Source organism: Fructobacillus papyriferae (assembly GCF_018437225.1).
Taxonomy (GTDB): Bacteria; Bacillota; Bacilli; order Lactobacillales; family Lactobacillaceae; genus Fructobacillus; species Fructobacillus papyriferae.
Window position 1 is genome coordinate 284972 of sequence record NZ_JAAMFI010000001.1, and the last position, 115343, is coordinate 400314.

Genomic DNA, 115343 nt, shown 5'->3' on the forward strand with positions numbered 1-115343 from the left:
TTGCTATTCGATTTCTTGACAACAAATTAATGACGACAAGTCCTTGACCTGGAGTTAACTCCAGGGTGTTTAATAATCTAGTACGAATTAATCATGAATAGAAAAGAGAATGACAATATGACAAAACAACGTTTTGGAATGGTTCTTCCGATTACTTTGCTGGCGTATTTTTTGATTTTGATGGATAATTCCATCATTTTCACGAGCGCCACAGAGATTGGCCAGAGCCTCCATCTATCGAACGCCGGATTAGCTTGGATTTCAAATGCTTATACCCTGACATTTGGCGGTTTTTTGCTGCTTGCTGGTCGCTTATCCGACTTGCTTGGGCGAAAACGAATCTTCCTGATTGGCTTGCTAATCTTTGGCTTTAGTTCCCTGATGATCGGTCTATCCGACCAAGTGGCTGTGGTGATCGCTATGCGTGCCCTGCAAGGAATTGGTTCCTCAATTATCGCACCGACAACCTTAGCGCTCATGATGGATGCCTACCAAGGAGAGATGCGCGAAAAAGCAATTGCCTACTATGGTGCCACGGCCGGTATCGGATCGAGTGTCGGGCTATTGGTTGGTGGGGGACTGACTACCTTTTTCTCATGGGAAGCTGGTTTTCTGATTAATGTGCCGCTGACACTGTTGCTCGTCTTTCTAGCCATCAAATTTGTTCCCAATACACCGCGTACGAAAACGCCTATCGATTTGATTGGGGCAATTCTTTCCGTTTTGGCCCTGGTCGCCATCATCGAGGGATTGACGTCCAATCAATGGCTGACAATCGTCATTGGTGCCGTATTATTTATCATTTTCATTATTTACGAAGCACGGATCGAGAATCCGCTCTTGCCACTCACGCTTTTCAAAAATCGGGTGCGTTCGGGCGCTTACCTGGCACGTTTGCTCTTTATGATGGCCATGCTGCCATACTGGTTCTTCGTCCCACAAGTGCTGCAAGAAAGTTATCATTTCACTGCCTTAACCGCAGGGCTTGGCTTTTTCCCATTAACGGTCGTCAATTTTATCGCTTCTTTGTACTTGCCAAAGTTGACGAATCGATTGGGCAACAATCTTGTCTTGCTAATTGGTGAGATCTTCTTGCTGATTGGAATGACCTGGACGGCGCTTTCAGACTTGTCAGCCGGTTACTGGTTGGCAATTGCCTTACCAATGACCGTGATAGGGCTCGGTCAGGGCCTAGTTTTGGCACCGGTCACTTCAGCTGGTCTTTATCAGGCGCCAAATCATTTGTCGGGAATTGCTTCAGGATTGACCAATACCGCGCATCAAGTTGGTGGTCCAATCGGCTTGTCTTTGATTGTCGCCACGACGACAAAATACCACGGTGAAATTGGAATGATGGCGTTGTATACTGGCATTGCGTTGATCGTGGTCGCAAGCTTAGTTACTCGAAAGGTTGGAAAATGAATATAAAAGAAGTTTCCGAAAAAACTGGCTTATCGAATGACACCATTCGCTATTATGAGCGTATTGGCTTAATCATGCCGGTTCCGAGAAAAGAAAATCATTTACGTGACTTTGGCCAACGAAGCATTAATCAACTAAACTTCGTCAGACAAATGCGCAACGCGGGCATGTCAGTCGAGCGCTTAAGAGAATACGTTGACATGGTCTATGAAGACAATGATGCAACGATTCCTGCGCGTAAGGAACTGTTAAGCGAGCAGGCGGACGAGATGAAAGACCGTATCCAACAAATGCAAGAAGCCCACGATCATTTGCTATATAAAGTCAATAATTATGATAGTCATATGCATCAGGCAGAAAGTCGTTTGGATAAATAACGAAAGTTGTTAGACGATTTTTAGTAAAGTGTCCTTTATTGTACAACTTATTGACAAAAATCCTCTTAGAGCTGATAATAAGACTAGTTAAAGCCGTTATAAAAGCACTCAATAGGAGGAAAAAATGCAAGCAATTTCATATTCAACTGTGCGTAATCATTTAAAAAATTTCATGCAAAAAGTCAATGACGACGCAGATGCTATTATGATCACATCCAACCGTACAGATGATAATGCGGTGCTCTTAGGGCAAGCTGAGTACGAAAATCTTGTCGAAAATGCTTATATTCGTAGCTCATCAGCCAATGTAGCGCACATCAAGCAGTCATTACAGTCACTTAAGACTGGTAATGGCCAATCACACGACTGGGATTCATGAGTATCACGTGGTCAGATGAAGCGTGGCAAGACTTCGAATGGTGGCTAGAAAATGATCGTCGAATGGTAAAACGAATTCGAAAGCTATTACACAACACCATGCGTGAGCCGTTTTCCGGAATTGGGAAACCAGAGCCATTAAAAGGAGATCTCTCGGGGCTTTGGTCACGGCGTATCAGTGATGAGCACCGTCTGATTTACTATGTTGAAGACGATGCTTTGTTCATCGTAGCCGCACGCTTTCATTATCAAAAATAAATAAAGAGATAAAGAGGCGATTCTTTTACTAATGTAAAATGAGTCGTTTTTTGTTTGATTTCGATGACTCAGATAATTTTAGTATATCTACTTTACATAATATATATTATCGAAAGTAACATCTTTTTTTAGGAAATTTGCAACTCCAAAAAATAATTTTATTTTTTATTCAAAAGACGTTAGTTTTTGTTAAATTAAGGTACTTATCTTAAAAACTTAGCACCTTTTTATTTTGAAACTAGTGTAAAAAAATTACAGGAACGCCTAATGATACAATATATTTATTACTTTACTTTGGAGAAAAACGATGACATTGATTAACACCATCATTAGTCTATATACAAATTCTATATTTCGCTATGCTCGAATATCCGTAGCATCAATCATTTTTATTGTATGCTGCGCAATAAATTATCAATGGTTTAACTTTACAGATAGTTGGTTTCCCTTTAAAAAATATTTGAATATAGATGCTATAAATATCATTAAATACACCTTGAGTTCTATGGAAGCTTTTTTTCCGCTATTAACTGGCATGCTATTCATAATCCTATGTATACACTTATCAGTATTTTGTCACCAATTATTAGTAGATATAATTCCACAATCAGAAATTCCACAATTAGAAAAAAGAGAAAAAATTGTTACAGTATCAAGAGATGTAAGTAAATATTTAATCATGAATTTCTGGCTATACTATTTTATTATCCGTACTATTATTTTTAGCAATTTTAGCCTTACTCACCCCTTTTCAATCGGTTGGCACTGGTTAAGTCCGAACTATTATTTAGTATGTTTTTTCTCTTTATTCGCCATTTTAGAGGTAATTTTTGCCCCCGTGCACTATAGACATGCTAAACGTCGTAAATTAGAGGCATACCTCAAAAGATATGAAAAAATGCTTACAAAGAATGATAAAAGCCAACTAAAATAGAATTATATCTAAAGGCCTTTACTGCGCTTCTGACATCGCTCATTGCGAAACTTATTGAACGCTTCTATGGTAGAACGCTAGCTTGTACCTGAAACAATTTCGACGATTTTCCCCGTTAAATCGTCTGGCCATGGACCTTCTTTTACTGTAACCAAATTGTTACTTACGAAGAAAATTTTTATGTGCTAGAGTTAAAAACGTTTGATAAAAGGAGAAAATACATGCCACGTAATTTAAAAGAAGAACTTGTTTTCATGCTAGTCATGGCCGGCTTGATGGTGCTTGGAATGTCGATTTATAACGTATACCTCGCACAAGGAATAGATAGTCGTTTCTGGTCTGAAATCGTCTTTGGATATCCAATTGCCCTAATTGTTGCCATGCTTTTGGATGGCTTCTTAGTTGGCCCGATCGCCAAAGGGATCGCCTTCAAAGCCATCATCCCTCGGTATAAGGAAAAGAGTCCAATCAAAATCGGCATCACTATTTCAGTGTTAATGGTTCTTGGAATGGTCACCTGCATGTCACTTTTTGGTGTTTTAATTAACGGACAATCCGTGACGATGTACGGACACGCATGGATCATGAACCTGATCCTTGCCCTCCCCTTACAATTAATTGTCGTTGCCCCAATCGCCCGTACTGTGCTCCGTCAGGTGCAGGCCAAAGGTGAAACAGACAACGCCTAAAAAAGCCTTGAGCACTTAGCCCGAGGCTTTTTTTATTTTAAACAGCTTCGGTTCGCTCTTTGTTATATAATCAAGGAGTTAAAACATGAAGGAGGACAGAGACATGCTGATCTCAACGACGGAAAACATTGGTAAGGACTACGAAGTACTTGGCGAAGTCTTTGGTGTAACGACGCAATCACGTAATGTCGTTAGTAACTTTGGAGCTGGCTTGAAAAATCTTGTTGGTGGTGAAATCAAAGGCTATACACAGATGCTGCATACTTCTCGTGAAGAAGCCATCCAACGCATGAAAGACGATGCTGAATCAAAGAACGCTGACGCCATCGTCATGATGCGTTTTGATTCTGGATCAATCGGCAACGATATGCAATCCGTTGTAGCTTACGGAACAGCCGTCAAGTTCCGCTAAATGGCGCGTTTCATTTGTATCCTTTTTTAAGACAGTAAAAAAAGCACTCGATGGCGATACATCGGCGTGCTTTTTTTCGTGTTCAATAATTTTTCGTTTATGCGCGATAGCGACGTCTCTTCCAGGTAAACATGAAATGGATCCCAACATAGACCAAACGGAAGAAAAGCAATTCCAACGTAACGTTTGCGACCATGTTTTCTGGTGCAAATCCGTAGTATGCGCCGAGGAATGTCGTAATGAAAACAACGAATGTTCCAACTAAGATTTCTGGTAAGGACTTGATCACTGGCTTTATTTCTCCCTGAACAACAATTTTTGTTGCTCCTACTGATGAACTATTTTTAGAATAGCATCGTGCTGATGAGAAGCCCATTGATAAGAAAAGACATTCCTTGCCGTTTCATAACAGCTGTTATATTGCGTGTTATATATTACGTTCAGAAGTCCTATAAAAAACCGATCGTTAATTCAAAAAGAGCTCAAAAGCCTGACATAGCAGTGCTGATGGGCTTTTTTTAGCCGCTGAGCAATTATTTCAATCGTAATAATCGTATCGCGATATTTTGTGTAAGTGATTAGCTAACCATTAAAAGAAAATCTTGATCAACAAAACGGCCAAAACAACTTGAGCCAACCCAACGAAGAAGCCAAATGACAGGAACTTCACGCCTGATTTTCTAATCACCGACCACTTCAGGTTCAACCCGATGGCGGCTAAGTTGACGACACCAAAAAATGAGGATAGTTGATGAGCCAGTTCGTGGATAGCGTTTGGCAAAGTAACCAAGGAATTCAAAACGAGCAAAAGAACAAAAGCAATTAAATACCAAGGTAAGAGTATGATTTTCGTCTTTTCGTCGCTCTTCTCCCCTGCTTTTTCAGCCGATTTCTTGGCAATCGTGGCAAAGGACAACACAACCACCACGAGAAGCATGACCCGAAGCAACTTGAAGAGAGTGGCAAAGGTCACCACGTTCGGATTGATCAAGGCAGCTGTTCCAACCACTTGACCAACGGACTGAACCGTTCCACCGACCAAAGCCCCCTTTAACAAATTATTGCCGCCAAAGAGTGCTTGGCTCAAAGCTGGCAGAGTCAAAAGCAAGAGCATTCCAGTCAATGAAACCGTGGCAACGGCCGTTCGCCGATCGTCGTCTTTAGCCTTAATAGAAGGGGCTACTGCAGCGATGGCCGAAGAACCACAAACCGCGTTGCCTGCGCCCATGAGCATGCTTTCTTTCAGCGAAACATGGAAAACATAGCGACCGAGCAAAAAGACTGTCCCGATCACCAGTGCCATGTTTACTAGGATAAAGAAGACACCTTGAAAGCCAAGCTGACCGATGGTTTTGAAGGTTAAGGTCGAACCGAGCAAAGCAATTCCAATCTCAATTGGATACTTTTCGGACCACTTCACACCAGCCGCATAGCTGTCATTGGTGAAAATTAAATTCCCCAGAAGAATTCCCAAGATCATGGCAATGCCTTCTGCCCCAACTTGTGGCAAGAATTTGGCTAAGCCTTGTGAAATGGCTGAGAGAATCAGCACTAAGATGATTCCCTGAACCTGTGATTTTTTGATTTTCATAAGCGATCATCCTACCTAGATTCGTTTTATTATGACGAAGTTCATTAAACACCTTCTAGCCTATGATTTCAAGTTTCTTTGAAGATCCTTTGATGATTCTGTTACACCTTTTTAATCGCAGTGTTTCATGGAATTGATATAATAAAAGCAATCTTATACTGGCTCGGAGGACAGCATGGCAATTAACACCCTTATTTTTGATTTGGATGATACTCTACTTGACTTTCGTGGAGGAGAAAGTCAAGACATTAAGATGCTTTTGGGCAAGCATTTAGGGCTTAAAGGAAAAAAGCAAGACCAGGCGTTGGCCGTCTATCAAAAAATTAACAAGGGCCTTTGGTCCGCTTATGAACAGGGGGCGATTAATCAGCAAGACATCTTTAGGAGACGCTTTCAAGAAACATTGGCAGCGCTTCAGCAAACTGGTCAGGCGGATCCTCAAGAAATCGAGCGCGAATATGCCTTTTTACGCGACCATAATTACCGAATACTAAAAGGCGCAAAGGAATTATTACAAAGCCTTGCCGGTCATTACACCCTTTTTGCCGGGACCAATGGCCAAGAAGAAACCCAGATAAGGCGGCTAAGAGAAACTGGCTTATTTGAGTATTTTGATGCGGTTTTTACTTCGCAAGGATTAAACGTGGCAAAACCAGATCCTGACTTTTTTGACCAAATTTTTGCGGCTCACCCCGCAATGAAACGTGAGGAAACGCTGATGATTGGCGATGGCCTTCAATCTGATATTCGTGGTGGTCAAAATGCGCGCATTCAAACGGTTTGGGTTAACCTCCGCGACCAGGTGCTTCCAGATGATCTAAAACCAACAAAAATCGTTTTCTCGCTAAAAGAATTACAAGAATACCTGGCTTAAGGCAAAAAGAGCCTCCCGAATTATAACGGGAGGCTCTTTTTAATCGCAATTATTGAAAAACGTCCTTAATCTCTTCGTCACCAGAAGTAAAGGCAACGATCTGATTTTTCTTTTCTTTTTGGTGCAAAGCGGCGACAATCATCAAGGCAACATCCGCCCGACTAACGGATGAAGCGTAATCATGGGCGCCTGACAAGATCCCTACACGGCCACTGGCGGCTTCGTCGGTTAAAGCGGTTGGCCGCAGAATCGTATAGGACAGTTTGGATTGTGTGAGCAAACGATCAGCATAGTGCTTCATCATGAAGTAAGTGTAGATGCCAGACTTAACCCAAATCTCACGATCATCAGCGCCAGCTGCCGACACCATCACGTAATGACGAACCTTGGCTGTTTCGGCAGCCTCCATTGTCTTTGCGGCACCATCCAGATCAACCTGCGTGGTTCTTGCATCGCCACCTTTTCCACCTGCTCCGGCTGAAAAGACGACTTGCTCGATCTTGTAGTCGATCATGACCTTGGCCATTTTCTCTGCCGATTGACTCAAATCAAAGAGAACGGGATTCAAACGATCCGCTGTCTCAATTGTTTCAAATTGATTTGGATCTCTGAACCCAGCATAGACATTGTCTCCGGCCTCCACGAGATCGTTTACAACTAACTGGCCAACTTTACCGTGCGCTCCAATGACCAATACATTTGCCATAGAAAACACTTCCTTTCACTTTTGACTAACTGTATTTTAACAAAATACTAACACCTTGTGAAGCTCAGTCCTTGAGGGTCATGACGTTTTCTTTTGCCATTCGTTTCGAGCGTATCTGATTCAAGGGTTCATCGTCTTCATAATAGCCTAGGCCAATGCCAAGAATGGGTACGCGATCAATGGGTAGCTCCAAGGCTTCTGCTAACTGTTTTGGATATTGCACGTATTGGTAAGCAGGAATCGACCCGATCTTTCGATTCGTAGCGGAAAGCATCAGTGTTTGGGCGAAGATGCCCAGGTCAACCAAGGACCAGTTAGAAAAGTTTCTTGGCAAGGTCAGATAGACGACTGCCTGTGCCTTGTATAGCTGACTACCCGCATCGCTCAACTGATCAGAGCCATTGGCGCCAAGAGCGTCAGAAACCGATTGGAACCAATCTTTCATATTGCTTTGAGCAGGCTCTGCCCACTCGTGAATGGGTCGGTATGGAATGACAGGATCACTTTTAATGGTTGCATCAGTGTTTAGTTCCGCATGCTTTTTTCGCATCGCTTCTAAGCGATCGCCAACCGCAACGACGGCGCCAACCTCTTGGGCATTCACCCAGGACGGACTGCTCTGTGCTTCTTCGATTAGATCAAAGAGCGCCATTTCTGGCAATGCTTTGTCCGAAAAGGAACGGACCGAGTGCCTTGTTTCGAGAACTTTTTCAAAATCCATACTGACTCCTTTCTTCGTTCGCCTCCATTTTGAACTTCTTTTGCGCATTTTTCAAATAACGTTCAATGAAATCAGAAAAGGGCGCCTATCGGCACCCTTTTGATAAGTCAACTTATTCAATTTACAGTTTGACACCGTATTCTTCGAAGAATTCAGGCAAAGTCTTTAACGATTGTCCGCCATAGTCGTCTAAGAAATCACGGAGATTCTTTGGTTGCTCCAAATCTAAGTTAGCGTTGTAGCTTGGGTTGACACTTTCGACGAAGTGGTCCCCTTCTTGCTGCAACTGAAGTTCTTCAACGGGCAATGTCCGTTCGTCTGAAATCTTCACATCGATCAAAAATGGTCGACCAGCTTTAGTGACCTCAACCGCCCGGTCAAAAGCGGCCCTCAAGTCAGCGGGATCGCGGATTTCGATTCCTTCGACCCCCATACCATCGGCAATCTTGGCAAAGTTCTGATCCGCCAATTGAATTCCCGAATGGTGCATTGGCACGTCATCTTGTTCTGATTTAATAAAGTTTAACGTTGTGTTCGATGTGATCACGTTGATGATTGGTAACTGATATTTCTTTTCCGTGATCAAATCTTGCATGATCATCGAGAAGGCACCGTCCCCTGCGACTTGAATCGCCTGACGATCAGGATAAGACATCTTAGCTGCTAAAGCACCTGGTAATCCTGTTCCCATCGAAGCAAAAAGCGCCGAGATCACCATCTTTTGATCCTTTGAGACGTGAAGGTGGCGAAAGGCGTTGATGATGTTATCGCCCACATCGATTGAGAAGACCGCGTCTTTTTCGGCAATCCGATTAATTTGCTTATAGATGGCGGCGGGCTTAATTGGGGCCGTTTGGTCTTCTTCTTTTGCCAACATATACTCGCGCCAGTTCTTATTATCAGCAATGGCTGCCTGCATGAATGGTCGCGCTGGTACTTGCTCAGCCTTTGCTAAGGCAGCCCGGACAAAGGCTGTTGCGTCTGCCCAAATCCCCAAATCCAAATCATGGTGGCGACCGAGTTCAACACGATTATTATCAACCTGAATGAACTTAAATTGGTGGGTTTGGTAAATCAAATCCGCAAATGGGAAGTCGGCTCCGATCGTAATCAGCAGATCGGCACTGGCCATGATTTCGTCAGCAGCCTTGTGAGCGGCACGGTTGGACATGCCCAGGTTTCCTTCATATGACTCATCAATGTGCCCTTTAGCCAAGCCGGTCATAACGATCGGAATCTGTAACTTCTTGGATAATTCAATGATGGCATCGCCGCCATCTTCAATCCCACGGCCAACATGAAAGACGGGTCGTTTAGCCTTTTGGACCATATCCAAGAACTCTTCGATTTCGGCAGCGGTTGGTTCGACCTTTGGTGCTTCCTTGATGTCACTAGAACCATGGGAACCGTATGGCAAATCTGGAATTTGTTCATAGCCCAAATCATTTGGAATAATGACGACGGCAACGCCTTTGTGTTCATAGGCCTCCCGAATGGCTTGATCGACCACGTGTGGTAGCGATTGGGCGGTCATCACCGTGCGGCAGTAAACGGACACATCTTCAAAAATTGGGTCTTCATTAAATTCCTGGAAGAAGTGCGTGTTCATCACACCAGTTCCGGTTTGACCGACCAAAGCCAAAACAGGCGCATGGTCTTCTCTGGCATCGTAGAGACCAGTCAAAAGATTCGTGGCACCAGGTCCGGCTGAACCAAAGGCGACCCCAATCTTACCGGTCAATTTGGCATCGGCCGAAGCGGCCATGGCCCCCACTTGTTCATGACGAATTTGGACATACTTTAACCGATCCTTTTCATCGGCTAATGCGGCCATTGTGGAATTGAAAGAACCCCCTGGGTAACCGTAGAGGTGGTCGACACCCCAGTTTTCCAACACTTTTAACATTGCGACGCTTGCTGGGACAGTATTTTCTGACATAAGACATCTCCTGTTTCGTTGTTTAAACTCAGTATAGTCTTTTGTGTCGCCATTGTTAATGCTTTCGGTCAGTTAGGTCATGTGGGTCGTTGACTCGAATCGAAACCGGGAGTTGTTTGGCCAATTGTTCCCTTAATTCCAGCATTCTAGCAAAGGAAAAGTGTTGTAAAGAGCGAATTTGCCTTGAAATGGTGGCATGGCCTACCCGGCCCCACTCAAAAAAAACGTTAACCTGATCAGAAAAGGGCTGATAGACCAAATAGATCTCATAAAGCGTATTTGCTTTCTTTAAAAAAAGTGGCTGTATGGCTTGCAAAAGCTCAGCGCTCAGTTCGGTAGTGTCCATGTTGCTCCTTTGCAAAACGAATTTCTTGCCAGTCGAAGGCGTGACCATCCAGGTAAAAGCCCTCCGGAAAAAAACCACTGATATGGCCTTCTTGTATGGGAGGAATCTGATTATCGCGATTCACTGTGCTTTCTTGAACTTGCACCAATCGGCTGTGTTCATAAGCCAAGCGGACTTGTTCTTGAATCTGCTGCAGACTCTGCTGCTCAGCCCAAATCGCTTGGTCCGCTTGTGCTTCTTGGCGTGCTTCCTGTTTTAATTTAGCGGTATGGTCAGACAAAAAGAAGCCGTTCCACTTGATTTTACCCCGTTCGCGATAATCGTTTTTGAAATACTGCCGAACCATTGGCAGCCATTCCTCTTCTGTCAGAAAATCTTTAGTCATAAGCGTTCCCTCCGTTATGGCCGCCAACAAGACCAGCTCGTTCGATTGCCCGGCCGCCCCGCTCAAGCGATAGACTACGGACAATGGCAGCCGCTCCAAAGCGTTTCCGGAGCTGATCGACGACTTGATCAACTGGATCTTGTGGTTTTCTTTGATCCTCTTTTGGTTCATCAAAAAGTGAAAGGGCCTGCACTTTGTCTGGGCCAAGATCAGCCATTGTAACCCCAATATGCCGAACAGCTTGTCCATTCCAGTAACGGGTAAATACCCCTTCTAGAACGCGCATCATGACTTTTGTCTGATTGGTTGGTTCAATCCGAACGGTCTGATGCAACCCCGTCTGTCGGTCGTGACGCTCATCAAAAGCAATCTTTTCTTGACCATAGCCGAGATACAGACTAACGAGACCAGCCTGAACCCCATGTGCGCGCAAACGCGAAGCAACTTGGTCTGCCATCTCTAAGATCACCACGCGAATGCTTTCGCGATCTTGGTAATTATAAGGTAAAACTTGTGAGTTTCCGTACGATTTATTTTTAATCTGAATTGATTCGGCTAGATCGGACCGGTCAATTCCCCAGGAAAGCGCAAAAAGCTGCTCACCCATGAGACCTAACTTTTTCTTCAGCACATAGGGATTATAATGAGCTAAGTCGCCGACTGTATTGATCCCCCAAGCGTTCAATTTTTTGGCTGTCTTTCGACCAATTGACCAAACACTTGAAAAATCTGTCACGGGCCAAAGCTTGTCCGCTACGTTCTCATAGTGCCAAGTGGCTAGCAAATGTTTGGCTTTCTTCGCTTCCAGATCAAGCGCTAATTTCGCTAACACTGGACTATCACCAATACCAATGGAGAGGTAGATCCCCATCTCGTTACGAACGTCTTGTTGAATTTGCTTTGCCAAAGCCTCTGGTGAATCGGCAAAAAGTTGCCAAAAATCCGTCACGTCCAAAATTGACTCGTCAATCGAATAGGGTAATAAATGCGCATCATCAACATAGCGCTTGTAAATCGCGTTGATCTCCAGGTTCTTTTGAATATAGAGATTCATTCGTGGTTCGGCTTTGACCAAACCAGGGTGATCTGGCACGGCGTACTGCCGGGTCACATTGGAAATCCCCAGCTTTTTCTTGGCCATTGGCGAAGAAGCCAGGACTAAACCACCCTTGAGATTTTCTTGATGCGACATGACCACTAGCATCGCTTTTAATGGATTCAACCCTCGTTCCACGCATTCGACGCTCGCATAAAAACTCTTTGAATCGATCAAGAAGATGACACGGCGTGCTTCCTCTTCATAAATTTTATTAATCGGGTCATTTAGCATGTCGAACTCCTGTTGAACCAAAGTTGCTCTTTCAATTATACGAACATCTGTTCGTATTTTCAAGAAAAAAGATGGTGACTTCCACCTTAAAGGCAGTAAGTCACCATCTTGACCATCACTTATGAATTGTAAGTAGTCGACCGACTGGCTGATCCCAGTCATCAAATTGCCAGTTACAGGTCGTCATTTCCGGTAAAACAAGTGCCATGGACGCACCAGAATAATCGACCAATAAACGATCATAATACCCGCCGCCAAAACCAAGGCGGCGCCCGCTTTTGGAATCAAAAGCCAATCCAGGCACAAGGATTAAGTCAATATTTTTTAAGGGCACGACTTGCCCACCGACTAACTCTTGAATACCAAAAGGACTCGTTTGCCAGCTTGCTTGTTCGTCTAACCGGACAAATTCCAGCCGCTTGTTTTCTTTGACAACAGGCAAGACCACTGTTTTGCCTTCTTTTTTAGCTTGCTCCATAATGCCTTGCGTCTCGAGCTCAAATGAAAGCGAAACGGTCGTAGCAAGACAGCTTGCCTCCCGCCAAGCCTTTGTGGCAAATAGCTGCTGATACAACAGTTGTTCCTCCATTGCTTTTTGATGAGGGGCTGTCATTGAAAAAGCTTTTAACCGTTTTTTCTGCAACGAGCGAGCTTCTTTTTTTGATAAAATCGTCATAAAAAGCCCTTTTTAATAAGTCTGCTTATGGCATTGGATGCAACATAGCAAGTCGTTCGGCATCTTGCTTGATTTGCTTCAAAACTTTTGTATCCGCTGGATTTTCCAGTGCGCCCACGATCAACCGGGCCACCTTGCGGCAGTCAGCGGCATCAAAGCCACGACTCGTAATCGCCGGTGTTCCAATTCGAATGCCTGAAGTAACAAATGGCGAGCGTTTTTCGTTCGGCAGTGCTTCCTTATTGGTCGTAATCGACACACTGTCTAAAAGCTCCTGCGCTTCTTTGCCGGTCAAGCCAGTGGCAGTCAAGTCTAAGTTAAACAGGTGGTTGTCGGTACCACCTGCAACAACACGAATCGTTGGGGCTGCATTAAAAACAGTTACCATGGCCTTGGCGTTTTCAATCACTTGCTTGGCGTAGTCCTTGAATTCCGGACGCAAGGCCTCACCGAAAGCGACAGCCTTCGCTGCGATGACGTGCTCGAGCGGGCCACCTTGCGATCCTGGGAAAATCGCCGAATTCAACTTCTTAGCATACTTTTCTTGTGACAAAATAACCCCACCGCGTGGTCCACGCAAGGTTTTGTGCGTCGTTGACGTCACAACATCTGCGATTCCAACTGGATTTTGGTGTAGGCCAGAAGCCACCAGCCCTGCAATGTGAGCCATATCCACCATCAAAAAAGCGCCCACTTCATCCGCAATGGCCCGGAACTTTTTAAAATCAATCAACCGCGAATAAGCCGATGCGCCAGCCACAATCAACTGTGGTTGAACGGCTAAGGCTTTTTCTCGGATGGCCTCGTAATCCAACTGTTCAGTTTCTGGGTCTAGGCCATAGGTTTCCGAATGGTAGACCTTTCCCGAAAAGGAGACCTTGGCCCCGTGAGTCAAGTGCCCGCCGGCTGCTAAGTCCATACCTAAAATTGTGTCCCCAGGTTTCAAAAAAGCCATATAAGCCGCTGCATTCGCCTGAGAGCCAGAATGCGGTTGAACATTGGCGTACTCAGCGCCAAACAGCGCTTTCAATCGATCAATGGCCGCCTGTTCAATCACGTCAACGTACTCGGTACCGCCATAATAGCGTTTGTAGGGGTACCCTTCTGCATATTTGTTCGTCAAAACAGAGCCCTGGGCCGCGCGAACAGCCTTCGAAGCAAAATTTTCAGAAGCAATCAGTTCAATCGTACGATTCTGTCTTGCTTCTTCTTGTTCAATTCCTGAGAAGACCAAAGGGTCTTGTTCCATAAAAGTCATCGGCTTTTCTCCTACGTCAATGTGATCCGGACAACTGACTACGCACCATTGCGCAAGTCATGCAAAAACTTTCTTTTTTTAGTATACCGAGTTTTTCTAAAATTCGTGCAAGAAATCGGTCAAAGCTTCCTGAGACAAACCGTTTTCAAGTCCAATTAACAGCTTTAGTCGGGCCTTTTGCCCATTAACCGCACGAGCAAAGATCGCGCCTGATTTTTCCAATTGAATGCCGCCTCCAAGGTAATCGTAAACCGGTTCAGCAATTCCATTGAAGGAGCGCGATACAATCACAACCGGTATGGCATTATCTAACAACTCCTGAACACCCCGAGCCGCATCCTCGCCCAAATTTCCTGCCCCAAGGGCTTCGATGATGATCCCATCAATGTGCTCACTTTCGGCAAAGAGCGATAGAATCTGGCCGTCCATACCAGCATAAGCCTTCATCACCGGAATTTTCTTGGTTACATCAGCGATTGGATAGTGCATCGTGTGAGGCAAGTCATAGAAAAAGATAATCTGCCGCTTCGTGATCATGCCCATTGGGCCAGAGATCGGTGAGGCAAAGGTCGCTACATTCGTTGCGTGAGTCTTTGTTACAAAACGGGCTGCGTGAATCTCATCGTTTAAAACAACCATAACGCCACGGTTCGAAGATTCTGGATCGATGGCCACCCGCAATGCGGATTGAAAATTGTATAAACCATCCGACCCCAATTCGTTGGAGGAACGCATTGCCCCAGTCATGACAACGGGAATCGACAAGCCAAGTGTCTTGTCCAAGAAAAACGAAGTCTCCTCCAAAGTGTCTGTTCCATGCGTAATGACAACGCCGTCATAGTCTTGATCAGCGTGTTCCAAGCGTTTATAGAGTGTGAGCATGTGCTCTGGTTTGATGTGCTCTGAGGGGATATTAAAGATGTTTTCGATGTCTAGATCCACTGCCGGTAAATCAAACTGTGCTTGATTTAAGGGATTTTCTGAACCGACTTCCACATCCCCGTCTTCTGCGGCGTGCATCGCAATCGTGCCGCCCGTGTGTAGGACCAAAATTTTTTTCATCAGTCATTCTCCTTTTTTCGTGGTTTAATGGAAAGCTGTCCTTCAAAAGCCGCCATTTTTTGAATAAAACGTTTTTCCTTTGGTTGAAAGCCAACTTGGCGGTCATAGAGGTAGTCAACCACACGTTGGACGGCACGTTTGGTTGGTACAGATAGTGTGACGGAACCTAATTTGCGAATGTCAATGGAAGAAAAAAGCCGCAGATAATAAACCGTCTTCTGATCCAAATGCAAGCGGTGATCGTCCATGTCAAAATGCGCCTGCTCGATGATGCCATTGTATTTGTCGGAATAATCAAAATCTCCGACTTCCTTGCCTGACAATGGGTCGCGCTGCCAGTTAGGCGAAACACCAAAGACCGGCAGCAACTGCAACTCGACAATGTTAGCGACCACTTGCGGATCTTTTTTTCGATTAAGCTGGTCGAAAATGGCCAAGGTTCGCTCATACCAGTCGACCTGTTTGACGTTTTCGTCAAAGGCCACCGTCAGGTCCTTTGCAATTAAGGCGGCATAGGCAGAAGTCGTCAAATCCGTCACGACATTCTTATAGATTTTACTCTCCTGAAGTGAATTAATGAAACCAAGGCCTTGCTGGTTCTTTGGGTAAACACCGTCGACCACCACCCAGGTGTAGGACTGGCTAACGGGCGCGAGTTTGGACTTTTGTTTCTTTGCCCCCCGGGCCATGGCTGTAATAATTCCTGCTTCTTTGGTAAAAAGCTTGACCAGCAGGTCATTCTCTCGATAGTCCGTGGTGCTCAAAATCAATCCTTCGATTAACGCCATTGCCAACCCCTCCTTTCCTTTGAACTCATTATGTACGAAAAAACGGCCAGTTGTGCGACTAGCCGCCCTTCTTGAATCTTTAAAAGTCGTCTTTTCGGTAACCCAGTGACTGCAAAGCTTGCGGACGATCACGCCAGCGTTCTTCGACCTTAACCCAGGTCTCTAGGAAAACACGAGAGCCGAGTAAACGCTCAATGTCCTTGCGGGCCCGAGTGCCAATTTGTTTGATCATCTTGCCCTGACGGCCAATGACGATGTTCTTTTGCGTTGGCCGTTCAACGATAATCGACGCCTGGATGTTAACGATATCATCTTGTCCTTGCTCGATTTTGTCGATCACAACAGCCACTGAGTGTGGCACTTCCTGCTGCGTCAGTTGCAAAACCTTTTCACGAATTAATTCCGAAATGACAAAGCGCTCCGGGTGATCGGTCAATTGATCGGCATCAAAGTATTGGGGGCCTTCATCCAAATCCTGAATCACCGTCTCCAGCAATTCCGGTACATTGTCGCCTTCGGTCGCCGAAATTGGGAATATCTCCGTCCATTCGGGTGCGTCTTCTTGATACGTGTTGATGACAGCAAAGAGGTCTTCTTTCTTCAGTAAGTCCACCTTATTGACCAGAAGAAAGATCGGCGTATTCGTGACTTCCTTCAAGCGGTTAATGATGTAATCATCACCCGCCCCACGTTTTTTGGACGCATCAACGACAAACCAAATGGCATCCGCTTCGTGCAGGGCAGAAAAGGCAGATTTCACCATGTAATCGCCCAGTGAATTCTGTGGCTTGTGAACACCAGGGGTATCGATAAAGACCACCTGAGCTTCATCAGTCGTGTAGATTCCTTGGATTTTGTTTCGCGTGGTTTGCGCTTTGTTCGACATGATGGCAATTTTCTCACCAACGATCCGGTTTAAAAGCGTTGACTTTCCAACATTTGGCCGGCCGATGATGGCCACAAAACCTGATTTAAATCCTTCTTTAGTCATAAATTATCCTTTCAAACGGTGAATGAAGCGAGAAAAGTCGGTTTGAATACCGAAGAAATGCCAGAGGTGTGGCTGGAAAATCAAAAACAAGATAATCATTTCCGCAGCCACTGAAACCAAGACCATTCCAGCAGACACGTCCTTCACTAATCCTGCTAGTGGATGGTAGCGTTTGTCGACCATCAAATCAATGACCGCCTCCACCACCGTGTTGACGAACTCCCCATAGATGGCTAAGAAAACACCAATCACGACCCAAAGCCATTCGGAGCGATTCAGCCCCAAATAGAGTCCGCCGATCAAAACAACAAGAGCAAAGCCGACATGAAAGCGCATGTTACGCTCACGAATCAAAACCAAAAAGATCCCTTTAATCGCGTTAAACAGGGACTTCCCAAAATTTCGATTACGGCCTGTTTGGCGCCCGTGTTCATCTGAAATTTCTTGTCGTTCACTTTGTTTTTGACTGTTTTTTGAGCGATCGATTTCTTCTTGGAAAGTAGCTAATTCATCTGGCTGATTGTTGTCGCTCTTTTTAGCGTCGGAGGCCATAGTCATCTAAAATATTCCTTTGTAGATCAAACATTTCTTTTTCTTCTTTGTCACCCAGCATGTGGTCGTAGCCGTTCAGGTGCAAGAAACCATGCACAACCAAAAAACCGAGCTCACGTTCAAACGAATGGCCTAAGTATTCGGCCTGGCTTTCGATGATATCAACAGAAACTAAGATGTCGCCAATATTTTTAGCAATCTCTTCGTCCATTAACTCATCTGGCAGAAGTGGGCTGTCATCGCCCGCTTCTTCGATGGCAAAAGAAATCACATCCGTTGGTTTATCCTTTCCGCGATAATCACGGTTATAGGCCTGGATGGCCTCGTTATTCATGAATGTCACGGACATTTCCGTGTTGTCAGGCAACTCTAAGTATTTGCCTGCATAATCCAACACATAAGTGACCAGATCCTTGTGATACTGAGTCACACCGTCTTTGGTTTGATCAATTAAAGCTAAATCCATTATGCATGTCCTTCTTCACGAGCTTTTTTCAAAGCTTGGATTTTCTCATCGGCTTCTTCGTATGCCGAAACAATCTGTCCAACCACTGGGTGGCGAACGACATCTTGACTATCAAAGTGAACAAAACCGACCCGATTTAAGTCTTTTAAAATCTTTTGTGCGGCTAAAAGTCCAGATTTAACGCCCTTGGGTAGATCAATCTGGGATGGGTCACCATTAACGACCATCTTCGACTGAAAACCAAGACGAGTCAGAACCATCTTCATCTGCGCATTCGTCGTGTTTTGCGCCTCGTCCACAATAATAAAGGCGTCATCCAACGTTCGACCACGCATGTAGGCGAGTGGTGCAATTTCTAAGACTCCCCGTTCGATGAGGCGTTCGACATGGTCAGAACCAATCAAGGTGTTCATCGCATCATAAATTGGACGCATATAAGGATCAACCTTTTCCTTCAAATCACCAGGTAGAAAACCAAGTGATTCCCCGGCTTCGACCGCCGGACGAGCGATAATAATCCGTTCAACGTCACCTTTTTTCAAAGCCGATACCGCCATGACCACCGCTAAGAAAGTCTTACCGGTTCCAGCGGCACCAATGCCAAAAGTCAAATCATTGTGCTTAATCGCTGAGATGTACTGACGTTGACCATAATTCTTTACACGAACGGAACGGCCCTTCTTATCTTTGATGATCGAACCTTGATAGAAATCTAAGAAGTAGTCGAGTGTCCCCTTTTTGGCCATTGTCGTCGCCGACACCACATCAGCAGGTCCAACCGATACTTGCTTTTTCACTAGCTGGCACAAAACATTCAAGACAGCATAGGCTTTAGAAATCGCATTCTCTTCGCCATTAATCGCCACTTGCGAACCACGAACGTGGAGTTCAACCGATAACCCTTCTTCGATTAAGATTAAGAGCTGATCCTGCGCACCGGTGACTACCGTTTGCTGCTCAACGTTTTGAAAGGTAAAAATCTTTTCACTTTGTTTTGTCAAAAATCATATCCCTCATTTGCTTGGAACTTTCTTCATTTTAACATAAAAAAAGCCCGACAGAGTCGGACTTTTTAGTCTAAAAGACTTGAATTAGAGCGTTTCAACTGAAACGTTGTTGGCTGACTTCGTCTTGTCGATTGGTGCAACCGTCATCACAACGATCTTGTCACCAGATTCGGCCAAGCCTTGGTCCTTAGCAGCTTGCTTTGCCAAAACGATCAAGTCGTCAACTGACTTTGGCGTTTCAGCCAAGACAGGAACAACCCCGTTGTTCAAAGTCAAACCACGTTGAACGCGTTCTTCCGTAGCCAAGGCAACGATTGGTGCCAATGGACGGTGCTTTGAAACCATACGAGCTTCGTAACCAGATTCAGTCAAGACAACAACGGCCTTTGCTGAAACTGAATCAGCCAAACGAGCAGCTGCAGCAGCAACTGATTCAACTGAGTCATTGTGGTAGAACGTGTCTTGGTGACGTGAGTAAATTGGCAAAGCTGTTTCAGCCTTTTCATCCAACTTAGCCATCATCGTAACAGCTTCAACTGGGTATTCTCCGTTAGCTGATTCACCAGACAACATTGTGGCATCAGTACCATCCCATACGGCGTTAGCAACGTCAGCTGCTTCGGCACGCGTTGGACGTGGGTTATCTTCCATTGAATCAAGCATTTGAGTAGCCGTGATAACAGGCAAACCACGCTTGTTCATGTTGGCCATCATTTCCTTTTGAATCAAAGGAACGTTTTCGGCTGGAATTTCAACACCCATGTCACCACGAGGAATCATCAAACCGTCTGATACGTCCAAAACGGCATCCAAGTTATCGATCCCTTCTTGTGATTCGATCTTAGGAATGATTTGAACATGTTCCATGTTCTTTTCCTTCAACAAAGCACGGATTTCCAAAACATCTTCTGGCTTACGCACGAATGATGCAGCGATGTAGTTGATTTCGTGATCCAAACCAAAGCGGATATCATCGGCATCCTTGTCCGTGATACCTGGCAAGTTGATGGAAACGCCTGGTGCGTTAACACCCTTACGTGAACCAAGCAACCCGTGGTTATCAGCCTTTACGACCAATTCCTTGTTGGCATCATCCTTTTCCATGATAGTCGTTTCAAGCAAACCATCATCAAAGAGAACCTTTCCGCCAACCTTCACGTCATCGAACAAACCTGGGTAAGTAACGGCGATCTTGTCGTGCGTACCTTCCAAGCTGTCATCCATTGAGATGCGGAAAACATCACCAGTGGCGAATTGAATCTTACCATCTGCTTGCTTTGTCGTACGGATTTCCGCACCCTTCGTGTCAAGCAGACGACCAACAGTCTTACCAGTAATCTTTTCAGCTTCGGCCACCTTTTGCATACGGCCCAAGTGTTCTTCGTGATCACCGTGGGAGAAGTTGAAGCGGAATACGTTAGCACCGGCTTCAATTAACTTCACAATGGTTTCGACATCATTTGATGACGGACCAAGCGTTGAGACGATTTTCGTCTTTTTCATGGGTAAATTGCTCCTTTGATATCTTGGTGAGTTGCGACAAACAACTTCCTAAACATATTGTAATACACTCTACAACCAATTCACAAGCTAGAATCTAACCTTTTTCTTTAAAAACAACGTTTTGATCACCTAAGATCGCTTGTAAAGGCGCTAGAACTACGCTTTTATCGGCCAAACCATACTGGATGGGTAAATTCTTTCTTTTTTTCGTATTTGGCCAGTAGAGTGTGACGGGATTATTCCCCGGATGCTGCTGCATCAATTGCCAAATGGCCGTCTTTTGCTTTGCTTCCCTGTCGTCATCAATCAGCCGAAGGAACCAAGTTCCTTGCCCAACGGCTTTTTTAGCAGCCGGTTGGCCCTTTTTGACCCTTTTCTCATTTTCATTCAAGAGCTCGCCTTGCTGCCTTGCCTGATTGCCCTCGTCCGGATTGACTGCTGTCATGCGGTTGGCAATTAAGGACAGGCCTTGTCGAACTTCAGTCTTGCCGCTAATGGAAAAGACTTTACCGATCTTTAACTGATCAAAAAGACGTTCATAGAGCTTTGGAAAGACGGTTACATCCAATGACCCTGTCATGTCTGATACGGACAAGAAGGCCATCTGGTCGCCCTTCTTGGTCTTGATAACCTTAACTTGCTTGATTAGTCCATAGACAGTGACCTGCTGGTTTTCTGAAAGATCGGCAATGTGACTTGCTTTAGAAGCCTCATAATCGGCAGAGAAGGCCTCCGTTGGATGTCCCGACAAATTAAAACCAAGAACGTCTTTTTCACGCTGTAAGCGTTCCACCAAGCCATAGTCTTCGACCTTCTTCATCTTCGTTTCTTTTAAGACTTGTTCCCCAAAGGCAGCGGCCGTCAGGAGGTCTTGTAAGTTTTCAGTCAGTTCGGCACGGTTGTAGCCAAAGCGGTCCAAGGCACCGGCGTTGATCAACAAGCTGATTTCCTTTTCCCGCCGCCATTTTTCTGGCAAAGACAAGACAAATGCGGGTAAGCCAATAAAGCCACCCGTTTGGTTTCTGATAGCCAAGAGTTCTTCAACAAAGGGTGTTGGCAAACCGGCGATATTGCCGATACCCATTTGCAAGGCTTGGCCGTCAATTGACCAGTCTGCTTGGGACTGATTAATATCTGGTCCAAGCACCTTAACTTGCCGCTTCTTGGCCTCTTGTAAATAGCCTTGGGCCTTGGCCGCCCCGCCCTGGTGGGCATTTAGCAAAGCGGTATAAAAAGCCAGTGGCGCATGTGCCTTGAGGTAAGCTAGTGAAAAAGATAGTTCCGAATAGGCCACGGCGTGTGATTTGTTAAAACCGTAGTTGGCAAATTGGTCGATGTAGGTAAAAAGCTGTTCAGCCTCTTGCTCGCTATGCCCCTTTTTCTTGGCACCTGCTAAGAAGGCTTCCTTGGCCTGAGCCATCTGCTTGAGCTTTTTCTTAGACATGGCCGAACGAAGAAAGTCGGCTTGCGCCAGGGTGAAACCAGCGTAGGCTTCAGCCACTTGCATGACCTGCTCCTGATAGACCAAAATGCCAAATGTTTCAGCTAAAATTCGATCAACGACCGGATCAGTGACCGGGACCGGTTCTTGTCCGAGTCGCCGTTTGATAAAGGTCTCAATGTGCTGGCTTGGACCAGGTCGGTAAAGGGCGGTTGAAGCCGTGATCAAAGCAAACCGATCGATTTTCAAACGACGCAGCATCCGCTGCATGCCAGCTGATTCAAATTGGAAGACACCATTGGTTTGGCCAGCAGCAAAAAGGGCCAGTGTCTTTTGGTCTTCAAATGAAATTTTTTTGATATCAAAGTCATCACCCAAAACCGGGCGGGCCAGTTCGATCCCCTTTGCCAAAATCTTTAGCGTCGTCAGCCCCAAAATATCGATTTTTAGCAAACCAAGCGCTTCAACCGGCCCTTTTGGCAACTGCGTCATCAAATAGCCGTCGTTTCCCTTCTGAACGGGCAACGTATCCGTTAAAGGCGAATCGGACAAAACAACACCGGCCGCATGGGTTGAATAATTGCGGGGCAAGTTTTCCATCTTACGCGCAGTCTTTAGAAGCAAGCTGCCGTGCTCATGCTTTTTCAAAGCCGGTTCTAACCGGTTCTTTGGATCAGAAAGCGTGTCGTCTAGGCTCACCTTCCGACCATTCTTACCTGCCGGAATGGTGTCGGTCAGCTGCTTTTGTTCTTTGGCGTCGAGTCCAAAGACACGGCCGACATCACGTAGTACCTGTTTAGCTGCGAGCGTTCCAAAAGTAATGATCTGGGCAAAGTCGTCCTGGCCATACTTATCATGCAAGTATGAAAGCAACTCGTCTCTTCGGTCGTCCGGCCAATCAATGTCAATGTCTGGCATCTGAGCACGTTCTGGGTTCAAGAAACGCTCAAAAAGCAGGCCGGCCTGCAATGGATCCACGTTTGTGATTCCAAGACAATAAGCCACCAATGAACCAGCCGCAGAGCCACGACCTGCCCCTGTCTGCACCTTGTGGTCCCGGGCGAATTTCAAAATGTCCCAGACAATCAAAAAGTAATCCGCAAAGCCTAAATCGATAATGGCGGTCAATTCGCGGGTGAGTCGCTCTTCATAAGCTTTCGGCTGGCTGATGCCGGCAAGCGCAAGCCGCCGCTTTAAACCAGCGTAGGCAAGTTGTTGCAAATAGTCCTTGGATGACAGGCCAGAATGCTGCTCGAAAACGGGCAAAGCGGGTTTCTTGAAGGTTAGCTCAACCGAAGCTTTCGAGACGAGAGCTTCGTTATTCTCGTAAGCTTCTTTCAAAGCAAGGGTCTGCTGATACGCCTGAAAAAGCTCAGCTTGATCTTTCAAATAAAAAGCGCCCTTTTCATGGGACAACGGCCCCAAATTATCCAGAACCGTTCCCGCATTCACTGCTCGCAAAACCTGTGTTGTAAAGGCATCCTCCGGATCCATGTAATCGACCCTGTCCCAGGCGATCAGTGGTAAATCATGTTCGTTCGAGTATTCAGTCAGCGCCTTTTGCTGCACAAAAGATAAACTTGGGTTAATACCCAAATAACGTTCTTGACCTTGCCCAATTTGTTTATCGAGCTGGGCTAAGTAATTCTTGCTGGCCGGATCAGAAGAAGCAATCAACTGCCCCAACTCCGATTCAGGCGTCAAGGTGAGTACCAACCCAGCCAAATGATCGGCCAACATTTTCATGGTCATTGGCTCGTCCTCTAGGGTCATCTTTTTGGACGACAACAAGATCAAATTTCGGTACCCGGTCTCATTGTAAGCGGATAACAAAACTGGAAACGGCGTGGCTAAGTTGACTAAGCCATTGACCATCAATTGTAATGAAAAAATAGGCTTGAGGTCAGCTGCTTTGGCTTCTTTGTAAAAATCAACCAAGGAATATAAAACGTTTTGTTCTGCCAAGGAGACGGCCTGATAGCCGCGCGCTTTGGCCGTTTTTACGATTTGCGAGACGCTGCTTGGGCTTTGCAACAACGAATAGCCACTTTTAACTTGTAAGGGTGCGTACATAAAAGCCTCCAAAAGCGCATCGAATTCTTCTTATATTATACCGAAAATTTGTTCTCTTTCCTTAAAAATTAGAGGAGAATTCCCGCAAATTTCTACTCTTTTTGGCAACAGATCCAAAAAACTGTCGCCTGCTTCAACTTGACCAATCCTAAAAGAAGCGGTAGATTAGCAGTAAATAAAAAAGGTGGTATTCACATGCGCTATATCGTAACCGCACTCTGGGCAGCCTTCTTCGGTTTGCTGCTTGGCTATCTGGTCGCTCAGATGACGAGCGTGGCCTTCAACCCGGCCATGTCTGCACTGGTCACCGTGATCATTGCTGAATTGGCCTTGATCGTTGTTCCGATTCTTTCAAAGGATCAGGCAGCCAAAAACTAAATCTTTTATACAAAAAAACGATTGTCCCTCCATTAGCTGGGCAATCGTTTTTTTAATTTATTTTGCCAACTTACCTTTTGCGACCTCTTGAACAATCTCTAGCAAAACATCTGTTGCTTTTACCATCACCTGCTTTGAGACATACTCAAAACGACCGTGCATGTTCTCGCCACCGGCAAAGAGGTTTGGAGTTGGTAAGCCCAAGAAAGTAATCTTGGAGCCATCGGTTCCCCCACGCACAGGCTCGACCTTGGGTTCGATACCAAGTGTCTTCATGGCAGTCTCCGCTATGCAAACGACCTCTTGACGATCTTTGAGGACTTCGCCCATGTTGTAGTACTGATCTTGCAAGTGCACATGCACTCTCGGCTCATCAAAGCGTTCATTAAGCGCATTTTGCAGCTGCTTGAGGCGGGCTTTTTTACTTTCAAAAGCCTGCCGATCGTGATCCCGAATAATGTAAGATAAGCTTGCTTCTTCAGGTGTCCCATCCAGGCTAATTAAGTGATAAAATCCCTGCCGCCCCTCCGTTTTTTCAGGTCGGTCTTCTTCTGGTAGGCCATTGTGGAAGTCAATCGCCACTTGTAAGGCGTTAACCATCGTATCCTTAGCCGTTCCCGGGTGCACATTACGCCCCTTAATTGTCACTTTAGCACCAGCCGCGTTAAACGTTTCCCACTCAAGTTCACCAAGCGGACCGCCATCGACGGTGTAGGCAAAGTCGGCACCAAAAGCTTGGACGTCAAAGTGATCCGCTCCACGGCCAATTTCTTCATCTGGACCAAAGGCAAAGGCCAAGGGACCGTGTTCAATTTCTGGGTGAGCCAACAGATAATCGATCAGCGCCATGATTTCAGCCACACCGGCTTTGTCATCGGCACCGAGTAAAGTCGTCCCATCCGTTGTGATCAAATCATGGCCTTTGTAATGCTTCAGGTTGGGAAAATCCTTTGGATCCAAGGTGAAACCAGAATCACCCAAGTGGATAACCGACTGGCCATCATAATCGGCCACTTCTTGGGGACGAACGTTTTCACTGTTAAAGTCGGCCGTGTCGACGTGAGAAATAAAGCCAATCGTTGGTAGCTTGGTCTGCTTACTATTGCCTGGCATTTTGGCAAAAACGTAACCGTCTTTCATCGTTTGAACATCTGACAAACCCAAAGCGCGTAATTCTTCTGCCAAATTTTTTAAGAAAGCGACTTCCTTGGGGTCGGATGGCGTAGTCGTTGATTCCTCGTTGGACCGAGTGTTGACCTGAACAAAGCGAAGAAAACGATTGATTAATTCTGGGTACTTTTCAGACATAATATTCTCCTAAATTTTAAAGATAACGGTATGGATCCGTGTTAACTTGCGAAACAATGGCTGTCAATTCTTCTCCAAACCATTCCTGAACCTTTTTTGCCATTGGTTCCTTGGCTAAAGCTTCCATGTGGTGGTCAGGGTCGAGTACGGCAAAATCAGCCGCCAAGACGTCGTGACCAACGTGGTAATAGAGATCAGCTGTAATGTAGAGATCAGCCCCCTGTGCTTTGGCCTCTTTCCAGTACTTGCCACCATCGCCACCAAGGACAGCCACACGTTCGATCATTTTTTGGGGGTTCGCTGCAATCAAGCGAACTTCTTGAACCTGGCAAACGGCCTTCACTGTCTTAGCATAGTCAGACAAACTCTTTGGCTTTTTTAACCGGCCGATCCGACCGAGCCCTGCCTTGTCATTGACTTCGTCTGGGACCAGTGGAATTGCTTCTTCTATACCAAAAGCGCGACAAAGCCAGTCGTTTAGACCACCATCAGCCGCATCTAAATTCGTGTGCGAAGAATAAACAACGATGTCATGCTTAATCAAATCCGCATACATCTTGTTTTGCGGATCAGTTAAATCGAGATTCTTAGCCGGAAAAAAAAGCGGTTCATGATGGGCCCAAATGAAGTCCACTTTTTTTTCGATGGCTTCTTGAACCGTTTCAGGTCGGACATCTAAAGTCGTCATCACGCGCTGAATGGGTTGATTGGGGTCCCCAATCTGTAGCCCCGTTGGGTCGCCCTTTTCAGCCAGGGACTTTGGCGCAAAAGCTTCGATTTTGTTAATTAAATCCGCTGCTTGAATCATTTCTCTGCCAACTCCTTTTCGATTTTGTCGATCATTTCTTTGACTTCGAGATATTTCGTACTGGTCTGTTGGTTGGCTTCAGCTAACCGATCTAAGACCAGCTGCAAGCGGTTCTTTTCATGTGTCCACTTAGCCAAAAAAATCGGTCCCTTTTCCAAACGCAAGAATGGACCAAAGGTCAAATCTGCTTCAGACAAGGTTTGTTTGCCTGGTTCAGCCACGATAATTTCGTAACGGTGGACGCCTTCTTTGACCATTTCTTCTTTTGTAATCGCATAATCATTTTCCACCAACCAGGCCCGCAAGGCATCCTGATCGGTATTTGGCTGAAGCACTAATTGCTTAAAGGGCCCCAATTGGCGTTGATCATTTAGAATCTTTTTTATCAAAAGTCCGCCCATACCTGCAATCACAACCGATTCCACACCGTCTTCTGGTCGAATGGCCGCAAGACCATCGGCCAGCCGACAGTCGATTCGTTGGCCAAGGGATTGAGCTGCTACGGTGTGCTTCGCGTTTTCGAGTGGGCCCTTGGCGACTTCGCCAACGATGGCGGCGTCGGTGTGGCCCTGTTCGACTAGAAAAGCGGCCAGATAGGCGTGATCGGAACCGATGTCGGCAACTTTGTGCTTGGCAAAAACGAGATTGGCGACGGCGTGAAGACGGGGACGTAATTTAATTTGGGGCATGACACTCTCCTAAAATGACGAGATCTTTCTTTTTATTATACGGGGCTGGCCGACTTTGAACAAGGATAAATTAGAAACAAATTAAAAAACCGCCGAAGCGGTTTTTTAGGATAAACACTTTTTGACCGGCGCAAAGGTCTTTCGATGGATGGGACAAGGTCCCAATTTGGCTAGTCCTTCTAAATGTGCCTTGGTGCCGTAGCCATCATTTTGACCAAAGCCATACCCCGGATACTCTTTTTCATAGGCGACCATGAGCGCATCACGGGTCACTTTTGCAAGAATTGAAGCTGCCCCAATCGAGTTGGATCGGGCATCGCCCTTAATTAATTTTTGCTGTGGCAATGGTAGATCAATGACCATGGCGTCCACCAATAAATAATCGGCCGGCACGTCCATTGCTAAGACCGCTTGTTTCATCGCTTCACGAGAAGCCTCATAGATATTGACCTCATCGATCCGTTCGACCGAAACGATGCCAATTCCATAGGCGACAGCGTCTTTTTTAATATGCGTGACCAGCTCGTCTCGCACCTTTTTTGAAAGCTGCTTGGAATCGATAACGCCATAAGCATCGAAGTCAGCCGGTAAAATGACCGCAGCAGCGACAACCGGACCAGCTAAGGGGCCACGGCCGACTTCGTCAACACCGGCAATGGCCTGGTAGCCCTGGTCCCAGAGTTCGGACTCAAAGGCAAAGCGGCTCATAAAGTCCGCTTTCTGCTTAGCTTCTTTAGCCAAACGCTTATCGAAAGCCTTCAAGGCATTCTGGACGCCGGAGCGAGAATCCGTTCGCCATTTGGCCAAACGGCCATCGTCAGCCTGCGCCTCTTTCAAAGCAGCTTTAATCGCTGCAATTGTCTCAGTCATGTTCTCGGTCCAATGTATAGCGTCCCAGCTTGCCAGAACGAAGATCGTTTAGTAGACGAACGGCGGCCTTATCATAATCATCTTTAAAGCCGAGCTTTTCAGTAATGGTTAACAATAAGTTGACGTCTGTTTGATCAAAGGCATCGTCAGCCAAATGGTAACGATCAATGATTGCCTGTGGGTTGTACTCCCGAAAAAAGCTCAGCAAATATAAGGCGGCATCGTCTTTTGCAAAGATCGTGTCCTTGACTGCACCTGTCAAAGCTAAACGCTGGCCAGTCTTTTGATCTTCAAACTTTGGCCAAAGAACACCGGGTGAATCCAAAATTTCTAATCCGGTCGAGGTTTTCAGCCAGGCGACTTTCTTGGTCACGCCGGGCTTGTTGGCCGTAATGGCCACGTTTTTTTGCACCAAATGATTAAGCAAGGTCGACTTACCAACGTTTGGAATACCAGCCAGCATGACACGAATCGGCCGATTCTTGATCCCCTTCGTTTCTTGGGCTTCAATTCGGTCCTTTAAGACTTCTTTCGCCGCTTTCGTCATCATCTGCGCCGTCTTCGGACCACGCGTATCGAGTACCACGACGTTTAAGCCTTGCTTTTCAAAATAGGCTTTCCATGAAGCCGTCTCTTTGGAATCTGCTAAATCTGCCTTGGTTAATACCAAAAGACGAGGTTTTTTTTCGATTAACTTGTCGACTTCGGGATTTCTTGAAGACATTGGTAAACGGGCATCAACTAACTCGAAAACGAGGTCAACCAATGACAAGTTTTCCCGCATCAAACGGAAGGCCTTTGCCATGTGGCCGGGATACCATTGAATATTTTGGGCCATTTTGTCTCCTAACTAACGAGAAGCCTGGTACTCAGCCCAGGCTTCATCAAAAATCGTCATCGACATTAAGTAAGACGCTCCCGTTTCCAAATATTCGGAAATTTCATCAAAATCCGTGGATTGCTTTGGAAAGGACGCATCCAAAAACGCATTGTTGGCAAACTGCTGGATCTCAGTTGCTGCGACTGTGTTGCGGTTGGTCATCAACCAACCATAAAAACTACGGTGTCTACTGGGCATTTTGCATGACTCCGGTAAAGGTAAAGCGGTTGTCCTTTAAGTTCAGCTCATCTGCTTGCAGGGTCCAACCATTCTTCTTCGTTAATTTTGACAGATCAAGGGCGATTTGTTTCTGATCAGGTTGGATGGTCACACCCTTTGGTCCCGTGTACATTTCTTTAATGTACCCCATGGCCACGTTGACTGGCAAATCCAATTGGCCCAGTTCAACCTTTTGGACCTCCATGATGACATTGCCACCATCGGTTGTCTTAGGCACCATCGTCAATTTGGCATCAAGCTTCTGGTTGAAGACCGTAACCGTCGTTTGAGCCGTCACGTTCTCTTCGTTAACCTTTACGCTGTATTTACCATTTGATTGATTCGTCAAATACGTGTTGGACAAAGCGTTCAGTTGATCACGATTCAGCGTCAGATCAATCTTGGTGTTATCACCACTTGTGGTCTGGCTAAAGCTTGTCCGGGTTGGCATCAACGCCAGATAAGCCGTATAGACACCGGCTGACAAAATGGCCAAAATAAGCAAACAAAAGAGCCAAAACCAAATCGAACGACGTTTCTTCATGACATAACCTTCTAACTATTATTCTGCTTCAAAGAGAAAGGCTAAAGCACCCATCCCCGTGTGCGTGGCAATCATCGGTGTCGCCACAGATACCAAAATATCAATGTCCGGCCAGATCTCGTTTAACCGAGCAGCCATGGCTTCAGCTTCCTCTTTGATTCCTGTGTAAGTGATCCCGATGCCTTTCATCGTCTTAAAAGACTTCATCTTGTCAATCACATCTTCATTGAATTTGTTCAAAGTCTTCAGACCACGTCCCTTGGTTGCCACTTCCACCTTTCCTTTTGGATCAACAAAAGCGCCAACCTTAATATTCAAGAGGTTCCCAATCAAGCCTTGCGTTTTCGACAAGCGACCGCCTGCCACCATATTGTCCAGATTACGGAACGACAAATAAATATACGTGTCTTCACGGGCTTTCTCAGCTGCTGCAAGCACTTCTTCCATGCTGCCTCCGTTTTTAGCAACCCGGGCAGCAGCCAACACAACGAAGGCTTCGGAGCGATCCGCCGAATAGGTATCAAAGGCGACGACTTTGTTTTTAACCAAGGCGCCTGCTTGATGAGCAGCATTTACTGTTCCAGATAGGCCAGAAGAGATATGCAGTGAAAGAATCTCGGCATCCTCATCACCGGCCAAAGCTTTTTCGTAGGCTTCTTGGAACGCACCAATCGGCGGCTGAGACGTATGTGGCACCTCAGCACTCACTGCCATTTTATCCAAGAATTCTTCTGGACTGATCGTCACACCGTCTTCATAGATGGTTCCATCGATCTCAACAGACAAAGGAACCACTTGAATATCAAATTCTTCCTTTTCCTTCTCCGTAAACTTAGCACCTGAATCGGTTACAATCTTTACCTTACTCATCACACTCTCCTAGGCTTTTCGTTGATACGTTAAAAATTCAATGTCTTGACCGTTATCCTTTAGGGCTTCACGATTGACTAATTCGAATTGTTTCAAGTCAATCGGATCCACGAAAGTATCACCAGCAAAATCACCTTTCACCTTTGTAACGGACAAATCGGTCGCAAGTGGCATTAGCAGCCGATAGATTTGGGCACCACCGGCAACGGTGACCGGGTGACCTTTTTGCCATTCTGCTTTGATCAGATCGATCAGCTCATCTTTTGTATGAACCACCGTTACCTCATCAAAACCAGTCTCAAAATCTTGTTGACTCGTCAAGACCACCGAATGGCGTTTTGGCAAAGGACGTCCAATGGATTCCCAGGTGGATCGTCCCATGACCATGGTCGAATGGACCGTTTCCTTTTTAAAATGGGCCAAATCAGCCGGCAAAAACCAAGGTAACTGACCATTTTTACCAATGGCGTACCGATCATCTTCTGCCCAGACCATCTTTAATATTGCCATGTTTAGTGCTCCTTTGCAAAGTCAAAAATCGCTTCTTTTGTATTTGAAAGTTCACCACAAACAATTGCTTGCTCAATTTCGTGCAGGAGCTTGCCTAATCCAGGCCCCGGTGTTGCGATTCCAGACTGAATGAGCTGACCGCCATTGACCACGATATCTTTGCCCGAACGAATCGATAAAGCATTCAGACGTTTCTTGATGTCTTCTATGAGTGAGAAATCGACCCCCATCATCTCGATCACAGCTAAGAACGTATCCGCCAGATCGTTAATCTGGTACAAGTCCCAAGTGGATAAATCGTTCCGCTTTTCGATGGCTTTTGAAAGGCGCGTGACAGTCGCCATAATCTCACGGGATAGTTTCCAGGCCCGCAGTTCAGTTTGCAGCTCATCTGGGTTAAACCCACCGGTTCCCAAATAAAGGGTCCAAACTTCAAGCAACGTTTTTGGTTGCTTCTTTTCCAGCCAGTTGGCCAAAAGCAGCAAATGCTGATCGATCACCATCCCCTTTTGGCCTGGAAAATAAGGAAGTAAGCCCACTTCAACCATCGTCAATAACGACTGAGAAGCCGCTTGCCCCATCAATAGCTTTTCGAACTCGACCTGGATCCGCTCAACGGCGATTTTTTTCAGGTTCGGTGACAATTCTTTTAGCGCCTCAAGCGTTCCTTCTTCGATCGAGAAGTTTAACTTTGAAGCAAAACGCAAAGCGCGCATCATTCGCAAAGCATCTTCTGTGAAGCGTTCGTTTGGTTTTCCAACAGCGCGGATCTGTTTTTTTTCTAGGTCACCTAAGCCATCAAAAAGATCAATGACACTGCCGTCCGCATCCAAGGCAAAAGCGTTAATTGTAAAATCGCGCCGCTTCAAATCCTCTTCCAAAGAGCGAACAAAGGTCACCGAATCAGGCCGTCGAAAATCGGTATAAGTCGATTCCGTTCGAAAAGTTGTGATCTCATAGCCTTCTCCGTGATCCAAAACCATGACCGTCCCATGCTGAATACCGGTGTCGACTGTCCTATCAAAGATCGCCTTAATTTCTTCGGGATAAGCCGAGGAGGCAATGTCGACGTCATGTAAGCTTTCGCCCAAAATCATATCGCGGACACAACCGCCAACAAAATAGGCCGCAAAACCGGCCGCATTAATGCGATCTAAAATTGGTTTGGCCGCCACTAACTGGCTCGGTAGTTGGGTAAATTGCATGGGCCACCTCGTGATTATCTTCTATTTCTATCTTAGCAAGAAATTGCCTGAATTGCACGGCAACAAGGCTTTTTATACGTCAAAAGCCTCTTCCAAATCAGCCAGTCGACTGGCCAAGTCCATATCATCTGGCACTAAGTCCACGACTTGTTGCAATGTCTCTTTTTCAAGCTTTTGCTGACCACGCTCATGATACCAATCCGCCAAATCGTGCAAGAAGTCCGGATCGGCCGGATAATCTTCTTTGGCCGCCTCAAAGTACTTTTTCGCCTGATCATCTTCGTCTTTTGCGTGGTAAGCCCGGGCTAGGTCCCAGTTGAATTTTGGATCAACCAAATCTTTTTCCAAAGCAGCTAAAATAACCTGGATCGTCTGATCGTAATCGTGCTTGGCCAAGTAAAAGTCGGCTAAAGCCGCAATCGTTGTCAAATCCTCATTATCCAAATCAAGCGCCTTTTTGTAGCACGACTCGGCCAAGGCATCGTCACCCTGTAAAAAGGCCAAATTAGCCGTCAAACGGTACAAGACAACGTTCGTCTGATCATATGACAAACCAGTTTGATAGGTTTGCAATGCGGCCTTTTGGTTCTGATCCTCTTCTTGTGCCCGGCCCAACAATGGATAGACTGACGTATAGTGTGGGTCCTGATCCAAAATATCTTCATAAAGCGAAATGGCTTGATCAATTTGCTTTTGCTCTTGATACAAAAATGCGAGTTGGAACTTGGTGTCGATCGTCATGTCAAGCGGCTTAATTTGCTCGAGATAAGCGATGGCGTTTTCGACGTTCCCAACCGCCGCATAAGCCGTTCCAATGCGAGCGGCTACGTCAACTTTGGCCATTCGACGCTCCCCCACCAACAACAAGTTTCGGTATAAGCCAATCGCTTTGTGATATTCTCCTGTCGAAAAATAAAACTCAGCTAAGGCAAAAGCAACAACGGGTTCTTCAGGTGCGATCTGCCGGGCCTTTTTTAAGGCATATTCCGCTGACTCCTGCAGACCTTCTTGCTGGTAAAGGTCCGCTTTGACGAGCAAGGATTGCAAATAAGCCGCTGACTCTTTGCTAATCTGAGCCAAGTATTCTTGCGCCTCTTCCAAGTGATCTTCTTCAATTGCCAATTCAGCTAAAGCGGACTTCAATTGGTCTTCTTCCGGATGCTTTTTTAGCAACTGCTTGTAGGCCCGCTTTGATTCATCCACAAAGCCCATGGCGTAAAGGTCTTCTGCCAAGGAGAAAAGCAAGTCATCCGAATCTTCTTTCAAAGCCAGCTCAAAGGCTTTTTTTGCCTGGTCAACCTGACCAAGCTGCAAGGCGCTCATCATTTCTTCTGCGTGATTGGTCATGGGTAACTCTTCCTCTTCTATTAAATAAAACGGTTAAATCTCTACCAACCATTATAGCTTGAAGGTGGCTCTTCATAAAGCCAAAATTGGAACAATTTCATTTCATAAGGTTCCCATAGCCATCTTTTTGTCCAAATTGCAGCGTCAATTCCCACGCATAGACCAATTCGTGCTAAAATGTTTTTTGTTCAGCTTTTTTAAAAAGGCTATTTTTTGAAAGGAGTCGTCATGTACTCGTTAACCAAAAAACGCTACCAAGCGATTAAAGAACAAGATCACAGCTACGACGGTAAGTTTATTTACGGCGTCATGGACGACCACCGGGTCTGCTGCCCATCTTGTGAACGCGAAAAAAATTGCGTCCCAGATGATGTTCGAATTTTCAAAACAAATGACGAGGCCTTGTTTGAGGGCTTCATTCCCTGTCCAGATTGCCAACCCTTTGGTCCTTTGTCTGAAAAAGCGGACTTAGTTTATCGAGTCAAGGTTTACCTAGCTGCGCATTACCAACAGCGGTTAACTTTGGAATCACTTTCAGCCGCCTTTGATTGTTCAACTGGTGTCTTGCATCGCGCCTTTATGACGCAAACGGATGAAAGTCCACAGGCGTATCTGATCCGCTTACGGATGTACCATGCCAAAAAGATGCTCTCACAGTCAGCCGATTCTGTGGCAGTGATTGGGTTAAAGGTGGGGATTCCTAACCTTTCTTACTTCAACACGGTCTTCAAGCAACAGACCGGCATGACCGCTGTTCAATACCGCAAACAAAATCGCTAATCAAAAAGCCGACTCACTTGAGCCGGCTTTTTTGATTGGTCAAGAACTTAGCTCTTGGCCTTTTTTGTTGCTTTCTTCGTGCTTTTTTTCTTATCCGCCTTGTCGTCTGAGGCTTCTTCCCCTGGCGCCTTTGGCTTTTCCCATGACACGAAGTCACAGTCTGGATAACGAGAACAGCCGTAGAACTTCCGACCACGTTTGGTCTTGCGTTCAACAACCTGGCCCTTATGGCACTTTGGACATTCGATACCAATTTCTTGGACGATAGCCTTGGTGTTGCGACAGTCCGGGAAGCGCGAGCAAGCATAAAACTTACCATAACGGCCCATCTTGATCACCATTGGCGCCCCACAGACCTCACAGTCCATGCCGGCTAGTTCATCGTGCATGGTGATTTTTTCAAGCGTCTCTTCAGCCGAAGCGACTTCCTTAGCAAATGGCTTGTAGAACTCGTCAACAACTGGCACCCACTTCTTGTCGCCCACTTCGATGTCATCCAAAGAATGTTCGACTTGGGCAGTGAACTTCGTGTCCGTGATGTCCGGGAACTTATCATCCACAATGTTTTGGACGATTTCACCCAATTCGGTTGGCACGAACTTACGAGCATCCACGCGCACGTAGTTACGGCGCTGAATCGTATCCAAGGTTGGCGCGTAAGTTGATGGACGCCCCACGCCGTTTTCTTCCAAAGCCTTGATCAAAGCGGCTTCGGAATACCGGGCTGGTGGCATCGTAAAGTGCTGTTCAGGATCGGTCTTGGACAAGTCCACCCGGTCACCTTCAGCCAAATCAGGCAAGAGATTGTCTTTTTCTTTCGCAGCCGGGTAAGCCTTGGTGAAGCCAGGGAACTTCGTTTTTGAACCATTAGCATGGAAGAGCACGCCATTTTGCTCAACCGTCACAGCCATCGTGTCCAAAATTTCTGGTGTCATCAAGGACGCCACAAAACGCGACCAAATCAAGGAATAGAGTTTAAATTGGTCGGGCGTTAACTTATCTTTGATCGAGGCCGGAGTCTTCGTGACATCAGTTGGTCGAATGGCTTCGTGGGCGTCTTGTGCCCCCTCTTGTGGCACACCGGCAACCGGCTTATGGCTGGAATATTCCTCTCCCCATTCATTATGAATAAATTGTGCGGCCGCATTTTTAGCCACGGCTGACAAACGAGTCGAGTCGGTACGCATGTAAGTGATCAGACCGACCTGACCAAGCCCACGGCCCAAATTAATTCCTTCATAGAGCTGCTGAGCCGTCATCATCGTCTTACGCGTTCGGAACTTCAACTGCGTGTTGGCCGTCTGTTGCATCGTTGAAGTCGTAAACGGTGGTTGTGGCTGGCGCTTTCGCTCCTTGGCCTTGACAGAAGAAACTTCAAATGGCTTCTTCGTGTCCAACTGTCCCATCACCCCTTGCACGGCTGCATTGTCAGGGAGCGGCTGCTTCTTACCATCAAAGCCATAGAAGTTCGCCTTGAACTTCGCCCGGCCCTTCTTAAATTCGGAATCAAGCGTCCAGTATTCTTCTGGCTGGAAAGCCTGAATTTCTTTTTCGCGCGCAATGATTAGGCCTAAGGCAACCGACTGAACGCGTCCAGCCGATAGACCACGCTTCACCGTCTTCCACAAGACAGGAGAGATCGAATACCCAACCAAACGGTCGATAATTCGTCGGGCCTGCTGCGCATCAACCAAGTCTTGGTTGATGGTTCGAGGTTCCTTAAAAGCGCTTTTGACCGTGTCTTTGGTAATTTCGTTGAAAACTACCCGGTTGGCCTTTTTTGGATCCAAGCCCAAAATATATTGCAAGTGCCAGGCAATGGCTTCACCTTCACGATCCGGATCGGATGCGAGGTAAACTTGCTTGGCATTCTTGGCGGCCTTCTTCAGGTCCTTGATAACGGGACCCTTTCCGCGAATGTTAATGTACTTTGGCTGGTAGTCTTGTTCAACATCGACGCCCAAGGTCGACTTTGGCAAATCACGAACGTGTCCGATGGAAGCCACAACCTGATAAGTGGAGCCAAGGTACTTTTCAATTGTCTTGGCCTTCGATGGTGACTCGACAATCACTAACTTCTTGTTCTTGGCCGAACGGGAAGTCGTCTTTTTTGTTGTTTTCTTACGAGTTGTCGTTTTGCTCGTCTTCTTTTCTGCCACGACAGGTCCTCACAGTTCTTATTAAAGCTTCTTATTGCTTACAGAATATCAAATGCCGAACAAAAGTACCAGTCCCTCCGCTAAAAGTCGAGCGAGAAAGCACCTTAATTACTTGGACCAGTCTGACAAAATCCGTGCGGGTCCCTTGGCCGATTCCATAACAATAGAAGAAAAGCGTAACTGAATCACGGTCAAATTACCAGCATTTTCGTTTAATTCAAGAATTTCTGGATTTTCGTGAATCAATTCGACGGCTTTTACTCCTTCAAAGGTGTTGGCCACCACTTGATTAGAATGCAGACGAAGGGTCGCTGGCCCAAACCAAGTCGTCAAAGCAACCCTTTCGTTTTCTTTGATGTCTTGAACCTTTTTCGTTTTCGGGTCTGAAACCAGGTACCAGACGTTTTCTTCTTGAAGAGAAGGCTTGAAAGCAATCAAAGTATTCGCTACTGCTCCATCGGCACCCTTTGTTGCCAAGCTCACCATATTCGGCAATTTCGACAAGGCTTCCTGTAATGGGCCGGCCTGTCCGTTACCTGATTTGGCGAACTTCTTTTTCTGCTTCAAGACGGTTAGAACCGTTAAAGGCAGCACCAAGATCAAGTAGCCAACAACCGTTACCAGTGCGATCTGCAAGAACAAGTTATGAATTTGCAAGGCGTTTAGTAAAAGAAATGACAACGTGACAGTAACGAAAAAAATGATAAATAATTGGATAAAACGTTTTGGATACATAAGAATCTCTCTTAACTAATTGTGAATTCGACAACAATAAGAACTTCAGAGTGATTTGCTGCTTTCAAGTTTCAAAAGACCGGCGTAGAGCATGCCGATGATAATCATGACGATAAAGGTTGCCCCGGTTGTCCGCTTCAAAACAGTCAAGGAAGACAAGAACAAATTGAGCAAAACACCAAGAACAAAGAGCACAATCACACCCCAGTTATAACCAGCTCGGTACCAAAAAGGCCCCTGCTTTGCCTCAAAATTGACTGGCACATAATCTTTTTTATTGAAGAAGAAGTAATCGACCACCATGATGGCAATGATGGGTCCAAGTAACATACCGATGTAGTTCAAGAAAGCCTCGAAGACGTCCAGGAAGTTCCCGTTAAGCAAGGGAATGAAGGTCAACAGCGTGGCGATGACAGTTGCGATCAAGAGCGAAGAACGCAAGGACAAGCGACTGTAGAGGTTGCTCAGAGCCGATCCGGCTGCCTGCAAGTTCACCGCATTGGACGTCATACTGGTCAAAACGATGACAACCATGGCCAAAGTCCCCATCCCCAACTCGTTTGCAATTGTACTTGGATCAGAATTATTGGGGTTGTAGGCCCCGGTCGTCAAAGCCAGGCTAATGGCCGTACTCAAGCCCATTGCCGCAAAGACAATAACACCTAAAAGCGCCCCCCAGAAAGAAGAAATCGTCGAGACAGTTTTTGATTGAGCAAAGCGTGAAAAGTCAGCCGACGAAGTCACCCAGGCCAAGTTAAAGGCGGCCAGGATGTCCAGAGCCGAACCAAAGGGCATCTGATCCTTTGCCGGTACGACCCAAGAATAAAGACGCGCAATGGAAACGTGCTTTAAGACGACCACCGATTCCCAAAAAACAAAGAGAATCACAAGCAAAATACCAATTCGTTCAATCAGCCGAACTGACTTTTGCCCCGAGATAATGCTTAGGAGATGCAGTACGCTCATCAATAAGATACCAACGACAAGTCCCTTTTCCCCTCCAACTTGACCGTAAGCAGGCCAGCCGAACAGACCGTGAAAAATAAAGGACAGCGAGGTGCCGGCAATAAAGGTGTTGACCGCCGTCCAACCCATAAACATGATGAAGTTGATCAAAGACGGAATGACACTCCCCCGAATGCCAAAGGTCGCCCGACTAAGTGTTGTCGTCGACAAGCCCGTTTCATAGCCCATCTGAGAGACCAAACTCAAAAACAAATAAGACAAAACGGACGCAAGTAACATGGCAAAAAGGCCGCCCATCAAACCACAAGCGGCGATGATGCCGCCAATGTACCAGGTGCCATTGTTGGCATTTGCCCCAAACCAGGTCGCAAAGAGGTCCCAATGCCCAAGGTTGCGCTCTTTTCCAGTCACTGGTTTTACTCGATAATGCTGATTCGTCATTGTATTCGCCCCCATCTTTTTTTAACCAAGCATTCCAGATGAAAAAAACCACTAATTGAAGCATCAGTGGCGCATCGAATCGCTTGGTCAACTGGGTTCATTCTAACAAAAAAAGAAGGGCGAAAAAGATACTGTAAATAAACGGTAATAATTTTTAAAGGTCGAAAAGCCCCTCGGTCAATAACCCTTCTAGCCCAGTAATTGCCTGAGCACCGGCCGCAATTAATTCATTCGTACCAGCCGATTCGATCGAAAAGATCGAGCCTGGAATTGCTAGAACGCTTCGATTTTCTTGTAAAGCCAAGTTGGCTGTAATCAAGGAACCTGAACGCTTTTTTGCTTCGACAACCAATGTCGCTTGACAAAGACCGGCAATGATTCGATTTCTTTCTGGGAAGTGCCCCCGTTGTGGCCCTGAGCCGGGCGGGTATTCCGAAAGTAACAATCCTTGCTCGCCCACTAATCGTTGGAGCTTTCGATTCTTTAACGGATAAAAAACATCAAGGCCCGTCCCAATGACCGCAATCGGAACCCCTCCGGCAGAAAAAGTCGTCTGGTGGGCCATGACATCAATCCCTTTGGCCAGGCCAGAAACGATGCCAACACCATGCTGAACAACTTCCGGCAGCAGACTTCGGATGACTTCTTGTCCATAGCTGGTGGCCGTCCTTGTGCCGACAACAGCAAGCAATGGCAGGCGCAATGCTCTTAGGTCCCCTTGATAAAATAAAATGAGTGGCGGCTGATAAATTTCCCTTAATAATTGGGGGTACTCAGAATCAAAAAAACTCAGATAAGCCCCATCAAAGGTAGCGACTTGTTGAAGCGCTTGTTGATAGGAAGCAGCGATAGTTGAAAAACCCTTTTGACTCCTATCAAAGCGGATAATCAGGGCAAGCTCTGTGAGTGTCCAAGGATAAACGACCGGGGCTCGCCCCTCGCTTATCGCCTTTATAATGAAACTTTCTCGTGCCAAGCCAATCCCTTTAGTTAGATGGATGGCCAATAAAAATTCTTTTTGTTTCATGTCCATTTGCCTCCGTCACTTAATGACACGAATGGCAAGTAAAAAAATCATAAAAAAAGGCCAGTCTTTATGACTGTCCTTCCACAATTTCTGAAAGTTCTTCCCAACGAGTCATCTTCTCGTCCAAAAGGCCTTCCTTTTCTTCTAATTCTTTTTGGATGCTGACAACTTTTTCATAGTCCGAACCGTTTTCAGCCATCGCCTCGTTGAGCTCATCAACGGCGGCTTCCAAAGCGGCAATATCGTCTTCGATTGTTGCCCATTCTTGCTTTTCTTTGTAAGTAAGCTTACGCGACTTTGGCTTTTCTACAAACTTTTCACTTTTTTCTTTCTTGTGATCAGAAGCTGTTGGCGCCTTTTCTTTAGCGTCCCTATCCTTTGGCAACACCACTTCGTCTAGATAGTTTGAAAAAGCGCCATTATAGCGATCGACGATGCCGTCTCCTTCCAGATAATAGCCATAATCAGCCACGGAGTCTAGGAAGTAACGATCGTGGGAAACCGTGACAACGGTTCCAGAGAAGCGGTCCAAGAAATTCTCCAAGACGGTCAACGTCCCGATATCCAAGTCGTTAGTCGGCTCATCGAGCAGCAAGACGTTTGGTGCCTGCATCAAAATCTTTAACAGGTACAACCGGCGCTTTTCACCACCGGACAACTTGCGAACCAGCGTCCCATGCATGAAGGACGGAAAAAGGAACTGCTCAAGCAAGTCTTTTGCCGAAAGCTCATGCCCATTTTCATCCTTAATGGTCGAAGCGACATCCGTCAAGTACTCGATCACCCGCTTATCATCTGGAATCGCTTCCGTCACCTGGGTGTAGTAACCCAACTTGACTGTTTGCCCAACCTCAAAGACGCCATCCGTCAATGGCAGACGACCGGCCAAAACGTTTAACAAAGAGGACTTTCCGACGCCGTTTGGTCCGGTAATGCCGATACGGTCGCGCTGACCGAGCAAAAGCGACAGATCCTTAAAGATCAACTTGTCGCCGAAGGCCAAGGTCGCGTTTTCCAACTTCATAACCTTTTTACCCAAGCGGGATTGCCCCAAAGACAACTCGATATCCTCGTCTTGTTTGACTTGACCCATCGATTCTTCCAACTTAGCAAAGGCCTTCTCACGGCCCTTTTGTTTGGTTGTCCGAGCACGAGCCGACTTGTTCATCCAAATCTTTTCCTGCTCGTACTTCTTTTCCCGTTTGTGTTCGGCCAAGGCCTCGTCTTCTTGACGCTGCTCCTTACCTTCCAAGTAGTCCTGGTAGTTCCCCTCGTACTCGTAAAGCTTTCCAAAGGAGAGCTCAAAGATGCGGTTGGTCACCCGATCCAAGAAATAACGATCGTGGGTCACCGTTAGCAAGGCGCCCTTGTATTTGGCCAGGTACTGCTCCAACCAGGCGATGGAATCAAAGTCCAAGTGGTTGGTTGGCTCGTCTAGAATCAGCAAGTCCGGCTCTTCGATCAGAACCTGGGCCATGCCGACACGCTTCTTTTGCCCACCGGACAGTGTGGCCACTTCGGCCTTCATATCCGTCAGGTGCAGTTGCGTCAGGATCGTCTTGATCTGCGACTCAATCGTCCAGGCGTCGTCTTGATCCATTGCCGCTTGGGCCTTTTCAAAACGGTCGGCCGCCTTTGGATCTTCCGGATGCAAAGAAAAGAAGTCCAAGGCTTCTTGGTATGCGCGAACCGTCTTGAAGACCGGCTGGTCACCCGCATAGACGGCATCTAAAACGGTCAGGTGGCCGTCTAAATCAGGCTCTTGTTCCAAATAGCCAATGCGAAAATCGTTTTGCGTGGTGATCGTCCCTTTGTCAGCGGGATGCTTACCGGACAAGGCGTTTAAAAGCGTCGTCTTGCCAGAACCGTTGACACCGACCAACCCGACGCGGTCGCCGGATGAGATCAGGAAGGATAAGTCATCAAAAAGCGTTTTTTCGCCATAGACGGAGGTTAAATTTTCAACTCGAAACTGTTTCATGTTTTCTATTATACTGAAAATGACCAGCTTTTGTCGTCTGTCGTGGTAAACTATTTAAGAAAGTTTGGAAAAGAAAACGGGACGTTCATGATAAATTGGATTCAAAAAAATAAAATTGGTCTGTCAGCCCTTTGTTTAATCGTCTTGACGACGTTTTTACTCGTACTGTCACTTTCGGCACAAAATCAACTGACAACCCGCCCGGATGATGTTTTGCTACGTCAAGCACCGAGTCGGACAGCAAAACAAATTCAATCACTGAAGTCCGGCACAAAGCTTACGGTTTTAAAGCGGCAAAACGGCTGGTGGTACGTGAAAGATGCAAAGGATAATCAAGAGGGCTGGGTCGCTTCTTGGGTAGCTAACAACACTTTCTTAAAAAAGCCAACGCCACTCTCAGAAGCTACGATTGTTCTTGATCCTGGCCATGGCGGCAGCGATACAGGGGCCATGTCTTATAAAAATAAGAACTATGAAAAGACCTATACCCTAGAGACCGCCCGAGCTACTAAAAAAGAGCTCGAAAAAACAGGGGCACGAGTTTTAATGACTAGAGATTCTGATGTGGTCGTCCCCCTTCTCTACATTCCTCGAACGGCTGAAAAGTACCGAGCTGATGCACAAATCTCCTTTCACTTTGATGCTTCTGGTTCTCATAACTCCGCTTCTGGCATTTCCCAGTACTACTACAATGACAATTCCTTGGATTTGGTTCAAACCTTGTCCCAATCGCTGAACAACCTTCCTTTGCAAAACCGCGGTTTTGAGTCCATTCCTTACCTGGTCATTAAAGACGTTACCCGACCGGCCGTCTTGCTGGAGCTTGGTTTCATCGATTCCGACAAGGACCTCTCCTACATCAAGTCAGCGGCTTACCAGAAAAAGGCCGCAACGGATATTAAAAACGGGCTACTAGACTATATCAAAACCCATTAACCACCAAAGAAAAAGGGCCAGCAGAATGACAACTCTGCTGGCCTTTTTGTTTAAAGATATAAAAAAACGACACCCTTAAGGGTGCCGGGTAGGTAGATAGATACTACCCAGTTGGTCAAGAACTAGTATAACACAATTTCTTGTTTCTTGTCCGACTTATTGCCAGCCAAGTGAGCGAACGGTTGATTGAATCAAAGGGGTTTTATCCTGCTCTGATAAAGCCAAGGTCACCAAAGCGGAGGGAAGAACGAGCCAGGCCTCCAATTGGTCCTTCGATAAGTCTTTTGTAATCGTCAAAATAGGCAGCACTTTATTCGTGTACTTATCTGCTAACGATTGCAACATCAGCTCTACATCAGAAACCTCAACCGCTGATAAGGAGTTGCCTGAACATTCTAAATTCACGAAATCAGCGCCAAATACCGCTGCCTTTTCGAAAGCTTTAGACAATGACTCCTTAGTCAATTCAGCTAAAGCGACCGTTAAAATAACCGGAACCCCCGCTTCATTGGCAGCATCGCGAACCTTTTCCTGCAAGTTCTCATCCAATTGACTTGGCACATAAACACCGGAAAAAGCATCTCCAGCAACTTTCAAGGCAGATGTCAAAAAGAACGCTTGATCAGCTGGCCCCATTTCGCCTCTTCCGCCTTCCTCTTTGTTTTGGTAGGACAAGAAAAGATAGCGCTCTCCAGCTGTTTGACGGGCGTTTTGAACCAATTCCTGAACGATTTGCTGCTGAATGCTTGGCCAATTGGCCAAGAACTCTTGGTAGGCCTGCTCCAGTTCAGCCTTCATCGAGGCTTTCTTCATGGAAGACATATCACCATCATCTACCGTTTTGGCCCCGCCTTGCTTCACCTGGTCCCAGATCACTTCCTTGGAGAAGTCGTCTGCAATGGCGTCTGCTTGCCAGATGACCGCATCCGGGTTTTCTTCGTTCAAGCGGTTCACAAATGGCGTCAATTTATCATTTGGCCCAAGCGCCATCGGTACGGCTAAAACAGCTTGGTTAATGCGTTGTTTCTCTTTTGCTACTGTTAAAAAATTCATGATGATCACATAAAAGGCCAGTTGCATGACAACTGGCTTTTTCCTTTGATTGTTTGATTAGAAGAAGTTCATCGCGTATGTTCCATTGAACGTATCACCAGCAGCGAGCACGTTATTACCGAACTTTTCCTTGAAATTTCCGGTCGCATCAACTGTATCGGCGATCCCCCACCATGGTTCAATGGCAATGAACGGCGCATCCTTACCGGCCGGCGTCCAGATACCTAAGTACTGCGCGTTATCCACAGTCATTTCCATCCCGTGCTGGTTGGCCAAACGAGCCAAGAGGAAGGTCGTTTTTTGACGATCCAACTTCAAAATAATGGCATCATCATGGTAGTCTTCTTGGCGCAGTCGAAGCGGAATATCTGCGTTAAAAGGCGATGGCATGTTGGGGTTTGAATAAGGACCAACTAAGCGAATCCGATCATAAACTTTTTCGGGTTTCACGGACAGGTAGTAATCCGAGAACTTTCCACCGTCAAGCGGTAAATTAAAGGCCGGGTGGCCGCCGACTGAAAAGAAGAGCGACTGTTGCTTATCGGGGTTATGCACCTCATAGTCCACAAAAAGCTCCGTTCCCTTCAATTGGAAAATGACGTCAAATTGAAAAGCGAAAGGATAAACACGATGCGTGGCTTCGGAATCAGACAAAGAAAAACGCGCGTAATCCGTGTCTTGCTTGACGATTTCAAAATCCATGTTGCGGGCAAAGCCATGTTGGTTCATATAATAGGTCTGCCCAGCCAATTCATACTGGTCTCCTTGCAAACGGCCAATGATTGGGAAAAGATTTGGCGCGTGTCGGCCCCAATACATTGGATCCCCGTACCAAATATATTCCAGTTCAGCAGATTTGTTCCAAACAGACACTAGTTCAGCACCATGTTGATTAATTTTTACAATGAGTTGGTCATTTTCTAAGGTTATCATAGCTTTATTTTACTACCTCACTGACATTCTGACAATAGCTAAAAACGCCTTTAAAAGGCAATTGAAAGCGGTTACTCATTTTTTCTTTTTAGCGCGCGGAAAGTAGTTTTGATAAGACGACTGCAGCATCGCTTTTGAAACGTGCGTATAGATCTGAGTCGTTGATAAATTCGCATGCCCCAACAACTCTTGAACCGTTCGCATGTCTGCTCCTCGATTCAACAAAGCTGTGGCAAAAGTATGCCGGAGCATGTGGGGATGGATTCTGGCTGTCAAAGAGGTCTTATCCATCAGTTGTTGTAAAATATAGGTCACGCCTGCAGAGGTCAAAGGACCGCCGTGGCTGTTCAAAAAAAGATGGTCGCTAGGTTCAGATGAGCGATCTTTTGAAGCTAATTCGGCTCGCTCATTTTCAAGATAATCGACTAAAGCCTTCTTGGCATATGAGCCAAAAGGTACATAGCGATCTTTATTTCCCTTTCCGTGAACAAGGACAAGTTGGTTGTCTAAGTCGACTTGGCCGGTCCTTAAAGACGAGAGTTCCGATACACGAACGCCCGTTGCAAAAAGAAACTCAAGTAGCGCCGCATCACGCCGATAAAGGGGATGCTTTTCCTTTTCATAAGCTACTTTGAAAAGTTCTTGTAACTCGTTATCATACAAGAATTCTGGCAAATGCGCTTGGTGCTTTCGCAAGGCAATGCCTTCAAACGGATTGTCTTTGGCCAAATCTTCTTTGACTAAATAAGCGTAAAAATTTTTTAAACTCGATACTTTTCTTGCAATCGTCGTTCGCGCCAAGAAAGCTTCGTAAAGGCTGGCTAAATAGACGCGAACATCCAGAGGTTGAACTGCTTGAAAGGTCGTAAAGCCGCCATTCTCGCGTAAGTAAGTGACAAAGGCCGCAATGTCTTTTTCGTAGGCCTGAATGGTCAAATTCGAATACCCGCGTTCAGCTTTCAAATAAGATTGGTATTGTTCGGCTAACTTTTCCATAGTTCCATTATACGCTAAAAAGCATTTCTTAAGAAGAAGTAAAGACCCTTACGATTCGGCAAAAGGCCTGTCTTAAACCAATCAGCCATTGTATAGTAGACACAGTTATAAATGTGCTAGGAGGCAAAATCATGAACTTACCAATCAATTCAAATACCGATTACCTGCGCCACAACCTTGAGATGAAGCGGGTTAAGTTTTCTGCCTTCTTCCTCCGTTTCCGCGATAATATTTTGAACAATCGCGATAAGCGTGTCGCCTTGGAAGAAGGTCGTCACTACGAAGCACAACACCATCAAGCAGATGATCTGCTAACAAAACGCGTGATGGTTGAAAATGACCGTTACGATTATGGTGCCCGTTCCTTGCGACGTCACTAAAATAAATGAAAAGCCCTTTCCGGGGCTTTTTTATGTTCTTTTTAGCTAAAAAATGAAATGTTTGCTACTACCACATTTTCCGTCTTTTTATTTGCTTTTTAGTTCTTAAACGAGTGAATTGGTGCCGGCACGTGGCCACCACGGTTGATGAAGTCTGCTGAAGACTTGTCGACCACTGGCATCACCGGCGCCGTTCCAAGGAGGCCACCATAATCCACCATGTCTCCCACCTTCGTACCGTTCGTTGGTAGGATACGAACGGCCGTCGTCTTGTTGTTTTGAATACCGATAGCGGCTTCGTCAGCGATCATGGCGGAAATGGTCGTTGCTGGCGTTTCACCAGGGATGGCAATCATGTCCAAACCTACGGAACAAACCGACGTCATGGCTTCCAACTTAGCAAGTGAAAGCGTGCCGGCCTTGACTGCATCAATCATCCCAGCGTCTTCAGAAACAGGGATGAAGGCACCAGACAAACCGCCGACACCCTGAGCAGCCATCACACCGCCCTTCTTAACGGCATCGTTTAGAAGCATCAGAGCAGCGGTTGTCCCGTGGGTTCCGACCTGTTCCAAACCAATGGCTTCGAGCACTTCGGCAACGGAGTCACCGCGAGCAGGCGCTGGTGCCAAAGAAAGGTCGACAATCCCAAATTCGACACCCAGACGCTCGGCTGCGATGGAACCAACCAACTGGCCGACACGGGTAATCTTGAAGGCGGTCTTCTTGATCGTTTCCGAAACAGTCGTAATCGACTCCCCCTTCACCTTATCCAGGGCACGCTTGACCACACCAGGACCAGAAACCCCGACGTTAATGACAACGTCCGGTTCCGTTACCCCGTGAAAGGCACCGGCCATGAAAGGGTTGTCTTCAACGGCGTTCGCAAAGATCACCATCTTAGCATTGGCTGTGTCGGACAAGTCAGTAATTTGCTTGACCGTCTCCCCCATCAGCTTGACGGCATCCAGGTTCATCCCCGCCTTTGAGGAACCGATGTTGACCGATGACATCACCAAGTCCGTTTCGGTCAAGGCCCGTGGCAGTGACTTAATCAAGGCCAAGTCACCGTGTGAAAAGCCCTTTTGAACCAGCGCCGAATAGCCACCAACATAGTCGACACCGACTTCTTTGGCTGCATCGTCTAAAGCATGGGCCAGAACCAGGATTTCTTCTTCATCAGCCGAACCAGCCACCAGCGAAATTGGCGTGACCGAGATTCGTTTGTTGGTGATCGGCACCCCGTATTCGCGTTCGATTTGCTCAGCGACTTTGACAAGGTCCTTGGCATAGGTCGTAATCTTTTGGTAGATGTTTTTGGCGGTTTCCTGCACGTTACCACCGACCGTGTCCAAAAGCGAAATGCCCATTGTCACCGTACGGATGTCGAAGTTATCCTCTTCGACCATCTTGATTGTTTCTTCAATCTGCGTTGTTTCCATTCGTCTATCCTTTGTTCTCGGTCCTTACACGTGGGCCATCGTATCGAAGATTTCTTCCCGTTGCACGTGGACGGAAACGCCCATGGCTGCGCCCTTTTCCTTCAATGCGGCGTGGATTTCGTTAAAAGAGTCTTCCCCCTTGATGGCAACCAACATTGACATGGTAAAAGTTGACGACATAATCGTCTGTGACAAGTCCAAAATGTTGACTTCGTGTGCGGCTAATTCCGTTGCAATTCCTGCAACAATCCCGGTCTTATCTTGTCCAACTACGGTAACAACTGCTTTCATGATTTCTCCTATTCGAATGTTTCGCTTTATTTAGATGACTGAACCGTCGTATGGCTTTTCAGGCATTTGGTCAAAGTCGTAATCCAAAACGTCTTCGACCTTGTGTAAGTATGCCGTCAACGACTTAGCTAACATCAAGTTCAACACTTCATTGTCTTCTTTGATCGTCACGACCGGAATTTGCTTTAAATAGGCATAGCCTAATTCCCAGGCCGTTCCGGAATCCGTATCGGCCCCGTCAAAGTCCGACAGCGCCACAATCACATCGGCCTCGTCAATGGCTTTTACGTCCGATGCAAAAGTCACCTTTTGCCATTCCGGTGTAAACATTTCGTATTCTTCGTGTTGGTGCTTACGTGGCGAGAAAACATCACCAATTTGTGGGTGATCAGCCAACGCTTTTTCCAAACGTTCCACCTGTTCGATCTGCGTTTTTGAGAAAAAAGGTCCTGCTAAATAAACTCGTTTTTTCATGATAAACTCCTTCGTTTTGTCTTGAAACTAGTTTAACAAAAAAGAATGTCTTCGCGATGACTTTGTTAACAAATGCAGACATAAAAAGACCCTCGCTTGATTGCGAAGGTCTTTTTATTATTTTGCGATTCGATACTTTCGATAGCGGTCTTGCCAACCGATAAATTGGCAAAGTCTTGTGTGTTCCGGTGCGTCTGTCTTTTCTTCATTTTTCGAGTCGAAGTGTTGACTTAAGAAAACTGCTTCATATTCGGCCATGGACAGTTTCTGTCGTTGATCCAGCATGGACTGAATCCGATTCTTAGCCACTTGTTCTTGGAAGCCCGCTGACAAAGTCAAGGAGAAAAGCTCAGCCTCGGCGCCGGAACCAAAGGAGAAGAGTCCGATTCGGTCTCCTGCCGAAAGAGAGTCGGAGCGATCCAGCAAAGACAAAAGAGACAAATATAGCGATCCCGTATACAAATTCCCAACGTGACGGTTGTAGAACTGAGCTTCTGCTAGATGCTCACGTAAGGCTTCCTGTTGGTCATTAGACACCTCAGGCAAAATCTGATCCAATGCTTTTTTGGCCATCTTAGTATAGGGCATGTGAAATCCCCAAGCCGCAATGTCATCCAGAGACAGCGTATTTTCTTGCTTGTAACGTCCCCAAAGCGCTAAGAACATTTCCTTATAAACATCGGTTGATTGATGGCCATCCACCAGAGCAATGTCCGAATCCAAAGGCCGCCAGAAGTCTGGCTCGTCTTTAACCATATAGACCGTATCATCGTTGATGACTGCCACTTTTGGATCAGCTGAAATGAGCATGGCAACCGCACCGGCTCCCTGTGTCACTTCACCTGGTGTATTCAACCCATAGCGGGCCACGTCTGAGGCAATGACCAGCACTTTCTTATCTGGATGAATCCGGACAAAATCCTTAGCCTGCATCAAAGCCAAGGTACCAGCATAGCAGGCTTGCTTTAGCTCGATCGCACGAATCCCGTCTTTTAAGCCCAGAAAATTTTTAGCAAAAATGGCCCCGGATTTAGAATTGTCGACCCCAGACTCTGTTGCAAAGAGCAACATCTCGATACTTTTTCGATCAATTTGCTCAATAAAATTCTTCGCTGCGTTGACGCCCATCGTCACCACATCTTCGTAATTAGGCACAACCGACTGTGTCGTTTGGCCAATTCCAATGGTGTATTTGTCAGGCTCCTCGCCTCGTGCATTGGCCAAATCAACCATGTCTAAGGAAAATTTCGGCGTATAAAAGGCAATTTCTTCAATTCCTACAGGCATCTTTTGCTCCTTTTTTGTATGCAAAAAAGCGCTCGAAAGCGCCCTGTTCACTCTTTAGTCATACAGTGCCTTGACCTTTTGTTGGATGGATTCAGATGAAATAAATTCGTCATAAGTCGTATCCAAACGGTCAACCACACCCTTGTTGGAAACTTCCACAATGTGGTTAGCCGTCGTTTCCAGGAATTCGTGATCGTGGGAAGTCATCAAAACTGATCCCTTAAAGGCCGTCACCGCTTCGTTTAGCGACTGAATTGACTCCAAGTCCAAGTGATTGGTTGGATCATCTAATAACAAGACATTGGCTTTTAGCAGCATCATCTTAGCCAAGACGATCCGAACCTTTTCACCACCGGACAAGACATTGATTTCCTTCAACGCATCGTCGCCCTTAAAGAGCATTTGGCCAAGCATGCCACGCAATGACGTGTTATCCTTTTGCTCTTCTTCGGCAAAGTCGCGCAACCAATCCAAGATAACCGCATTTTGATCATCAAAGTTGTCGTTTAAATCCTTAGCCAGGTATGACTGTGACGTCGTCACACCCCAGGTAACTGAACCAGTGTCTGGTTCCATAGTACCAGCCAAGATTTGCATCAAGGTTGTGGTAGCCAAATCCGAACGAGACAGAATCGCAATCTTGTCACCAGGACGCCCGGTAAAGGTAATGTTATCCAAAACCTTTTCGCCGTCAATTGACTTGGAAATGCCTTCAACCTTGACTAGATCGTTTCCCATTTCACGATTGATCGGGAAAGAAATGTAAGGGTACTTACGTGATGAAGGCTTGATGTCATCCAAAGTGATCTTGTCTAACTGCTTCTTACGAGCCGTGGCTTGCTTGGACTTGGACGCATTGGCAGAAAAGCGGGCCACGAATTCTTGCAGCTGCTTGATCTGCTCTTCCTTTTTAGCGTTTGCCTGTGAGGCCAGTCGTTGGGCCAGTTCAGCAGATTCGCGCCAGAAGTCGTAGTTACCAACAAATGGCGTAATCTTTCCGTAGTCGACATCCAAGATGTTGGTTGACACCACGTTCAAGAAGTGACGGTCGTGGGAAACCACAATGACCAAGTTTTCGAAATCGGCCAAGAAGTCTTCCAACCAAGAAATCGTCTGCACATCCAATCCGTTGGTGGGCTCATCCAAAACCAAGATGTCTGGATTACCAAACAAGGCTTGGGCCAAAAGTACCTTGACCTTGTCGTTTTCTGTCAATTCACCCATCATCGTATAGTGCATCGATTCATCAATGCCAAGCTTCGTCAGCAATTGCGCCGCTTCGGCTTCGGCGTTCCAGCCATCGAGCTCTTCGAATTCAGCTGACAAATCCCCAACGCGGACCCCGTCTTCGTCAGAGAAGTCAGGCTTAGCATAAATGGCGTCCATCTCCGTCTTCACTTCGTAAAGCCGCTTGTGGCCTTGGATCACCGTATCCATTACCGTGAATTCATCGTAGGCAAAGTGGTCTTGCTCCAAGGAAGACATCCGTGCCCCTTGGCTAATGTTAATTTGTCCCTCTGTTGGTTCTAACTTACCTTGCAAAAGCTTCAAAAAAGTTGATTTACCGGCTCCGTTGGCGCCAATAATGCCATAAGTGTGCCCGGGAACGAGCTTTAAGTTAACATCCTGGTAGAGTTTTTTACCAGAAAATGAAAAAGTCATATCTGAAACAGTAATCACGGTGTTGCCCTCCGTTTCCATAAAATGCGAGATTTACCTTATAACAGTCTAACAGAAAAGCGCCCTTTTATGGGCGCTTTTTCATGATTGATGTCTTAGACATCTTGATAACCACCATCAATGGGCAGTTCGTTTTCTTCTGGTTCGATTCGACCAGCTGCAAAGTAAGTAAACAGCGTGAGAACCAGATACAAAAAGGCTAAGTAGTAGCCATAGCTTTCATTAACCAAGCTAAAGAGCCAGTTCGATAGAACGGCAAAGGAAAGCGCTTGGCCAAATACCCAATAAAAGCGTACACCCATTTGTCGAATGGCCCAGCCAAAAGCTAAGGCGAAGCCACCGTTGATGAAGAAGTAGACTAAAACAACTTTGGTTAAGGTCGACCAATCGAGCAAAGAAGCCAAATAAGGTAGAATCAGTGTCACCACAAAGAGCGTGATCAACCACTTATTGAGCCTTTTTGACCATTGATTTTTCATTGCTTGCAACATGTGCTTCACCGTTTTCCATCGTTTATTGTTCACTTTTTATTATAAAAGTTTTCAGGAGCTTGAGCAAGCAGTTTAAATCGAAGTTTACCGCTTCGCTTGAAGCTCCCAAATTGTTGACAGAGCACTCAACGCATAAAGCGGTGCCGTTTCCGCCCGTAAAATCCGGGGACCTAAGCCTGCCGGAAGAAAGCCTTGATCAGCCAAATGACTAATTTCCTCTTCTGACAAACCGCCTTCTGGTCCAAATAAAATGGCTAAGCGTTCCCCTTTTGCCATCGCCATAGCCGTCTTGACTAATTGTGCTTGCTCGCCCTTTTTGGCCGACTCTTCCCAGGCGACTAGCCCCTGATCCTTTGCTTCCAAGACGGCTTCTTGGTAGTTTTCAAAGACAATCTCTGGCACCTTCAACCGGTGGGCTTGTTCCGCTGCGTTCAAAGCGATTTTTTCAAAGCGAGTCCGCTTTTTTTCTTGTTGTTTGCCCCAGTCAACCACTGTTCGGGCCATCTTGGTCAACACAATCCGATCAACACCGAGTTCCGTGGCCTTCTGAACGAACCAATCCGTGCGATCGTTTTTTACAGGAGAAACAATGACCGTTACCTGAACGGGCAATTCCACCGATTGCTTCAATTCTTCTGTCACTTCGACAGTGGCCCCACTGCCTTCAATGCCCGTCACTTTGCCAATCACAAGTCGCTGCCTTGGATCGACAAACTCCGCCGTTGTACCGACTTTAGCCCGGCGTACGCGCACCAAGTGGTGGTAGACGGCTTTTTCTGAGTTTATTTGGATGGTCGATTCGATCGGTTCATCTAAGAAATAGCGGTGCATGGTCGTAGCTCCTATTCAAGCTCTTCTTTCAGTTGGCAAATAAAAGCATGCCAGGTTCCTGATTGCATCTTTTGTAAAATGGTAAAGCCGTGGGCAACCAAGGCAGTCTCGATACCATCGGAAACATCGTCGTAAATGCCAGAAACCAGGAATTGTCCCCCAGGCTTGAGCACCTGACGAACCTGTGGAATCAATGGTTCAATCACGTCTGCCAAAATGTTGGCCAAGACAAGATCGACCCCTTTTTCAACAAAGTCAGTGGGCACGTCTTGCATCAAATCTGACACAATCACCGACACATCCTTTCCAACCGGGTTCAAGGACAGGTTGTTCTTAGCCGTTTGGACTGAAAGCGCATCGATGTCAGTAGCCAAAACATCGCCTACCCCAAGGTGCTTGGCCGCTACGGCCAAAACGCCAGAACCGGTACCAACGTCAATCGTTTGCTCACCGCCACGAACAACCACTTCCAAAGCCTGTAGCATAAGCGAAGTCGTTGGGTGCGTCCCGGTTCCAAAGGCTTGATCCGGATCCATAACGACCAACTTTTCTTGTTCCTGCTCTTTTTTATAATCTTCCCAGGCTGGTACCACCGTGAAACGGCTGGTAACGCGAGTGGCGTGATAGTAATTTTTCCATTCGTTAGCATAGGCCTTTGACGTAAGCGGTTCATTAAGGACCGGCTCGGGATTCAATGAAAGGCCTTGATCCACTAACAGTTGCAAGCCCACTTGATAAGTCTGAATGCGTTTTTGAAAGCCTTCATTTGCTTGATCTTCATAGATCGTCAATGTGTTGTCACCCTGCTCAACACCATCGGCACCGAGTTCAATAAGAACGGAAATCACCAGATCTTGTAGGTCATTTGCTACCTGAAAGCGTACTTTTTGGTATGTTGTCATCCGTCATCCTTTTCAATCAAAAACCGGGAACCACCGGTTCCCGGTTGCTTTGTTTATCATTAGTATCGCGTCGTGTCGTTCTCGTCGTTTAGCGGCGACTTTCCGGTTTTCTTCGCTTGACCATTATGTTCTTGAACGTCGTCTGGTCCATCACCCAACTTAGATTCTTGATCGGCACCTGGGCCCAAATTTTCATGAGCCGCCTTGATATTTGGTGCAAAATCAACAACCACCTTCCCGATGGCATGGTGACCAGCAACATCTTGAAAAGCTGAACGAATGCTATAAGCCGATAAACCGTGGTAAACCTTTGTCACAGTTGAACGAATCGAGCCGTCATCCAACAGCTTCGCAATCGCTTGCAAAATTTCGCCCTGCTTTTCCAAATAAATGTTGTTATTACCACGAGCCAACATGAAAATCCATGAAAAGCCAGCAGATTTCGCCTTCAACTCACCCAAATCAACGGGTAGTGTCGTATCCACGATAGACGCAATTTCCCCGTATGGCCGGATCAGTTGAACCATCAAATCCCAATAGGCTGTTGTGTCTTGCAAGTCTGCAATGTAGTCAACTTCCGTGTACCCGGCATCCCGCGCTTCGGCCACCAAACTTTTGTGGTAATCCAACACATGATCGGCTCCTTGTCTTTTAACCCAAGCCTTAGAATCGTGATTGCCAGCTGTGGCTAAGACCGTCATCCCCATGTACTTGGCTAACTGGATCAAGACCGAACCAACTCCACCGGCACCATTGATAATAAACAGCGTCTTTCCCTTGGCCGCATCCTGTTTAACAGACAAGTGAAAACCATGTTCCAAAATATCGTAAGCCGTAACCGAGGTCAATGGCATGGCAGCAGCCGATACATCATCTAATTTTTCAGGAGCTTTGGCCACCATTTTTGCGTTGATGACCTGGTAGGCAGCGTCAGCGCCTGCATGGTGTTGCTTGCCAACATAAAAGACACGCTCACCGACTTCAAAGCCGGAGACAGCCGAACCAACAGCCGCAACACGTCCCACAACGTCTAGGCCGAAAATACGAAAGACCCCTTTATCCTGGTAGCCAGCACGCATTTTGACGTCAACTGGATTAACAGAGGAGGCTAAGACTTGCACAAGTAGTTCGTCTTCTTTTGGCTGTGGCTGGTTAACTGATCGTTCAATGAACGCATCGTCAGCCTGCAATAAGCCATTATGAGTGACACCGACCGCATCCATTTTAGGACGGAAATGGTCAGAAATTGATTCAATTACTGATTTAAAAGCCATGTGATCTCCTTTTTGGGGATAACTCCGATTAGCTTCATTCTAAACCAGAAAAAAGAGTTTTTCAATGTATCTGACACCCTTTTGTAACAGTTAGAAATACAAGCCCCACAAGAAAGGTCTTTGCCAGAGTTAAATTAATTACCACGGGCATACTTTTCATCATCATCCGTCTTCAATACCGCCATAAAGGCCTCTTGCGGCACCGTCACGGTTCCAACGGACTTCATACGCGCTTTTCCACGCTTCTGCTTATCCAGCAACTTGGCTCGGCGATCTGGATCACCGGTGTGAATCTTCGAGGTAACGTCCTTTCGGTAGGCCTTAATGTTGGTCCGCGCTAAGATCTTATTCCCAACTGCGGCCTGAACCGGAATTTCAAAGTTCTGTCGAGGAATGATTTCCTTCAACTTTGACGTGATAACCCGGCCCCGTTCTGCTGCAAAATCTCGGTGAACAATGAAGGACAAAGCATCGACCTTCTCGCTGTTTAACAAGATATCAATCTTGACCAAATCAGCCGGACGATAGCCAGCCAACTCGTAATCCAAAGAAGCAAAACCACGGGTGGAGGACTTCAAACGATCAAAGAAGTTAAAGATGATTTCTGACAATGGCAAAAAGTACTTCACGTTCACGCGGTTATCGTCCAGATACTCCATCGTATCGAACTCCCCACGTTTACGCTGGGCTAATTCCATAACCGGTCCAACGTACTCTTCTGGCACCATTAATTGAGCGTGAACGAAAGGCTCTTGAATTTGACGAATATTTTGCGTTTCGGGCAATTCGGATGGGTTTTCGATCATCAGCTTCTCGCCATCGACCGTCTCGACCTCATAAGTAACCGAAGGTGCGGTTGTCACCAGATCCAGATCAAATTCACGTTCCAGACGTTCTTGAATGACATCCATGTGCAAAAGGCCCAAGAAACCAACACGGAATCCGAACCCCAACGCTTGCGACGTTTCTGGCTCAAAGGTCAGGGCTGCATCGTTTAACTGCAGTTTTTCCAATGCTTCACGCAAATCGCCATACTTGCTGTTATCGGCCGGGTAGAGTCCAGAATAGACCATCGGCGTCATTGGCTGATAACCAGGCAATGGTGCGTCGGCCGGATTATCGACCAAGGTCACCGTATCACCGGAGTGAGTCGTTGAAATATCCTTGATCGCAGCCGTCAAATAACCGACATCTCCCGCCATCAAATAATCCCGTTTCTGAGCATCAGGCGACATCACACCAACCTCGGTCACCTCATACTCGGCTCCGGTGTTCATCATGCGCACTTTGTCGCCAGGTTTCACAAATCCTTCGCGAACGCGAATGTTAACCACCACGCCTCGATATGGGTCGTACTGGGAGTCAAAGATCAAGGCACGCAAGGGGGCGTCCAAATCACCATCGGGCGCTGGAAAGTCCGACACAATCCGCTCCAGTAGTTCCGGAATACCGATTCCTTTTTTGGCTGAAACCAAAACAGCATCGTCAGCTGGCAGACCGATCATGTCTTCAATTTCTTCTTTAACTTTTGGCACGTCGGCCGATGGCAAATCGATCTTGTTCAAGACTGGCAAAATTTCCAAGTCGTTATCGATAGCCAGATAAACGTTGGCCAAAGTCTGCGCCTCAACACCTTGAGCCGCATCGACAACCAAAATTGCCCCTTCAGCAGCTGCCAAAGAACGCGAGACTTCATAAGAAAAGTCAACGTGCCCAGGCGTATCGATTAAGTGGAAGATATATTCTTCCCCATCGTTTGCTTTATAGTTCACCTCAACAGCATTTAACTTAATCGTAATCCCACGTTCACGTTCCAGATCCATGGTATCCAAGAGCTGGCTTTGCATATCACGTTCGGCCACTGTCTTCGTTTGCTCTAAGATCCGGTCTGCAATCGTCGATTTTCCATGGTCAATGTGAGCCACAATGGAAAAATTGCGAATGCGCTGCTGTCGTTTTTTCAATTGGTCAATCGTAAAATCAGCCATGCCTACCTGCTTTTTAAAAGTTTTTGTTTCCTATAGTTTACACGAAAAAGGACGCTAAAAAAAGTGCCAAGGACCGTTATTCCACTGCTTTTTAACATCATAATAAAAAAGCCAACCATTCAGCTGGCTTTTTTAAATTCGTCTCTAGAAAATAAGCACACTTACTTAATTACGATTTCTTCAATGTTTCCAAGGCCATCAATCAAAGTCTTGATATCACCCAATTGGGCATAACGGTTGTTCTTGATGGCTTCATCATCATCGTTGACCATCGTGTGGTCAAAGTAAGCCGCGATTGGCGCCTGCAAAGAAGCCAATGCTTCGTATAGCGCTTCTGCCCCCTTGACTTTCAAATCCGCCAAGGTGAGGTTCTTAGTTGCTTGGTACAGCGCCTTTTCTTGGTCGTTTACCAGTAGCTTTTCATCAACCGGTGCTTCGACTGGCGCCTTTTTGGCCAAACGAACCACGCGAGACAAGCTTTCCATGACATCTCGGAAGTTGCCATCCGTTGAATGGTCAGAAAGCACCTTAGTCCGGTCGGCCACGAAGACGTAGTCGCCCGTGATGACATTTGTTGTAGCAGCCGCCACAATGTCTTTTCGAATACCAGCATCAAGCGCCTGCTTACGAACGCGATCGGTCAAGAAAGCCAAGACCAGATCCAAATTGGCGTCCGTGACCGCCCCGTTTTTCTCCTTAAAGCTTGTCAGGATGCCAAGCAAATCAAAGTGCCAATCAAAGGCTTCCAAAGTGCGGACCACACCGGTTGCAGCACGACGAAGACCGTAAGGGTCGTTAGCACCAGACGGCATCATGTCGTGGGCAAAGAAGGTCACGATCGAATCAAGCTTATCAGCAATGGCCAAGATCGCACCAATTCGGCTTTTGGCAACTGGACCATTGGCTGAAGTTGGCAAATAATGTTCATAGATCGCCTTTGCCACATCGTCTTTTTCACCAAAGAGCTTAGCGTAGTGCTCCCCCATCACGCCTTGGAGTTCGTCGAATTCGCCAACCATCCCCGTCATCAAATCAAATTTGTAGATTTGCGAAGCGCGGTTTAAGTCCGCCTTTTCGGCTGCCGGCAAAGCCAAAGTGTCCGCCAATTCTGCGGCCAAACCAGAAACGCGTTCCATGTGCTCGTAGACCGTTCCGATCTTTTCGTGGAAGACAAGTTTCTTCACGCGTTCCATGTAGTCAGCAATCGACTTCTGCTGGTCTTCCTTGTAGAAGAAGGCCGCGTCTTCCAGACGGGCCACGAGGACCTTTTCGTTTCCACGGGCCACGTTGTCGATGTATTCGGCGTTTCCGTTCCGAACAGATAAGAAGTGTGGCAAGAGGTCGCCTTTGTCGTTGGTGACAAAGAAGAAGCGTTGGTGGTCACGCATCGACGTGATCAAAACTTCCTTTGGCAGCTTCAGATACTTCTCGTCAAAGTTACCGGAGAAGGCCGTTGGCCATTCAACGATGTTGTTGACTTCTTCGAGCAGGTCCTTAGCCATGTCAGAATCGAGATCAAGGTCCCATTTGTTTTCTTCAGCAATCGCCTTCAATTGATCAACGATGGTTTGCTTCCGTTGCTTGGCGTCAGCCATGACATAAGCCTTTTTAAGCGTCTCTGCGTAATCATTGGCTGTTGGAATGGTCACGTCCTCAGTTGAGAGGAAACGATGGCCACGGGTCTTCTGGCCAGCTTTAACGTCAAGAACAGAGAATGGGACGACTTCTGCATCCAACAAAGAAACCAACCAGCGAATTGGCCGGATATAGTGGAAGGAGTGGTTGCCCCACTTCATGTAGGTCGTGAAAGTCATTTGCTCAACGACTTCTTGTCCGATCTGAGACAAAATTTCTTTTGCAGGCACACCTGGGATTTCCTTTTCAGCCCAGAGGTAACCATCTTTTTCAGTCAAGCCTTCGGGTGTTGTCCCCTGTCCGCGGGCAAAGCCTTGGGCGGCCTTGGACCAGTTGCCTTCGTCATCCTTGGCACGGTCGATAGCGGGCCCACGTTTGACTTCAGAGATCGATTCAGATCCGTCGGCTAAACCTGATAATTCAACGGCCAAGCGACGAGGCGTCGAGAATGGCTTGATTTCTTGTACAGCCAAACGGTGTTCGTCTAAGAAATCCGACACGCGCTTCACCAATTGCTTTTCAGAAGAAGTCACCAGGTGTGCTGGCATCTCTTCCAATCCAATTTCTAACATGTAAGTGGCCATTAGTTCTGATCCTCCTTCTTTGCGTACTTACCCTTTGCGCCCAAATACTTCTCACGCAACTCTTCGTCCTTCAACAATGGGAAGCCAAGCTTTGCTCGTTCTTCAATGAAGACCTTGGAAACCTGACGGGCCATGGCCCGAATACGGTGCAAGTAGCCGGCACGTTCCGTCACGGAAACCGTTCCACGTGCGTCGAGCAAGTTGAATGTGTGCGATGACTTCAAGATGTAGTCATAGGCTGGGTGCACCAAGCCCAAGTCCAAGTTGTGCTTGGCTTCGGCTTCGTAATCATCAAAGTGACGCAGCAACATATCCTGGTTAGATTCTTCAAAAGCATACTTGGAATGCTCATATTCTGGTTCCTTAAAGATGTCTCCGTAATGAACACCGTGACCCCATTCGAGGTCGTAGACCGTTGGCACGTCTTGGATATAAGAAGCCAGCCGTTCCAGACCGTAAGTGATTTCAGCAGTAACCGAGTCGACCTCGATTCCACCAACTTGTTGGAAATACGTGAACTGCGTGACTTCCATCCCATCCAGCCAGACTTCCCAACCGATACCGGCTGCACCCATCGATGGGTTTTCCCAGTTATCTTCGACAAAGCGGATGTCGTGTTCGAGTGGCTTGATCCCAAGCGCCTCTAATGAAGCCAAGTAGAGTTCTTGAATGTTATCGGGGGATGGCTTCATGACCACTTGGAATTGGTGGTGTTGGAACAACCGGTTCGGGTTATCCCCATAGCGACCATCGGCCGGACGACGAGATGGCTGCACGTAAGCAGCCGCCCAGGGTTCTGGTCCGTTAGCCCGCAAAAAGGTGTAGGGGCTTTGCGTACCAGCACCGACTTCATTGTCATAGGCCTGCATCAGGTTGGCACCTTTTTCAGCCCAGAATTCCTGCAGCGTCAGGATAATTTCTTGTAATGAAAGTTTTTTATCAGTCATAATCACTTCTTCAATCCTTTTCTTTTTTCAACGCATCAAATTTGGTCTTCATGGTGGGATTACCACGGGTCAACTTCTTGACGGAAAGATCATCCAGTTTGTTATTTGCCAAACGCAACTGGTTTTCAGAAGTCGTTAACTTCTTTTTTACCTCTTCCATACGACGAATGGCTTTATCAATTTCTTCGATGGCCTGTTGGAAGTTATTCGAATAAGAAACGTAGTTTTTGGCAAACTTATCCTTGAAGCTATTGATGTTATCTTCAAAATTGGTGATGTCGATGTTTTGTTCTTTGGCTTCAGCCAGCTCCTTTTTGTACTGAACCGAATCCAGCGCCGCGTTTTTAAGCAGGCCAATAAAATGGACAAAGAACTGAGGTCGAATCACATACATCTTCTCGTAACCATGGACCTGAACAATTCCGGTGTTGTAAAGATCGTTATCAGCTTCGAGTAAGGAGACCAAAACAGCGTATTCCGTCCCCTTTTCCCTACGATCCTTATCCAGTTCCTTGAAGAAGTCCGCATTCCGATGCTTCTTTTCGGTACTGTCGGCCTCGTTTTTCATGTCAAACATAATGGAAATGAACTCGACACCGTCTTCATAGTCACGAAAGATGAAGTCCCCCTTTGAGCCCGTTTCTTTTGAAACGTCGTTATCTTTTTCAAAGTAGGCGTTTGGAAAGGCGTAGGGCCTTATCTTATCAAATTCTTGGTGAGCATAGACCTCAAGCGACTCACCGATTTCTTTGGTGGACTGCCGGGCCTTGAAGTCTTTATAGAATTCGACTTTTTCTTCAGCAGCCTTTAACTGAGCGTCATAGTCAGCTTTGACCTTAGTCAAGGCAAGTTCACGATCACGGTCTTGGTTTTGGACCTGGTTTTGCAGTTCGAAGACCTGTTTTTCAAGCGACTGTTGTGTTTTGGCAGCAGCCTCTTGCTTTTCTTGGAATTCCTTTTGCAAGGTATCGCGCTCTTTTTGCTGCGCTTCTTTCAGCGCTTCCTTTTCAGATTGCTGAGCCGTCGTTAGCTCAGCCTTTTGCTTTGAAAGAGCAAGGGCCTGGTCGGAGTCGTTTTGCTTCTTTTGAGCCGATAATTCCGCCTTTAGTTGCGCTAGCTCTTCTTGGAGTTTAGCCTGGGTCTGCTGTGCCTCATCCTTTGCTTTCTGCGACGCCTTTTCGATATCAAAACGGGCGGCTTCCTTCTCCTGAGCGACCTTTGAAGCCAACAATTGCTGCTGATGTTTTTCCCAAACAGCTTTTTCTTCATGGATTCGTTGATTGATTTGGTCTAAAACGGTCTGGGAAAGGCTGCTGGCATCGACTTTTTGCTCATCTTTTAAATCAAGGGTATCGCCTTTTTGGCCATCTTCTTGTAAGACCAGAACCGTTTCGGACTGCACACTGTATTTCAATTTCGCCATCGTGCCTCCTTCTAAACAAAAAACCGCACCAAACGGTCCAATGCCAAAATTCCTTTGACATCAGGACGCTTGCGCGCGGTTCCACCTGATTTCCAGAGCTATGACTCTGACACTTTCGTTGAAATCTACCACTCGCCGGGTGCCAAACCGGGTCAAAGAGGTAGAATGACTTACTCATATTATGCTATTAACGATTAAAAAAGGCAAGAAATTATGTATAAAAAAACCCAAAGTGCTTAATTTGAGAAGCGCTAATCATTGAATTAATAATCAGCAAGCACCTTGGATCACTTATATTATAGCATCTTTAGTCCGAAAGAAAAATGATTAGGGAGAAATACACTCAATCAAATTCAGCCCAATCACATTGACAACGCTTACATCGTCATCAATTCCTTTTCCTTTTCAGATGCAATGTCATCAATTGCCTTAATGTTCTCATCGGTCAACTTCTGCACTTTATCTTCTGAATCGTGGACTTGATCTTCCGTCAAGTCCTTGTCCTTCTTGATGGCATCCATGGCGTCACGACGGACATTACGGATGGCAACCTTAGATTGCTCGGCGATGGCCTTCACTTCCTTTGCCAATTCCTTACGACGTTCTTCTGTCATTTGAGGGATGGCCAAACGAATAATGTTACCGTCAGAAGCTGGGTTTAAGCCCAAATCAGACATGTTAATTGCCGTAACAATCGCTTCCAAAGCACCCTTGTCAAAAGGCGTAATCAAAAGCAGCCGAGCTTCCGGAACAGAAATCGAAGCGACTTGGTTCAAAGGAACCATTGCTCCGTAGTATTCAACTTCAACACGATCTAAAATACGTGGATTGGCACGACCTGTTCGAATTTCAGCTAATTCGCGGCGAAGAGCATCTTGTGCTCCCTTCATCTTATCTGTTGCTTGTTTAAAATCAGTGGCCATTATTGTTCTCCTGTCACGGTCGTACCAATTGGTTCACCGGCAACGACCTTTTGAATATTTCCTGGTTGATTAAGGTTAAAGACAACCAATGGCATGTTGTTGTCCATGGACATTGAAGAAGCTGTTGAATCCATGACTTTCAGACCTTTTTGTAAGATATCCAAATGCGTCAGGTGTTCAAACTTTTGCGCTTCCGGATTAGTCTTTGGATCGGCATCATAAACACCGTCAACACCATTTTTAGCCATCAAAATGGCATCCGCATTAATCTCATTAGCACGCAGAGCAGCCGTTGTGTCGGTTGAGAAGTATGGCGAACCAACACCGGCAGCAAAAATCACGATCCGTCCCTTTTCCAAATGGCGAATAGCGCGTCCGCGAATGTATGGTTCAGCAATTTGTTGCATTGTAATCGCAGTCTGCACGCGAGTTGGTACGCCGGCACGTTCCAAAGCATCCTGCAAAACCAAGGCGTTCATCGTCGTTCCAAGCATTCCAGTGTAGTCGGCACGCGAACGTTCCATTCCGACCTTTGAAGCTGGTTCACCTCGCCAAAGGTTGCCACCACCAACGACAATGGCAATTTGAGTGCCCATATCGTGGACCGTTTTAATTTCGGCAGCGATCGCTGAAACCGTGTCCAAATCAATCCCCTGACCCTTAGCACCCGCTAAGGCTTCGCCAGACAATTTCATCAATACCCGCTTGTATTTATTTTCTGTCATGGTGTCTCCTTTTTCTTACCATCCATTATAGCAAAGGAATCGCTTTTCGTCCGCAAAAAAAGTGTCCAAAAAATGGACACTCAAATACGTCTTTTTATTCACCGATTTGCTTGGCCACTTCGTCTGCCAAGTTTGTTTGTTGCTTTTCAATTCCTTCACCAACTTGGTAGCGAACAAATGACTTGACCGTCAAACCGCTTTCCTTGGCAAATTCGGCAACCTTTTGGTCACCATTCTTAACAAATGGTTGATCCAACAATGAAATTTCAGCCAAGAACTTCTTGATGCGTCCTTCCACCATCTTTTCCTTGATGTTGTCAGGCTTACCGTTCAAGTCTTCAGAAGCCAATTGCACTTCCTTTTCCTTAGCAACAACTTCTGCTGGAACATCTGCATCTGATACGTATTGTGGTGCGATGGCCGCAATGTGCATCGCAATATCGCGGGCTGCTTCTTCGTTTGAGCCATCAAACAATGCCAAGGCAGAGATTGAGCCACCCATGTGTGAATAGCCACCAAATACTTGATCAGCAGACTTTGTCATCGTTTCAAAACGACGCAACGTAATCTTTTCACCAGTAATTTGGGAAACGTTGATGATCATGTCGTTAACCGTACGGCCTTCTTCACCTTCCAAAGCCAACGCAGCTTCAACATCTGCTGGTTGGTTTTGCAAGATAACCTTAGCAACGGCGGCCAACAAATCGTTGAATTCCTTGTTTCCGGCAACGAAGTCCGTTTCAGAGTTCAATTCGATGATGGCAGCGTTGTTGCCTTCTTGCATGACGTAAGTCATACCTTCGGCAGCGACACGGTCGCCCTTCTTAGCGGCCTTTGCCATACCTTTTTCACGCAACAAGTCGATTGCCTTTTCGATGTCCCCATCCGCTTCGACCAATGCCTTTTTAGCATCCATCATTCCAACGGACGTCTTGTCACGTAATTCCTTTACCATCTTTGCTGTAACAGCCATAACGTGTGCTCCTTTTTCAAATAAAAATGCCGTGCCAGCGTCCCAAGCAGGTCCACCGGAACGGCAAATCAGATAGTTAATCGCTTAGTTGTTCTTTTCAACAATTTCAGTGATTTCTTCGATTGATTCAGTGTTTTCGTCACCTTCGATGAAGGCATCTTCCGCTGATTGATCTTGACCTTGACGGCCTTCGATCACAGCATCTGCCATCTTAGCCGTAATCAAACGGATGGCACGGATCGCATCATCGTTTGCAGGAATCTTCACGTCAATATCATCAGGGTTGGCGTTCGTGTCAATCATGGCAACAACAGGGATGTTGAGCATGTTGGCTTCCTTAACGGCGATTTCTTCCTTCTTAGGGTCAACAACGAACAATACGTCAGGCAAGTCCTGCATATCTTCGATTCCACCCAAGAACTTTTCCAACTTGGCGTGTTGCTTCTTCAACAAAACAACTTCCTTCTTAGGAAGACGGTCAAACGTACCATCTTCAGACATACGTTGGATGTCCTTCATACGGCGAACACGCGTCTTGATCGTGTTCCAGTTGGTCAACGTTCCACCCAACCAACGGTGGTTGATGTAGAATTGACCAGCGCGCGTTGCTTCTTCAGCGATGGCATCTGAAGCTTGCTTCTTCGTACCAACAAACAAGATGTTAGCGCCATCAGCTGATGCGTTACGCATAAAGTTGTAGGCTTCATCAACCATCTTCACCGTCTTTTGCAAGTCGATGATGTGGATGCCGTTACGTTCCGTAAAGATGTATGGTGCCATCTTTGGGTTCCAACGACGGGTTTGGTGTCCAAAGTGAACTCCTGCTTCGAGGAGTTCTTTCATAGTAATAACTGCCATTATAGGCCTCCTAGGTTATCCTCCGACCGATTCAAGGTCCGCATGAACAGCATAGCTGCACCTCTGCGTTCTCGTCAGTCGTGTGTATTTGCTGTTTTCACAACGTCTATTAGTTTACAGGATAATCGACTGGCTAGCAAGTCAATTTTTTAAAATTAAAAGCGCTTATAACAAGCGCTTTTTGTTAATCAATCGTTTTCCTTTAGTTCCTTAGCCATCATTTTTGCTAAAACGGCATTCTGCCCTGTTTTGTCCAACTCTTGTCCGTTTGTCACAATCACATTCGATTCAGAATTAGCTAATGCCTCAAAAGCGTTAATCGATTGGTTATTAAAGTAATTTTGATCCGCATTCTTTAAAGCAGTTTGCACTTTATCAATCCGATAAGATTCAGCATCGGCACGTGTTTTCGTTGCTTCAGCATTCGCCTTGGCCGTAGCGACTAAGGCATCGTTATTCGCTTTAGCACGCAACTCAATCGACTTAGCTTCTCCTTCAGCTTGCGAAATTGCTGCAACACGCTCACGATCAGCCTTTAACTGCGTGTCCATGGACGATTGAATAGCCGCTGAGGGCTTCAACTCGTCAATGTTAATTCGATCCACGTTAATCCCATAGGTGTTGGTTAAATCACCGATCGCATCCGCCAAATCCTTATTAATCTTAGAAGTTGAACCCAATGCTTCGTTCAATTCCATTCGACCAATGATATCACGAAGATGGCCACGCACTAATTGCTGCATCGATTCAATTGAATTCGTATTTTCATAAGCATACTTCGCCGGATCAGTCACGTGAAAGTTCAGCGTAACCGTCGCCCCAATATCGGCATTATCCTTCGTAATCACCGAATAGCCGGCCAACTTCAATGGTTGAAGAGCCAAGGACACCACTCGGATTTTCTGAATCACCGGCAAGCGGAAGTTCAAGCCCGTTTGCCTGGTCGTTGAATATTTACCAAGTGTTTCCAAAAGACCAACACAGTTCTGAGGCACAATCTTGAAACAAGTCAGCGCAATGAACGCGACAACAACGAATAGAATCACAATCATGATTACTCTTTCTCCTCTACTTTTTCAACAAATAATTGGTTCCCAGTAACGGCTTTCACGACATAGCTTGCCTCTTTTTCAACCGTTTCATCGCCATTTCCCAAAACATAGTGATAATAGTTGCCAATTACTTGTACCAAACCATCTACTACATCGAAATCAGATCCAGAAATCAGCCGGCCAATCATGTTTTTTACCTCAAATGTATCAGACATGCTAACCTCCTGCTCTACTTGCTTCTATTCTATCAAGAAAGGCAGCGACGAAAAAGATAGTGTTTGTCTCATATCTTTCAAACGCTAGTTGGTCTTCCAAACGCTGCCAGGCACTCCGTGCGCTGCCAAAAAGGCTTCCTTTTCATGACGGGACAGCGCTTTAAACGTTGCTTCGGCATGCATGGCGTCGTGTTTATTATCGTAAGTCACATAGTAAATCAATTGGAGCGGATGGCGGCTCTTCACCCGCGTGAATTTCGCACCCTTCCCGGACTCGTGGACGTGGAAACGGCGAATGGCGTCATCCGAGTAGCCGCCGTAAAAATAACCGTCTGCTGTGTATAAGACATAGAAATCGTAGGTTTTACTTGTTGAATCGACCATGATTACGACTCCAAAGTCCAAGGTGCCCCATACAAGATGTTTTGCACCTGTTTTGTATATTGATTGTCTTTCGTATAGGCGACAATCGGTGGCAAAACTCGTACGCCACCCGGCCGGCCCTGCTTGATCGCCTCAACTAAGACCATGTTGGCTTCCCGGTCAGACTTTCCGTAGACGAACTGGACGTGTTTGACCTGCAAGCCACGGGCCGTCAAGGCCGCAAAGATATCCGCCAAACGTTCGGGTCGGTGGACGAGGAAGAACTTTCCCTTGTTTTTGAGCAATTTGTTGGCCGTTTGCGCCAGCTTTGGTAAATCAATGGCCACCTCGTGACGGGCAATCTGGTAGTGCTCGTCGACGTTTTGCTTGGTCGTCTCCTTAACCGGAAAGTATGGCGGGTTGCAAAGAACCGTATCGACGGAACCCGGCTTGATTTGATCAAAGACTGCCTGCATGTCCGAATGAATGACAGAAACACGGTCTTCCATCTCGTTCAGAGCAACCGAACGCTTCGCCATCTTAGCCAAATCTTCTTGGATTTCGACCAGCTGGACTTGCCCTGGCACCTTTTTGGCGTAAAAAAGACCAACCGCACCGGTACCGGCACCTAAGTCCACTGACAAGCCCCGGCCCTTTTTATTGGGATTAGCAAAGTAAGCCAAGAGTACCGCATCCAGTGAATAGGCAAACATATCGGGATTTTGAATAATGGTAACAGCTTGCGAGGGCAGCCCATCCAGCCGCTCACCGGGTTTTAAATTTGGCTCATTCATTTGCCTTTGTCCCCTTTTATAGTAAAATTAATGAGTTGAATTAAACAGAAAGGAAAAGCTTATGTTTTATCGCTTTATCCGGGTCTTTGTTGTGACCTTGGTTTCCATTATAAACGGACGCACCCATTATTTGAACAAAAATCGTTTACCAAAAGACGACAACTATATCCTAGTTGCTCCTCACCGCACCTGGTGGGATCCCGTCTGGTATGCCATGGCGGCTTATCCCAAACGTTTTATCTTCATGGCGAAGAAGGAATTGTTTCAAAACTACTTCTTGCGTCAGTTGATCGTATCTCTCGGTGCCTTCCCAGTCGATCGCAAAAACGTTGGTTCGGACGTCATCCGTAAGCCAGTTTCTGAATTGAAGTCAGGCGACCGGTCGCTGATCATGTTTCCATCTGGTTCAAGGCATTCACAAAAGTTAAAATCAGGTTCCATCTTGATCGCTAAGCTTTCTAAAAAGCCAATTGTCCCAGCCGTTTACCAAGGGCCGGTCAAGTTCTCCCACCTTTTCTTAAGAAAACGTGTGACGATGAATTTTGGCGAACCGATCTACATTGATCCAAAGGTTAAGTTGACCGACGAAGTGATCGCCGAATACAACGATAAAATCCAAGCTTCCTTCGAAGCCTTGGATCAAGAAATCGATCCAAATTGGGTCTACGTAGATCCAAAAAAAGCAAAGTAAAGAAAAATCCCTAAACCAAAAACTGGTTTGGGGATTTTTAATAACAAAAAAGGTGGGCCTAAGGCTCACCTTTTTTAACTAACCACGGCCTTAACGCTTAGCATTTTGTGCCTTCATTTGGCTCATCATTTGGTTCAACTTCTTCTGTGATGGTTTTTGGCCCATCGACATCATCATTGACTTCATCATCTCTTCTGAGATTGGAGGATTCTTGGCTAAGTACGACTTCATCGTGAAGCGTGCCAAGAAGAATCCACCAACCAGCCCAACAACCAGGGCCAAAAGTCCTACTAATACAAGCATAGCGGTCTCCTTTACCTCTAAAAATCTAAGGATAAGTATACCACAAGGATTTTTGAATCGCTTAACGAATTTATTTCAAGCATTTTGATCCCGAAATGAAGAATAGACTTAATAAAATCTTACGAACATGCGTTTGCTTTTTCGCCTTCTTTTCGCTAAAATTAGGTTAGTATTAATGAAATGGGAATAATAAGATGACATCCGATTCAAAACAAATCCAAGTGCTCCGCTTTATTCACGAGTATCAAAATAAAAACGGCTTTCCACCAACGATTCGTGAGATCGGTGAGTCGGTCGGCCTTTCTTCTTCTTCGACCATTCACGGACACATCGCCCGGTTGATTAAGAATGGCTACCTATTAAAAAAAGGTGAAAAAACAAAGGCTCGTGCCATCGAAGTTACCGCCAAGGGCTTTGAAATGCTTGGGATTTCGTCGAACGCTGGCAAGATTCCTGTCCTTGGTTTGGTCACAGCAGGTCAACCCATTCTGGCAGTTGAACAAAATGCTACGGAATTCTTCCCCATTCCAGAAGATCTGATCCCCTACGACGGTGATCTTTTCATGCTCAACGTTCGTGGTGAATCAATGATTAACATCGGCATCTTAGACGGCGATAAAGTGATTGTTCGTCGCCAGCAAACCGCCGACAACGGTGACATCGTTGTGGCAATGAACGAAGATAACGAAGCAACAGTCAAGCGCTTTTTCCGTGAAAGCGGGCACTACCGCCTACAACCGGAAAATGATACGATGGCACCGATCATTTTAGATCAAGTATCCATTCTTGGTAAAGTTGTCTCATTATATCGTGACGCAATCTATTAATCATCTACCTAAACGTGGCTCGGCCTTATTGTCGGACCTCGTTTTTTATTCCTTTATTTTTTGATTTTTAGCAAGGCGTCACAGTGTGGCCCTCACCATTTAAATCAACAAAAAAACCGGCACATACGTGTCGGTTTTTTAATTGAATTTATGCCTTGTGAGCAGCTGCATAGCTTTCCGAAACTGGCTTTGTCACAATATCGTTGATTTCACCAAGCAACGTGTTCAATACCTGTTCGGCAGCCATCAAAGCCTTAATCTTGTCATTGGCTTGAACGTCTTTTGCAACAGCATCCCACTCTTTTTCTTGTTCTTCAGATGGCGTTTGTTGTGCTTGCATCATCTGTTGAACCGTCATTTGAATCGATTGGAACTTCTTGAAGAGGTCTTTCGACTTTTCATCAGCTTGAACAGCATTGAAGGCTTCTTCCCAGGCCGTGTATTGTTCCGTTTGCGTCAAAACCTTTGCCATTTCGTTGGCATTATCATAAATATTTACTGACATATCGTCGATCCTTTCTTCTATACAACAGTGGACTCAGTTTATGAACCGAACCATCCTCTTACAGTATCCCACACTTTATTAGCGCCAGCAACCGTTGTATTGACACCATTTGTGATGTTTTCTTTGGCATTATCTGCCCATGAATTTGATGTGCTCGTTGACTGTGTGCTAGTGGACTTATTGGCGTCGCTGACTTGGAAAGTCGATTCCTGTGTATTTGGCAAAATCTGTCCCATCGACGTCTTAACCAAATTACCAATGGTAGACATCAAACCAATTGGCAAGGACTGCGTTGAATTTCCTTCCAGTCCTTCCCATGATACTTGAACAACATCGTTGGTATAAGCAACGGCCCAAGAATCCTTTGAGGAGTTGGAATTGTTCGTCGAATTTGGATTCTCAGTTGTTCCAGTCTTACCCGCAATCGTGTAGCCGTTTGGCGTGGCGCCCTTTCCGGTACCATTGGTATAAGTTCCAAGCATCATCTTGGTCATCTTATTAGCCACCGATTTTGAAATTAGCTGCGTCTGCTTAGCCTTTGGCTTTGCCACGATAACGTTACCCGATGCATCCTCAATCTTTGTAATGTAATGGGCTTCTGACATCTTACCCCCGTTTGCAAATGTTGTATAGGCAGCCGCCATCTGCTGCGGGGAGACACCATTTGTTAATCCACCCAGTGCCAAGGCAAAGTTCTTATCCGAACTAGTCAAATTCAAGCCAAACTTCTTTCCCCATGAGTATCCCGTATCAACCCCCAACTTGTTCAGTAAGTAAACGGCTGGAATGTTATAAGAGTGCTCCAGGGCTTCGTACATCTTGACATCGCCCGTCTCAACATTCAAAGCGTTATTAGGCGAGTAATTATTCGTACCGAAATTCATCTTTTTGTTAGGTAAGGTTGTATTAATGGAATAGCCATTCACAAGGGCTGGCGTGTAGACAACTAATGGTTTAATAATCGACCCTGGCTGAAGCTGTGACTGATTGGCCCGATTAAAGCCACGGTATGTGTGCGTGTCCTCGCGACCGCCAACCACAGCCCGTACCCCGCCAGTTTTAGCATTCAACACGACGGTTGCAGCTTGTGCATTGGATTGATTTCCAAAAAGACTGCCTTTCTCATAATCCTTTTGCAGATTTTCTTGATCTTTTTGATTCAAGGTCGTGTAGATTTTATAACCCTTATTCATGATGTCTTTTTCAGACAAGCCATAGGTTTTAACCGCTTCGTTGATCACTGAATCAAAGAACCATGGGTAGCGATATGATTCATCACCCGTATAGTTGTCATGCAACGCGATTTCTGTTGCCTTCGCTGCTTTGGCTTCCGTCTTGGACAACTTTTTATTTTCAACCATCGTTTGAATCACAAGATTACGACGATCCTTGGAACGACCAGGGTTATCGATTGGATTAAAGCCAGACGGATTGGTCAACATACCAGCCAAAGTAGCCGCCTGCTCCGTATTCAGCTCAGAGGCATGCACACCAAAGTACTTTTCAGAAGCATCTTCAACGCCCCAAACCCCATGGCCAAACCAGGCATTGTTCAGGTACATGGTCAAGATGTCATTTTTCGAGTAGGACTTCTCGACTTGAACAGACAGAAAAATTTCTTTAAATTTACGCGTAAACGTCTGTTCTTGAGTCAAATAAGCGTTTTTCACCAACTGTTGCGTCAACGTTGACCCACCACCCGAAATGGTTTCAGATCCAGTCAACTTATTTTTAACCAGTAAAACAGCGGCACGGGCTAGGCCCTTAACTGAAAAACCGTGTTCCTTGTAAAAATTTCGGTCCTCAATCGACAACACCGCATTTTTCATCGACGGTGAAATCTGATCGTACTTCACATACGTCCCCTTTTGCGAATAGAGTGAGCCGGCCTTTTCTCCGGAATTATCATAGATATCAGCCGTTTGTGACAATGACTGCTGCAACGACGACACGTGCGCCGTTTTGGCGTTGATAATGCCGAATAACGAAGCAGCAAAGAACAAGGTCATCATGGTCAAGATAAGTAATCGGCCGATCTGATAGCGGTTCCAAACCGGTGCGATGCGTTGCCAAAGGGCAGTCTTCTTAATTGAAAAATTCGTTTTCATTCGTATTCCTTACAGCCCACTGGCCGAAATAACAGTAAAAAACAGAAAAACTTAGTGCTTGCTTACATTTCCTTTGGCGCTTTGACACCAAGCAAGGACAAGGAAGCCGTTAAGGTTTCGGAGACCGCAGCAACCAAGGCCAAACGACCATTCTTGTTGGCATCATCAGCCAAAATTTTAGAATTAGCGTAGTACTTGTTAAAAGTCCGAGCCAAGCCCAAAGCATATTTCGCAATGACAGACGGTTCGCGGTTCAAAAAGGCGCGCCGAACCGTTTCAGGAAAGGCGTTCAACGCCGTAATGATATCCCAGGTTGCGGCATCGTCCAAGGTGATGTTTTTAGCATCCACTTCGACTCCTGCCTTACGCAAGATGGATTGGGCTCGCGCGTTCGTATATTGCACGTAAGGACCCGTGTCCCCTTCAAAGCGCACCACTTCTTCGATCTTAAAGTCGAAGTTGTTCGTTCGGTCATTCATGAGGTCGTGGAAGACCACCGCGCCGGCACCGACTTCTTCTGCCACCTGGTCCTTATCGGCCAAGCTGGGGTTCTTCTCTTCGATTTGCTTCAATGCCAATTCGTGCGCATCGTCCAAAACATCCTTCAACAAGACAACATCGCCCTTTCGAGTCGACATTTTCTTACCGTTAAAGGTAATCAAGCCAAATGGAATGTGTTCCACATCATCGGCCCATGGCAAATCAAGCAGCGACAAAACGGCCTTTAATTGCTGGAAGTGCTCACGCTGTTCCCCACCAACCACGTAAAGTGACTTGGCGAAGTCATAAGTGTCCTTACGATACATCGCAGCCGCCAAATCACGGGTCATGTACAAAGTGGCGCCATCAGTTCGCTTGATCATGGCAGGCGTCAGGTTTTCGTTGACCTTTGACAAATCAACGATTTGAGCACCCTGTGATTCTTCCAAAAGGTTCTTGTCTTCCAAAGCCTTCACGACACGATCCATCTTGTCGTTGTAGAAGGCTTCGCCGTTGTAGGAATCAAAGGTGATCCCCAAACGGTCGTAGATTTCCGTGAATTCCTTCAGAGATTCTTCGCGGAACCAGGCCCAGAGCTTGTGGGCTTCTGGGTCGCCATCTTCCAACTTCTTAAACCAAGCACGACCTTCGTCATCCAAAGCTGGGTTTTCCTTTGCCTTGTCGTGGAATTCCACGTAGTACTTCAGCAAGGTAGCGATTGGGTCTGCCTTCACTTCTGCTTCTGAACCCCAGGTCTTGTAAGCGTAGATCAACTTACCAAACTGTGTTCCCCAATCACCCAAGTGGTTGATCTTCACTGGGTTGTAGCCGTTTTTAGCAGACAAGTTCGCCAAGGCATTTCCGATCACCGTTGAACGCAAGTGCCCCATCGACATTGGCTTGGCGATGTTTGGGGAAGACATGTCCAAGGCAATGTTTGCGCCCTTTCCGTCATCGTTTTGACCGTAGTTTTGACCTGCTGCCAAAACGGCCTTCAATGTGTCAGCCGTGACCTGCTTCTTATCCAAAAAGAAGTTGATGTAAGGACCCGTTGCAACGACCTTTTCAAAGGCGGATTGGTCGATTTTTTCAACCAATTCAGAAGCGATCATCTGGGGGGCCTTCTTCAAGGTCTTGGCCAAGGTGAAGGTTGGGAAAGCCACGTCACCCATTGAATGCTTCTTTGGTGCCTCCAACTTTGAGGCAATATCTGCTTCCTGCATATCCGGCAAAACGGCTTGCAAGGCGGTAATTACTGCTTGATTTTCTGCCATATTCTTATCCTTTTCTGTTTAAAAACAGGACCCATCTCGACATATTCTGAAGAGACGAGCCCTGCCCGCGGTACCACTCTAATAGTCAGCTTCGCCAACCACTTTTGTAAATTCACTTGTCATCAACGAAAAAGTGGCGCGGGTCAGGGGTAAGCCCTGGCTTCCACTCATGCCAAGGTCACTGTATCTTACGTACCTGCCTTCTTCTTTTTCTGATTACTTTTCTTTGGGTGCTTCTTCAATGACTTCAATGTCAGACATCTTGACTACACCGCGGTGATTCATTTCGTTGACTGCTGGTTGATCCGCTGGGTCGTTTTCGATGATTTCGACAAGTAATGCGTTGTCGTAAACCTTCTCGACTTTGCCAGTAAAGGGCTTTTCCAAGTTCCCATAGGCTGGTGCCAACAACACGTCTCCTACATGGTACTTAGCTGCTTGTTCTTCGTCTGTCTTTGCCATGAAAGCCTCCGATTCCTTATTAGGTATTTATTATACCATATTTATTGATGATCGAGTATGGTGACAACTTGCTCGATAACGTCTTTTGCAATCGCCGATTTGGCTTTAGGACCAATCGTGATTGGCGCTTGATTTTCTTGAATCAGCGTCACTTGGTTGCTATCTTTATCAAATCCCGCCTGGGGAGCCGTCACGTCGTTGGCCACGATCATGTCGGCCTGCTTAGCAGCCAGCTTCTTTTGGGCGTTTGCCAGGAGATCCTGCGTCTCGGCTGCAAAACCAATGACGGCTTGCCCAGGCTTTTTGTTCTGCCCGACTGTCTTCAGGATATCTGGGTTTTGCACCAAATCCAAAGTCAAGTGCCCATCCCCCTGCTTTTTGACCTTCTGATCAAAGGGGGCAGCCAAAGCAAAGTCCGAGACCGCCGCCGCACCGATGAAACCGTCCGCCTTTTTCATCGCTTCTTCTACAGCAAAAAGCATTTCTTTGGCAGACGGGGCGATAACCAAGTTGATGGCTGTAGAACAGTCCCGTTTGGCAGCGGCCACCAAAGTGACCTTGGCACCGGCTGCAAGGGCCGCTTCGGCAAGGGCGTAGCCCATTTTGCCAGAAGACCGGTTGGTCAGGTAGCGGACCGGATCGATCGGTTCTTTGGTGCCACCGGCAGTGATGACAAGGTGCCGGCCGAAAAGCGGCTTGTCATTGGCCGCCATGGCGGTCTTCTCTGACACCGGCGCAGTCTTGCTCGAATAGAAGGCCGCTGTCGTTTCCTGAACAATCTCTTGCAGGTCCGCCAATCGGCCTTTGGCCTCATAGCCTTCGGCTAAAAAGCCAACAGCCGGCTCGATTAAGCGCCAACCATCTTGCTTTAGCAGAGCCAAATTGCGCTGGGTGGCTGGATTAGCCAACATCTGGTCGTTCATGGCCGGGGCCATGATTTTAACAGCCGGATTGGCAGCCAGCAGAACCTCAGTTAAGCGATTGTCGGCCAGACCGTTGGCGATTTTGGCCAGGCTGTTAGCGGTTGTAGGTGCCAAAACAACAGCATCCGCCCACCGTGCCCAGGTAACGTGGGCCACTTCAGGCGAAGCGTCGTTTTCATCTCCATCACGCAACACATCCTGTGTCGACAAAACGGCCAAGGTCTTTGCCGGAATGAAGCTTTCGGCTGCTTTGGTCATGACGACCTTGACACTCGCCCCAGCCTTCACGTACAAGCGAACCAGCTCGGCCGCCTTATAGGCAGCGATACCGCCTGTCACGGCCAAGAGAATTTTTTTGTTTTCCAACGTTTGCGTCATACTAGTTGTGAAAATTCCCTTCTTCTAAAGCTTCCTTGCAGTTTTTTACCACCGCAAAGTCGCCGATGTATGGCGTGTCAACGCCGCCAATCTTTTGGTATGGATCTTCCCCTTTTCCAGCAACCACGACCAGGTCATTTGGACCGGCCATAAAAACGGCGTCGTGAATCGCCTGGATTCGATCCATTTGATAGTGGATGGTCAAATCCGGGTTGGTGATGGCCTCCGCAATCGTCTGGCAGATGTCTTCTGGCTTCTCAAAAGCTGGATCATCGGCCGTCAAAATCACCTGGTCAGCCTGTTTGGAAAGCACCTTGGCAAAGTCCAGCCGGCGTGAAACGCCCTTGTTTCCAGGTGCCCCCAACACAACAATCACTTGTCCTTCCGGCGACTGCTTCTTGGCAAAGGCCAAGAGCGCATTCAAAGACGCATAGTTGTGAGCGTAGTCGACAAAGGCGACCCCGTGTCCGGGAAGCGAGAGCGAGAGCATCCGTCCCGGAATCGTCACCTCATCCAAGCCCTTCTTCATGGCCCTTTGCTTGGCACCGGCCAAAGCGGCCATCATCAAAGCTGCCGTAGCATTTTCCTCGTTGAAATCGCCAGGCAAATTCAAGCGGTAAGAGCCAGTCAGTTCCGTTAGTTCGGGCAGCTTGGCTAAATCCTCCACAGAGAAATAAGAATCGTGCAGCTCGGCTTTGTCCGAACGGAAGGAAACCGTCGGCTTAGCATTTAACTGACTGTCCGCCCCTTCTCGGTTAAAGGTCAAGACTAAATCGTGCTTGGCCTTTGCCCGTTCGAAGATCTCACCATAGTGGTCCATGCCCGCATTCAAAATGACCTGATCCGAGTGATCCAAAAGCATTTCTTTGTGGGCCAGATAGTCAGCAAAGGTCGGGTGCTCGTTGGGCCCAATGTGATCGGGCGAAATGTTCAAGAAAGCCCCGACGTTATAGCGCAAGCCGTATACGCGGTTCTTCAAATAGGCCTGAGAAGAGACTTCCATGACCAGGTGAGTCATCCCTTTCTCAACCGCCCGGGCCATATCCTTATAGAGTTCATAGGACTCAGGCGTGGTCAGATCCGATTTCTTTTTGTCTTCGGGATTGGGTCCAACAATCCGGTCCACCGTTGAGAAGAGCGCCGTCTTCCCCTTCGTCGCTTCTTTCAAAATGTTGTAAGCGAAGTAGGCCGCGGTCGTCTTCCCCTTAGTACCAGTGAAGGCCCCGATCCACAATTTGTCGGCCGGATAGTCGAAGTAAGCCGCTGACAAAACGGCCAGGGCCTTTTGCGTGTCTGTGACTAACCAAAGCGGCAAGTCCAAATCATAGTCCTGATCGGCCACAATGCCAGAAACGCCCGTTACGCCATCCAAATAAGCCTTCTTAAAAGCCCCTTTGGCGACAAACAGCGTTCCTTCTTGAACCTGACGAGAATCGTAGTGCAAAAAGTCGAATTCGAGCGCCGCTTCCGGTCCTTGAATCAGTAAATTGTGGTCCTCTAAAAGGGCCGTTACTTGTTTAGAAGATAATTTCATAGTGCCTTTATTATAGCATAGCAAGCCCGTTTCAAAAGCCTTCAAGACTTGAAAATCGCTTAGAAAAAGGACTCCTTTCCGTCAATCGTTCATTTTCAGCATTGGTTTTAAGACAATTGGCGTAAAAATGGTCGTTAAGAGAATGACCAACACCATCGCCGCATAGATATCCGACTTTAATAAGCCGCTCGCCAAAGCCAAATCCGCAATCACTAAGGCCATTTCGCCACGGGACACCATCCCTACGCCAACAATGTGGGCATCTTTTTTATCCATTCCAGCCATGCGCGCGCCAACAACCGGCCCAAGCCACTTGGTTAAAATCGCAAGCACAGTCAATATGGCAATCAAGAAAAGGTGTTCTTGTTGATGATCCCAGGAGACCTTCAGCCCGATGTTAACAAAGAAAATCGGAATGAAAACGACATTTCCGACCAAGGTCATCCCGTGCTCGATTCCCTTTCGTCCAGGCAATCGTGTGAAGAGCAACCCGAGCAAAAAGGCCACGATCGCACCGGAAAGGCCAACGACATCCGCCCCATGGGCTGTCGAAAGCAGCAAGGCGAAGACAACGGTCAAGAGCAAGCCAGGTTGTGGCAAACGGGCAAGGACGGGCAGCGCCATTTTTAGCAACCAGCCTAAAAGAAGCAGCAGGCCGACTAAGTAGCCCACCATTAACAGCAGGCTCAGCCCGAGTCCCAAACTCTTGCTCTCCCCGATGCCAAAGGCACTCTGAAAGACCGTCCACATGAACACCGCTAGCAAATCATCAATCACCGCTGCACCCAAAATAGTCGTTCCAGCCTCTGAAGTCAGCTGCTGGTATTCGGTCAGAATCTGGGCCGTAATCGACACCGAGGTTGCCGAAAAGAGGACACTCCAAAGCAGAGCCTGCTCATTCCCGTAGCCAAGCAAATGGCCAAAGACATAAAAGACGACAAAGGGCGTCACCACCCCGGCCAAGGCCACCGACAGCGACTTTTTCAAGTGGGCCTTTAACAAATCCAAATCCGACTCGATGCCGGCCAAAAACATCAGCAAGACCACGCCAATTTCCGCCCAGCTATTCAGGCTATGGCTCGCGGTCAACACTGAAAAACCTGCAGGTCCAAGAATCAGTCCCGCACCGATTTGGCCAACCACAGCTGGCAAGCCAAGTCGTTCCGCCAGCCATGATAAGAAAAGCGCCAAGAGCAGCATTGCTGCCAAAGTCATCGCCGTCATTATCAATCCTCCTACTTTCCAATTCAACTAAAAAAGGCCGGCCCCAAAAACTCGCCTAACTCCCCCGTTAGGCAAATCCTTGAGTCCAACCTCAACCAAAAACATTTGTAATTATTTTTATTATAGCACAGAGAATCCTAACGATCCTCGTTTTGAACTAATTCGGCTACATGTTCATCCAAAATGGCCCGCACTTCGTCGGTTGCGTGTGTTTCCATCAACATTTGACGGAGTTTCGAAGCATTGGCAAAACCACGCAAATAAATCTTGAAATACCGCTTCAAAGCCTCGAAGTTCTTTGGCGTGACCGTCTTGGTCACCTCATCAAAGAGGTCGAGTTGCAGCTTTAGCAAGTCAATCGACTCAGCCAAAGTGTGTTCCTTCTCGACCGAGTTAAAGGCGTAAGGATCTTCCAAAACACCGCGACCAATCATAATGCCGTCCACGCCTGGGTGTGCGGCTGCCAGCGCCATCCCCTGCTTGTAGTTCTTGATGTCGCCATTAATCTGCAGAAGCGTGTTGGGCGTCAACCGATCACGCATGGCAACAATGTCGTCGATTAGCTCAAAGTGGGCGGCCGCCTTGGACATTTCTTTTCGTGTCCGCAAGTGAATGGTCAAGACCTGAACGTCCGCTTTCAAAATCGTTTCCAACCAGCCCTGGTATTCGTCGACCTTGTAAAAGCCCAAACGAGTCTTCACGGAAACGGGCAAGCCAGACTCTTTAGCCGCATCAATCAAAGCCAAAGCCGTGTCCGGGTGGCGAATCAAATCCGATCCGGCCGAGTTTTTGATGACCGTTCCGTCCGGGCAGCCCATGTTCAAGTCAACGGCTTCGTATCCCTTTTCGGGCAATAATTTGGCAGCACCGGCAATCGCTTCGGGCTTTGATCCCCAGATTTGAGCGATTGGCATTTGCTCGCCTGGCGCGACCGCCAAACGACCCTGGATGGAGAACTTGGCTTCCGGGTGAACCATGGATGCCGCGTTCGTGAACTCCGTATAGTAAATGTCAGGCCCACCGGCCGCTGCGACCACGCGACGGAAGATCGTGTCGGTCACGGCCTCCATCGGCGCCATCGAGAAAAAAGGCCGTGGGTTGCCCTGTTCATCTTTTGCCTCATCGACAATCTTTTGCCAGTAGGCAGACTTTGCTTGTCGCATCGCTACTCCTTTGTGGCCATACCAGGCCAAACGTCAAATTAACTTTTATATTTTAGCACGCTTTGACCTCCTAGACAAAGCTGCTGACTAGACCACCAGCCAATAAAAGCCAGCCCGACCTCAGTCGAGCTGGTTCTTCTCTCTATTGATCTTGTTCCACTTGGGCCAGCAAGGCACGCAATGTCCGGGAACGATCGTGATAATCAGCCGCCTCAGCCAATGGCATCGACGACATTGTTTTGCCATTTTCCGCCAAAAGCAAGTCGGTCAGTCCTGCCAAATCAGGGCCGCCCACTGGTTCTTTGGCAATGGCAACACCGCCTCTTGCTGAAGCAACATAAGTCTGGCCATCCGGTGTGATTAAGGCCATCGTCGACAGCAAGTACGCGCCGCGCTTCTCGTCAGCCAGATCCTTGTACAGGTCTAGTAAATAAGCGTTTTCCTGGTCAACCCCTTTTAAACCAAGCGCCTTGAACTCCCGAGCTGCCTTCACGCCAAAGCGCTCCGGAAAGGCTTCCAGGAAGAAGGCCGTATCGTCTGCTAACACCCATTCTTTGGGCAGCTTGTCATGAATAAAGGCCGCCTTGGTCCGGGCGTTTTGCTCCTGATCATCCTCGCTTTCAGCCGGAAAGCTAAGTTTCTCACCCAAAATCGCCCGGTAGGAAACAATTTCTTGTCCCTGCAGGGCCGCTAATTTGGTCAGCTCCCGCGTCTTTTCTTCATTATTCGATGCCAATACGATCCGCATGCCCTTCTCCCCCTACAAGTTTAAATTCTCGTGCAGCTTGACCTTGGTCACTTCACCTGCATAAAGGATTTTCTTTTCCCCGTTTGTAAGGCGTAGTTCCAAGCCGGCCTGATCCGAAATGCCAGTCACCGTTCCAACCAAAAGGTCGCTTCCGACCTGCAGGGAAACTTCCTGACCAATCAAGAAGGAGCGTTTCCGGTAGTCGGCCAGATAGTGCCCGTCCTGATAGTCCTCGTTCATCTTGACCAAGGCCAGTATCAGTTGCGCTAAAAGAAAGTTCCAATCAACCAACTGCTTTGGATCATCCAAAACCGCCATGGCTTTTTGCTCGATTTCTGCTGGGTAGTCAGCCGGCAAAACGTTCACGAAAAAGCCCAGCACCAATGCGTTATACTGCTGAGTTTCCATGTCGAAAACGGCTTCAGTGATGATGCCCCCAACCTTGTGTCCTTTCACAATCAGGTCGTTGACCCATTTGAGGGAAACGTCCAATCCGTCGAAGGTTTCTTCTAAAACTTGGGCGATTACCGAAGCAGCCGAAGTCGTCAGCAAGCTTGCCACGACCGCCTTATCCGGATTAATTGGCAAGGAAAGCGACACGTAAAGTCCCTTATCCTTGGGGGCAAAGAAAGCCCGCCCTCGCCGGCCGTAACCCGCACCCATCGTCCGAGCCGTGAAGATGGCCGGATTGGCTGCCGGATGAACGGCCAGATAGTCCTTGGCATAGGTCTGCGTCGAGCCGATGTCATCAAAGACCTGAATCGTGTCGAAGCCTTGCTGGCCAGCAGAAAGCTGTTCCAAGTAAGCGTCGACCACCTGTTCGTCCACGTGATCCGATGACAAATAGGCATAGCCGGTCTTCTTCTTAGAAACGATGCGGTGGCCGTCTTTTTGCAAGGACTTAACCGCCTTCCAAACGGATTCTCGGGAAATGGCTAAGTCTGCTGCCAATTGATCGCCGGACAGATATTGCCCGGGTTGTGCTAGTAGATCAGCCAAGACGCGATCTTTTGTTTTCGGCTTTCCGTCTGTCATAAAAAAACCTCTTTTTAATAAGTGAACTTATTGAAACAACTTTTCTGGCAAAGCCTTCACGATAACAGTGGCCAAGATGACCTTCACAATATCACCCGGCACAAAGAGCATGTTGCCCAGATATGCCTGACCGAAGGTCATGTGCGAACTGAAGGACAACCAGACCGCTCCCATTCCGTATACCAATACTAAGTCAATCATAAAGATTAAGACGAACGATTGGAATACCCCTGGCCGAATTTGCCCTCCTTTTTTAGGCCAAAACCTTGACAAAAAGGCAAAAACAGCCGGCTGGAAAAGCCAAGCCCAAATGTAGCCGGCTGTTGGGCCAACCAAAACGGCCATCCCTCCGTGACCGCCCGTTAATACGGGCAGGCCCAAGGCAATCATAATGATGAAGACCGACATGACCAGACTACCACGGCGGGCACCCAGAATCAGGGCGATTAACATAACCCCCAAATTTTGCATGACAACAGGTACTGGCAAGAAACCAAGCGTCATTCCCGGCACCATAGCAAAGACAATTAGGAGGGCCAAAAAGACGGCCTCCAAAGTTAGATCACGGACTTTTGTGTGCATCATATTCTCTCCCTTTTATTTGAGTAACCCAATTATATTTAAAAGGGTTACCATAAGTCAAGAACGAATTCAACATAAAAAAGAAGCTTTCTGTGAGCTTCTTTTAATAAGCAACTTAGTCTTGGCGTTCCTTAATCGTGAAGTTCCGCTTCTTTTGACTGTTGTTGTTCGTCTTATTTCTTGTCTGTTTCTGAGATTTTTGTCCAGTTTTGGCGGAACCTTGGCCATTTAGCTTCTGTCGCCGCTGCTTTTGATTAGACGGCTTTTGCTGTCCCTGCTGACTAGTGGCTTGGTTGCCCTGATGCTGGTTGCTACGACGGCGGCGACGACGCTTTTTCTTGGGCTGTTCACCTTGTTTTAACTTAGCGGCATTCTGTGCTGGCCTCTGCCCTTGATTGGCCGATTCTTCTTCGCCACGCTTCCGTTCCGTAAAACGATGGTGCCGCTTCTTTGGCGAGGAATTACCTCTCTCAGAAGCCGTTTCCTTCTTTTGGCTTGTGCGATTGCGGCGGTTAGTGTTCTTCTTGTGTCGGTTGTTGGCAGCCTTCTTTTGCTTCTCTTGGCGCTTTTTTTGCTCTTCTTCAAAGTAAGTCAAATAATCCGTCTTCTTGCTTGGACGGAAGGAACTGTTTTGGCTTTGCAAAATAAAGTAAGGGGCACCAAAATTGACCGTTTCATACAAATAATCGGCTAGCGTATCAATTTTTTGATCGGCCGACACGTTCCGTTCTTCGTGGTAAAAGCCCCGCAGGCGCAATTGCCCAGCGGATAAATCACCAACCACATAGTCATATTGTTTTAACAATGGCGTATAACGAAGCGCCAACCCTTCTTCTGTAAAGGCTTCTTTAAAGTTGAAGACAAGGGTTAGTTTCAATCCGTCAATGGTCAGCTCGTTACCAAAGCGATGAACCGTGTAATCTTCTTGGCGGCGGAGCTGCTGCTCCAAGGTCTTATCTTTTAAAGTCGCGTGATCCATAGGTCATTTTCAGACAATCAAGTTGTCTGTTCTTTCTTTTAGTTTTTGGTAGTAGTCAGCCATCAATTCTCGCAAAAAGACATCCAAATTAATCTGAGCTGGTGCGTCATCAAGCATCTTGAAAAAGTCTAACCAGCGGTAGTGATCTAAAGTGGCTATTCGATAATTTTTCGCTGTTTGAATCGGCTCATTTTGATAAGTGTACTGATCGAACTCGTTCTTACCAAGCCCACTTGAAATCATTTTTCCAAAGACTTGGCCACGGAATCCAGAACCCTTGATCTTCTGATTAACTAAACGGTCAGCTGCTTTTTCATACTCTTGCATCCAATCCATTAGCTCTTGTCCGGTTAAGGTAATCAGCATCGGTTGAATCGTGTGTGGCAGATCATTTAAGAAGTCCATTTTTGACTTTGGCCCAGCTGGCAAATCTTTCAAAAAAAGTCCGGTCGAACAAACTGCAACTGGTTCATCATAAAAAGATTGCAGGGCCTTCAAGCAGTCTTTTGCTTGTTCATCCGTTGAAACTGCCGGTTCATATGTCGTGGCCATTTGTTTTTCTTCTGCTTCCTGACCAGCTTGGTCAATGGCAGCAACAACCACGGTATCCGCTTCCTTTGCTGGTAGTGCGGCCGTTTGATAGGCTTTAACCGAAACAGCTTGGATTTGATGTGATTCATCTAAATCCAGCAAGACCTCGCCCACGTAGTCGCCATAACGGCCAGCGGCCGCAAGCCAGGTGCCATTATCTTGTTCACCTTCCGGCAAGACGTGATGTGTGTGGGCCCCTAAAATCAAATCAACGGGATATTTTTTTGCCAACTTGCGATCCGTCGGCAAGCCCAAATGCGAGAGTAAGACGACAAGGTCCGCTTCTTGTCGCATCTTAGGCAAGAATTCGTCCAAGATTGCTTCAGGATCTTCTGGCAGCCAGCCAAGGGCCTGGTAGGTCTGTTCATATGGTGCCGTCATGCCAAGGACAGCCAACTTTGTGCCAGCTGCTGTTTCATATACTTGATAAGGCTTCGCCCAGTCAGGCTGGGCCTTTGTCTTCAGATCCTTCACATTGGCTAAAAGCACGTCGAAATCGGCTTCGTGATATAACGCGTTCAAGGCCTCATGAGACATGACCAATCCCTCATTATTGCCAATCGTGGCTGCGGTGTACTTTGCCTCATTCATGATGGCCACGTTACCCTTGCCCAAAGTCGTATCGGTCAGCGGGTGTAAACGGTCAATGGCATCGCCGATATCAAAGCGGAAAACCGTGCCATTGGCCGGTCCTTTTTTCAGCAAAAAGCGCTTAATCTTCGGCCATGGGCCAAAGTGTGAATGCATATCATTGGTGTGTCGAATCGAGATCGTTTCCATCGCTGCCTCCTTTCTTTTATCTTAACATTATTTCGATCCGCTGCCTTAAAAAAAGAAAAAAATCACTGCTTACAAGCAGTGATTTGATCAACTTTTATCGGTCAATAACGACCAAATCCTTCGTAATACCAGCCGTCAAATTTTCATGACCATTGGCCGTGACCAAGATGTCGTCTTCAATTCGGACACCACCCTTATCGGCCAGATAAATACCAGGCTCAATGGTCAACAGATTGCCCTCTTGAACCTCGTCTGACGAGCGAGAAGACAAAACGGGGCCTTCATGGATATCCAAACCAGCGCCATGACCGGTCGCATGATTGTAATACGCGCCATAGCCTTCCCCATCGATGTAATCGCGGGCCACTCGGTCGACTTCTTCAGTCGACAAGCCCGGCTTCACAACATCAATAGCATCTTCATTGGCTTGCTTGACGATCTCATAAATTTTCTTCAATTCCGGATCAATCTCGCCCATGGCAATGGTGCGTGTCACATCGGAGGTATAACCATCGACAAAGTAGCCAAAGTCGATCGTGACTAGGTCACCCTTTTCAAGTTTTTTGTCAGTCGCCGTTCCATGTGCCATGGCTGAGCGGGCACCGGAGGCAACGATCGTATCAAAGGAAGGCTTATCAGCCCCATACTGCTTTTGTAGCGCATCTAGGCGGTTGGCTACCTCGCGTTCGGTCATGCCGACCTTGATTTCCTTCAACAAATCATTAAAGGCCTTCGTTGACGCTTCAGCCGCTTTTTTCAACGCCTCCGCTTCCGCTTCATCTTTAATTTCCCGAAGTGCTTCAACCGCACCAGGAACGGCATCAAAGGAGATGTCTGCTGGTAAAAGATCATCCAGCAACTGATAAGTCGAAAAAGGCAATTCGGCTTCAAAACCAAGCTTTTTCACGCCAAAGGAAACCACTTTTTCGACGGCTACTTGATAGTAAGCACGGGTGATAGAAAGTGATACTCCTTCAGGCAAGGTATTCAAATATTCGTTTTCATAGCGGGCATCCGTAATGAAGGCAGCATCTGCCAAAGACACAACCAGCACGCCATCACCCGTTCCGCCGGTAAAGCCGGTCAAATACCGCATGTTTGATCCATTGGTAATGATCATCCCTTGCAAATCCAGTTGTTTCAATAACTTTTGCAGACGTCCAATTCGTTTTTCATAAAATGCCATGATGCTGCCTCCTGTTTTTTCTACTTTCGGTCATTGTAACACATTTCGATCACAATAATTTATCAAATGGCCATTAAAAAGCTTTCAGCGACTTTTTATGATGTTTTTTTAATCTTATTAACCAACAAAAAAAGCAGGCATTGCCTGCTTTTCCAACAATTTAGGCCTTGGCCAACTTGTTGTATTCTTCCCGAGTATAAACGGAAACTTGACGCTTGTCGCGACCCTTACGTTCGAACTTTACAACGCCATCAGTCAAAGCAAAGAGCGTATCGTCGTTTCCGCGCTTAACGTTCATGCCTGGGTAGATGTGCGTACCACGTTGGCGGTAGATGATTGAGCCAGCAGTCAATGCTTGACCGTCAGCTACCTTCGTACCAAGACGGCGACCAGCTGAGTCACGTCCGTTGGCAGATGATCCACCACCCTTGTGGTGGGCAAAGAGTTGTAAGTTATCTTGATTCATCAACATAAGTCTATTCTCCTTTTACAGTGATGATTACGCGATGGAATCAATCGTCACGCGCGTGTATGGTTGGCGGTGTCCCTGCTTCGTGTGGGAGTGCTTCTTAGGACGGTACTTGAAAGTCACAACCTTCTTTTCCTTACCTTGCTTTTCCACCGTTGCAGTGACCTTAGCACCTTCAACAAAAGGTGTACCGATCTTTGAATCAGTCAAGACCACTTGGTCGAAGACAACCTTGTCGCCTTCTTGTGCGTCCAACTTTTCAACAAAGATGGTGTCGCCTTCAGCGACCTTGTATTGCTTGCCGCCAGTTACAATAATTGCGTATGCCATTATTGAATTCTCCTTTTATACTTAGACTCACCGATACGAGGCGGTTTTAAAACGTTCTTCTACCTGCATCGTGTGGTTGTAGCTGCGCTAACAACTCATTAAGTATAGCAAGGAATGCGTTGAATTGCAAAAAGCGATTCTTATAATTTGCCAAGCACCGTCTCTTTTGTTGTGCGGGGTTCCACCGGCTCTTCGAAAACTTTCTTAGCGCCTTGATCGATTTCACTTTGCTTCATGATGGAAGAAAGCATATCACTTCTGTTTTCCGCCACGCTTTCTTCTTCGTCTTCTGGAACGCCGATTGAAAAATCAAACAACGCTTGCGCAGATTTTTTGGTCTTTCCCGAAGTTCCTTTCCATAAAGACTTGAATTCCATCACCAAATCAATGGTGGAAAAGGGCATTCCTTCTTCTAGCCAAAGCGAAACCGCGGCAAAGTAAGCAGCCGTCATCATCTCCCATTGAAAAATAATCCGCGTTTTTAAAGCAGAAGATCGTAACTGCTGCAATGCGTCGTCTCGTTGCTCTCGCAACGTCATCATCAATAAAAAGAGTAACTCGGTATCCTTCTGGTGATTAAAAACTTCGTGAAAAAAAGGGGCACGCTCCGCAATCAATTCCACAATCCGATGACAGGCAAAGCCGTTTTGATTGCCTTCCAACAAAGTTCGCACGATGTAGTGATTGACGTCATTCACCAGATCTTGCTTATTACAGTAATGGCGGTAAAAGGTTCCCCTCGTCACATGGGCTGCGGTCAGAAGTTCTGAAATCGAAAAATGGTCCGATTCTGTCAAGAGGTCTAAAGCAGCCTCGCGCATCGCAAGGCGAGAGCGAATTACCCGAGCGTCAATTGTTCTACTCATCTTTCTTCCTTCTTTCGTTATCGTCTTTTGTAAACTTTTTCACGCTGAGTATAGCAAGGTCTTCTAATAGTAGCCTCTTTTTTGTCCCGAAATGACAAAAGAGGTTGATTTTTTGTCCTAACTGACAAATAATCAACCTCTTGCTTGCTTTTTTTATTTTTCGTGATTAAAAAATCACCAAGCCTTTTACTTTGCTGCTTTGATAGCCCGAGCCCATGGTGAGAAGAACAGACCAAGGACATCGTTTCCCAAGTAAAGGATGTAAGTTGCAAAAAGTACCCAATTGGCGTCTCCTTGCAAAGCCGTAAGGCCCCAAAGTGAAACCGACAGGATTCCCTGCAAAGCCCACATCCAGTATTGTGAACGGTACTTTGAAACCGTCAACACCGCACCGGTGATTCCGATCGTTGCCGAAAAGGCATCGATGACGGGACGTGGCGAAATCAAAATCTGAGTATCCATAATGTAAAGCAGGATAAAGGCAATCACGGCAGTTGTTGCGGCAACAACCCAACCCCGTTGCCCCATTGGCTTAATCTTGCGGTTTTGCCAAGCATTACCGAAGAACATAAAGTTCAAATCCAAAGTGATCAAGTAAATCATTTGCATCACGATATCGGAATAGTTCTTCGAGTGGAAGGCCACAATCGAGATCAAGATAGCGGAAATGAAACCTAACAATCCGTTGATTCGACGGTTAGCCGTAATGGCCAAGGTGCAAGTGAAGCCGATCGCTCCTCCAAGCATCGACATCACGGACAAGTAGTTCAGGCCGTGAGCCAATCCCGTCGAAATAATGACAACTAGACCAATTGCCAACCATACGTATGATGAGCGGTCCCATCCAGAGAAACCTTCCTTGTAATATGACCAAGTGAAGATTTGCTTCATGTTTTCCTTAACTTCTGGCCAGGTGAAGCCAGTTGCGGTTTTGTTCTCTGCCATGTTTCCTCCTCAATATGCTCAAGGACAGGCTTCCTTGAGAAATGTTAATGTACGCGCCCAAAGAGATTGACCAAAATCACACCGACGATTAAAAAGGCTAAACCAAGGATGGTCTGCCAATTCAACGGCGCCTTAAAGACAAGCACACTTAAGCTCGTGATAATAAGTATACCACTAGCCGACCAAATGGCATATGCTAAATGGACGGGAATTGATTTTACAACAAGTGCTAGTAAATAGAACGAAAGCCCGTAGCAAGCCAATGTCAAAAAAGTTGGTAATAATTTTGTAAAACCATTCGTTTGGCCAATCAAAGCCGTACCAGTGGTTTCGGCAATAACCGCTAAGGCAAGATAAAGATACGATAACATTTCCATCTCCTTTGCTACCAAATGATTATCCTGGAATTTCTAGTCAATAACAAGGATAACATTTCTCTTCTAAAAGACGTCTTCAAAAAGCCGCCAAATCAATCAATTGACGACCTCTTCTTTTTTATCCTTCTCTTTATTTTACCCGATTTTTTTGCTAAACTAAGACGTATTCCTTATAAATTTGCACTGGTAGCTCAGCTGGATAGAGCAGCCGGTTTCTACCCGGCAGGTCGAGGGTTCGACTCCCCCTCAGTGCATTACACCTTATTGGTATAGCAACGTTTATACGCATTGTGTAGCAAATTAGTAGCAAATCAATAAAAAAACACCCTAATTTCGATTAAGAAACTAGGGTGTTTTTCTTTGCCCTATCGGAAAGTGGCAACTTTTAAAAAAGCAAGGCTTCCCTATTTTGCATTGCCCAAATGTTTATCGTTTGCATTTTATACTGAGTCCAATACAATAAGAGTGTTCCTTCTTTTTAGAAGGCCCGTGTAACACGCAATCCAAATCATCTGAAAGGCATCATCCAATGGTACAATATAACTTCATTGTCGCTTCAGCTCGCGTCGAAACGGACGTGTCCTTACCTGTTCGTCCACAAACCGGCGACGTTATCTCCCTTTCGGCTGGTGTCTCCACCCCTCATTACTTGGTGCACCGCGTCGAACTTTTTGCTAACTCCGACATTGTTAACGTCCACGTTCAGCGCTTCCCTGACCAACTGTCAGCTAAGCTGGCCATCGATGGTTTCCGCAACATGCGCAACTTTTTGCGTGATGAGGATGAAAGCAAGTAAGAGATGAGAAAAGCCCCGAATGGGGCTTTTTGTTTGGCTAAATTTTTTACATTGAACTGAACTTATTCGCCCACTCACGATCGTGCTGGTGGCTGTGCGCCATCACATTCCGGATAGCAACAATCATGTCGTCGAGCAACCTCAACTCTGCTTGAATGTCGTGTTCCACTTCGGCAATCGCTGCATGATCCACATTGGCATCCACGGACAAACGATAACTCTGCACCACTTCTTGAATATCGGCATGCGTGATTGTCGGAATGTTATACGCCAACCTGGTAATTCGTCCAAAATCTTCGTTCATTTCTGGCACAATACTTCGGTTGATTCGTTGAATTTCTAACAACGGTTCCTTTGCAGCTTGCAACTCGCGGATCGCTTTGGATAGCGCTGCATCGTCAATCAGAATTTGGGCCGAAGACCTGACGACGCTGTAAGTTTTTTCAACATTTTTAGCAACGCGAGCGGCACCGACTTTCAAGGTGTCGTAAGTATCAAGGACACCTTCGCCAATGCGGTTTTCGAAGTTGCGAACAGCGGGAACATTGCGTCGTAACGCATCATTTCCCATCGCAACACCAGCCCCAACTCCTAAAACTACAGGAATTGGAAGAGCAACCCCCATTATAGCCGCAGCACCAACAGTTAGAGACGTAGAAACCAATCCCACCGATACATTCTTTCCTATAGTTTCTTTAGCGAATTTCTTAGTATGAGGTCCAACAGCCAAATCAATGGCAGTACTTAGTGGAATTCCAACAATCGATTCGGAAGAGCCTTTGGCAATCATAGAACCAGCTTTACCAACACCTTGTCGAACAGAAGATGTTTGAATATTTTGCTTTACGATTTGTGCATTCGTGGCGTTCGAACCCTTAAGGAAGCGTCCGACTTTATCTCTTAAAACTCTTTTCTCAAATTCACGATTAGCAACACTCTTTGTATGCATCGCATAAACATTCTCAAAAGATATTTTCGAGGCATTCCCCGCGCGACGAGAAACATACTTTATTCCTAAAGCGTTATCTCTCACCCAATGATTCAGCGATCGATTGTAATATCCAAACGGGGAATTCACTTGATCATTTTGCTGAATATTCACACTCCCGTCCAGAACGACAGAATATGACTTATCATACATAGAAAAGTGTCTCATTTCATTGCCTCCTGCACAGTAACATGCTTTATCGAGAAATTTTTATGTTTCAAAGGCAGCAAAGGAACGTTTACCCAAGCCCAAATTCCAATTGAATTTTCAATTGCAAATATCAGACCAACAAGCGCCCAATAAACCGTGTTTGGATGTTCAGGAACCGTATTCAGTTGTAAGTACAGTAGTAACCAAAAGCAACCGCAAAATAAAAGAACTAACAGTCGTGAAATAAACTTTATTAATATCGAACTCGTCATCGGAAATCGGAAAAACACTTTCGAAGCCACCATATTTCCTGCTCTTTCTGCAACAAATTCCTCCAATTTTTTTCTATCATTATCCAGTTTTCTCTTCTGATTTTTGCTGTGTTTACGCCAAAAAGTAAAAAACAAAACAAATAGCAACAGTGGAATGATGCTAAAAATCGCAACTGTAATCATCGCTTCACCATGCGCAAGATAATTGTCATTGGGCAGGAAAATTGATAAAAATCCGGTAAGCCCAGCTAACGCACTTGGTGCTGCATAATAAGAAATATCATTACTTTTTTTATTACGCTTAATTTGTGGTTCCGGTGTTTCTCCAATACCCGCAATGTTATAAACTTCCTTTTTCTTCACTTCCCACGCATCATGTGGGAACAGATTAATCAGAAAAGGAAACCACTTCACGATATAGCGAGGTGTTTGGTATTTTACGAGATACCACTTTTTGTCATAATGTAGCCAACCATATGGCGTAATCCAATTAGAGATACCGGTTTTTTGATTGAAACGAATACCGTAGAGCTGGCCGGTTGAGTGTTTATTCGTCTTCATAATCATCTTCTACACCCACAATGTTACCTTTCTGATATTCGCCTTCATTCGCTCAATACAGCTTGATATCGCTGTCCATCATCATCCGAATAGCCTTCGAATACTACAGAATCCACATCTTCCGCATTAAAATAATACAGGCGCTCAGTCTCATAGTCTTGCGGATATATAGCGCCTAAATAATCGTAGTAAGTAGGTAGTTCATCCTCTTCATTTTCGAGCAGTTGTCCGCGAGCGAAAACGACTAATTTCAACGTTCCTTGCTTCAAATAAAGAACAGTTCCAACTGGGTAAAATTCTGTTTTATTCATTTTTCTCTCTTACTGAAATCGCATCTTCGAGGCCATTCAGTTTAATTACTTACTCAAAGGTTAATGTTTGCCTTTCAAGATAATTCTGATGCGCCTTCTCAATTTTTAGTTGAACACTTAATAGCTAGTGTTTTTTCGTCATCTTCAAAGCTAATCATTTCGTCATCAAAAAATTTTGGATTTTCCATTTTTTAAATCCTCCTTTCTACTAACAAAACTGCCTTTAACTACCGCCAGTATAACCCCTTCAAAACCCTAATACAACAGGCCTGACGCATGTTATACAAAGGTCGTAAAAGTGTCTAATAACGAAAAAAATCCCCCGAGATTATCGAGGGATTTTTGCGTACTTTTTTCTTTTAGAAATGCGCCTTAATCTTGTAGATTGGCTGTCCCTTGGCCAGGAACTTTTCTTCGTATTCGGTCTTGATGTTACCTTCGACCTTGTCTGGATCGGCGTGCAAGTCGAGCGTGAAGTCTTCGGGCGTCCAGCGCATACCAAAGTCCATGAAGGAAACCATGGAGTATTCGAACAAGTGACGGTTATCCGTCTTGAATTCGATTTCGCCACCTTCAGGCAAGACGGCCTTGTAGGAAGACAAGAAAGACTTGTAAGTCAAACGACGAGCTTCGTGACGGGTCTTTGGCCATGGATCAGAGAAGTTCAGGTAAATCTTTTGGATTTCCGCCTTCTCAAAGTAAGTTTCGACACCCGAACCGTTCCCGTAGAGGTATCGGAGGTTAGGCAAAACCCCAACTTGGTCAAAGGACTTACGGGCCGCAATCGCCACAGCCGTTTCCTGAATTTCCATTCCGATGTAATTGATTTCAGGGTGCGCCAAAGCCATCCCCAAAATGAACTGTCCCTTACCGGAACCAATCTCGACGTGGATGGGCTGTTTTTTATCAAAAACATCTTGCCAGTGGCCCTTTTGTTCTTGGGCGCGGTTTTGGTCGATGACCAAATCAGTGTGGGCCTCAAGCCAAGGCTTGGCCCATGGTTTTGAACGTAAATGCATCAGAATTCTCCTTCAATATTGAACATTTTTCTTATTTTCGATGGGTAATGGCTAGCATGGCCACCATGGTGCAGAACATCAGTCCGGCTGTTTGTATCGTAAACAGCCAAAGGCTGAGCAGCACCAGCAGCCCGGTCAATGGGCAAAGCAACCAGTTCACCGCGATGTTAAAGTCCCGCTTTCGTGCCTTTTCATTTGAAAAGAGCAAGCGCGTCCAAAGAACTTGATCGTTGCGATCAAGACCCGAACGCAGCTGACGCTTGGCCAAATAAAGGAAAGCCAAAACGACCAAAACTGGCCAGTAAGCCGCCTGTCCTCTGAGGACAAAAAGCAACAAAATCACCAACAACCACTGCCGAAAGACCAGGTTGAAGGCCCCGTCATAGCGGAGCAGTTGCCGAAAAGCGAGCGCTGCAAATGGCCGCTTGCCAAAAGTGATCTTGCTCAGTATAAAATCCAAATAAGCCCGGCGCTTAATCGCAACCGACCGCCCCGGCACTTGCGCGAACAAGGCAAAGAAGCGGTAACGGCGATTCTCCTGCTGCTTAGCTTGTGCGATGGCTGCAGAAAAAGCCACAGTCCGCTGGCCGCTTGGGTAGAGCAAGAACAACTTCTGGTACTCAAAAAAGAGCCCATAGGCTTTGGTTAACACGAGCAGCAAGAGCAGTCCCACCTGGCAGACAAAAGGCAAGCCGGCACGCGTTTGCAGCGGCAGTGTTAATAGCCAGATGATCGCCTGAACCGGCAGCCAGGACCAAAGCGATTGACGAAAGGCAGCAGGCAAGTAGTCTTTCACCAAGAAGTCGTCGGCCCCAAGTAAAAAGACCCGGTCAGCCTCTTCCAGATAAGTCTGGACGTGACCTAGCATTAGCCCGGCCAGCAAGATACCAAGCAAAAGCAGCTGCCAGACTGAAAGAGCACTGCCAAAGAGCGCCAAAGGCTCTGCCTGATAATGCCGGTAAAGCAGAACAAGGCCACCAAAGGCAATCATCAAAAAGACGATGAAATGGTCGTTGAAGAGCAGCTTTAGGTAGCTCTTGGTTTCGGTCCGCTTTTGCTGGCTGCGGCTTTCGTATAACTTTTCCAATTCAATTGTTTGCTTTTCTTGACTCATGAAAAGAGCGCATCCAAATCACTTTCAGACAAATGATGAGAAGAAGCCAACGCTTCGGCCGAACCGAAGAAGCTTAGCCTGCCCTCTTCCAGCAAGGCAAAGTCGTCCACGTAGGCGGACGCCTGACTGAGCAAGTGGGTTGTGAGTAAGACCGCCGTTCCGGCCGCTGCCCGTTCCTTCATCAGATCAATTAGCTGCTTTTGTGCCAAGACGTCCAAGCCTAAGAAAGGCTCATCAATGACCAAGAGTTTGGTATCGAGCGCAAAGGCCGAAACCAGCATCACCTTTTGCCGCATTCCCTTTGAAAAATGCACGGGCAACCAGTGGCCCTTGCCGGTCAAGCGAAAGAGTGCCAAGAGTTCTTCGACACGAGCCCAGTGGGCCGCATCGTCTTGCTTGTGCGCAGCCAAGACCAAATGCAGGTGCTCATCCAAAGTCAGCTCGTCATACAAAACGGGCTGCTCGGGGATGTAGGCCAGTTCGTTCTTGTAGGCGGCTGGATTCTCTTCCAAAGAGAACTCGTCCAAGGTCAACGAACCGGCCAAAGGGCGCTTTAAACCAATGACTTGCTTCAAGGTCGTCGATTTACCAGCCCCGTTCAAGCCAATCAAGGCCACGATTCGTCCAGCTGGAACCGCAAAGGTCAGGTCCGAGACCACGGTTTGGCCGGCATAGCCGGCTGTCAAATTGTCGATATGTAATCCCATGGTCTTCATTATACCAGGCCCTGTTGACTTTGCTATAATATATAGTAGAAAAACCAAAAAAGGAGTACTTCTTATGGCAGATATTTTCGACAAAATCATTGAGGGTGAAATCCCCTCATACAAAGTCTATGAAGACGCTGACGTCTTGGCTTTCTTGGACATTTCCCAGGTAACCCCAGGCCACACGCTCTTGGTTCCCAAGAAGCACGTTGACAACATCTTCGACTATGACGATGAAACGGCCCAAAAAGTTCTCTTAACCCTACCAAAGTTGGCGCGGGCTATCCGCAAGACAAATCCAAAGATTACCGGGATGAACATTTCATCAAACAACGGCGAATCAGCTGGACAGACCGTCATGCACTCGCACTGGCACCTGATCCCCCGATTTGACGATGATCACTTGAACGAAACGCTCGTGCCAACAATCGACCACTCAGCAGATTACGACGATGCTCGTTATCAAGAACTAGCCGACCAGATTAAGAAAGCGTTGTCCTAATGGCTTTTGAAAACGTTAAACGAATCATCACACAACTAAAAGAAATCAACGCCTTGCAAAAGCAGGCCAAAAAACAAGGCGCCACACTGCAACGGGCCATCAAGGATAGTCAAAAAGATATTGAGGCGATCAAGCGCGACGTCAACCGGTATCAGTTCAAAATCAAGGGTCCCCTAGCCCGTATTCAAGAAACCTTGGCCAAGCACGATTCATGAGCCAATCCCTTTCGCCTATGTTAGAATGGTAGGGATTATCAAGAGATGAGAGGACACATCAACATGCACCGTAAACTTATTTGGGGCGTCATTGCCATTGTTTTCGTTTCTGGTTTGACTTACTTGGCCGTCAACGGTTCCAAGACTTTGGCAACAACCGATAACGGAAAGATTACGCAAGCCGACTATTATGACGAAGTCAAGCAATCAGCTGCTGGCCGCCAGGTCTTTGCTCAGATGGTGGTTAACAAAGTCTTAGACAAAAACTATGGCAAGCAAGTCACTGATTCCGATGTGAACAAGCAGTACCAAGTATTAAAAGCTCAGTACGGCGATGAAAAATTCAAGGAATACTTAAGCCAATCCGGAATGAGTGTCAAACAATATAAAAAGACCTTACGCGACAAGCAAGTCATGCAGGCCGCTGTCAAAGCAAACTATAAGATCTCTTCCGCTCAATTAGCTGAGGCTTACGAAAACTATGTACCAGACACAAAAGTCTCCTTAATTACTGCAAAGAGCGAAGACGATGCCCAGGCTGCCATCGACGAACTCGATGCTGGCTCATCGTGGGATGACGTCTATAACCAGTATTCCCAGAAGAATTCAGCGGTTTCGGGAACTGGCCAAATGCCTGCCTTTGACTCAACGAATACATCCGTTGATTCTGAAATTCGTAAGGCCGGCTTTAATCAAGAAGCGGGTGACTACTCTACTTCTCCGGTGAAGGCGTCAAACGGCATCTACTACGTGGTACGCACGGACAGCATGGATGAAAAGCCCGCCCAATCCAAAGTGGAACAAAAGCTAAAAGATAAGATCACCAACGACTTTATTAACGACAGCAATAACCAGGACGAAATGAAGAAAATCGTTGGAAAATTGTTGAACAAAGCCAACGTCAATGTTAAGGATTCAGATTTGAAGACGGCCTTATCGGGCTACTACAAGGCTGGCTTGAATAACTAATGACCAAGAAAAACAGCGATCCGATGAAAATCGGGTCGCTGTTTTTGTGTGCAGACATCGTTTAATTAAACGTTAGAAGCACCATGTTTCTCAATGAGCCGCTAGCTCAATTGCCCCCTCACCCGCCTGCTGCTGGTCAAAGGTCCAGTAGAGAATCTGATTATCAGAGGAAAGCTCTTTTAAGAGCGCCAGACTGGCTTGCTTACGTTTTTCATCCAAATGAACAAGGGCATCGTCGACCAAGAGTGGCAATGGCTCTTTTTCGTGGACCGTCGAGGCCAAGGCCAAGCGCAGGGCTAAGAAGAGCAAGTCACGGCTTCCGGATGAAAGCTCGAACGGCTGGAAGATCTGGTCATTTTCACCCGAAACCGTTAGCTGTCCCTTGACCAATCCAATCGTCTGGTAGCTTCCTTCGGTCAATTGAGCCAAGTAGGCTGAGGCCCGTTCTAAAACGGCCTGGGCCTGCTGATCTTCTTTGCCAAGAAAGGCCTTCTTGACGACCTCTTCTGCCAAAGACAAAGCCAGATAACGGCTGAAGTTTTCTTTTAGGTCGGTCTTCTGGTTTTCTTCCTCCTGCTCAAAGGCAGCCAGACCGCCCGTCCGCTCAAACTGAGCCTTTTGGCTTTGTAAATTAGCCAGCTCTTGTTGGGCTTGGCGTTCTTTTTCTTGAGACTGGTCGAGTGCCAGCTGGGCTTGCTCGATTTCTTCTTTCAGTCGACTCTCCGCCTGCTCACCATCACGCTGCTCGCGCTGCTGGAGCGTTCTGAGTAGTTCTTCGCCCAACTGCTCGGCGATAATTGACTGACGTGAGGCTTCGTGTTCGGCCTGCTCGCTTGCCTCCGCCAGCTCATAGAAGGTCTGCACGTCGCTCAAACCAAAGACGGCCAAAGCTTCGCTCAACTGTCTCTGGTTCTCGGCCAGCTTGTTACGGAGTTCTTCTTCGGTGCGAAGCGCTTCCTTCAGGCGCAAGGCATTTTGTGCTTGCCCTTCGTCGCCCTTTTCCTGTTCGGCCAGCCAGTTTTCTGCCCAGCGCGCAGCCTGGCCATTGGCCCAGTATTGGCTGTCATTTCGGCTGACCAAGTTGTTTTGAACGAGCAACCCAAGCAATTCATGGTCCAGCTGATCACGTTTTTCGCTTAGCTGACGGAAGTCTTCCTGGTCCTGGTTAGCCTGCTGAATGACATCCTGCTTGGCCAACACTTGGTCGAGTTTAAGGGGGGCAAAACGATCAAGAATTCGCATCTGCTGATTCTGCTTTTGAAAACGTGTAATCGCAAGACCGGCTGCCAATACCAGGAGTGTGCTCCCTAGCCAATTTGCAAAGCCAGTCAGCAGGATGGGAATCGAGGCAATCCCTGACAAGATGGCCCCGACAGTTAAGCCTTTCAGCGACTGTTTCAGAATATGGCGTTCTTGCTTGCTCAGCCTTTTAGGAAGGCCTTTTTCAAAGGCCTGATGAATGGACGAAAAATTGCTAAAGAGCTGCTGTGCTCGCGCCTGGACCGCCTGCCACTCTGATAGCCTGGCGCGGATCGGTTGAACGGCGGGCCGCTCACTTTGTGGGCGGGCGATGTCAGCTTGGAGCTGTTGCAGTTCGGCCTGGATTCGGGCGACTTGTTCGCTAAGAAAACGGCCGGACTGGTCGAGTTGCCGAATCTGTTGAGCCTGGGCCCGTTCGACTTGAGGCTGGCCGCTGGGAGGAGTAAAGGACTGGCTACCGCTTTTTTGTGGGGTAGCTTGCGCGTGCTTTTTTTGCAATTTTTCTCGGTAGATCGGCCAGTTCTGGAGCTCCTGCCTAAGGGCAGCAAGGTCGGACTGGCGGACGGTGATTTGCGCAGCGTAATTGGCTAATTGGTCGCGCAACGTTGTCTCCTGAGCTGCCAACTGCTGATAGGAAGCGTAGGCCGTCTCTTCGTCTGCACGACTATCTTGCAGCCTCTTGTATGCCCGGTTGGCCAGGTTGAGCGGTCGTTTGGCGTTTTTCCCCATTGCAAATAAGGACTGGCCAGCCTCGGCTTGCTTATTGGCCCAGGCCAAAAAGCGCTGCGCCTGGGGCCGGGTGTAGGTCAACAGTACCTGCTCGAGGTCTTCGTCCGTCAAGGAAGCCACTTTGGCCAATTCCGATTCGTCAAAGGAATAAATCTGCTCGAAATCAACGGATTCCAGAGGTGCAAAGAGTTTGACCAAGAACTTTTCCGGGTTGGGTAAGACCAAATCATTGGACAAGCTGGTCACCGTCAAGGTCGATTTGGTCCGGTCATAACGTTCAATCCTGTAGCGGCCTGATTGCAAGGCAATCGTTACCGCACCACCGTAACGAGCACCCGAACGTGGCTCATAGGACTGCGCCTTCTTGCCGCCTCTTGGAAAGCCGAAGAAAATACCAATAAGAAAGGCCTTCAACGTCGACTTTCCCGATTCGTTTTCCCCAAAAAAGACCTGAAAATCGTTTTTCAAATCAAAGTCGGCATCCGTCCATTTGCCAAAGCCACTAATGTGGATATGCTCAATTTTCATCTAGCTTACCTCCCTGTGCAAAAAGGCGCTGCAAAGCCTGTCGGACGGCCGCCTGACCTTCTTCTTGATTGAAATAATCGCGAACTTCCAAAGGGACTTCCTTGGACAAATGGGCCTGAAGCAGCTCACTTGTCACCGTTTCGTCAATGGCCTGCTCAAAACTGACCGAGGCAAAGGCCGGCTGCTCGTTCACCTCGACTTCTGCCAAGTCGACATGGATGGGCCAAAAGTTTTCCTTTCCCATTGCATGTTGAACCTGCTCGAGCAGATCACCGCGAGTAAAGGCCTCACGAACTTCTTCACCAATCCGACCAGTCAAACAAACGGAAAGGAAGCTTTTCTTCTCGAATCGTAGGTCCTTCATTTGCTGGACGAGCTCGACCAAGGAGGACACGTTATCAAAGCTTACTTCTTCGAAGCGAACCGGTGCCAGATCCAAGAATTCAGGCTGTAAAACACCCTGGCGCTCTCGAACAAGCAAGGCTCCCTTCGGCCCCTCTTCCTTTCGGTTGAGTCCCTGCAAATTGCCAGAATAGGCAATCGTTTTCTCTTCGTACAAAATTTGGCGAACGTGTATGTGGCCCAGGGCCCAGTAGTCATAGCCCTTCTTTAGCATATCCTGAATGGCAAAGGCCGCATAGTCATCCCCGCTTTGGCCCACCGAGCCGTGGTAAAGTCCGATTTCATAGTCAGCCTGACCATTTTTCACCGAAAATTCCGCCAAGCGGTCCCGCCTTTCAGCGCGATCAGCATAGGAGAAGCCGCTAAAGGCGACGCTTTGCCCATCTTTGGCCCGTAGCATTTTCTCTTCAACCTGCTGTCCGAAAACATGGACGTTTTCGGGCAAGCTCTCTATCAACGTGTTGAAGGCTTCGTAATCGTGATTACCAAATGATAGCAGCACTTGGATACCTACTTCCTGCAGTGTCAAAAAGCCTCGAACCAGCGTTGCCTGGACCTTGGCAGACCGTCCGGCCCCATGCAACAAGTCACCAGGGAACAAGACGAAGTCGACTTGTTCCGCCACTGCCCGTTCGATCAGGGCGTCAAAAGCTTGATAGCCAGCCTCCTGGATGGCTTTGGAAAATTGATTGGGTAGGTCTTTCGACAGTCCAGTGAAGGGATTGCCGAGATGAACGTCTCCGGCGTGGATAAATGACAGCATATGGCCTCCGATTTTTGCAAACAAATGTTCGTCTCTTCATTATACAAAAAGAAAACGCTTTTCAAAAGGACTCTAAGACAAGCAAAAAAGTCCCCGAACAAGTCGTTCGGAGACTTTTTAAATCAATTTGTATATGATCTTTGACTAAAAATCAGAGGCGATGCCAGACGTTTAGTCCAGCATTTCCTTCGTGAACCGCCCCATCGGTTGATAATCATGACGGTCTTTGAAGGACAGAGGCTCGACCTTAGCCAGGCGAACTTTCTGGTTTTGCTCAGTCAAAAAGACTTGTCCAGGACCTAAAAGCTTCCCCTTGGTATGCTTACCAATCCGCCAAGGATGCGACTTCTCCCCTTCTGCAACGAAGAGTTTGCCAGAAGCATCCTCCGTCAAGGGTTGACCGATCAAAATCGCAGTCTCATATTTGCTTTTGGCCATTTTCAATCCTCCATCAGGCGCATGATCTTGGCACCCATTTCATAACGGGTTGAGTCAACTGGCTGATCGGGCTTCAAATGTAAATCAAAGTCCGTACGGTTAGACACCATGGCAAAGTCCGCACCACGCAAGGCAGGCATGTGTGCCACCAAGGCATCCAGATCATCCTCGTCCAAGCCGCCCTTCCAAGAACGAACGACCAACCGAATCAAAGATAATTGCAAAATCTTGGACAAAAAGGCAATTTGACCATAAGGCATTGGGCGAAGCCAAGTGTCTGAACCAAAGTCAGGTAGCCTTACCTGGTCCAACCATTTTCTTGTCTTCTCCCGCCAAATCAATTGGTACACGCCAGAATATGGCAGACGAATCCCTGACAAATCGACTTGCGACTCATCTTGATCGATCAAGCGAATCTCGCCTGATTGATGCTGGGTCAAAACCAATGGAAAAGCCCGTGCCCCATCATAAAAGATGTTTAAGGCAAACTCGGATTCACCTTCTTCTGGTCCCATCGGTTGGTGCTTTTCTTTTGGCAAAACAATCACCTTCTGACCAAGCGCTGTCAACGCTTCGATCAGCTTGCGCCGATTACCTGGCACAACAATGGCTTCCGGTTGTTCCTGGTCAACAACCGACATGACGTCTGAAACTTCCAGGGGCTCCAGATATTGCTTGTCTGATAAATGTGGCAACAAGGAAGCATCGGAAGCGTTGTTATTCATAATCACCGTCTTGTAGCCAAGCGCACGCAGCTCAGATAAGACAACGGCCGTCACATAGCCGGCAGAAGCGCCATCCCCCATTCGAAAGGCCCCGGGCCCAATGACCAAAATCGTCTTATTCGAGACCGGCACCGACTCGTTTTCCTCTTCGAATGTGGCGAAAAATTGGTGCGCATTTTCTGGAAATTCACCAGCCGAAGGTTCGAGAGCCTTATACGTTGGCACAACTCCCGCTTGCTTGGCCAGTTCGCGAATTGCCTGAAAGTCACTATCCCAAAAACGAGCCAGTAAACCATCCGAAAGGCCGGATGACTTCGCCTTATTTAGTAATTGGCGACTTGGTTCACCGTCTAGAATATGGGCTTCAATTGCTAAGAGCTGCTTTAATTGATAGAAGTAAAAACCATCAATTTTGGTCAATTCAGCCAACTCATCGATTTCATACCCCCGCCGCAAGGCTTCCAGAAGCAAAAGTACCCGATTGTCATGCGGGTGAATCAACTGCTGAATCATCTCATCATCAGAGAGTTTCTTCATGTACTTAGGTGAAAAAGAGCGGTTGTTAAAATGCGCCGCTCGAATTGCCTTTTCCATGGCCTCGATGAATGTCCGACCAAATCCCAAAGCGGACCCAACCGACTTTTGAATGGAATTCAACTGCCGGTTCACACGTACACCAGATGCTTTCAAATCACCAAAGGAGAAGACGGGTAATTTAACCACAATGTGGTCCATCACCGGTTCCATCATCGCTGTTTTTTCATGATATGAATCTGGCAACTCAATTTCTTGGATTAAGCGTCCCGTCGCCAGCTGGGCTGCCACTAACATGACCGGATACCCCGTCAACAATGCCATTCGGTTCGACAAATAATCCAGGTATGGCGAGACCTTAATGATGTAGAGCCGGCCCGTTTTTTCATCTAAGGCCAATTGGACGTGGACTGGTCCTTGAATGTTCAGTAAGTTAGCCACCTGAAAGGCCTGCGTCCGCATCTCCTGCAAGACCTGATCAGAAATCGTCAAGGTCGGCGCGACGGTCAAAGAATCACTCGTGTGAATGCCGACCGGATCCATATCCTCTGATGCCCCGATCTGCAAGCAGTTCCCGGCCGCATCACGTAGGACCAAGAGAGAAACTTCCTTTAAACCGTTAATCGCCTTTGAAATCACGACTTCTTTGGTCAACGACTGTTCGATGACCTGATCGACGGCATTTTCAAAATCGTCTAGACGTTTGACGATTTTACGTGTGGTCGCCTGGGCCGGGTGATGGGCTCGAACTAAAAGTGGCAGTTCCAAGTCACGCAGGAGTTCGTTAGCCTCAGCTTGGCTACGAACAATCGTCGCCTGAGGCATAGCCAATCCTGAAAGAGACAGTCGGTCAAACAAAGCAGCTGAGTCATTCATCAAGTCAACCGTCGAATCTGGAATGCCTAAGCCAACGGGCCTTGGCCCATCTTCTTCACGCCATTCGGCCATCACCTGCTGCCAAAGCCGCAATCCTCGGTCTCCAGCAAAGCCTGGAAAAACACCATCGATCTGCTGTTCTTTAATAATCGCCTTGACGTTTTGAACCGTTAACGTCGCCACAATCGTTTGCGCCTGACCAGACTCTAAGGCTAGCGAATAAGGGTTGTCATCGACCAAAAAAAGCTGGTAGCCCTGTTTTTCAAGAATTGGTAACACCTGGTAAATGGCTGCATCATTTTCACCCTGCATGCCAAAATCAGTCTCACCAGCCCCCAAAAAAAGAAGGCGTTGATGCTGATTTTTAGTTGTTTTTTTGTACATAATCAACTACCGTTTCGAAAAAGTCCGCAAAAATTCGTTTGGCTTCAAGTGGTCCGGGTGCCCCATCTGGGAAGAATTGCACCGAAAAGGCAGGATATTCCCGGTGACGAAGACCCTGAATTGAGTTGTCCACCAGATCCCGGTGCGTGACAAAAAGCTTTTTCGTGTCTAACTGCTCCGGGTTGACCACATAGCCACGACCTTGCCGAGCATAAAGAATTTCTTGCGAAATGATTTCTTGGATTGGATGGTTCATCCCGTGGTATTCGGCCGGTAAGGTCGTTAGTTCAGAATTGTTAGCCAAAGCAAATAGCTCGTGACCTAAGCCAATCCCTAGCATCGGAACTTTGGTCTGCAAAACATGAATCAGGGTTAACACTGACTCCGGCAGGTCCTCGGGGTTTCCAGGTCCAGTTGAGAGAATAATACCATCTGGATCAAGTGTTAGCACCTCTTCTACCGAAGTCGTGTAGGGCAAGACCGTCACGTTCGCGTCATATTCCCCAAGCACCCGCAAAATACCATTTTTCAAACCAAAATCAATCACAATGATGTGAAAACCACGACCAGGATTGGAATACGCTTTGCTAGTGGCGGTGTTTTGTACTTGTTTGTTGGTTAACACCGTTGCTTGAAGCTGATCACGGGCATGGTCATCAACCACATCAACGATCGTTGCCTTCTGCGAACCGGTTTCGCGCAAATGGCGAATGAGCTTTCGCGTATCCACCTCATAAATCCCTGGAATGTTGTGTTGCTTTAAAAAACGGTCAAGGTTCATCCGCCGTTGCCGGTTGGTTGAAACCTCCGCCAAATCATGCACGATGACACCACGAATTTTGGGGTTAATGGACTCATAGGCCTCTGCATGAATACCATCCGCACCCACCACCGGCATAGCAAAAACAATCATCTGCCCGTCGTAAATTGGATTCGTAATCGTTTCTTGGTAACCAGAGGTCGCTGTATCAAAGATAATTTCGCCAAAGGTCGTCGCTAAGGAACCGAAGCCTTGGCCAGAAAAAACCGTTCCGTCTTCTAAAATCAGATGTCGTTCCATCAAAGCCCCCTGTCAAACACGTCAAAAGGTCATGAAGACAAACTAGTGTACAATCTCCACTTCGTCTTCGTCATCAATTTCCTTAACCTTTACCTGAATCTTTTCATTTTGGGCCGTCGGAATATTTTTACCAACAAAGTCTGCCCGAATCGGCAGTTCACGGTGGCCACGGTCAATCAAAACAGCCAAGGAAATGGTCTTTGGCCGACCGATCTGAATCAAAGCATCCAATGCGGCCCGGGTCGTCCGTCCAGTAAAGAGCACATCGTCAACCAGGACAATGTTTTTGTCGATAATGTTCACCTGCTCTTCCTTATCCAAACCAAGTTGTGTATGTTGACCCAGACGGTCATCTCGATAGTCTGAAATATCGATTGCCATCACCGGAATCTGTGCCCCTTCCAGCTGTTCCAATCGGTCAGCAATACGGTGGGCCAAATATTCGCCGCGAGTCTTCACACCCACCAAAATCAGGTTCTGTCCACCCTTGTTGTGTTCTAGAATTTCATAGGTGATACGCGTCAGTGCGCGTTGCATGGAAGCTTGATCTAATACAATTTTATTTGCCATGTTTTTTCCTTTCACTTTTTCTCCTACTTGCTTTCTAAGGCGCGCAAAGAGGACAAAACTTCTTCAAAAATTTTCGGGAGCGGCGAATCAAAGGTCATCTTTTCACCCGTCTTCGGCTGAGTCAAGACCAAGGTTTTAGCGTGTAAAAGCTGTCCCTTTAAAGAAATTCCAGCTATTTTTTGTTGATGACCGTAGGTCGGATCGCCGACCACGGGATGCCCAATGTATTGCATGTGTACGCGGATCTGATGGGTTCGACCCGTTTCCAACGCTAACTTTAAAAGCGTGTAACCAGAAAATCGTTCTAATACTTCAAAATGCGTCAAGGCCTCACGCCCACCGGAAACAACTGCCTGCTTTTTTCGATCCTTGGGGTGCCTAGCAATTGGGGCATCAACCGTTCCGTCGTCTTCGGCAAAATTCCCCTTAACCAAAGCATAATAGTAGCGCTCTGTTTTATGGGCTTTTAGCTCATCTGCCAAAGCGCGATGCGCCTGATCGTTTTTGGCTACCATAAGCAAACCAGAGGTGTCACGATCAATTCGATGGACAATACCTGGCCGAAATTCCCCGTTAATCGAAGAAAGCGGCGCATGGTACAGCAACGCATTGACTAAAGTTTTGGACGCATGGCCAGCTGCGGGATGGACGACCATCCCCTGCGGCTTATTCACGACTAAAAGATCGTCGTCTTCGTAAACGATATCAAGCGGAATATTTTCGGCTTCAATGGTTGTTGCTTTGGTCTCAGGAACCCTAATCGTGACGTTGTCGCCCGCTTTTGCCTTGTAAGAGCTTTTGACAGGCCGATCGTTAACCAGCACGTGACCATTTTTGATCCAAGCAGCCAAAGTTGAGCGTGACTCTTGTAGGCCAGCTTCTGCCAAGGAAGCATCAAGACGTTTGCCGCCCTCTTTAATTGTTAATTGCATCGGTTCAACCATTGAGTTCTTCCTTTAATTGCTGGCAAGCCTTTTTTGTCATGAAAAGGCGGCGTTGTTTGTGCCCGTCTTGTTCGATTACAAGCGTTCGCTTTTCAAATGAAAAATGAACCTTTTCGTTTGAAAAAGAGTATTCCTCTACGCGCCAAAAACGTAGTTGGTGCAGGTACATCACCTTATCACGCAAAACGATATAACGAGCGGATAATCGATAGGCCAGGTAAAAGACCAGGGCAACTGTATACAACAGCCAAAGGCCATTCAAGTTATAAAACAGCTCTGATGCCCAGATCGGGCTGATCATGAAGAGACAAAAAGTCAGCAACCAAGCCGTTTTCGAGCCATCCGAAGCTGGCTGGTAATATACTTTATAATTTTTCATGACGTCTCCTACAGCAGAATTTCACTTCCTTATTTTACCATTTTCCGATTCGATCTGTTATGGTTAGACTGACAATAAAAGGAGTTTTAAATGATCCAAATTCAAACGGATGCCGCCTTTCGACAGGCCACCAATGAAGCCGCGGCCGGCATCGTCTTCATTAAAGATAAGGTTCAAAAACCATTAGCCGGCCCCTTGTCTCCTTGCCAAAATAACCATGAAGCCGAATTCAAAGCGTTGTTATGGGGACTTCAACAAATCAACGATCAGCTTGATGAAAAGCAAGTCCTAGAAATCCAATCCGACTCCAAAATCTTAGTCGACGCCTTGCAAAAGCGCTACGCCAAGCACTTCCAAGAACTGGTAGATGCGATTTTGGCACTTATCCCAAATCTCGAACTGACCTTCTTTGTTTGGGTGAAGGATAAGGACAATAAGGGGCCACATCAGCTGGCTTGGCAGGTGTTGAATTGATGACAGCGGGTATTTGAAAGAATAAAAGCGCTTTGCTATTATAAATACAAGTTGTTTAGAATGATCTTAGGAGAAAAGATGTCCGCGTCAACCTTACTACTTTTACTTATCGCCTTTCTTTCAATTAAGCGAAAGAAAGAATATCAACAAAAGCCCGGATTAACTTTGCTATTGGCAGGCTTCTGTTTAGTCACCACAATAACTGAAACAGTTTCCAGCATCCAACTTTGCTTACAGGAACATACCTGGCATTTTCTTACCGATCCCCTGTTAACCATTCCAACACTCGTTCTGCAATTTGCCCTGGCCGCTTGGTTAATTTATAAAGTTGCCACTCGACAAAAAGAATTGTAAAACAAAAGCCGCTTGATGATTATCAAGCGACTTTTTTTATTTATTCAACATCTGGAATGAGCAATTGGTAAGCCCAACGAGCCGTTGAAATGTGTGGTGCCTCTTGCATGTGGACCGTTCCACGTTGTTCGAAGCCGTTGTTAGCAATGACTTTTTGCATTGGCAAGTTGCCTGGGTGCGTGTCGATACGGAAATCGCGGGCACCTTGCGCATAGAAATATGAAATCAAGGCCGTAATGAAACGTGGAGTCAATCGTTGGCCGCGGAACTTATCCGACATGGCCACGCGGTGAAGAGAGGCGTAATCGTGCCCTTCCTTCAGCCAAGAGCCATCTTCCAAGGCGGTGTAAAGTGGGTCTTCCCCTTCAAAGGCAGCGGCGTAGCCTGCCACCTGATCGTCGACCATCAAAACAAAGGCTTGGTGCTTGTCCAAGTCCTGTTGGATGGTATCCGCGTTTGGATAGTCCCCTTGCCATTGGTCTAATCCCTGTTCTTTCAGGAAACCTTTGGCTGTTTGTAAAATCTCGACAATTTCGTCAATGTCGCGAGCCTTGGCCCGCCGCATGAATACTGCTGGCATAAGCATTGTTGCACGGAAAAATTTTTCCGTGCGGCTCCTTTCTGTTTTTTCATCAGAAGAAAATTATAGCACAAGGCTATCACAAGTAAAAGACTTTCAACAAAAGGAAAGCAAAATATTTTCTTTTACCGGATCACCCTAGTAAAAAGGGCCAACCATGCGGTTGACCCCTTCTTTCAAAACGGTTAATCGTTTTTGTCATCACGGCGACGCTTCCACAAAAGGAAGAAAATCACCGCTAGCAAAGCAAACGTTGAGAGCAGCGTCTTCTGCCACCAAGCCATTTGGCCTGTCTTCTTGGCAGCCTTCGTTCCTCTTTTCTGAATTGCTTTTCCCTGCTTCTTTTTCTCGTTCTTTTGACCCTTCTTGGCATTGGCTTTTAAACGATCAGTTCGGTTCTCTTGATCAAGCGGATGGTTCACTTTCTCCGCTAAGCGGTTGGCCTGTGTACCAGGCACCCGATCATTAGCCATTTGGCCGTTGCCAAGACCCGCACCAGACCGGTCAAAATGTCCTGGCTGATTTGGTTGTTCAGGTGTTGATGCATCGACCGAGACCGCATCGATCTGATCAATTCCTTGCTGTAAGGCTTGGTTTAGCTCATCATTTGTATCTGCCTGCCAGATAGCTTGATCAAAACGGTCAAAGTCTTCGTCCACTTTTTCTTTGGCTGCTGCTTTTTTAGCTTCAGAAGCCCCAGTATCCTGGTCGATTTGCGCTTCTTTTTTAGCCTTTTCTTCTTTCAACTTTTCATCAGCTGCCTTTTTATCCGATGGACTCGCCAAAACATTTGGTTCAGGCACGGCCATCACCTGCTTGACTAACTGAATGCGCAGATAAGCTAAGTCGGCTTTGTTCTTCACATTGGCTAATTCATTAAGCGCTGTTTGAACAAGCGAGTCGATCTTTTCCGATTGGGCCGCTAAACTTTTCGGATCCACGTTTTGAATGTTTTTAAAATCATCCTTACGATCTTGCCCGACACCGAAGAGATCACTTTCTGCATCCTTGCGTTCTTGATCGCTAATCGGATTCACGTCATTTCGAAGTACTGGATCCGCCACTTGATTGATTGCTTCTTGTCCCGATCGCAAGATTAACGCGAGATCCGCCATCGTCTTGGCTTGGCTTAAGGCTGAATTAGCTTTTTGCCAAGCCTTTTTAACTAAGTCAAGTTGATTATTCAACGATCCGGCAGCAGCACCATCCACATGGTCCAACGCCCCCATTTTCTGGCTGGCCAAATCGGCCAAGGCTTGTTTGGCGAAGCGGCTAAAGTCAGAGCTTGGCTTTTGGTAGTCCTTTATGAGTGTTGGTTTGTCCACCGCATTCAATGACTTCATACCCTGGTAATAAAGGTTTTCCAACTCATCCTTTGTCTTAGCCTGATCGAGTTCCTGAAGTTTCTCTTGCAAAAGATTTTCCAAAGTCGTGTCTTGTTGCCTCAAAGACAACGGATCGACGCCAAAGATTCCTGCATTATCAGACTCAATTCCCTGCTCGAAACTCGTCAATTGTGCTTTGATACCCGCAATGTCTGAACTCGAAACCGCTTGTGGGTCCACTTGTTGACTCGGGTTAGCCAAGGAGAAGACGGCAAGTAACGCAGAAGTGACACGGTTGGATAGGCTTTCCTTGCTTTGTTCTTCATTCAAAGCGCCAGCTTGCTGATCCAAAAGATCCGTGAGCGCTCCTTCTTGCTGTTTCAATGACTGAGCATCGACCAAGGGAATGCTTTCCATAGCGGCCTTTTTCTGGTCAACTGCATTCTGAAGGGCAGTCAAAGCCGCTTCCCGGTCATCTGCGGATGCATTTTGCTTGGCATAAATCTGATCGGGATTAGCCACTGACAACAACTTCGCTTGATCTTGGCTTAGTAACTGATCCAACGCTTGATGGGTCAAACCGGCAACAAGTCCCTTCTGAGCGGCCGAATAGCGATCGTCCAAAAGCTTTAATTGATCTTGGTAGGAGTTTTCATTGGCCGTTTGCTTGAAGCTTTGAAGCAGCTGCTTCTTGCTTTGATAGGTTTGCGCCAGACTATTTTGAGCCTGCTTGAGTTGTGAATCATCGGCGGTTTGGTAGGCATAGAGTAGAGAAGGCTGTGCTACCTCATTCAGTTGACTGGCAAATGATGCCGTCACTGTCATTAGATCGCCAGTGTTCTTCGTTTGACCAATAGCTGTCTTAGCTTCATTCAACACTTGATCGATAGCCGCTTCTTGTGCGGTTAATGAGTCGGGATCAACATGTTCGATCTTTGCCATGGCGTCCTTAATTGCCTGGCCATAGGCATCCAAAGCCGCTTCCTGACTATCACGATCAGCTTGACTAATCTCTTGGTGGGAAACGTCCAGATTAGGCTTTGCCACGTGACTAATTTGTTTTTGGTAATCGCTGAAAAGCGAATCGACCGCTCCCTTTGTTTTGGCAGCTCTGATGGCCGATTGTCCCTTTTTAACCAACGCGTTGATCTGATCCGTTTGCTCTTGCAAGGAAGTCTTTTCAACATTGTCAATTTTTCCAAAGGCCTCGATCTGCTTTTGCCCGATTTGAGCTAACAGGCCTTCGTAATTCTGCTGATATTGTTGATCAGCTTCCTGATAAGCGTGCTCGACAACCGGTTCATTGACTGACAAGACATCATTCAAAAAGACGGTTAACTGATCGGCCAGGTCGCCTTGTGTCTTTTGTGATGAGAGCGCGTTTTCACCCTTTGTCTTCAGGGCCTCTAACGCACCGAGCTGCTTTTCTAGAGACTGAGAATCAACATGATCCACTTGCTTCATCTGTGTTTCTTGATCCAAAACGGCTTGATCCAAAGCCTGCTTGGCCTGTGTAAGATCATTTTCTTGAACCGGTCGATAGGCCGCTTCAACCTTTGGCAGGCTCACTGAGTTCAGGTCAGTTTTAGCCTGACGCAATTGATCCGCCAACGATTGCTTGCTTTGTTCTTTTGACAAGGCCTGTTGCCAATCATGAAGCAAGGCATCCAGCACACTTTTTTGTTGATCATAAGAAGATTGATCGACATTGTCCACCTGATTGAAGTTCGAAAGCATCGCCTCGTACGTTTTTTCTAATTGACCTTTGGCGGCCTCTTGATCGTTCTGACCAGCCGTTTGGGCACTTTCTTCAATATTTGGTGTCGCTACTTGATCCAGCAAAGCAATGGCTTGCTCATAACGGCTATCAAAGTCCGCATTCGTCGTAGCCTGTCCAACTAAGGCTTGTCCCTTTTTCAAAGCTTCCTGCAAGGCCGTTTTTTGTTGGCTCAACGAGTTCGCATCAACATTCAAAATTTGCCCAAAATCGATCTCTTTTTGGCTTTCATAGTCTTCTAACAGCTGACTGGCATTGTCTTTATTGGCTTGCGAACTCATCCGATAAGCACGCTGCACCACCGGTTGGGCCACATCGTTTAAGGCTTGTAAGAAATGAGCCAATTGAGCAGCCAAATCCTTTTGAATCTTTGGTTGCTTCAACGCCTCTTGACCATCATCCAGCGTTTTTTTCAGCAATTGACTTTGTTTGTCAAGAGAAGTGGTATCCACATGTTTGACATTCTTAAATTGCGCAAGCAAGTCTTGATAACGCTTGGTTAACTGATCATTTGCGCTCTTTTGATCTGCAGACGTCACGGGTTCGTAGCCAGGTTTAACCGTTGGTGCCTGCACCTTTTGAAAGTCAGCCAATCCTTCTTGAACCAGATCCGATACTTCTCCTTTGGTCTGTGCTTGCTGCAATTGTTGGTCAATTTTTTGGTAGATCGCTGTCAACTGTTCCTTCGCCTGAGACAACTGATCCTCATCAACGTTTTCAATGGCAAAGTCTTTTTCACGCTGACCTTGTGCGAAGGCCAAGGTCTGCTCGGCCAAACGGACATCACTATCCGTTTTTGCTTGGTACTTCTCTTCTTGAACCGGCATGCTGATCTTAAGGACGGCATCCGTTGCTTGATTCAACGCTTCGTTCAGCTCTCCCTTGTTTTGAGCCTGATCACGAGCAGTTTCGTATTGTTTCTTCACTTGGGCTAAGGCCGCTTCTTGTTGTTTCAACGAATCGACATCCACGTGATCAACGGCTTGCATTTTCTGGATCTGCTTTTGATAGAAGAAATCAAAGCGCTTATCACTGGCTTTCTTCGTTGCTTCATCAACCGCTTGCTTTTCATAAACAATGGTTGGCAACGCCACCTTAGCCAGTTTTTCATTCGCCTCTTGAAGAAGCGTTTGTAAGTCTCGATTGGTTAACGATTCGGTCAACTTGCCTTGATAGTCCTGAATGATCTTGGCAACAATTCCCTGCTGTTTTTCCAAAGAGTTCTGATCAGCGTCTTGGATAGCCAGGCTTTGCTTACGTGCCTCTCCGGCTTTTTGTAGACTCTGCCCAGCTGCATTCAAGGCTTCCGAACTGGCTTTTTGATAATCAAATTGCAAGACGGGCGTTGCCACTTCGTTGACCAATTCCAAAGCATCCGAAAGTTGAGCACTTAAATCACCCTTCGTCTGACTTTGATCAAATTGCGTTTTGGCATCTGATTGAATGTCAATAAGCGCTTGTTGTTGTTCTGAAAGTGAGTCTTGGTCAACATGCAAAATAGAAGCAAAGTCCTGCTTCTTTTGATCAATGGCCTTTTTCAGACTTGCTACCGCCTGGTTTTCGTCTTCTGAAGTCTTCGCTTTTTCTGCCTCGTCAACCGTTGGCTTTTGGACATTCAGCAAATCCATGACCCCTTGGCGGAACAACTGGTTGAGGCTTTGCCGATCCGTTGCTTGATCAATCTTTTCTTCCGTTGCTTTTAAAACACCCTTCAAAGCTTCTATCTGGGCCGACAAACTTTGACTATTCACTCCGTCAATTGATTGGAAAGCCGTTATTTGAGCTTCTTCGGTCTTTGCCAAAATGGTCTTTGCATCAGCGACATCGTTTGGATCGGCTGGCTGATAAGCTGCCTGAACCTTTGGCAAGGCAATCGCTTGGAGGGCGGCTTGACCAGCCTTCAATGAAGCGGCTAAATCGCCTTTTGTCGTCTGTTTTCCAAGCTGATCATAGGCAACCTGAAAGCGTTTAGTCAAGATATTTTCTTGCTTATCGTAGGAATAACTGGAAACATTTTGAACAGCCTTGAATTGAGCCAAACGGTCGTCTTTAACCTTTGTCAACGCATTCTGAGCGGCCGTCAAATCTTCTTGACTCGGCTCTTGGAAAGGTAGCTGAACGGTTGGCTGAACGACGTTTTGAACCTTTTTCAGATATTGATCAACGTCATCAGCTAAAGCACCTTGATACTGCTCTTGATCGAACTGCTCATTGGCCTGCTGGCTGATCTGATCGAGAATTGCCTCTTGTTGGCTTAAGGACTCGGCATCGACATGATCAATTTTTTCAAAAGCCTTCTTTTTAGCCAAAACAGCTGCTTGAATGCTTTCCTTTGCATTCTTTTTCTTAGCTGCTGTGACCGGACGATAAGCCGGATCAATTTCTGGCTTTTTTACTTGGTTGACTTCTTGCAATAAGTGCTGCAAGATCGCTGCGTTATCTTCATTGCTCTTTGCATCAGAAAGCGCTTGATCACCATCATTTTTCAACTTTTCGAGCGCGGATACCGCAGCTTCAATGGCGCCATCCTTCGCGTGCTCGGTCTGTTCAAATTGTGTTTTCGAAGCAGCAACGGCGGCGTTGAATTGATTCAAACTCTCTTGCAATTGTGAATCAGAAAGGTAAAGGCCATCAATCTGCAAAAGCGCCTGCTTCGTCACCTGCTGTGCTGCATCGGCATCCGTCGCCTGATCGAGGTCCGATAAGGCCTTAGCCTGAATTTTTTGAACTTGACTGGCTTTTTGCTTGGCTGCTGAATCGCCCTGTGCCAACAACTGATTTTGAGCCTGCAAAGCCTTCTGGTTGATGGCTTGCTTACCTAGCTCCTTTGCGGCTAGTAGCATGGCATCCGTCTTGTTTTTATCCTTCGATTCCTCTGACAAAAGCTGGTTCAACTGGTTCAAAGCATCTTCTTCTATGCTTGAGATCGCTGTTTGTCCAGTCGCTTTCGACAGGTTCTCATTAGCCGCTGAAACAATGGCTGAAATCTTATCATAATCATCCAACAAAGCATCATCGGTTAACTTCGGCTTCAAATTAGCCAATACATGGCGTACATTGTCGGCCTGACGTTCGATGCTTTCGAAAGCCTCTTCTTCCTTTTGAATTAGAGAATAGTCGGCATGACCAGAAGATTGGAAAACCGTCATCTGCGTTTTTCGAAGCGGAATCACCGAGCCATCTGAAAGAGTCATCTGGCCGCTATAATAAACGGTAAAGGGGCGGTCATAGATCTCAAAGTCTGATTGTGCCGTCTTTTTCCCGTCTGGATCAACCGATTTCACAAGTTTGACGTCTTTTACGTCAGCAGTCGGGTGAACCCCTTTTGCGTCAAGCAAAACCGTATGATCAAAGTAGTCAATCACTCGGTCAAAGCGATCTTTGTTCGCCCAAAAAGTTTGACCAGCAGAGAAACTGACCGACCGATGATCCAAATCCGTACCATTCAAGGCCCGTCGGCTACCCGGTGTTTCTTCCCACTCTTCAGGATGTCCGATAATCGACTTCGTATTCAATGTTTGCTGGTTATCATTTAAGGAAATATAGCCACGCCAAGTAGCCGTACTTGCCGAGTTTAAGGCATTGGCGCCAATCTGATCTGCATGAATCGACAGATCGTCACCAATATCCCCGTTGTTGCCATATGATTTGCTGTGTGTTGACAACAACTGCCCCGTATCCAGCACGTTACTCTTCAGTTCAAATCGACCATTTTTAGCTGGCGGCAGCTGTCCTTTGGTCAAAATTTTATTTGGCGAATCATCTGCCCCAACCGCTTGTTCTTTAGCCGTCTGGGAATTTCCACCGTAATATTGATTAATCTCTGATGTGGATAAATTACCACTATATTGGCTCATGTTGAAGTTCATGTAACCAAGCACACCACCAGGGATCGTTCCGCCTGTACTCATGGCCTTTAAAATAAACTTGGCTAAGGCATAACGTGCTTGGTCTGTTGGACTGGCTGAATCCGTCGCCCCTGCACCACGAACCATTAGGTAAAGACCATTGGGGTCCTTTTCCGTATTAATTTTGACGTCTTTTGCAGATAACGTCAGAGGTAAAGCAATATTCTTGGTGTCATCGAGCACCAATTTGGTTCCGTAGTGTCCGTTGATTTGAACCAGAACATTTTGCAATAATTCTTCTGCTAAATATTCGTTTGTTCGGTTATTAGCCCCCAAAGAACGAGCCACCGAACGACGTAACGAAGACGAATTATTCAACATTTCTCTCAATGCTTGTACCGCGTTAATGTCTGTTTTTGACCCAAAGTTTGTCTGATTCAGGTTTAGCGTCTTTACCCAATCATTCGGATCAACACCATCTGGAGTCTGTAAGCGAATATAAGCGCCATATTCCCCTAAATTATACTCATTATATAAATCCGTTTGATCATTGCCTGTCGTAAATAAGCTAGACAAAGCCGAAAGTGTATTTTCGAAAAACTTAACGAAATAAGAGCCGGAAAAGAACCCCCCACTATCGGCATTTTTGATTGTCAGGGCATAGGGAAAGGCCGCTGCATAGCTCAACGTGTTCGTCGCTTCATGATAATCGTTGATCGTTTTCTTTCCGTCATCACCAACGGCTTTTTGAAAATCCGGCTGTAAGTTACCAGAATAATTATCTTGAATGTTGAGACGCAAAAGAGACACGTTAGCATAGTCGTTTAACTTGCCTTCAAGGCCAAAGAAACCATAATCGGGGCGCGAATAAGCCGTTTTTCCAGCCAAATTAATCCGATTTCCATCAGAAGATAACTGCGCGTTTCCGCCTTGACGAATAAGTGGCGACTGACCACCAAGTACAGAAGCTTCCCGCTCATAGTTCGAACTCTTTTCGCTTGCTACTGTGCTGCTGTTCTTTGTTTGATCAAGCGTCAGCAATCGTCCTTTTAGCAGAACGTTTTGCTTATCAGATTTTGTATCCAAACGATTGTTATCGGCATGTCCAACCTGCGCTTCTAATTGTTGTACAAAAACAGAAAAAAAAGCCGCGCTGGCAATGACTGGCAAGCGCCATGTCTGGTAACGATTTATCCCTTTATTAACCATCTTTAATCCCTCCGGCAAACAGAAGCTATTCCTTCATTTCTGCATGCCTACATTTTAATTAAAATCATTACAATATCATCTTAACACAACAAAAGAAGGCCCTTCACAGAATGACCGTGAGGTTCCTTCTTTCGTATTCGAAAATTCAGTTTGTTGGTATGGCGATTTTTCGCCGGCACCTCCTTTTAAAATTTCTTGACTCAATCTTTTATCATCGCGCCACCAACGAGTCGGCAGATAACAGGTCAGTGCATCGTCTTTTATTCAGAACGTCCCTTTTTATGGCCTTTTGCCTTCCCCCATGCTAAAGCAGTCAGCATAGCTGAAAGTGTCAAAGCAATCAATCGATTTTCGGTGGTTTTCTCTTGCCTTGCAGTTTCTGGTAAGGCTGCATCCTGCCCCTTCATCTGGTCGATGTTTCGGGTCATATGGGTTGTTGAATCGAAAGCTTCTGAAGCGTTTTGCAAGTCAGCC

115 protein-coding genes, 1 tRNA gene and 1 other annotated feature (2 of these 117 running past the window's edge) are annotated in these 115343 nt (G+C 46.6%); of the genes, 22 read left to right on the top strand and 94 right to left on the bottom strand.

What is annotated here, in order from left to right:
- From G6R27_RS01390 to G6R27_RS01425, 8 genes are all read left to right on the top strand, one after another.
- Positions 1-30, top strand: the end of a protein-coding gene (locus G6R27_RS01390) for an alpha/beta hydrolase (RefSeq protein ID WP_230791121.1). It extends 807 nt beyond the left edge of the window; only the last 30 of its 837 coding nucleotides appear in the window; its start codon lies off the left edge, out of view; the stop codon is at positions 28-30.
- 87 nt (positions 31-117) lie between these two features.
- Positions 118-1422, top strand: coding sequence for an MFS transporter (locus G6R27_RS01395; protein ID WP_213819301.1), 1305 nt, complete (start codon positions 118-120; stop codon positions 1420-1422).
- Positions 1419-1799 (top strand): MerR family transcriptional regulator, encoded by a 381-nt coding sequence (locus tag G6R27_RS01400; protein WP_213819302.1) that lies wholly within the window; start codon positions 1419-1421, stop codon positions 1797-1799. Before G6R27_RS01395 ends, G6R27_RS01400 begins: the two co-directional genes overlap by 4 nt.
- Positions 1800-1923: 124 nt before the next feature.
- Positions 1924-2178 (top strand): type II toxin-antitoxin system Phd/YefM family antitoxin, encoded by a 255-nt coding sequence (locus G6R27_RS01405; protein WP_213819303.1) that lies wholly within the window; start codon positions 1924-1926, stop codon positions 2176-2178.
- Positions 2175-2435: a Txe/YoeB family addiction module toxin gene (locus G6R27_RS01410; protein ID WP_213819304.1), complete on the top strand. Its 261-nt coding sequence runs from the start codon at positions 2175-2177 to the stop codon at positions 2433-2435. The genes G6R27_RS01405 and G6R27_RS01410 overlap by 4 nt, the downstream gene beginning before the upstream one ends.
- 307 nt (positions 2436-2742) lie before the next feature.
- Positions 2743-3369, top strand: a complete 627-nt coding sequence (locus tag G6R27_RS01415) for a hypothetical protein (protein WP_213819305.1) — start codon at positions 2743-2745, stop codon at positions 3367-3369.
- A 221-nt stretch (positions 3370-3590) separates the two neighbouring features.
- Positions 3591-4058 (top strand): DUF2798 domain-containing protein, encoded by a 468-nt coding sequence (locus G6R27_RS01420; protein WP_213819306.1) that lies wholly within the window; start codon positions 3591-3593, stop codon positions 4056-4058.
- Positions 4059-4161: 103 nt separating this feature from the next.
- A complete protein-coding gene (locus tag G6R27_RS01425) occupies positions 4162-4470 on the top strand; it encodes a heavy metal-binding domain-containing protein (RefSeq protein WP_213819705.1) in 309 nt (102 codons plus the stop codon).
- Positions 4471-4567: 97 nt separating this feature from the next.
- Here G6R27_RS01425 and G6R27_RS01430 read toward each other — a convergent pair whose 3' ends face one another.
- Together G6R27_RS01430 and G6R27_RS01435 are read right to left on the bottom strand one after the other, a co-directional pair.
- Positions 4568-4759: a hypothetical protein gene (locus G6R27_RS01430; protein WP_213819307.1), complete on the bottom strand. Its 192-nt coding sequence runs from the start codon at positions 4757-4759 to the stop codon at positions 4568-4570.
- Positions 4760-5059: 300 nt separating this feature from the next.
- Entirely contained in the window at positions 5060-6061 is a 1002-nt protein-coding gene (locus G6R27_RS01435) for a YeiH family protein (RefSeq protein WP_213819308.1), read from the bottom strand.
- 175 nt (positions 6062-6236) lie between these two features.
- Between G6R27_RS01435 and G6R27_RS01440 the strand changes: the two genes are divergently transcribed.
- Complete coding sequence (locus G6R27_RS01440; protein WP_213819309.1) at positions 6237-6935, top strand: YjjG family noncanonical pyrimidine nucleotidase; 699 nt, start codon at positions 6237-6239, stop codon at positions 6933-6935.
- 49 nt (positions 6936-6984) lie between these two features.
- On the opposite strand, the gene G6R27_RS01445 is transcribed toward G6R27_RS01440, so the two are convergent.
- The 15 genes from G6R27_RS01445 to G6R27_RS01515 form a co-directional block, all read right to left on the bottom strand.
- A complete protein-coding gene (locus tag G6R27_RS01445; protein ID WP_213819310.1) occupies positions 6985-7641 on the bottom strand; it encodes an SDR family oxidoreductase in 657 nt (218 codons plus the stop codon).
- 64 nt (positions 7642-7705) lie between these two features.
- Positions 7706-8362, bottom strand: coding sequence for a nitroreductase family protein (locus G6R27_RS01450; RefSeq protein WP_213819311.1), 657 nt, complete (start codon positions 8360-8362; stop codon positions 7706-7708).
- Positions 8363-8483: 121 nt separating this feature from the next.
- The gene (gene spxB, locus G6R27_RS01455) at positions 8484-10301 is read right to left on the bottom strand and encodes a pyruvate oxidase (protein ID WP_213819312.1); all 1818 of its coding nucleotides are present in this window, start codon (positions 10299-10301) and stop codon (positions 8484-8486) included.
- 320 nt (positions 10302-10621) lie between these two features.
- Complete coding sequence (locus tag G6R27_RS01460) at positions 10622-11032, bottom strand: hypothetical protein (RefSeq protein ID WP_213819723.1); 411 nt, start codon at positions 11030-11032, stop codon at positions 10622-10624.
- The gene (locus G6R27_RS01465; RefSeq protein WP_213819313.1) at positions 11025-12362 is read right to left on the bottom strand and encodes a Y-family DNA polymerase; all 1338 of its coding nucleotides are present in this window, start codon (positions 12360-12362) and stop codon (positions 11025-11027) included. Before G6R27_RS01465 ends, G6R27_RS01460 begins: the two co-directional genes overlap by 8 nt.
- Positions 12363-12477: 115 nt before the next feature.
- The gene (locus tag G6R27_RS01470) at positions 12478-13038 is read right to left on the bottom strand and encodes a 5-formyltetrahydrofolate cyclo-ligase (RefSeq protein WP_213819314.1); all 561 of its coding nucleotides are present in this window, start codon (positions 13036-13038) and stop codon (positions 12478-12480) included.
- A 25-nt stretch (positions 13039-13063) separates the two neighbouring features.
- On the bottom strand, positions 13064-14296 hold the full coding sequence (gene glyA / locus G6R27_RS01475) for a serine hydroxymethyltransferase (RefSeq protein WP_213819315.1): 1233 nt from the start codon (positions 14294-14296) through the stop codon (positions 13064-13066).
- A 96-nt stretch (positions 14297-14392) separates the two neighbouring features.
- Positions 14393-15358 carry an asparaginase gene (locus G6R27_RS01480; RefSeq protein WP_213819316.1) on the bottom strand — a complete coding sequence of 322 codons (966 nt, stop codon included), beginning with the start codon at positions 15356-15358 and terminating at the stop codon, positions 14393-14395.
- Positions 15358-16146 carry a DNA repair protein RecO gene (gene recO, locus G6R27_RS01485; RefSeq protein ID WP_213819317.1) on the bottom strand — a complete coding sequence of 263 codons (789 nt, stop codon included), beginning with the start codon at positions 16144-16146 and terminating at the stop codon, positions 15358-15360. Before recO ends, G6R27_RS01480 begins: the two co-directional genes overlap by 1 nt.
- Before the next feature lie 79 nt (positions 16147-16225).
- On the bottom strand, positions 16226-17137 hold the full coding sequence (era, locus tag G6R27_RS01490) for a GTPase Era (RefSeq protein ID WP_213819318.1): 912 nt from the start codon (positions 17135-17137) through the stop codon (positions 16226-16228).
- 3 nt (positions 17138-17140) lie between these two features.
- On the bottom strand, positions 17141-17695 hold the full coding sequence (locus G6R27_RS01495; RefSeq protein WP_230791122.1) for a diacylglycerol kinase family protein: 555 nt from the start codon (positions 17693-17695) through the stop codon (positions 17141-17143).
- The gene (gene ybeY, locus G6R27_RS01500; protein ID WP_213819319.1) at positions 17673-18155 is read right to left on the bottom strand and encodes an rRNA maturation RNase YbeY; all 483 of its coding nucleotides are present in this window, start codon (positions 18153-18155) and stop codon (positions 17673-17675) included. The genes G6R27_RS01495 and ybeY overlap by 23 nt, the downstream gene beginning before the upstream one ends.
- A complete protein-coding gene (locus tag G6R27_RS01505; RefSeq protein WP_213819320.1) occupies positions 18155-19156 on the bottom strand; it encodes a PhoH family protein in 1002 nt (333 codons plus the stop codon). Before G6R27_RS01505 ends, ybeY begins: the two co-directional genes overlap by 1 nt.
- Positions 19157-19246: 90 nt before the next feature.
- Positions 19247-20665: a pyruvate kinase gene (gene pyk, locus G6R27_RS01510; protein WP_213819321.1), complete on the bottom strand. Its 1419-nt coding sequence runs from the start codon at positions 20663-20665 to the stop codon at positions 19247-19249.
- Between the two features lie 94 nt (positions 20666-20759).
- Positions 20760-24179 carry a DNA polymerase III subunit alpha gene (locus tag G6R27_RS01515; RefSeq protein ID WP_213819322.1) on the bottom strand — a complete coding sequence of 1140 codons (3420 nt, stop codon included), beginning with the start codon at positions 24177-24179 and terminating at the stop codon, positions 20760-20762.
- A 195-nt stretch (positions 24180-24374) separates the two neighbouring features.
- On the opposite strand from G6R27_RS01515, the gene G6R27_RS01520 reads away from it, so the two are divergent.
- Positions 24375-24557, top strand: coding sequence for a DUF2929 family protein (locus G6R27_RS01520; protein WP_213819323.1), 183 nt, complete (start codon positions 24375-24377; stop codon positions 24555-24557).
- Between the two features lie 57 nt (positions 24558-24614).
- On the opposite strand, the gene pepT is transcribed toward G6R27_RS01520, so the two are convergent.
- The 11 genes from pepT to G6R27_RS01575 form a co-directional block, all read right to left on the bottom strand.
- Positions 24615-25865 carry a peptidase T gene (pepT, locus tag G6R27_RS01525; RefSeq protein WP_213819324.1) on the bottom strand — a complete coding sequence of 417 codons (1251 nt, stop codon included), beginning with the start codon at positions 25863-25865 and terminating at the stop codon, positions 24615-24617.
- Between the two features lie 16 nt (positions 25866-25881).
- The gene (locus tag G6R27_RS01530) at positions 25882-26673 is read right to left on the bottom strand and encodes a Nif3-like dinuclear metal center hexameric protein (protein ID WP_213819325.1); all 792 of its coding nucleotides are present in this window, start codon (positions 26671-26673) and stop codon (positions 25882-25884) included.
- On the bottom strand, positions 26670-27362 hold the full coding sequence (locus G6R27_RS01535) for a tRNA (adenine(22)-N(1))-methyltransferase (RefSeq protein WP_213819326.1): 693 nt from the start codon (positions 27360-27362) through the stop codon (positions 26670-26672). The genes G6R27_RS01530 and G6R27_RS01535 overlap by 4 nt, the downstream gene beginning before the upstream one ends.
- Positions 27363-27467: 105 nt before the next feature.
- On the bottom strand, positions 27468-28232 hold the full coding sequence (locus G6R27_RS01540) for a ribonuclease HII (protein WP_213819327.1): 765 nt from the start codon (positions 28230-28232) through the stop codon (positions 27468-27470).
- Positions 28225-29070 carry a ribosome biogenesis GTPase YlqF gene (gene ylqF / locus G6R27_RS01545; protein ID WP_213819328.1) on the bottom strand — a complete coding sequence of 282 codons (846 nt, stop codon included), beginning with the start codon at positions 29068-29070 and terminating at the stop codon, positions 28225-28227. The genes G6R27_RS01540 and ylqF overlap by 8 nt, the downstream gene beginning before the upstream one ends.
- 12 nt (positions 29071-29082) lie before the next feature.
- Positions 29083-29310 (bottom strand): YozE family protein, encoded by a 228-nt coding sequence (locus G6R27_RS01550; protein WP_213819329.1) that lies wholly within the window; start codon positions 29308-29310, stop codon positions 29083-29085.
- Entirely contained in the window at positions 29300-29875 is a 576-nt protein-coding gene (locus tag G6R27_RS01555) for a YpmS family protein (protein WP_213819330.1), read from the bottom strand. The genes G6R27_RS01550 and G6R27_RS01555 overlap by 11 nt, the downstream gene beginning before the upstream one ends.
- Positions 29876-29893: 18 nt before the next feature.
- Positions 29894-30745 carry a DegV family protein gene (locus G6R27_RS01560; RefSeq protein ID WP_213819331.1) on the bottom strand — a complete coding sequence of 284 codons (852 nt, stop codon included), beginning with the start codon at positions 30743-30745 and terminating at the stop codon, positions 29894-29896.
- A 9-nt stretch (positions 30746-30754) separates the two neighbouring features.
- Positions 30755-31255 (bottom strand): dihydrofolate reductase, encoded by a 501-nt coding sequence (locus G6R27_RS01565; RefSeq protein WP_213819332.1) that lies wholly within the window; start codon positions 31253-31255, stop codon positions 30755-30757.
- 2 nt (positions 31256-31257) lie between these two features.
- Positions 31258-32460, bottom strand: a complete 1203-nt coding sequence (locus G6R27_RS01570) for a CCA tRNA nucleotidyltransferase (RefSeq protein ID WP_213819333.1) — start codon at positions 32458-32460, stop codon at positions 31258-31260.
- 72 nt (positions 32461-32532) lie between these two features.
- Entirely contained in the window at positions 32533-33807 is a 1275-nt protein-coding gene (locus tag G6R27_RS01575; RefSeq protein ID WP_213819334.1) for a tetratricopeptide repeat protein, read from the bottom strand.
- A gap of 228 nt (positions 33808-34035) precedes the next feature.
- On the opposite strand from G6R27_RS01575, the gene G6R27_RS01580 reads away from it, so the two are divergent.
- A complete protein-coding gene (locus tag G6R27_RS01580) occupies positions 34036-34587 on the top strand; it encodes a helix-turn-helix domain-containing protein (RefSeq protein ID WP_213819335.1) in 552 nt (183 codons plus the stop codon).
- A 47-nt stretch (positions 34588-34634) separates the two neighbouring features.
- Here the strand turns inward: G6R27_RS01580 and topA are convergent, their stop codons facing one another.
- The 5 genes from topA to G6R27_RS01605 form a co-directional block, all read right to left on the bottom strand.
- Positions 34635-36746: a type I DNA topoisomerase gene (topA, locus tag G6R27_RS01585; protein WP_213819336.1), complete on the bottom strand. Its 2112-nt coding sequence runs from the start codon at positions 36744-36746 to the stop codon at positions 34635-34637.
- Positions 36747-36854: 108 nt separating this feature from the next.
- Complete coding sequence (locus tag G6R27_RS01590; protein ID WP_213819337.1) at positions 36855-37481, bottom strand: pyridoxamine 5'-phosphate oxidase family protein; 627 nt, start codon at positions 37479-37481, stop codon at positions 36855-36857.
- Positions 37482-37526: 45 nt separating this feature from the next.
- Complete coding sequence (locus G6R27_RS01595) at positions 37527-38888, bottom strand: cytosine permease (RefSeq protein WP_213819338.1); 1362 nt, start codon at positions 38886-38888, stop codon at positions 37527-37529.
- Positions 38889-39042: 154 nt separating this feature from the next.
- The gene (gene dprA, locus G6R27_RS01600) at positions 39043-39915 is read right to left on the bottom strand and encodes a DNA-processing protein DprA (protein ID WP_213819339.1); all 873 of its coding nucleotides are present in this window, start codon (positions 39913-39915) and stop codon (positions 39043-39045) included.
- 67 nt (positions 39916-39982) lie between these two features.
- Positions 39983-41896 (bottom strand): ABC-F family ATP-binding cassette domain-containing protein, encoded by a 1914-nt coding sequence (locus tag G6R27_RS01605; RefSeq protein WP_213819340.1) that lies wholly within the window; start codon positions 41894-41896, stop codon positions 39983-39985.
- Between the two features lie 87 nt (positions 41897-41983).
- Between G6R27_RS01605 and G6R27_RS01610 the strand changes: the two genes are divergently transcribed.
- Entirely contained in the window at positions 41984-42832 is an 849-nt protein-coding gene (locus G6R27_RS01610; protein WP_213819341.1) for an N-acetylmuramoyl-L-alanine amidase, read from the top strand.
- 156 nt (positions 42833-42988) lie between these two features.
- On the opposite strand, the gene G6R27_RS01615 is transcribed toward G6R27_RS01610, so the two are convergent.
- The 3 genes from G6R27_RS01615 to xerC all read right to left on the bottom strand — a co-directional run bounded on the left by G6R27_RS01615 (position 42989) and on the right by xerC (position 45814).
- A complete protein-coding gene (locus tag G6R27_RS01615) occupies positions 42989-43885 on the bottom strand; it encodes a type I 3-dehydroquinate dehydratase (RefSeq protein ID WP_213819342.1) in 897 nt (298 codons plus the stop codon).
- Between the two features lie 57 nt (positions 43886-43942).
- The gene (locus G6R27_RS01620; RefSeq protein WP_213819343.1) at positions 43943-44818 is read right to left on the bottom strand and encodes an aldose 1-epimerase family protein; all 876 of its coding nucleotides are present in this window, start codon (positions 44816-44818) and stop codon (positions 43943-43945) included.
- Between the two features lie 75 nt (positions 44819-44893).
- Positions 44894-45814 carry a tyrosine recombinase XerC gene (gene xerC / locus G6R27_RS01625; RefSeq protein ID WP_213819344.1) on the bottom strand — a complete coding sequence of 307 codons (921 nt, stop codon included), beginning with the start codon at positions 45812-45814 and terminating at the stop codon, positions 44894-44896.
- Between the two features lie 131 nt (positions 45815-45945).
- Here xerC and G6R27_RS01630 point away from each other — a divergent pair, with 131 nt between their 5' ends.
- Complete coding sequence (locus G6R27_RS01630) at positions 45946-46194, top strand: hypothetical protein (RefSeq protein WP_213819345.1); 249 nt, start codon at positions 45946-45948, stop codon at positions 46192-46194.
- Between the two features lie 98 nt (positions 46195-46292).
- On the opposite strand, the gene G6R27_RS01635 is transcribed toward G6R27_RS01630, so the two are convergent.
- The 21 genes from G6R27_RS01635 to G6R27_RS01735 all read right to left on the bottom strand — a co-directional run bounded on the left by G6R27_RS01635 (position 46293) and on the right by G6R27_RS01735 (position 67346).
- Positions 46293-47636, bottom strand: coding sequence for a PFL family protein (locus G6R27_RS01635; protein ID WP_213819346.1), 1344 nt, complete (start codon positions 47634-47636; stop codon positions 46293-46295).
- Positions 47637-47660: 24 nt separating this feature from the next.
- Entirely contained in the window at positions 47661-47930 is a 270-nt protein-coding gene (locus tag G6R27_RS01640) for an ACT domain-containing protein (RefSeq protein ID WP_213792839.1), read from the bottom strand.
- 27 nt (positions 47931-47957) lie between these two features.
- Positions 47958-48401, bottom strand: coding sequence for a nucleoside 2-deoxyribosyltransferase (locus tag G6R27_RS01645; protein WP_213819347.1), 444 nt, complete (start codon positions 48399-48401; stop codon positions 47958-47960).
- 117 nt (positions 48402-48518) lie between these two features.
- The gene (locus G6R27_RS01650; protein WP_213819348.1) at positions 48519-49688 is read right to left on the bottom strand and encodes a hydroxymethylglutaryl-CoA synthase; all 1170 of its coding nucleotides are present in this window, start codon (positions 49686-49688) and stop codon (positions 48519-48521) included.
- A gap of 54 nt (positions 49689-49742) precedes the next feature.
- Entirely contained in the window at positions 49743-51368 is a 1626-nt protein-coding gene (locus G6R27_RS01655; protein WP_213819349.1) for an ABC-F family ATP-binding cassette domain-containing protein, read from the bottom strand.
- Positions 51369-51463: 95 nt separating this feature from the next.
- Positions 51464-51859: a hypothetical protein gene (locus G6R27_RS01660; RefSeq protein ID WP_213819350.1), complete on the bottom strand. Its 396-nt coding sequence runs from the start codon at positions 51857-51859 to the stop codon at positions 51464-51466.
- Positions 51860-51943: 84 nt separating this feature from the next.
- Entirely contained in the window at positions 51944-52690 is a 747-nt protein-coding gene (locus tag G6R27_RS01665; RefSeq protein ID WP_213819351.1) for an RsmE family RNA methyltransferase, read from the bottom strand.
- Between the two features lie 11 nt (positions 52691-52701).
- Positions 52702-53592: a 50S ribosomal protein L11 methyltransferase gene (gene prmA, locus G6R27_RS01670; RefSeq protein WP_213819352.1), complete on the bottom strand. Its 891-nt coding sequence runs from the start codon at positions 53590-53592 to the stop codon at positions 52702-52704.
- 59 nt (positions 53593-53651) lie between these two features.
- Positions 53652-54866 (bottom strand): zinc-binding alcohol dehydrogenase family protein, encoded by a 1215-nt coding sequence (locus tag G6R27_RS01675; protein WP_213819353.1) that lies wholly within the window; start codon positions 54864-54866, stop codon positions 53652-53654.
- A gap of 134 nt (positions 54867-55000) precedes the next feature.
- The gene (lepA, locus tag G6R27_RS01680) at positions 55001-56854 is read right to left on the bottom strand and encodes a translation elongation factor 4 (RefSeq protein WP_213819354.1); all 1854 of its coding nucleotides are present in this window, start codon (positions 56852-56854) and stop codon (positions 55001-55003) included.
- Between the two features lie 161 nt (positions 56855-57015).
- On the bottom strand, positions 57016-59073 hold the full coding sequence (gene glyS, locus G6R27_RS01685; RefSeq protein WP_213819355.1) for a glycine--tRNA ligase subunit beta: 2058 nt from the start codon (positions 59071-59073) through the stop codon (positions 57016-57018).
- Positions 59073-60020, bottom strand: coding sequence for a glycine--tRNA ligase subunit alpha (gene glyQ, locus G6R27_RS01690; RefSeq protein WP_213819356.1), 948 nt, complete (start codon positions 60018-60020; stop codon positions 59073-59075). Before glyQ ends, glyS begins: the two co-directional genes overlap by 1 nt.
- Positions 60021-60030: 10 nt before the next feature.
- Positions 60031-61443: a DUF2130 domain-containing protein gene (locus G6R27_RS01695; RefSeq protein ID WP_213819357.1), complete on the bottom strand. Its 1413-nt coding sequence runs from the start codon at positions 61441-61443 to the stop codon at positions 60031-60033.
- A 377-nt stretch (positions 61444-61820) separates the two neighbouring features.
- On the bottom strand, positions 61821-62366 hold the full coding sequence (frr, locus tag G6R27_RS01700) for a ribosome recycling factor (RefSeq protein ID WP_213819358.1): 546 nt from the start codon (positions 62364-62366) through the stop codon (positions 61821-61823).
- A complete protein-coding gene (gene pyrH / locus G6R27_RS01705) occupies positions 62366-63091 on the bottom strand; it encodes a UMP kinase (RefSeq protein WP_213819359.1) in 726 nt (241 codons plus the stop codon). Before pyrH ends, frr begins: the two co-directional genes overlap by 1 nt.
- Positions 63092-63185: 94 nt before the next feature.
- Positions 63186-64064, bottom strand: a complete 879-nt coding sequence (gene tsf, locus G6R27_RS01710; RefSeq protein WP_213819360.1) for a translation elongation factor Ts — start codon at positions 64062-64064, stop codon at positions 63186-63188.
- 84 nt (positions 64065-64148) lie between these two features.
- Positions 64149-64922, bottom strand: a complete 774-nt coding sequence (rpsB, locus tag G6R27_RS01715; RefSeq protein WP_213819361.1) for a 30S ribosomal protein S2 — start codon at positions 64920-64922, stop codon at positions 64149-64151.
- A 188-nt stretch (positions 64923-65110) separates the two neighbouring features.
- Positions 65111-65935 (bottom strand): SPFH domain-containing protein, encoded by an 825-nt coding sequence (locus G6R27_RS01720; RefSeq protein ID WP_213819707.1) that lies wholly within the window; start codon positions 65933-65935, stop codon positions 65111-65113.
- Positions 65936-65976: 41 nt separating this feature from the next.
- Positions 65977-66189, bottom strand: coding sequence for a hypothetical protein (locus G6R27_RS01725; protein WP_213819362.1), 213 nt, complete (start codon positions 66187-66189; stop codon positions 65977-65979).
- Positions 66190-66273: 84 nt separating this feature from the next.
- Positions 66274-66573 (bottom strand): GIY-YIG nuclease family protein, encoded by a 300-nt coding sequence (locus G6R27_RS01730; protein ID WP_213819363.1) that lies wholly within the window; start codon positions 66571-66573, stop codon positions 66274-66276.
- Positions 66574-66575: 2 nt separating this feature from the next.
- Positions 66576-67346, bottom strand: coding sequence for a tRNA1(Val) (adenine(37)-N6)-methyltransferase (locus G6R27_RS01735; RefSeq protein ID WP_213819364.1), 771 nt, complete (start codon positions 67344-67346; stop codon positions 66576-66578).
- Between the two features lie 61 nt (positions 67347-67407).
- Between G6R27_RS01735 and G6R27_RS01740 the strand changes: the two genes are divergently transcribed.
- Entirely contained in the window at positions 67408-68037 is a 630-nt protein-coding gene (locus tag G6R27_RS01740; RefSeq protein ID WP_213819365.1) for a lysophospholipid acyltransferase family protein, read from the top strand.
- Between the two features lie 90 nt (positions 68038-68127).
- Here G6R27_RS01740 and G6R27_RS01745 read toward each other — a convergent pair whose 3' ends face one another.
- Positions 68128-68340, bottom strand: a complete 213-nt coding sequence (locus G6R27_RS01745; RefSeq protein WP_213819366.1) for a YneF family protein — start codon at positions 68338-68340, stop codon at positions 68128-68130.
- Positions 68341-68534: 194 nt separating this feature from the next.
- On the opposite strand from G6R27_RS01745, the gene lexA reads away from it, so the two are divergent.
- Positions 68535-69167, top strand: coding sequence for a transcriptional repressor LexA (gene lexA / locus G6R27_RS01750; protein WP_213819367.1), 633 nt, complete (start codon positions 68535-68537; stop codon positions 69165-69167).
- A 148-nt stretch (positions 69168-69315) separates the two neighbouring features.
- Here lexA and G6R27_RS01755 read toward each other — a convergent pair whose 3' ends face one another.
- The 19 genes from G6R27_RS01755 to G6R27_RS01845 form a co-directional block, all read right to left on the bottom strand.
- Positions 69316-69672: a YlbF family regulator gene (locus G6R27_RS01755; protein WP_213819368.1), complete on the bottom strand. Its 357-nt coding sequence runs from the start codon at positions 69670-69672 to the stop codon at positions 69316-69318.
- A 38-nt stretch (positions 69673-69710) separates the two neighbouring features.
- Positions 69711-71780 carry a PBP1A family penicillin-binding protein gene (locus G6R27_RS01760; RefSeq protein WP_213819369.1) on the bottom strand — a complete coding sequence of 690 codons (2070 nt, stop codon included), beginning with the start codon at positions 71778-71780 and terminating at the stop codon, positions 69711-69713.
- 62 nt (positions 71781-71842) lie between these two features.
- The gene (argS, locus tag G6R27_RS01765; protein ID WP_213819370.1) at positions 71843-73534 is read right to left on the bottom strand and encodes an arginine--tRNA ligase; all 1692 of its coding nucleotides are present in this window, start codon (positions 73532-73534) and stop codon (positions 71843-71845) included.
- Positions 73535-73750: 216 nt separating this feature from the next.
- Complete coding sequence (locus tag G6R27_RS01770; protein WP_213819371.1) at positions 73751-73996, bottom strand: hypothetical protein; 246 nt, start codon at positions 73994-73996, stop codon at positions 73751-73753.
- A 41-nt stretch (positions 73997-74037) separates the two neighbouring features.
- Positions 74038-75297: a bifunctional phosphopantothenoylcysteine decarboxylase/phosphopantothenate--cysteine ligase CoaBC gene (gene coaBC / locus G6R27_RS01775; RefSeq protein ID WP_213819372.1), complete on the bottom strand. Its 1260-nt coding sequence runs from the start codon at positions 75295-75297 to the stop codon at positions 74038-74040.
- A gap of 1 nt (position 75298) precedes the next feature.
- A complete protein-coding gene (gene murE / locus G6R27_RS01780) occupies positions 75299-76831 on the bottom strand; it encodes a UDP-N-acetylmuramyl-tripeptide synthetase (RefSeq protein WP_213819373.1) in 1533 nt (510 codons plus the stop codon).
- Between the two features lie 81 nt (positions 76832-76912).
- Positions 76913-78055 carry a cation:proton antiporter gene (locus G6R27_RS01785; protein WP_213819374.1) on the bottom strand — a complete coding sequence of 381 codons (1143 nt, stop codon included), beginning with the start codon at positions 78053-78055 and terminating at the stop codon, positions 76913-76915.
- Between the two features lie 137 nt (positions 78056-78192).
- On the bottom strand, positions 78193-79218 hold the full coding sequence (locus G6R27_RS01790) for a tRNA dihydrouridine synthase (protein ID WP_213819375.1): 1026 nt from the start codon (positions 79216-79218) through the stop codon (positions 78193-78195).
- Positions 79219-79360: 142 nt separating this feature from the next.
- Positions 79361-79966 carry a non-canonical purine NTP pyrophosphatase gene (locus G6R27_RS01795; protein WP_213819376.1) on the bottom strand — a complete coding sequence of 202 codons (606 nt, stop codon included), beginning with the start codon at positions 79964-79966 and terminating at the stop codon, positions 79361-79363.
- A gap of 12 nt (positions 79967-79978) precedes the next feature.
- A complete protein-coding gene (locus tag G6R27_RS01800; RefSeq protein ID WP_213819377.1) occupies positions 79979-81001 on the bottom strand; it encodes a biotin--[acetyl-CoA-carboxylase] ligase in 1023 nt (340 codons plus the stop codon).
- A 27-nt stretch (positions 81002-81028) separates the two neighbouring features.
- Complete coding sequence (locus G6R27_RS01805; protein WP_213819378.1) at positions 81029-81586, bottom strand: biotin transporter BioY; 558 nt, start codon at positions 81584-81586, stop codon at positions 81029-81031.
- A gap of 112 nt (positions 81587-81698) precedes the next feature.
- Positions 81699-82562: a YutD family protein gene (locus tag G6R27_RS01810; RefSeq protein WP_213819379.1), complete on the bottom strand. Its 864-nt coding sequence runs from the start codon at positions 82560-82562 to the stop codon at positions 81699-81701.
- Positions 82563-82571: 9 nt separating this feature from the next.
- The gene (locus G6R27_RS01815; protein ID WP_213819380.1) at positions 82572-83933 is read right to left on the bottom strand and encodes a bifunctional metallophosphatase/5'-nucleotidase; all 1362 of its coding nucleotides are present in this window, start codon (positions 83931-83933) and stop codon (positions 82572-82574) included.
- A gap of 94 nt (positions 83934-84027) precedes the next feature.
- Positions 84028-85119, bottom strand: a complete 1092-nt coding sequence (locus tag G6R27_RS01820; protein ID WP_238480065.1) for a M24 family metallopeptidase — start codon at positions 85117-85119, stop codon at positions 84028-84030.
- A 160-nt stretch (positions 85120-85279) separates the two neighbouring features.
- Positions 85280-85591, bottom strand: coding sequence for a 50S ribosomal protein L27 (rpmA, locus tag G6R27_RS01825; protein WP_274381120.1), 312 nt, complete (start codon positions 85589-85591; stop codon positions 85280-85282).
- A 27-nt stretch (positions 85592-85618) separates the two neighbouring features.
- Entirely contained in the window at positions 85619-85918 is a 300-nt protein-coding gene (gene rplU / locus G6R27_RS01830) for a 50S ribosomal protein L21 (protein WP_010690655.1), read from the bottom strand.
- 13 nt (positions 85919-85931) lie between these two features.
- Positions 85932-86006, bottom strand: a sequence feature (ribosomal protein L21 leader region).
- 52 nt (positions 86007-86058) lie between these two features.
- The gene (locus tag G6R27_RS01835; protein ID WP_213819381.1) at positions 86059-86784 is read right to left on the bottom strand and encodes a TetR/AcrR family transcriptional regulator; all 726 of its coding nucleotides are present in this window, start codon (positions 86782-86784) and stop codon (positions 86059-86061) included.
- 186 nt (positions 86785-86970) lie between these two features.
- Positions 86971-87729, bottom strand: a complete 759-nt coding sequence (gene pnuC, locus G6R27_RS01840; protein ID WP_213819382.1) for a nicotinamide riboside transporter PnuC — start codon at positions 87727-87729, stop codon at positions 86971-86973.
- A gap of 44 nt (positions 87730-87773) precedes the next feature.
- Positions 87774-88121: a DMT family transporter gene (locus G6R27_RS01845; RefSeq protein ID WP_230791125.1), complete on the bottom strand. Its 348-nt coding sequence runs from the start codon at positions 88119-88121 to the stop codon at positions 87774-87776.
- Positions 88122-88286: 165 nt separating this feature from the next.
- On the opposite strand from G6R27_RS01845, the gene G6R27_RS01850 reads away from it, so the two are divergent.
- Positions 88287-88360: transfer RNA gene (locus tag G6R27_RS01850), tRNA-Arg, on the top strand.
- 275 nt (positions 88361-88635) lie between these two features.
- Positions 88636-88902 carry a hypothetical protein gene (locus G6R27_RS01855; RefSeq protein WP_213819383.1) on the top strand — a complete coding sequence of 89 codons (267 nt, stop codon included), beginning with the start codon at positions 88636-88638 and terminating at the stop codon, positions 88900-88902.
- Positions 88903-88948: 46 nt separating this feature from the next.
- Here G6R27_RS01855 and G6R27_RS01860 read toward each other — a convergent pair whose 3' ends face one another.
- The 6 genes from G6R27_RS01860 to G6R27_RS01885 all read right to left on the bottom strand — a co-directional run bounded on the left by G6R27_RS01860 (position 88949) and on the right by G6R27_RS01885 (position 94024).
- Positions 88949-90058, bottom strand: coding sequence for a hypothetical protein (locus G6R27_RS01860; RefSeq protein WP_213819384.1), 1110 nt, complete (start codon positions 90056-90058; stop codon positions 88949-88951).
- Positions 90055-90873 (bottom strand): DUF443 domain-containing protein, encoded by an 819-nt coding sequence (locus G6R27_RS01865; RefSeq protein WP_213819385.1) that lies wholly within the window; start codon positions 90871-90873, stop codon positions 90055-90057. The genes G6R27_RS01860 and G6R27_RS01865 overlap by 4 nt, the downstream gene beginning before the upstream one ends.
- A gap of 44 nt (positions 90874-90917) precedes the next feature.
- A complete protein-coding gene (locus tag G6R27_RS01870) occupies positions 90918-91184 on the bottom strand; it encodes a DUF4176 domain-containing protein (protein WP_213819386.1) in 267 nt (88 codons plus the stop codon).
- 359 nt (positions 91185-91543) lie between these two features.
- Positions 91544-92203, bottom strand: a complete 660-nt coding sequence (gene trmB / locus G6R27_RS01875) for a tRNA (guanosine(46)-N7)-methyltransferase TrmB (RefSeq protein ID WP_213819387.1) — start codon at positions 92201-92203, stop codon at positions 91544-91546.
- Positions 92204-92234: 31 nt separating this feature from the next.
- Entirely contained in the window at positions 92235-93317 is a 1083-nt protein-coding gene (locus G6R27_RS01880; protein ID WP_213819388.1) for an ABC transporter permease, read from the bottom strand.
- Positions 93314-94024, bottom strand: coding sequence for an ABC transporter ATP-binding protein (locus tag G6R27_RS01885; RefSeq protein ID WP_213819389.1), 711 nt, complete (start codon positions 94022-94024; stop codon positions 93314-93316). The genes G6R27_RS01880 and G6R27_RS01885 overlap by 4 nt, the downstream gene beginning before the upstream one ends.
- A 73-nt stretch (positions 94025-94097) precedes the next feature.
- On the opposite strand from G6R27_RS01885, the gene G6R27_RS01890 reads away from it, so the two are divergent.
- The 3 genes from G6R27_RS01890 to G6R27_RS01900 all read left to right on the top strand — a co-directional run bounded on the left by G6R27_RS01890 (position 94098) and on the right by G6R27_RS01900 (position 95710).
- Positions 94098-94526 (top strand): HIT family protein, encoded by a 429-nt coding sequence (locus G6R27_RS01890; RefSeq protein ID WP_213819390.1) that lies wholly within the window; start codon positions 94098-94100, stop codon positions 94524-94526.
- Positions 94526-94741: a hypothetical protein gene (locus tag G6R27_RS01895; protein WP_213819391.1), complete on the top strand. Its 216-nt coding sequence runs from the start codon at positions 94526-94528 to the stop codon at positions 94739-94741. Before G6R27_RS01890 ends, G6R27_RS01895 begins: the two co-directional genes overlap by 1 nt.
- A gap of 63 nt (positions 94742-94804) precedes the next feature.
- Entirely contained in the window at positions 94805-95710 is a 906-nt protein-coding gene (locus tag G6R27_RS01900) for a peptidylprolyl isomerase (RefSeq protein ID WP_213819392.1), read from the top strand.
- A 90-nt stretch (positions 95711-95800) separates the two neighbouring features.
- Here the strand turns inward: G6R27_RS01900 and G6R27_RS01905 are convergent, their stop codons facing one another.
- From G6R27_RS01905 to G6R27_RS01940, 8 genes are all read right to left on the bottom strand, one after another.
- On the bottom strand, positions 95801-98227 hold the full coding sequence (locus G6R27_RS01905) for an ATP-binding protein (protein ID WP_213819393.1): 2427 nt from the start codon (positions 98225-98227) through the stop codon (positions 95801-95803).
- Positions 98217-99392: a metallophosphoesterase family protein gene (locus G6R27_RS01910; protein WP_213819394.1), complete on the bottom strand. Its 1176-nt coding sequence runs from the start codon at positions 99390-99392 to the stop codon at positions 98217-98219. The genes G6R27_RS01905 and G6R27_RS01910 overlap by 11 nt, the downstream gene beginning before the upstream one ends.
- 171 nt (positions 99393-99563) lie before the next feature.
- Positions 99564-99830: a DUF7671 family protein gene (locus G6R27_RS01915; RefSeq protein ID WP_213819395.1), complete on the bottom strand. Its 267-nt coding sequence runs from the start codon at positions 99828-99830 to the stop codon at positions 99564-99566.
- 2 nt (positions 99831-99832) lie between these two features.
- Entirely contained in the window at positions 99833-102349 is a 2517-nt protein-coding gene (locus tag G6R27_RS01920; protein WP_213819396.1) for a carbamoyl phosphate synthase preATP-grasp domain-containing protein, read from the bottom strand.
- Positions 102330-103409, bottom strand: a complete 1080-nt coding sequence (locus G6R27_RS01925) for a carbamoyl phosphate synthase small subunit (protein ID WP_213819397.1) — start codon at positions 103407-103409, stop codon at positions 102330-102332. The genes G6R27_RS01920 and G6R27_RS01925 overlap by 20 nt, the downstream gene beginning before the upstream one ends.
- Positions 103410-103451: 42 nt before the next feature.
- Positions 103452-103979: a bifunctional pyr operon transcriptional regulator/uracil phosphoribosyltransferase PyrR gene (gene pyrR / locus G6R27_RS01930; RefSeq protein ID WP_213819398.1), complete on the bottom strand. Its 528-nt coding sequence runs from the start codon at positions 103977-103979 to the stop codon at positions 103452-103454.
- A gap of 23 nt (positions 103980-104002) precedes the next feature.
- On the bottom strand, positions 104003-104923 hold the full coding sequence (locus G6R27_RS01935; RefSeq protein ID WP_213819399.1) for an RluA family pseudouridine synthase: 921 nt from the start codon (positions 104921-104923) through the stop codon (positions 104003-104005).
- The gene (locus G6R27_RS01940) at positions 104916-105302 is read right to left on the bottom strand and encodes an EbsA family protein (RefSeq protein ID WP_213819400.1); all 387 of its coding nucleotides are present in this window, start codon (positions 105300-105302) and stop codon (positions 104916-104918) included. The genes G6R27_RS01935 and G6R27_RS01940 overlap by 8 nt, the downstream gene beginning before the upstream one ends.
- 90 nt (positions 105303-105392) lie before the next feature.
- On the opposite strand from G6R27_RS01940, the gene G6R27_RS01945 reads away from it, so the two are divergent.
- Complete coding sequence (locus G6R27_RS01945; RefSeq protein WP_213819401.1) at positions 105393-105776, top strand: ribonuclease HI family protein; 384 nt, start codon at positions 105393-105395, stop codon at positions 105774-105776.
- A gap of 78 nt (positions 105777-105854) precedes the next feature.
- The gene (locus tag G6R27_RS01950) at positions 105855-106130 is read left to right on the top strand and encodes a hypothetical protein (protein ID WP_213819402.1); all 276 of its coding nucleotides are present in this window, start codon (positions 105855-105857) and stop codon (positions 106128-106130) included.
- Between the two features lie 40 nt (positions 106131-106170).
- Here the strand turns inward: G6R27_RS01950 and G6R27_RS01955 are convergent, their stop codons facing one another.
- The 3 genes from G6R27_RS01955 to G6R27_RS01965 form a co-directional block, all read right to left on the bottom strand.
- Positions 106171-106710, bottom strand: coding sequence for a GNAT family N-acetyltransferase (locus G6R27_RS01955; protein ID WP_230791129.1), 540 nt, complete (start codon positions 106708-106710; stop codon positions 106171-106173).
- Between the two features lie 185 nt (positions 106711-106895).
- Positions 106896-114869, bottom strand: coding sequence for a DUF1542 domain-containing protein (locus G6R27_RS01960; protein WP_213819403.1), 7974 nt, complete (start codon positions 114867-114869; stop codon positions 106896-106898).
- Between the two features lie 260 nt (positions 114870-115129).
- A protein-coding gene (locus tag G6R27_RS01965) for a DUF1542 domain-containing protein (protein ID WP_213819404.1) crosses the window boundary here: on the bottom strand, positions 115130-115343 show its 3' portion. The gene runs 8294 nt beyond the window's last position; the window shows 214 of its 8508 coding nt (coding positions 8295-8508); its start codon lies beyond the right edge, outside the window; it ends in the stop codon at positions 115130-115132.

Coding starts and splice junctions, on each gene's coding strand:
- G6R27_RS01565 (WP_213819332.1), bottom strand. CDS start 31,255: ATGGCAATATTAAAGATGGTCTGGGCAGAAGATGATCGGTACGCCATT.
- G6R27_RS01595 (WP_213819338.1), bottom strand. CDS start 38,888: ATGACGAATCAGCATTATCGAGTAAAACCAGTGACTGGAAAAGAGCGC.
- G6R27_RS01890 (WP_213819390.1), top strand. CDS start 94,098: ATGGCAGATATTTTCGACAAAATCATTGAGGGTGAAATCCCCTCATAC.
- G6R27_RS01435 (WP_213819308.1), bottom strand. CDS start 6,061: ATGAAAATCAAAAAATCACAGGTTCAGGGAATCATCTTAGTGCTGATT.
- pepT (WP_213819324.1), bottom strand. CDS start 25,865: ATGTCTGAAAAGTACCCAGAATTAATCAATCGTTTTCTTCGCTTTGTT.
- G6R27_RS01790 (WP_213819375.1), bottom strand. CDS start 79,218: ATGCGACAAGCAAAGTCTGCCTACTGGCAAAAGATTGTCGATGAGGCA.
- G6R27_RS01650 (WP_213819348.1), bottom strand. CDS start 49,688: ATGCCTGTAGGAATTGAAGAAATTGCCTTTTATACGCCGAAATTTTCC.
- G6R27_RS01615 (WP_213819342.1), bottom strand. CDS start 43,885: ATGAATTTTTTAACAGTAGCAAAAGAGAAACAACGCATTAACCAAGCT.
- G6R27_RS01530 (WP_213819325.1), bottom strand. CDS start 26,673: ATGATTCAAGCAGCGGATTTAATTAACAAAATCGAAGCTTTTGCGCCA.
- G6R27_RS01410 (WP_213819304.1), top strand. CDS start 2,175: ATGAGTATCACGTGGTCAGATGAAGCGTGGCAAGACTTCGAATGGTGG.
- G6R27_RS01425 (WP_213819705.1), top strand. CDS start 4,162: ATGCTGATCTCAACGACGGAAAACATTGGTAAGGACTACGAAGTACTT.
- ylqF (WP_213819328.1), bottom strand. CDS start 29,070: ATGGCCCAAAATATTCAATGGTATCCCGGCCACATGGCAAAGGCCTTC.
- G6R27_RS01520 (WP_213819323.1), top strand. CDS start 24,375: ATGCGCTATATCGTAACCGCACTCTGGGCAGCCTTCTTCGGTTTGCTG.
- G6R27_RS01885 (WP_213819389.1), bottom strand. CDS start 94,024: ATGGGATTACATATCGACAATTTGACAGCCGGCTATGCCGGCCAAACC.
- pnuC (WP_213819382.1), bottom strand. CDS start 87,729: ATGGCAGAGAACAAAACCGCAACTGGCTTCACCTGGCCAGAAGTTAAG.
- G6R27_RS01515 (WP_213819322.1), bottom strand. CDS start 24,179: ATGTACGCACCCTTACAAGTTAAAAGTGGCTATTCGTTGTTGCAAAGC.
- era (WP_213819318.1), bottom strand. CDS start 17,137: ATGACTAAAGAAGGATTTAAATCAGGTTTTGTGGCCATCATCGGCCGG.
- G6R27_RS01900 (WP_213819392.1), top strand. CDS start 94,805: ATGCACCGTAAACTTATTTGGGGCGTCATTGCCATTGTTTTCGTTTCT.
- rpmA (WP_274381120.1), bottom strand. CDS start 85,591: ATGTTGATGAATCAAGATAACTTACAACTCTTTGCCCACCACAAGGGT.
- G6R27_RS01535 (WP_213819326.1), bottom strand. CDS start 27,362: ATGCCCCAAATTAAATTACGTCCCCGTCTTCACGCCGTCGCCAATCTC.
- G6R27_RS01540 (WP_213819327.1), bottom strand. CDS start 28,232: ATGACTGAGACAATTGCAGCGATTAAAGCTGCTTTGAAAGAGGCGCAG.
- G6R27_RS01605 (WP_213819340.1), bottom strand. CDS start 41,896: ATGAAACAGTTTCGAGTTGAAAATTTAACCTCCGTCTATGGCGAAAAA.
- spxB (WP_213819312.1), bottom strand. CDS start 10,301: ATGTCAGAAAATACTGTCCCAGCAAGCGTCGCAATGTTAAAAGTGTTG.
- G6R27_RS01945 (WP_213819401.1), top strand. CDS start 105,393: ATGATCCAAATTCAAACGGATGCCGCCTTTCGACAGGCCACCAATGAA.
- G6R27_RS01935 (WP_213819399.1), bottom strand. CDS start 104,923: ATGGTTGAACCGATGCAATTAACAATTAAAGAGGGCGGCAAACGTCTT.
- G6R27_RS01415 (WP_213819305.1), top strand. CDS start 2,743: ATGACATTGATTAACACCATCATTAGTCTATATACAAATTCTATATTT.
- G6R27_RS01910 (WP_213819394.1), bottom strand. CDS start 99,392: ATGCTGTCATTTATCCACGCCGGAGACGTTCATCTCGGCAATCCCTTC.
- G6R27_RS01660 (WP_213819350.1), bottom strand. CDS start 51,859: ATGTTGCAAGCAATGAAAAATCAATGGTCAAAAAGGCTCAATAAGTGG.
- G6R27_RS01800 (WP_213819377.1), bottom strand. CDS start 81,001: ATGACAGACGGAAAGCCGAAAACAAAAGATCGCGTCTTGGCTGATCTA.
- G6R27_RS01620 (WP_213819343.1), bottom strand. CDS start 44,818: ATGATAACCTTAGAAAATGACCAACTCATTGTAAAAATTAATCAACAT.
- G6R27_RS01725 (WP_213819362.1), bottom strand. CDS start 66,189: ATGTCTGATACATTTGAGGTAAAAAACATGATTGGCCGGCTGATTTCT.
- G6R27_RS01865 (WP_213819385.1), bottom strand. CDS start 90,873: ATGAAGACGAATAAACACTCAACCGGCCAGCTCTACGGTATTCGTTTC.
- G6R27_RS01450 (WP_213819311.1), bottom strand. CDS start 8,362: ATGGATTTTGAAAAAGTTCTCGAAACAAGGCACTCGGTCCGTTCCTTT.
- G6R27_RS01665 (WP_213819351.1), bottom strand. CDS start 52,690: ATGCACCGCTATTTCTTAGATGAACCGATCGAATCGACCATCCAAATA.
- lepA (WP_213819354.1), bottom strand. CDS start 56,854: ATGGCTGATTTTACGATTGACCAATTGAAAAAACGACAGCAGCGCATT.
- G6R27_RS01635 (WP_213819346.1), bottom strand. CDS start 47,636: ATGGAAACAACGCAGATTGAAGAAACAATCAAGATGGTCGAAGAGGAT.
- G6R27_RS01730 (WP_213819363.1), bottom strand. CDS start 66,573: ATGGTCGATTCAACAAGTAAAACCTACGATTTCTATGTCTTATACACA.
- G6R27_RS01835 (WP_213819381.1), bottom strand. CDS start 86,784: ATGAGTAGAACAATTGACGCTCGGGTAATTCGCTCTCGCCTTGCGATG.
- glyA (WP_213819315.1), bottom strand. CDS start 14,296: ATGACTTTTATGGAACAAGACCCTTTGGTCTTCTCAGGAATTGAACAA.
- G6R27_RS01400 (WP_213819302.1), top strand. CDS start 1,419: ATGAATATAAAAGAAGTTTCCGAAAAAACTGGCTTATCGAATGACACC.
- xerC (WP_213819344.1), bottom strand. CDS start 45,814: ATGGAAAAGTTAGCCGAACAATACCAATCTTATTTGAAAGCTGAACGC.
- ybeY (WP_213819319.1), bottom strand. CDS start 18,155: ATGGATTTAGCTTTAATTGATCAAACCAAAGACGGTGTGACTCAGTAT.
- prmA (WP_213819352.1), bottom strand. CDS start 53,592: ATGACAACATACCAAAAAGTACGCTTTCAGGTAGCAAATGACCTACAA.
- rpsB (WP_213819361.1), bottom strand. CDS start 64,922: ATGGCAGTTATTACTATGAAAGAACTCCTCGAAGCAGGAGTTCACTTT.
- G6R27_RS01395 (WP_213819301.1), top strand. CDS start 118: ATGACAAAACAACGTTTTGGAATGGTTCTTCCGATTACTTTGCTGGCG.
- G6R27_RS01555 (WP_213819330.1), bottom strand. CDS start 29,875: ATGAAGAAACGTCGTTCGATTTGGTTTTGGCTCTTTTGTTTGCTTATT.
- G6R27_RS01960 (WP_213819403.1), bottom strand. CDS start 114,869: ATGGTTAATAAAGGGATAAATCGTTACCAGACATGGCGCTTGCCAGTC.
- frr (WP_213819358.1), bottom strand. CDS start 62,366: ATGGCCACTGATTTTAAACAAGCAACAGATAAGATGAAGGGAGCACAA.
- trmB (WP_213819387.1), bottom strand. CDS start 92,203: ATGCATTTACGTTCAAAACCATGGGCCAAGCCTTGGCTTGAGGCCCAC.
- G6R27_RS01805 (WP_213819378.1), bottom strand. CDS start 81,586: ATGATGCACACAAAAGTCCGTGATCTAACTTTGGAGGCCGTCTTTTTG.
- G6R27_RS01795 (WP_213819376.1), bottom strand. CDS start 79,966: ATGCGGATCGTATTGGCATCGAATAATGAAGAAAAGACGCGGGAGCTG.
- G6R27_RS01760 (WP_213819369.1), bottom strand. CDS start 71,780: ATGAAAACGAATTTTTCAATTAAGAAGACTGCCCTTTGGCAACGCATC.
- G6R27_RS01460 (WP_213819723.1), bottom strand. CDS start 11,032: ATGACTAAAGATTTTCTGACAGAAGAGGAATGGCTGCCAATGGTTCGG.
- G6R27_RS01610 (WP_213819341.1), top strand. CDS start 41,984: ATGATAAATTGGATTCAAAAAAATAAAATTGGTCTGTCAGCCCTTTGT.
- glyQ (WP_213819356.1), bottom strand. CDS start 60,020: ATGACTGATAAAAAACTTTCATTACAAGAAATTATCCTGACGCTGCAG.
- G6R27_RS01740 (WP_213819365.1), top strand. CDS start 67,408: ATGTTTTATCGCTTTATCCGGGTCTTTGTTGTGACCTTGGTTTCCATT.
- G6R27_RS01645 (WP_213819347.1), bottom strand. CDS start 48,401: ATGAAAAAACGAGTTTATTTAGCAGGACCTTTTTTCTCAAAAACGCAG.
- G6R27_RS01905 (WP_213819393.1), bottom strand. CDS start 98,227: ATGAAAATTGAGCATATCCACATTAGTGGCTTTGGCAAATGGACGGAT.
- G6R27_RS01580 (WP_213819335.1), top strand. CDS start 34,036: ATGTACTCGTTAACCAAAAAACGCTACCAAGCGATTAAAGAACAAGAT.
- G6R27_RS01925 (WP_213819397.1), bottom strand. CDS start 103,409: ATGGAACGACATCTGATTTTAGAAGACGGAACGGTTTTTTCTGGCCAA.
- dprA (WP_213819339.1), bottom strand. CDS start 39,915: ATGAAACAAAAAGAATTTTTATTGGCCATCCATCTAACTAAAGGGATT.
- coaBC (WP_213819372.1), bottom strand. CDS start 75,297: ATGACGCAAACGTTGGAAAACAAAAAAATTCTCTTGGCCGTGACAGGC.
- tsf (WP_213819360.1), bottom strand. CDS start 64,064: ATGGCTGTTACAGCAAAGATGGTAAAGGAATTACGTGACAAGACGTCC.
- G6R27_RS01495 (WP_230791122.1), bottom strand. CDS start 17,695: ATGACTATGGCCTCCGACGCTAAAAAGAGCGACAACAATCAGCCAGAT.
- G6R27_RS01880 (WP_213819388.1), bottom strand. CDS start 93,317: ATGAGTCAAGAAAAGCAAACAATTGAATTGGAAAAGTTATACGAAAGC.
- G6R27_RS01570 (WP_213819333.1), bottom strand. CDS start 32,460: ATGCAATTTACCCAACTACCGAGCCAGTTAGTGGCGGCCAAACCAATT.
- recO (WP_213819317.1), bottom strand. CDS start 16,146: ATGGCGTTAATCGAAGGATTGATTTTGAGCACCACGGACTATCGAGAG.
- G6R27_RS01815 (WP_213819380.1), bottom strand. CDS start 83,933: ATGGAAACGATCTCGATTCGACACACCAATGATATGCATTCACACTTT.
- G6R27_RS01550 (WP_213819329.1), bottom strand. CDS start 29,310: ATGCCCAGTAGACACCGTAGTTTTTATGGTTGGTTGATGACCAACCGC.
- lexA (WP_213819367.1), top strand. CDS start 68,535: ATGACATCCGATTCAAAACAAATCCAAGTGCTCCGCTTTATTCACGAG.
- G6R27_RS01950 (WP_213819402.1), top strand. CDS start 105,855: ATGTCCGCGTCAACCTTACTACTTTTACTTATCGCCTTTCTTTCAATT.
- G6R27_RS01575 (WP_213819334.1), bottom strand. CDS start 33,807: ATGACCAATCACGCAGAAGAAATGATGAGCGCCTTGCAGCTTGGTCAG.
- G6R27_RS01915 (WP_213819395.1), bottom strand. CDS start 99,830: ATGGCCAAAAGCAAATATGAGACTGCGATTTTGATCGGTCAACCCTTG.
- G6R27_RS01420 (WP_213819306.1), top strand. CDS start 3,591: ATGCCACGTAATTTAAAAGAAGAACTTGTTTTCATGCTAGTCATGGCC.
- G6R27_RS01895 (WP_213819391.1), top strand. CDS start 94,526: ATGGCTTTTGAAAACGTTAAACGAATCATCACACAACTAAAAGAAATC.
- pyrR (WP_213819398.1), bottom strand. CDS start 103,979: ATGGCAAATAAAATTGTATTAGATCAAGCTTCCATGCAACGCGCACTG.
- G6R27_RS01405 (WP_213819303.1), top strand. CDS start 1,924: ATGCAAGCAATTTCATATTCAACTGTGCGTAATCATTTAAAAAATTTC.
- G6R27_RS01920 (WP_213819396.1), bottom strand. CDS start 102,349: ATGTACAAAAAAACAACTAAAAATCAGCATCAACGCCTTCTTTTTTTG.
- G6R27_RS01810 (WP_213819379.1), bottom strand. CDS start 82,562: ATGGATCACGCGACTTTAAAAGATAAGACCTTGGAGCAGCAGCTCCGC.
- pyrH (WP_213819359.1), bottom strand. CDS start 63,091: ATGACAGAAAATAAATACAAGCGGGTATTGATGAAATTGTCTGGCGAA.
- G6R27_RS01695 (WP_213819357.1), bottom strand. CDS start 61,443: ATGGCGAAATTGAAATACAGTGTGCAGTCCGAAACGGTTCTGGTCTTA.
- G6R27_RS01735 (WP_213819364.1), bottom strand. CDS start 67,346: ATGAATGAGCCAAATTTAAAACCCGGTGAGCGGCTGGATGGGCTGCCC.
- G6R27_RS01590 (WP_213819337.1), bottom strand. CDS start 37,481: ATGTATCCAAAACGTTTTATCCAATTATTTATCATTTTTTTCGTTACT.
- G6R27_RS01745 (WP_213819366.1), bottom strand. CDS start 68,340: ATGCTTGTATTAGTAGGACTTTTGGCCCTGGTTGTTGGGCTGGTTGGT.
- G6R27_RS01630 (WP_213819345.1), top strand. CDS start 45,946: ATGAACTTACCAATCAATTCAAATACCGATTACCTGCGCCACAACCTT.
- glyS (WP_213819355.1), bottom strand. CDS start 59,073: ATGGCCACTTACATGTTAGAAATTGGATTGGAAGAGATGCCAGCACAC.
- argS (WP_213819370.1), bottom strand. CDS start 73,534: ATGGCAGAAAATCAAGCAGTAATTACCGCCTTGCAAGCCGTTTTGCCG.
- murE (WP_213819373.1), bottom strand. CDS start 76,831: ATGAAATTATCTTCTAAACAAGTAACGGCCCTTTTAGAGGACCACAAT.
- G6R27_RS01855 (WP_213819383.1), top strand. CDS start 88,636: ATGGTACAATATAACTTCATTGTCGCTTCAGCTCGCGTCGAAACGGAC.
- G6R27_RS01465 (WP_213819313.1), bottom strand. CDS start 12,362: ATGCTAAATGACCCGATTAATAAAATTTATGAAGAGGAAGCACGCCGT.
- G6R27_RS01785 (WP_213819374.1), bottom strand. CDS start 78,055: ATGACGGCGATGACTTTGGCAGCAATGCTGCTCTTGGCGCTTTTCTTA.
- G6R27_RS01955 (WP_230791129.1), bottom strand. CDS start 106,710: ATGCCAGCAGTATTCATGCGGCGGGCCAAGGCTCGCGACATTGACGAA.
- pyk (WP_213819321.1), bottom strand. CDS start 20,665: ATGAAAAAGACGAAAATCGTCTCAACGCTTGGTCCGTCATCAAATGAT.
- G6R27_RS01440 (WP_213819309.1), top strand. CDS start 6,237: ATGGCAATTAACACCCTTATTTTTGATTTGGATGATACTCTACTTGAC.
- G6R27_RS01770 (WP_213819371.1), bottom strand. CDS start 73,996: ATGGCAAAGACAGACGAAGAACAAGCAGCTAAGTACCATGTAGGAGAC.
- G6R27_RS01560 (WP_213819331.1), bottom strand. CDS start 30,745: ATGAGTAAGGTAAAGATTGTAACCGATTCAGGTGCTAAGTTTACGGAG.
- G6R27_RS01940 (WP_213819400.1), bottom strand. CDS start 105,302: ATGAAAAATTATAAAGTATATTACCAGCCAGCTTCGGATGGCTCGAAA.
- G6R27_RS01445 (WP_213819310.1), bottom strand. CDS start 7,641: ATGGCAAATGTATTGGTCATTGGAGCGCACGGTAAAGTTGGCCAGTTA.
- G6R27_RS01860 (WP_213819384.1), bottom strand. CDS start 90,058: ATGAGACACTTTTCTATGTATGATAAGTCATATTCTGTCGTTCTGGAC.
- G6R27_RS01870 (WP_213819386.1), bottom strand. CDS start 91,184: ATGAATAAAACAGAATTTTACCCAGTTGGAACTGTTCTTTATTTGAAG.
- G6R27_RS01675 (WP_213819353.1), bottom strand. CDS start 54,866: ATGGCTTTTAAATCAGTAATTGAATCAATTTCTGACCATTTCCGTCCT.
- G6R27_RS01755 (WP_213819368.1), bottom strand. CDS start 69,672: ATGTCAGTAAATATTTATGATAATGCCAACGAAATGGCAAAGGTTTTG.
- G6R27_RS01470 (WP_213819314.1), bottom strand. CDS start 13,038: ATGACGATTTTATCAAAAAAAGAAGCTCGCTCGTTGCAGAAAAAACGG.
- G6R27_RS01820 (WP_238480065.1), bottom strand. CDS start 85,119: ATGGCATTTTATGAAAAACGAATTGGACGTCTGCAAAAGTTATTGAAA.
- rplU (WP_010690655.1), bottom strand. CDS start 85,918: ATGGCATACGCAATTATTGTAACTGGCGGCAAGCAATACAAGGTCGCT.
- G6R27_RS01480 (WP_213819316.1), bottom strand. CDS start 15,358: ATGAAAAAAATTTTGGTCCTACACACGGGCGGCACGATTGCGATGCAC.